General features: G+C 70.7%; 97 protein-coding genes, 3 pseudogenes and 1 riboswitch (2 of these 101 cut by a window edge). Of the genes and pseudogenes, 64 read left to right on the forward strand and 36 right to left on the reverse strand.

What is annotated here, in order from left to right; translation table 11 throughout:
* The 7 genes from ACZ7NC_RS12245 to ACZ7NC_RS12275 form a co-directional block, all read left to right on the forward strand.
* A protein-coding gene (locus ACZ7NC_RS12245; RefSeq protein WP_471487354.1) for a hypothetical protein crosses the window boundary here: on the forward strand, positions 1-969 show its 3' portion. 741 nt of this gene lie to the left of the window's left edge; 969 of the gene's 1,710 nt are visible here — the last part of the coding sequence; its start codon lies beyond the left edge, outside the window; it ends in the stop codon at positions 967-969.
* Complete coding sequence (locus ACZ7NC_RS12250) at positions 966-1,517, forward strand: Pycsar system effector family protein (protein ID WP_471487356.1); 552 nt, start codon at positions 966-968, stop codon at positions 1,515-1,517. Before ACZ7NC_RS12245 ends, ACZ7NC_RS12250 begins: the two co-directional genes overlap by 4 nt.
* Before the next feature lie 200 nt (positions 1,518-1,717).
* Entirely contained in the window at positions 1,718-4,015 is a 2,298-nt protein-coding gene (locus tag ACZ7NC_RS12255; RefSeq protein ID WP_471487358.1) for a VWA domain-containing protein, read from the forward strand.
* A gap of 139 nt (positions 4,016-4,154) precedes the next feature.
* On the forward strand, positions 4,155-7,736 hold the full coding sequence (locus tag ACZ7NC_RS12260) for a tubulin-like doman-containing protein (RefSeq protein ID WP_471487360.1): 3,582 nt from the start codon (positions 4,155-4,157) through the stop codon (positions 7,734-7,736).
* On the forward strand, positions 7,733-10,462 hold the full coding sequence (locus ACZ7NC_RS12265) for a hypothetical protein (RefSeq protein ID WP_471487362.1): 2,730 nt from the start codon (positions 7,733-7,735) through the stop codon (positions 10,460-10,462). Before ACZ7NC_RS12260 ends, ACZ7NC_RS12265 begins: the two co-directional genes overlap by 4 nt.
* 76 nt (positions 10,463-10,538) lie before the next feature.
* Positions 10,539-12,689 carry a serine/threonine-protein kinase gene (locus tag ACZ7NC_RS12270; protein WP_471487364.1) on the forward strand — a complete coding sequence of 717 codons (2,151 nt, stop codon included), beginning with the start codon at positions 10,539-10,541 and terminating at the stop codon, positions 12,687-12,689.
* The gene (locus ACZ7NC_RS12275) at positions 12,686-14,710 is read left to right on the forward strand and encodes a hypothetical protein (RefSeq protein WP_471487366.1); all 2,025 of its coding nucleotides are present in this window, start codon (positions 12,686-12,688) and stop codon (positions 14,708-14,710) included. Before ACZ7NC_RS12270 ends, ACZ7NC_RS12275 begins: the two co-directional genes overlap by 4 nt.
* 26 nt (positions 14,711-14,736) lie before the next feature.
* Here ACZ7NC_RS12275 and ACZ7NC_RS12280 read toward each other — a convergent pair whose 3' ends face one another.
* Positions 14,737-15,642, reverse strand: coding sequence for a GNAT family N-acetyltransferase (locus tag ACZ7NC_RS12280; protein WP_471487368.1), 906 nt, complete (start codon positions 15,640-15,642; stop codon positions 14,737-14,739).
* 244 nt (positions 15,643-15,886) lie between these two features.
* Here ACZ7NC_RS12280 and ACZ7NC_RS12285 point away from each other — a divergent pair, with 244 nt between their 5' ends.
* From ACZ7NC_RS12285 to ACZ7NC_RS12305, 5 genes are read left to right on the forward strand one after another with little or no spacing between them, the layout of a single operon-like run.
* Entirely contained in the window at positions 15,887-17,413 is a 1,527-nt protein-coding gene (locus tag ACZ7NC_RS12285; RefSeq protein ID WP_471487370.1) for an aldehyde dehydrogenase family protein, read from the forward strand.
* Positions 17,414-17,458: 45 nt separating this feature from the next.
* On the forward strand, positions 17,459-18,988 hold the full coding sequence (locus ACZ7NC_RS12290) for a GMC family oxidoreductase (RefSeq protein WP_471487371.1): 1,530 nt from the start codon (positions 17,459-17,461) through the stop codon (positions 18,986-18,988).
* Positions 18,988-20,124, forward strand: a complete 1,137-nt coding sequence (locus tag ACZ7NC_RS12295) for a quaternary amine ABC transporter ATP-binding protein (RefSeq protein ID WP_471487372.1) — start codon at positions 18,988-18,990, stop codon at positions 20,122-20,124. Before ACZ7NC_RS12290 ends, ACZ7NC_RS12295 begins: the two co-directional genes overlap by 1 nt.
* On the forward strand, positions 20,124-22,073 hold the full coding sequence (locus ACZ7NC_RS12300) for an ABC transporter permease (RefSeq protein ID WP_471487373.1): 1,950 nt from the start codon (positions 20,124-20,126) through the stop codon (positions 22,071-22,073). The genes ACZ7NC_RS12295 and ACZ7NC_RS12300 overlap by 1 nt, the downstream gene beginning before the upstream one ends.
* A gap of 1 nt (position 22,074) precedes the next feature.
* A complete protein-coding gene (locus ACZ7NC_RS12305) occupies positions 22,075-23,034 on the forward strand; it encodes an ABC transporter substrate-binding protein (protein ID WP_471487374.1) in 960 nt (319 codons plus the stop codon).
* 4 nt (positions 23,035-23,038) lie between these two features.
* Here ACZ7NC_RS12305 and ACZ7NC_RS12310 read toward each other — a convergent pair whose 3' ends face one another.
* The 3 genes from ACZ7NC_RS12310 to ACZ7NC_RS12320 are packed head-to-tail and all read right to left on the reverse strand — an operon-like array spanning position 23,039 to position 24,746.
* Positions 23,039-23,773: an isocitrate lyase/PEP mutase family protein gene (locus tag ACZ7NC_RS12310; RefSeq protein WP_471487375.1), complete on the reverse strand. Its 735-nt coding sequence runs from the start codon at positions 23,771-23,773 to the stop codon at positions 23,039-23,041.
* The gene (locus ACZ7NC_RS12315; RefSeq protein WP_471487376.1) at positions 23,770-24,216 is read right to left on the reverse strand and encodes a carboxymuconolactone decarboxylase family protein; all 447 of its coding nucleotides are present in this window, start codon (positions 24,214-24,216) and stop codon (positions 23,770-23,772) included. Before ACZ7NC_RS12315 ends, ACZ7NC_RS12310 begins: the two co-directional genes overlap by 4 nt.
* On the reverse strand, positions 24,213-24,746 hold the full coding sequence (locus ACZ7NC_RS12320; protein WP_471487378.1) for a carboxymuconolactone decarboxylase family protein: 534 nt from the start codon (positions 24,744-24,746) through the stop codon (positions 24,213-24,215). Before ACZ7NC_RS12320 ends, ACZ7NC_RS12315 begins: the two co-directional genes overlap by 4 nt.
* A gap of 47 nt (positions 24,747-24,793) precedes the next feature.
* On the opposite strand from ACZ7NC_RS12320, the gene pdxR reads away from it, so the two are divergent.
* Positions 24,794-26,179: a MocR-like pyridoxine biosynthesis transcription factor PdxR gene (pdxR, locus tag ACZ7NC_RS12325; RefSeq protein WP_471487379.1), complete on the forward strand. Its 1,386-nt coding sequence runs from the start codon at positions 24,794-24,796 to the stop codon at positions 26,177-26,179.
* 27 nt (positions 26,180-26,206) lie between these two features.
* Here pdxR and ACZ7NC_RS12330 read toward each other — a convergent pair.
* Positions 26,207-26,960 (reverse strand): annotated as a pseudogene (locus ACZ7NC_RS12330) (hypothetical protein).
* 29 nt (positions 26,961-26,989) lie between these two features.
* Here ACZ7NC_RS12330 and ACZ7NC_RS12335 point away from each other — a divergent pair.
* The 4 genes and pseudogenes from ACZ7NC_RS12335 (at position 26,990) to ACZ7NC_RS12350 (ending at position 29,478) form a co-directional block, all read left to right on the forward strand.
* The gene (locus tag ACZ7NC_RS12335; protein WP_471487381.1) at positions 26,990-27,340 is read left to right on the forward strand and encodes a hypothetical protein; all 351 of its coding nucleotides are present in this window, start codon (positions 26,990-26,992) and stop codon (positions 27,338-27,340) included.
* Positions 27,341-27,356: 16 nt separating this feature from the next.
* Positions 27,357-28,541: a glutathionylspermidine synthase family protein gene (locus ACZ7NC_RS12340; protein WP_471487382.1), complete on the forward strand. Its 1,185-nt coding sequence runs from the start codon at positions 27,357-27,359 to the stop codon at positions 28,539-28,541.
* Positions 28,542-28,629: 88 nt separating this feature from the next.
* A pseudogene (locus tag ACZ7NC_RS12345) lies at positions 28,630-28,740 on the forward strand (alpha/beta fold hydrolase); the annotation flags it as partial.
* Positions 28,741-28,965: 225 nt separating this feature from the next.
* A complete protein-coding gene (locus ACZ7NC_RS12350) occupies positions 28,966-29,478 on the forward strand; it encodes a hypothetical protein (protein WP_471487383.1) in 513 nt (170 codons plus the stop codon).
* 464 nt (positions 29,479-29,942) lie between these two features.
* Here ACZ7NC_RS12350 and ACZ7NC_RS12355 read toward each other — a convergent pair whose 3' ends face one another.
* On the reverse strand, positions 29,943-30,611 hold the full coding sequence (locus ACZ7NC_RS12355) for a GNAT family N-acetyltransferase (protein ID WP_471487384.1): 669 nt from the start codon (positions 30,609-30,611) through the stop codon (positions 29,943-29,945).
* Positions 30,612-31,124: 513 nt separating this feature from the next.
* On the opposite strand from ACZ7NC_RS12355, the gene ACZ7NC_RS12360 reads away from it, so the two are divergent.
* From ACZ7NC_RS12360 to ACZ7NC_RS12370, 3 genes are all read left to right on the forward strand, one after another.
* Entirely contained in the window at positions 31,125-31,931 is an 807-nt protein-coding gene (locus tag ACZ7NC_RS12360; RefSeq protein WP_471487385.1) for a Mu transposase domain-containing protein, read from the forward strand.
* 484 nt (positions 31,932-32,415) lie between these two features.
* Positions 32,416-32,886, forward strand: coding sequence for a DIP1984 family protein (locus tag ACZ7NC_RS12365; RefSeq protein WP_471487525.1), 471 nt, complete (start codon positions 32,416-32,418; stop codon positions 32,884-32,886).
* 660 nt (positions 32,887-33,546) lie between these two features.
* The gene (locus tag ACZ7NC_RS12370; protein ID WP_471487387.1) at positions 33,547-34,380 is read left to right on the forward strand and encodes a PIG-L family deacetylase; all 834 of its coding nucleotides are present in this window, start codon (positions 33,547-33,549) and stop codon (positions 34,378-34,380) included.
* Positions 34,381-34,699: 319 nt separating this feature from the next.
* Here ACZ7NC_RS12370 and ACZ7NC_RS12375 read toward each other — a convergent pair whose 3' ends face one another.
* Positions 34,700-35,170 (reverse strand): hypothetical protein, encoded by a 471-nt coding sequence (locus ACZ7NC_RS12375; RefSeq protein ID WP_471487526.1) that lies wholly within the window; start codon positions 35,168-35,170, stop codon positions 34,700-34,702.
* 422 nt (positions 35,171-35,592) lie between these two features.
* Complete coding sequence (locus ACZ7NC_RS12380) at positions 35,593-36,021, reverse strand: hypothetical protein (RefSeq protein ID WP_471487389.1); 429 nt, start codon at positions 36,019-36,021, stop codon at positions 35,593-35,595.
* A 981-nt stretch (positions 36,022-37,002) separates the two neighbouring features.
* Between ACZ7NC_RS12380 and ACZ7NC_RS12385 the strand changes: the two genes are divergently transcribed.
* Positions 37,003-39,072, forward strand: a complete 2,070-nt coding sequence (locus ACZ7NC_RS12385; protein WP_471487390.1) for a hypothetical protein — start codon at positions 37,003-37,005, stop codon at positions 39,070-39,072.
* A 118-nt stretch (positions 39,073-39,190) separates the two neighbouring features.
* A complete protein-coding gene (locus ACZ7NC_RS12390; RefSeq protein ID WP_471487391.1) occupies positions 39,191-39,631 on the forward strand; it encodes a hypothetical protein in 441 nt (146 codons plus the stop codon).
* A 251-nt stretch (positions 39,632-39,882) separates the two neighbouring features.
* Here ACZ7NC_RS12390 and rocD read toward each other — a convergent pair whose 3' ends face one another.
* The gene (rocD, locus tag ACZ7NC_RS12395; RefSeq protein ID WP_471487393.1) at positions 39,883-41,130 is read right to left on the reverse strand and encodes an ornithine--oxo-acid transaminase; all 1,248 of its coding nucleotides are present in this window, start codon (positions 41,128-41,130) and stop codon (positions 39,883-39,885) included.
* A gap of 162 nt (positions 41,131-41,292) precedes the next feature.
* Positions 41,293-41,389: riboswitch (ZMP/ZTP riboswitch) on the forward strand.
* 31 nt (positions 41,390-41,420) lie between these two features.
* On the opposite strand from rocD, the gene ACZ7NC_RS12400 reads away from it, so the two are divergent.
* Entirely contained in the window at positions 41,421-42,869 is a 1,449-nt protein-coding gene (locus ACZ7NC_RS12400; RefSeq protein WP_471487394.1) for a glycine hydroxymethyltransferase, read from the forward strand.
* A 296-nt stretch (positions 42,870-43,165) separates the two neighbouring features.
* Here the strand turns inward: ACZ7NC_RS12400 and ACZ7NC_RS12405 are convergent.
* Positions 43,166-43,321, reverse strand: a pseudogene (locus tag ACZ7NC_RS12405) (siderophore-interacting protein); the annotation flags it as partial.
* A gap of 83 nt (positions 43,322-43,404) precedes the next feature.
* On the opposite strand from ACZ7NC_RS12405, the gene trpS reads away from it, so the two are divergent.
* Positions 43,405-44,418 carry a tryptophan--tRNA ligase gene (gene trpS / locus ACZ7NC_RS12410; RefSeq protein ID WP_471487396.1) on the forward strand — a complete coding sequence of 338 codons (1,014 nt, stop codon included), beginning with the start codon at positions 43,405-43,407 and terminating at the stop codon, positions 44,416-44,418.
* Positions 44,419-44,597: 179 nt separating this feature from the next.
* Positions 44,598-45,197, forward strand: coding sequence for a 2'-5' RNA ligase family protein (locus tag ACZ7NC_RS12415; protein WP_471487397.1), 600 nt, complete (start codon positions 44,598-44,600; stop codon positions 45,195-45,197).
* On the opposite strand, the gene ACZ7NC_RS12420 is transcribed toward ACZ7NC_RS12415, so the two are convergent.
* Positions 45,153-45,908 (reverse strand): decaprenylphospho-beta-D-erythro-pentofuranosid-2-ulose 2-reductase, encoded by a 756-nt coding sequence (locus ACZ7NC_RS12420; protein WP_471487398.1) that lies wholly within the window; start codon positions 45,906-45,908, stop codon positions 45,153-45,155. The genes ACZ7NC_RS12415 and ACZ7NC_RS12420 overlap by 45 nt on opposite strands.
* Before the next feature lie 99 nt (positions 45,909-46,007).
* A complete protein-coding gene (locus ACZ7NC_RS12425; RefSeq protein ID WP_471487399.1) occupies positions 46,008-47,396 on the reverse strand; it encodes an FAD-binding oxidoreductase in 1,389 nt (462 codons plus the stop codon).
* 133 nt (positions 47,397-47,529) lie between these two features.
* Here ACZ7NC_RS12425 and ACZ7NC_RS12430 point away from each other — a divergent pair, with 133 nt between their 5' ends.
* From ACZ7NC_RS12430 to ACZ7NC_RS12445, 4 genes are read left to right on the forward strand one after another with little or no spacing between them, the layout of a single operon-like run.
* Positions 47,530-48,066, forward strand: coding sequence for a phosphatase PAP2 family protein (locus ACZ7NC_RS12430; RefSeq protein ID WP_471487401.1), 537 nt, complete (start codon positions 47,530-47,532; stop codon positions 48,064-48,066).
* Complete coding sequence (locus ACZ7NC_RS12435; RefSeq protein WP_471487402.1) at positions 48,059-49,048, forward strand: decaprenyl-phosphate phosphoribosyltransferase; 990 nt, start codon at positions 48,059-48,061, stop codon at positions 49,046-49,048. The genes ACZ7NC_RS12430 and ACZ7NC_RS12435 overlap by 8 nt, the downstream gene beginning before the upstream one ends.
* Positions 49,012-49,488, forward strand: coding sequence for a GtrA family protein (locus ACZ7NC_RS12440; protein ID WP_471487404.1), 477 nt, complete (start codon positions 49,012-49,014; stop codon positions 49,486-49,488). Before ACZ7NC_RS12435 ends, ACZ7NC_RS12440 begins: the two co-directional genes overlap by 37 nt.
* Positions 49,476-50,480, forward strand: a complete 1,005-nt coding sequence (locus tag ACZ7NC_RS12445) for a YihY/virulence factor BrkB family protein (RefSeq protein WP_471487406.1) — start codon at positions 49,476-49,478, stop codon at positions 50,478-50,480. The genes ACZ7NC_RS12440 and ACZ7NC_RS12445 overlap by 13 nt, the downstream gene beginning before the upstream one ends.
* Here ACZ7NC_RS12445 and ACZ7NC_RS12450 read toward each other — a convergent pair.
* Positions 50,428-51,714, reverse strand: coding sequence for a D-alanyl-D-alanine carboxypeptidase family protein (locus ACZ7NC_RS12450; RefSeq protein WP_471487407.1), 1,287 nt, complete (start codon positions 51,712-51,714; stop codon positions 50,428-50,430). The two genes, ACZ7NC_RS12445 and ACZ7NC_RS12450, sit on opposite strands and share 53 nt — an antisense overlap.
* Before the next feature lie 91 nt (positions 51,715-51,805).
* Here ACZ7NC_RS12450 and ACZ7NC_RS12455 point away from each other — a divergent pair, with 91 nt between their 5' ends.
* From ACZ7NC_RS12455 to ACZ7NC_RS12470, 4 genes are all read left to right on the forward strand, one after another.
* Positions 51,806-52,045 (forward strand): SCO4848 family membrane protein, encoded by a 240-nt coding sequence (locus ACZ7NC_RS12455; RefSeq protein WP_471487409.1) that lies wholly within the window; start codon positions 51,806-51,808, stop codon positions 52,043-52,045.
* Between the two features lie 56 nt (positions 52,046-52,101).
* Positions 52,102-53,511, forward strand: a complete 1,410-nt coding sequence (locus ACZ7NC_RS12460; RefSeq protein ID WP_471487410.1) for a metallophosphoesterase — start codon at positions 52,102-52,104, stop codon at positions 53,509-53,511.
* Positions 53,512-53,707: 196 nt separating this feature from the next.
* A complete protein-coding gene (locus ACZ7NC_RS12465; RefSeq protein ID WP_471487411.1) occupies positions 53,708-55,264 on the forward strand; it encodes an ABC transporter substrate-binding protein in 1,557 nt (518 codons plus the stop codon).
* A gap of 96 nt (positions 55,265-55,360) precedes the next feature.
* Positions 55,361-55,768, forward strand: a complete 408-nt coding sequence (locus tag ACZ7NC_RS12470) for an ATP-binding protein (RefSeq protein WP_471487412.1) — start codon at positions 55,361-55,363, stop codon at positions 55,766-55,768.
* 14 nt (positions 55,769-55,782) lie between these two features.
* Here ACZ7NC_RS12470 and ACZ7NC_RS12475 read toward each other — a convergent pair whose 3' ends face one another.
* Together ACZ7NC_RS12475 and ACZ7NC_RS12480 are read right to left on the reverse strand one after the other, a co-directional pair.
* Complete coding sequence (locus ACZ7NC_RS12475) at positions 55,783-57,255, reverse strand: sensor histidine kinase (RefSeq protein ID WP_471487414.1); 1,473 nt, start codon at positions 57,253-57,255, stop codon at positions 55,783-55,785.
* Entirely contained in the window at positions 57,252-57,941 is a 690-nt protein-coding gene (locus tag ACZ7NC_RS12480) for a response regulator transcription factor (RefSeq protein ID WP_471487415.1), read from the reverse strand. Before ACZ7NC_RS12480 ends, ACZ7NC_RS12475 begins: the two co-directional genes overlap by 4 nt.
* A 164-nt stretch (positions 57,942-58,105) precedes the next feature.
* Between ACZ7NC_RS12480 and ACZ7NC_RS12485 the strand changes: the two genes are divergently transcribed.
* A complete protein-coding gene (locus ACZ7NC_RS12485) occupies positions 58,106-60,517 on the forward strand; it encodes an MMPL family transporter (protein ID WP_471487528.1) in 2,412 nt (803 codons plus the stop codon).
* 18 nt (positions 60,518-60,535) lie between these two features.
* On the opposite strand, the gene ACZ7NC_RS12490 is transcribed toward ACZ7NC_RS12485, so the two are convergent.
* From ACZ7NC_RS12490 to ACZ7NC_RS12510, 5 genes are all read right to left on the reverse strand, one after another.
* Positions 60,536-61,330, reverse strand: a complete 795-nt coding sequence (locus ACZ7NC_RS12490) for a TetR family transcriptional regulator (protein WP_471487417.1) — start codon at positions 61,328-61,330, stop codon at positions 60,536-60,538.
* A 37-nt stretch (positions 61,331-61,367) separates the two neighbouring features.
* Positions 61,368-62,393 carry a trypsin-like serine peptidase gene (locus ACZ7NC_RS12495; RefSeq protein WP_471487418.1) on the reverse strand — a complete coding sequence of 342 codons (1,026 nt, stop codon included), beginning with the start codon at positions 62,391-62,393 and terminating at the stop codon, positions 61,368-61,370.
* Between the two features lie 192 nt (positions 62,394-62,585).
* On the reverse strand, positions 62,586-63,074 hold the full coding sequence (locus tag ACZ7NC_RS12500) for a thiol-disulfide oxidoreductase DCC family protein (protein WP_471487419.1): 489 nt from the start codon (positions 63,072-63,074) through the stop codon (positions 62,586-62,588).
* A 12-nt stretch (positions 63,075-63,086) separates the two neighbouring features.
* Positions 63,087-63,494 (reverse strand): hypothetical protein, encoded by a 408-nt coding sequence (locus ACZ7NC_RS12505; RefSeq protein WP_471487421.1) that lies wholly within the window; start codon positions 63,492-63,494, stop codon positions 63,087-63,089.
* Between the two features lie 121 nt (positions 63,495-63,615).
* Positions 63,616-64,026 carry a VOC family protein gene (locus tag ACZ7NC_RS12510; protein WP_471487422.1) on the reverse strand — a complete coding sequence of 137 codons (411 nt, stop codon included), beginning with the start codon at positions 64,024-64,026 and terminating at the stop codon, positions 63,616-63,618.
* Positions 64,027-64,094: 68 nt separating this feature from the next.
* Between ACZ7NC_RS12510 and ACZ7NC_RS12515 the strand changes: the two genes are divergently transcribed.
* Positions 64,095-64,487 carry a hypothetical protein gene (locus ACZ7NC_RS12515; RefSeq protein WP_471487423.1) on the forward strand — a complete coding sequence of 131 codons (393 nt, stop codon included), beginning with the start codon at positions 64,095-64,097 and terminating at the stop codon, positions 64,485-64,487.
* Positions 64,487-66,976, forward strand: coding sequence for a DUF4132 domain-containing protein (locus ACZ7NC_RS12520; protein ID WP_471487425.1), 2,490 nt, complete (start codon positions 64,487-64,489; stop codon positions 66,974-66,976). Before ACZ7NC_RS12515 ends, ACZ7NC_RS12520 begins: the two co-directional genes overlap by 1 nt.
* A gap of 76 nt (positions 66,977-67,052) precedes the next feature.
* Here ACZ7NC_RS12520 and ACZ7NC_RS12525 read toward each other — a convergent pair whose 3' ends face one another.
* The 5 genes from ACZ7NC_RS12525 to ACZ7NC_RS12545 all read right to left on the reverse strand — a co-directional run bounded on the left by ACZ7NC_RS12525 (position 67,053) and on the right by ACZ7NC_RS12545 (position 71,240).
* Entirely contained in the window at positions 67,053-67,814 is a 762-nt protein-coding gene (locus tag ACZ7NC_RS12525) for a succinate dehydrogenase iron-sulfur subunit (RefSeq protein WP_471487426.1), read from the reverse strand.
* Positions 67,814-69,568, reverse strand: coding sequence for a succinate dehydrogenase flavoprotein subunit (sdhA, locus tag ACZ7NC_RS12530; RefSeq protein WP_471487427.1), 1,755 nt, complete (start codon positions 69,566-69,568; stop codon positions 67,814-67,816). The genes ACZ7NC_RS12525 and sdhA overlap by 1 nt, the downstream gene beginning before the upstream one ends.
* Before the next feature lie 23 nt (positions 69,569-69,591).
* On the reverse strand, positions 69,592-70,086 hold the full coding sequence (locus ACZ7NC_RS12535) for a succinate dehydrogenase hydrophobic membrane anchor subunit (protein ID WP_471487429.1): 495 nt from the start codon (positions 70,084-70,086) through the stop codon (positions 69,592-69,594).
* 9 nt (positions 70,087-70,095) lie between these two features.
* The gene (gene sdhC, locus ACZ7NC_RS12540; RefSeq protein WP_435211500.1) at positions 70,096-70,476 is read right to left on the reverse strand and encodes a succinate dehydrogenase, cytochrome b556 subunit; all 381 of its coding nucleotides are present in this window, start codon (positions 70,474-70,476) and stop codon (positions 70,096-70,098) included.
* A 188-nt stretch (positions 70,477-70,664) separates the two neighbouring features.
* Complete coding sequence (locus tag ACZ7NC_RS12545) at positions 70,665-71,240, reverse strand: 2-oxo-4-hydroxy-4-carboxy-5-ureidoimidazoline decarboxylase (protein ID WP_471487430.1); 576 nt, start codon at positions 71,238-71,240, stop codon at positions 70,665-70,667.
* A gap of 155 nt (positions 71,241-71,395) precedes the next feature.
* Between ACZ7NC_RS12545 and ACZ7NC_RS12550 the strand changes: the two genes are divergently transcribed.
* The 3 genes from ACZ7NC_RS12550 to ACZ7NC_RS12560 all read left to right on the forward strand — a co-directional run bounded on the left by ACZ7NC_RS12550 (position 71,396) and on the right by ACZ7NC_RS12560 (position 74,374).
* Positions 71,396-73,066: a beta-N-acetylhexosaminidase gene (locus tag ACZ7NC_RS12550; protein WP_471487431.1), complete on the forward strand. Its 1,671-nt coding sequence runs from the start codon at positions 71,396-71,398 to the stop codon at positions 73,064-73,066.
* A 76-nt stretch (positions 73,067-73,142) separates the two neighbouring features.
* Positions 73,143-73,646, forward strand: coding sequence for a hypothetical protein (locus tag ACZ7NC_RS12555; RefSeq protein ID WP_471487432.1), 504 nt, complete (start codon positions 73,143-73,145; stop codon positions 73,644-73,646).
* A gap of 116 nt (positions 73,647-73,762) precedes the next feature.
* Entirely contained in the window at positions 73,763-74,374 is a 612-nt protein-coding gene (locus ACZ7NC_RS12560) for a hypothetical protein (RefSeq protein ID WP_471487434.1), read from the forward strand.
* Positions 74,375-74,396: 22 nt separating this feature from the next.
* On the opposite strand, the gene ACZ7NC_RS12565 is transcribed toward ACZ7NC_RS12560, so the two are convergent.
* Entirely contained in the window at positions 74,397-74,891 is a 495-nt protein-coding gene (locus tag ACZ7NC_RS12565) for a DUF1877 family protein (protein ID WP_471487435.1), read from the reverse strand.
* 167 nt (positions 74,892-75,058) lie between these two features.
* On the opposite strand from ACZ7NC_RS12565, the gene ACZ7NC_RS12570 reads away from it, so the two are divergent.
* On the forward strand, positions 75,059-75,442 hold the full coding sequence (locus tag ACZ7NC_RS12570; protein WP_471487436.1) for a hypothetical protein: 384 nt from the start codon (positions 75,059-75,061) through the stop codon (positions 75,440-75,442).
* A gap of 139 nt (positions 75,443-75,581) precedes the next feature.
* On the opposite strand, the gene ACZ7NC_RS12575 is transcribed toward ACZ7NC_RS12570, so the two are convergent.
* Positions 75,582-76,469 carry a septum formation family protein gene (locus ACZ7NC_RS12575; RefSeq protein ID WP_471487438.1) on the reverse strand — a complete coding sequence of 296 codons (888 nt, stop codon included), beginning with the start codon at positions 76,467-76,469 and terminating at the stop codon, positions 75,582-75,584.
* Between the two features lie 297 nt (positions 76,470-76,766).
* Here ACZ7NC_RS12575 and ACZ7NC_RS12580 point away from each other — a divergent pair, with 297 nt between their 5' ends.
* The 5 genes from ACZ7NC_RS12580 to ACZ7NC_RS12600 all read left to right on the forward strand — a co-directional run bounded on the left by ACZ7NC_RS12580 (position 76,767) and on the right by ACZ7NC_RS12600 (position 83,185).
* Complete coding sequence (locus ACZ7NC_RS12580) at positions 76,767-77,384, forward strand: RNA polymerase sigma factor (protein ID WP_471487440.1); 618 nt, start codon at positions 76,767-76,769, stop codon at positions 77,382-77,384.
* Between the two features lie 236 nt (positions 77,385-77,620).
* The gene (locus ACZ7NC_RS12585; RefSeq protein ID WP_471487441.1) at positions 77,621-78,472 is read left to right on the forward strand and encodes a hypothetical protein; all 852 of its coding nucleotides are present in this window, start codon (positions 77,621-77,623) and stop codon (positions 78,470-78,472) included.
* Positions 78,473-78,765: 293 nt separating this feature from the next.
* On the forward strand, positions 78,766-81,006 hold the full coding sequence (locus ACZ7NC_RS12590; RefSeq protein ID WP_471487442.1) for a peptidoglycan recognition protein family protein: 2,241 nt from the start codon (positions 78,766-78,768) through the stop codon (positions 81,004-81,006).
* 443 nt (positions 81,007-81,449) lie between these two features.
* Entirely contained in the window at positions 81,450-82,112 is a 663-nt protein-coding gene (locus ACZ7NC_RS12595; protein WP_471487443.1) for an RNA polymerase sigma factor, read from the forward strand.
* The gene (locus tag ACZ7NC_RS12600) at positions 82,112-83,185 is read left to right on the forward strand and encodes a hypothetical protein (protein WP_471487445.1); all 1,074 of its coding nucleotides are present in this window, start codon (positions 82,112-82,114) and stop codon (positions 83,183-83,185) included. Before ACZ7NC_RS12595 ends, ACZ7NC_RS12600 begins: the two co-directional genes overlap by 1 nt.
* 200 nt (positions 83,186-83,385) lie before the next feature.
* Here ACZ7NC_RS12600 and ACZ7NC_RS12605 read toward each other — a convergent pair whose 3' ends face one another.
* A complete protein-coding gene (locus ACZ7NC_RS12605) occupies positions 83,386-84,204 on the reverse strand; it encodes a L,D-transpeptidase family protein (RefSeq protein ID WP_471487447.1) in 819 nt (272 codons plus the stop codon).
* A 144-nt stretch (positions 84,205-84,348) separates the two neighbouring features.
* Here ACZ7NC_RS12605 and ACZ7NC_RS12610 point away from each other — a divergent pair, with 144 nt between their 5' ends.
* Positions 84,349-85,929, forward strand: coding sequence for an acyl-CoA mutase large subunit family protein (locus ACZ7NC_RS12610; RefSeq protein WP_471487449.1), 1,581 nt, complete (start codon positions 84,349-84,351; stop codon positions 85,927-85,929).
* A 48-nt stretch (positions 85,930-85,977) separates the two neighbouring features.
* Entirely contained in the window at positions 85,978-86,625 is a 648-nt protein-coding gene (leuE, locus tag ACZ7NC_RS12615) for a leucine efflux protein LeuE (protein WP_471487450.1), read from the forward strand.
* A gap of 2 nt (positions 86,626-86,627) precedes the next feature.
* Here the strand turns inward: leuE and ACZ7NC_RS12620 are convergent, their stop codons facing one another.
* Entirely contained in the window at positions 86,628-88,025 is a 1,398-nt protein-coding gene (locus ACZ7NC_RS12620) for an FAD-dependent oxidoreductase (RefSeq protein WP_471487529.1), read from the reverse strand.
* Between the two features lie 86 nt (positions 88,026-88,111).
* Here ACZ7NC_RS12620 and ACZ7NC_RS12625 point away from each other — a divergent pair, with 86 nt between their 5' ends.
* The 3 genes from ACZ7NC_RS12625 to ACZ7NC_RS12635 all read left to right on the forward strand — a co-directional run bounded on the left by ACZ7NC_RS12625 (position 88,112) and on the right by ACZ7NC_RS12635 (position 91,253).
* Positions 88,112-88,762, forward strand: a complete 651-nt coding sequence (locus ACZ7NC_RS12625; protein WP_471487452.1) for a TetR/AcrR family transcriptional regulator C-terminal domain-containing protein — start codon at positions 88,112-88,114, stop codon at positions 88,760-88,762.
* 164 nt (positions 88,763-88,926) lie between these two features.
* On the forward strand, positions 88,927-89,913 hold the full coding sequence (locus ACZ7NC_RS12630) for a glycosyltransferase family 2 protein (protein ID WP_471487453.1): 987 nt from the start codon (positions 88,927-88,929) through the stop codon (positions 89,911-89,913).
* Positions 89,910-91,253 (forward strand): alpha-2,8-polysialyltransferase family protein, encoded by a 1,344-nt coding sequence (locus ACZ7NC_RS12635; RefSeq protein ID WP_471487455.1) that lies wholly within the window; start codon positions 89,910-89,912, stop codon positions 91,251-91,253. The genes ACZ7NC_RS12630 and ACZ7NC_RS12635 overlap by 4 nt, the downstream gene beginning before the upstream one ends.
* 67 nt (positions 91,254-91,320) lie before the next feature.
* Here the strand turns inward: ACZ7NC_RS12635 and ACZ7NC_RS12640 are convergent, their stop codons facing one another.
* The 3 genes from ACZ7NC_RS12640 to ACZ7NC_RS12650 all read right to left on the reverse strand — a co-directional run bounded on the left by ACZ7NC_RS12640 (position 91,321) and on the right by ACZ7NC_RS12650 (position 95,012).
* The gene (locus ACZ7NC_RS12640; RefSeq protein WP_471487457.1) at positions 91,321-92,502 is read right to left on the reverse strand and encodes an acyltransferase family protein; all 1,182 of its coding nucleotides are present in this window, start codon (positions 92,500-92,502) and stop codon (positions 91,321-91,323) included.
* A 171-nt stretch (positions 92,503-92,673) separates the two neighbouring features.
* Entirely contained in the window at positions 92,674-94,032 is a 1,359-nt protein-coding gene (locus ACZ7NC_RS12645) for a polysialyltransferase family glycosyltransferase (RefSeq protein ID WP_471487459.1), read from the reverse strand.
* Positions 94,032-95,012 carry a glycosyltransferase family 2 protein gene (locus ACZ7NC_RS12650; RefSeq protein WP_471487461.1) on the reverse strand — a complete coding sequence of 327 codons (981 nt, stop codon included), beginning with the start codon at positions 95,010-95,012 and terminating at the stop codon, positions 94,032-94,034. The genes ACZ7NC_RS12645 and ACZ7NC_RS12650 overlap by 1 nt, the downstream gene beginning before the upstream one ends.
* A 198-nt stretch (positions 95,013-95,210) precedes the next feature.
* Between ACZ7NC_RS12650 and ACZ7NC_RS12655 the strand changes: the two genes are divergently transcribed.
* From ACZ7NC_RS12655 to ACZ7NC_RS12670, 4 genes are all read left to right on the forward strand, one after another.
* Entirely contained in the window at positions 95,211-96,524 is a 1,314-nt protein-coding gene (locus ACZ7NC_RS12655) for a DUF6716 putative glycosyltransferase (protein ID WP_471487463.1), read from the forward strand.
* Positions 96,525-96,604: 80 nt separating this feature from the next.
* Positions 96,605-97,858 (forward strand): cytidylyltransferase domain-containing protein, encoded by a 1,254-nt coding sequence (locus ACZ7NC_RS12660; protein ID WP_471487465.1) that lies wholly within the window; start codon positions 96,605-96,607, stop codon positions 97,856-97,858.
* 14 nt (positions 97,859-97,872) lie between these two features.
* Positions 97,873-98,811, forward strand: coding sequence for an N-acetylneuraminate synthase family protein (locus ACZ7NC_RS12665; RefSeq protein WP_471487467.1), 939 nt, complete (start codon positions 97,873-97,875; stop codon positions 98,809-98,811).
* Between the two features lie 144 nt (positions 98,812-98,955).
* A complete protein-coding gene (locus ACZ7NC_RS12670) occupies positions 98,956-100,026 on the forward strand; it encodes a hypothetical protein (RefSeq protein WP_471487530.1) in 1,071 nt (356 codons plus the stop codon).
* Between the two features lie 474 nt (positions 100,027-100,500).
* Here ACZ7NC_RS12670 and ACZ7NC_RS12675 read toward each other — a convergent pair whose 3' ends face one another.
* Positions 100,501-101,202, reverse strand: a complete 702-nt coding sequence (locus ACZ7NC_RS12675) for a class I SAM-dependent DNA methyltransferase (RefSeq protein WP_471487469.1) — start codon at positions 101,200-101,202, stop codon at positions 100,501-100,503.
* 312 nt (positions 101,203-101,514) lie between these two features.
* On the opposite strand from ACZ7NC_RS12675, the gene ACZ7NC_RS12680 reads away from it, so the two are divergent.
* The 9 genes from ACZ7NC_RS12680 to ACZ7NC_RS12720 all read left to right on the forward strand — a co-directional run bounded on the left by ACZ7NC_RS12680 (position 101,515) and on the right by ACZ7NC_RS12720 (position 112,099).
* Positions 101,515-102,735: a M20 family metallopeptidase gene (locus ACZ7NC_RS12680; RefSeq protein WP_471487471.1), complete on the forward strand. Its 1,221-nt coding sequence runs from the start codon at positions 101,515-101,517 to the stop codon at positions 102,733-102,735.
* A 335-nt stretch (positions 102,736-103,070) separates the two neighbouring features.
* On the forward strand, positions 103,071-104,123 hold the full coding sequence (locus ACZ7NC_RS12685; protein WP_471487473.1) for a BMP family lipoprotein: 1,053 nt from the start codon (positions 103,071-103,073) through the stop codon (positions 104,121-104,123).
* Positions 104,124-104,417: 294 nt separating this feature from the next.
* Complete coding sequence (locus ACZ7NC_RS12690) at positions 104,418-105,467, forward strand: BMP family lipoprotein (RefSeq protein WP_471487474.1); 1,050 nt, start codon at positions 104,418-104,420, stop codon at positions 105,465-105,467.
* A 210-nt stretch (positions 105,468-105,677) separates the two neighbouring features.
* Positions 105,678-107,255 carry an ABC transporter ATP-binding protein gene (locus tag ACZ7NC_RS12695; protein ID WP_471487475.1) on the forward strand — a complete coding sequence of 526 codons (1,578 nt, stop codon included), beginning with the start codon at positions 105,678-105,680 and terminating at the stop codon, positions 107,253-107,255.
* On the forward strand, positions 107,255-108,376 hold the full coding sequence (locus tag ACZ7NC_RS12700; protein WP_471487477.1) for an ABC transporter permease: 1,122 nt from the start codon (positions 107,255-107,257) through the stop codon (positions 108,374-108,376). The genes ACZ7NC_RS12695 and ACZ7NC_RS12700 overlap by 1 nt, the downstream gene beginning before the upstream one ends.
* Entirely contained in the window at positions 108,373-109,650 is a 1,278-nt protein-coding gene (locus ACZ7NC_RS12705; RefSeq protein ID WP_471487479.1) for an ABC transporter permease, read from the forward strand. The genes ACZ7NC_RS12700 and ACZ7NC_RS12705 overlap by 4 nt, the downstream gene beginning before the upstream one ends.
* Positions 109,650-110,054, forward strand: coding sequence for a cytidine deaminase (locus ACZ7NC_RS12710; protein WP_471487481.1), 405 nt, complete (start codon positions 109,650-109,652; stop codon positions 110,052-110,054). The genes ACZ7NC_RS12705 and ACZ7NC_RS12710 overlap by 1 nt, the downstream gene beginning before the upstream one ends.
* A gap of 87 nt (positions 110,055-110,141) precedes the next feature.
* Positions 110,142-111,419, forward strand: a complete 1,278-nt coding sequence (locus tag ACZ7NC_RS12715) for a thymidine phosphorylase (RefSeq protein ID WP_471487483.1) — start codon at positions 110,142-110,144, stop codon at positions 111,417-111,419.
* Between the two features lie 95 nt (positions 111,420-111,514).
* Positions 111,515-112,099 (forward strand): Uma2 family endonuclease, encoded by a 585-nt coding sequence (locus ACZ7NC_RS12720; protein WP_471487484.1) that lies wholly within the window; start codon positions 111,515-111,517, stop codon positions 112,097-112,099.
* Between the two features lie 3 nt (positions 112,100-112,102).
* Here ACZ7NC_RS12720 and ACZ7NC_RS12725 read toward each other — a convergent pair whose 3' ends face one another.
* On the reverse strand, positions 112,103-113,023 hold the full coding sequence (locus ACZ7NC_RS12725; RefSeq protein WP_471487486.1) for an AEC family transporter: 921 nt from the start codon (positions 113,021-113,023) through the stop codon (positions 112,103-112,105).
* A gap of 164 nt (positions 113,024-113,187) precedes the next feature.
* Between ACZ7NC_RS12725 and ACZ7NC_RS12730 the strand changes: the two genes are divergently transcribed.
* Positions 113,188-113,574 (forward strand): STAS domain-containing protein, encoded by a 387-nt coding sequence (locus tag ACZ7NC_RS12730; RefSeq protein WP_471487488.1) that lies wholly within the window; start codon positions 113,188-113,190, stop codon positions 113,572-113,574.
* On the opposite strand, the gene ACZ7NC_RS12735 is transcribed toward ACZ7NC_RS12730, so the two are convergent.
* Together ACZ7NC_RS12735 and ACZ7NC_RS12740 are read right to left on the reverse strand one after the other, a co-directional pair.
* Positions 113,458-114,477, reverse strand: a complete 1,020-nt coding sequence (locus tag ACZ7NC_RS12735; protein WP_471487489.1) for a sigma-70 family RNA polymerase sigma factor — start codon at positions 114,475-114,477, stop codon at positions 113,458-113,460. The genes ACZ7NC_RS12730 and ACZ7NC_RS12735 overlap by 117 nt on opposite strands.
* A 173-nt stretch (positions 114,478-114,650) precedes the next feature.
* Positions 114,651-115,343: the 3' portion of an MFS transporter gene (locus ACZ7NC_RS12740; RefSeq protein WP_471487490.1), read on the reverse strand. 582 nt of this gene lie beyond the right edge of the window; the window shows 693 of its 1,275 coding nt (coding positions 583-1,275); the start codon falls outside the window, past its right edge — the gene reads right to left on this strand; its stop codon occupies positions 114,651-114,653.

Below are 115,343 nucleotides of genomic sequence, written 5' to 3' on the forward strand. Positions count from 1 at the left end.
AGGCAGGACGAGAAGGAGCGGGTCGCGCGGCTCTTCGCCATGGCCACCCGAGGTGAACTCGCCACCGTCGACGTGGAGACACAGGTCCTGAACCTCCTCAACCAGGGCACCGGGCGCCCCATGGTGGGCCCCATCGGCACGGTGCCCGCCCGCAGGCCCCGGGAACTGGAGGCGTCCGCCGACCGCCCGTTCAACCCGGAGTGGGCATCGGACGAGCCTCCCAGACGCCCGTCGCACCGGACACAGCCGCCCCGGGGCGAGGGCGACGGGTACGGCGCCGACGGGCGGGTGAGCGACCGGCGGGGTTCCGCCCGGCGTACGTCCGACCGGGACCGGCCGTACCCGGGAGACGACGCCGACTACGACGAGCCGGGCACCCGCGGCCGCCGCCGGGGCCACCGTCCCGAGCCCTACCCGGCGGGCGACCCCGAGCCCGACGATCCGCGCGCACCCGCCCGGCGTCCCGCGCACCGGACGGACGCCTACGACCCGCGTGACGACGCCGAGTTCGACGAACCGCGCGGCGCCCGGCAGCGGACCTACCGCCCGGAGCCGTACTCCCCGGGACCGGCCTCGGAACCGGACTACGACCACGATCCGCGCTCCCGCGACGCCCGCCGCGCGTACCGGCCCGAGCCGTACCCCGTAGGACCGGCCTCGGAACCGGACCACGACGACGATCCGCGCTTCCGCGACCGGCGTCCGGCCTACCGGCCCGAGCCCTACCACCCGGACGACGGTGCCGACTACGACGACCGCCGCACGGGAGCGCGGCGTCGGCCGCGGCTGCCCGAGCTGGACGCCGCGGAGCCGGACCTCGACCGCGACGACGATCCGCGCTCGGCCGGCCGCCCCCGGACCTACCGGCCGGAGCCCTACTACCCGGACGGCGACCCCGGCCGGGAGCCGCCGCGCCGGCGCAGGCGGGCCGAGGACGACGGATGGTCCTGGGCGGAGGAGGACCGATGAGCGACGACGGCGGGACCCGGACCTCCCCCGACCCGGTCGTGCCGGTGCCGGACGGGGGTCGGCACTGCACTGACCGGGCGGGGGAGCGCATCGCGGAGCGGCTGCTGACCACGGTCCGGGAGGACCTGGGCCGCGCCGACTCCAAGGCGGCGGTGCTGCTCTCGGGGACGCTCGCGCTGCCCGCGTTCCTCGCCGGGTGGCGCGGCACCCCCGCCTGGGACGGGCCGGGCGACGTGATGCTGGTGCTCTCCGGGGTGCTCTGGGCCGTCGCGGTCGCCGCGCTGGTCGGGGCGCTGATGCCGCGCACCGGCACGGTCCGCGGCGGGGACGCGGTGACGTACTTCGGCGATCTGGTGGCGTCCCGCGACCTCGCGGGGCTGTCCGCCCGGGTCGGCGAGGCCGGGCGCGACCCCGCCACGTGGCTCCTCGTCCAGGCCGTGGACGTCAGCTCCATCCTGTCCGCCAAGTACCGGGCCATCCGCTGGGGGGTGGGCTCGCTCGCCCCCTCTGCGGCGCTGGCCGTCGTCTGGGGGCTGACCGCGGGCTGATCCCGGACGGCGCGCGCGACACCGGTGTACCACCGCGCGTACGCCAACGCTCCATCGCACATGACACCGGCACGCACCAGGCACGACGCCGGACGCGTCACCACATACACGTCACAAGCACCGGCAACAGCGTCGAGCGCTACCTCAGCACAAACCTCAAGCACCGACTTCACGCAGACCAGAAGACCAAGGGGACGGCCGTGGGAAGAGTCACGGGAAGACGACAGACAGGAAGGACCCGGGTCCGCCGCGGCGCCGCCTCGGTGCTGGCCGGCACCGCGCTGGTCGTGTCCCTGTTGGCACCGGCCGGTCAGGATCCGGTGCCCGCGGCGGACGCCACATCGGCGTTCCCGGCGGTCAACTACGCGGTGGCCGTGGACGAGTCGGCCAGCCTCGCGCCCGAGGACATGAAGGCCGAGACGGCCGCCGCCAAGCGGATCGCGCTGGGCGACGTGTCCTCGTCCTCGCAGGTCACGGTGTTCGGCTTCGCCGCCGCGGAGAAGCCCGGCCAGCGCGTGGTGGACCCCGTGTGCCCGCGCACCACGCTGGACGCGGCGGGCCGCGAGGACGTCGGCGGCTGCGTCGACAAGCTGCGCAAACGCAAGGAGAGCGAGGGCACCGGCACCGACCTGCCCACCGCCATCCGGCAGGGCGTGGACGACCTGACCGACGGCACCGACGCCTCGGTGCCCCGGGTGCTGTTCCTGCTGACCGACGGGAAGATGGACGTCGAGGACAGCTTCAAGTACGGCGACCCCGCGCACCGCGCGGCCGAGGGCGAACGGCAGTTGAAGGAGGCGCTGGAGGAGGCCGCCGCGCAGAACGTGCAGATCTGGCCGCTGGGCTTCGGATCCGACCCGGACAAGAAGCAGCTCGACCAGATCGCCGCCGGCGGCTACCAGAAGGGCTGTGTGGAACTGCCCTCCGCGTCGCCCAAGGCCCACAAGGTCGACGGGGCGAAGGACGTCGGCACCACGCTGGAGCGGATCTTCGCAGCCGCCCACTGCCTGCGCCACGAGGAGGGCCCCAGCAAGCGGCCGCCGGCCACCCTGGAGATCGGCATCTCGCCGCTGGCGACCGTCGGCAGCATCGTCGTCGACAAGGGCGACCCCGAGGTGAAGATCACGTACTTCGACCCGGCGGGCGACAAGGTCCCCACCACCTCCGGGACGTTCAAGAAGTCCCGCTTCGAACTCGCGGGCGGCACCGGCACGGTGGAGGCGCTGAAGATCGTCGACCCGCTGCCCGGCGTCTGGAAGGTGAAGGCCGAGGCCCCGGAGGGCCACCGCTCGCTGCCCGTCGCGGTGAGCGTGCTGTGGCAGGGCGAACTGCGCGGCGCCATCACCATGGACCCGCCCTCGCCGCAAGCCGGCGAGAAGGTCACGGTGACCATGCGCCTGCAGACGCGCGAGGGCTACGAGATCAAGGACCCGCGCGACTACGAGGGGCTGCGCGTGCGCAGCGAGCTCACCGGGGACGGGTTCTCCGCGCTGGCGCTCGACCTCGCCGACGACGGCAAGGGGGCCGACCCCGACGCGAGCGACGGCTCCTTCACCGGCACCGTGACCATCCCGCAGGACGCGGACGGGGCGCTGACGGTGAGCGCCACGCTGACCGCCTCGGGGCTGAGCGCCGACACGCGCAGCGAGACCGGTGAGGTCGCCCCCGGTGAACTGCCCGTCAAGGCGTCGCTCGAACTGCCCGACGGCGACACCAACCCCGGCGGCACGGTCACCGGCACCCTGGACGTCAGCAACACCACCGACGCCCCGCACACCCTGCGGCTGTCCGTCGCCGACGTGAAGGACGGGCCGCTGTCCGTCGAGCCGAAACAGATCACCCTCAAGCCCGGTGAGCGGGACACCCGCAAGGTCACCGTCCGGGTCTCCCCGGCGAGCGCCTTCGGCGACCGGCTCGGTGACGGCCTTGACCTCTCCGGCACCTTCACCGTCGTCGACACCACCGACGACGACCGCACACTCGAACGCGCCCCGGTCTCGGTGCACGTCACACCGAAGCCCGGGATCTGGGACCAGTACTGGTGGGCGTTCGTGGCCGGCGCCGTCGCCCTCGCGCTGGCCGCCGCGGCCGTCGTCGCCCGGCTACGGCTGCGCAGGCGCCGGCGGGACCCGTTCGGGCTGGTGCTGCAACTGGTCGCCGAGGACGGCACCGTCCTCAACGAGCACCGGGCCGGACACGGCAACAACAAGCAGTGGTACGAGTTCGCCGTCGCCGAGGCCCATCGCAGCCCGCGGATCGAGCGGCGCTCGCACGGCCCGTACGCCGTCCGGCGCAGGCGTGAGGGCGGCGCGGTGGTCCGCAAGGGCGGCAGCCGCATCACCCTGCCCGTCCACGGCCAGGTCCAGCTGACCGACACGCTGAGCCTCGCCCTCGGCGGGGGCCCGAGCCAGGGACCCCGTCCGCCGCAGGGCGCCTTCGCCGGTGGCAGCGACCCGAGGCCCCCGGGCCCGGGCAGCACCTACGACGAGTTCCTGTGACGCGCGGGGCGGGGCCGCACACGTCACCCGCGGCCCCGCCCCACCCACCGCACCGCCGCGCGGCCGTCCCGCCGCGCGGCAGCACGGACGTACCCAGCACAGACCTGCGGCCCGTCGGCCGTGAAGCGGGGAGGAAACCATGAAGATCTTCCAGCCGATGCTCTTCGTCGGCCTGGGCGGCACCGGAGGCCTGGTCGGTGCCGAGCTGGAACGCAGACTGCGCGCCGAACTGTGCGGTCCCGACGGCATGGCGCTGAGCAGGCAGAGCGGCCATGCCCCGTTCCAACTGCCCGACTGTCTGCAGTTCGTGTACGCGGACTACAGCGAGAGCGACCTCCAGCGGCTGCCGCAGTTCAACGTGGACCCGTCGCTGCGGGCCGCGTACGCCCGTACCTCCCGGGCCACCCACAACCTGCTGCCGAACTTCGACGCCTCCCCGGAAGTCACCAAGATGCTCCGGGCGGTGCTGCGCGACGAGGTCGCCGACTGGCTGCCGCCGCGCATCGACGAGCCGAAGGTCACCCCGCTGCACGCGGGCGCGGGCCAGCTGCCGACCGTGGGCCGGGCCGCCCTGTTCGCCACCCTCAGGCACGGCCTCGGCCCGGTCCTGGAACCGCTCCTCCAGGCGATCGACGCCATCGCCAAGGCGGGCGGCGAGCTGAGCGAGCTCGGCGGCGGCAAGGTCAACGGCTGTGATGTGTTCGTCGCCTTCTCGGTGGCCGGCGGCACCGGCGCCGGGATCTTCCTGGACTATCTGCACCTCATCAACTACGCCTTCCAGCTCCGCCGCTTCGACGGCGTGAAGATCTACCCGCTGGTCGTCATGCCGTCGTCGTTCTCCTCGGCGACCGGCGGCGGCCGCGAGGCCGAGCTCAACGCGGCGCGGGCGCTGGTCGACCTGTTCCGGCTGGTGGACACGCAGAACGCGCCGTCGGAGGGCCACGAGATCGGCGATCTCGACCAGGAGCTCGGCCTCGGCATCCGCTACCCGGGCATGACCCCGATCCGGCTGCGCACCGGCATCCTGCCCACCGCGTTCCTGTTCAGCCCGACCGCGGGCATCCGCGCGGACGACCTGCGCCGCTCCATCGTCTCCCTGGTGATGTCGCTGATCGGCACCGAGCTGGGCGACGGCAGCTCCCGGGGCCGCAAGCTGGCGGCGGACGACGACTTCCAGACCTTCGCCGCGAGCTTCATCAACCGGGGCGTGCAGCGCAGCGCCGTGTCCCCGACCGGGATCGGCCGGCAGGGCGTCTCCACCAGCCTGGTCGCCTCCATGACCGCGCCGATGGACCAGCTGGCCGACCTGGTGGCCGGGCGGCTGCTGCGGCTCGCGGTCACCGACCTCGTGGCGCAGCCGCGGGCCGCGCTGCGGGACGAGGCGGTGCCGATGATCAGGCAGCTCTTCGCCGACTCCAACCTCGAAGAGCTGTGGGAACGCAGGCAGTTGCCGGTACCCGAGCCCGATCCGCTGCCGCGCGGCGGCAGGAACATCGAGCAGGCGCTCGGCGAACGCATCGCGGACATGCAGCGCCTGCTGTCCGACCTGCGCGCCGAGGCGGAGCGGTCGGCCATCACCATGGCCGACCGGTTCGCCCCGCGCCCCGCCATCGACAAACTGCTGCAGACCGTCGACCCCTTCCTCGCCGAACGCACCGTCAGGGGCGTCCCGGACAGCGAGGAACCCATCGCCCGGCTCGGCTTCCTCGGCATGCTGGACCACCGTGCCCGCACCCCGCAGCGCCCGGCCGGGGTGGCCGAGCAGCCGCCCAAGATCCCCCGGATCAAGGGCCTGCTGGGCGGCATGGCGCCGGCCCGCTGGGGCGACGACGACGTGCAGGCCGCCATCCAGGAGCAGGACGCCTGGTACCAGTGGCGCTGCCGGCTGGTGTGGCACGAGGCCTGGCGCGAACAGCAGATGCACTGGCAGCCCCAGGCCGACGCGGCCGGCACCGACCTCGGACGGCTGGTGGGCGCCTTCCGCAGGCACAGCGACCAGGAGAACAAGACCGCCCAGCAGAAGGCCCACGAACTGTACGAGGACCGCACCGGCATCTCGTATCTGCTGCCGCCGCAGCGCAACCTCAACCACTTCTACGAGGACGTCGTCACCCGGCTGGTCCGCCGCGAGGGACTGCGCGAGAACGAGGACGAGGCGGCGCTGCTGCTCAAGCTGGTCGACGGCGACACCTGGCGCCAGGTCCACGCCCAGAGCCGGCGCGACCCCGAGGGCTCGGTGGCCCGGGTCAAGGGGCAGCTGGAGGCCCGGATCACCCGGCTGTTCGCGGAGAGCGGGGCGCATCTGGAGGAACGGCCGCTGCTGCCGTCCATGGGCACGCTGCTGGCCGCCGCGGCCGGTGACGCGGACGCCAAGGACCAGGTCAGCAAGGAGGCCCTCGATCTGTTCGGCCGGAAGCTGACCGGGCTGCTGCCGGTCGGGTTCACCCCGGAGGGCACCGGCCTGCTGCGGGTCCTGGTGACCCATCCGCGGGTGCAGGCCGTGGAGGAGGTGCAGGAGTTCCTCGGCAAGACGCTGCGGCTGCCCTCGGACGCCAAGAACTCCGTGGAGTACCGGGGCGTGGAGAGCGACTCGATCACCGTGGTCCTCTTCCGCAGCGAGATGAGCCTCACCCAGGTGCCCGAGGCCCGCAAGGTGCTGCGCCAGTGGGCCCGCGCGAAGGACTCCGAGCAGGCCCAGGACGTACTGCGGTGGCGGCAGCGGCTCGGCTACCGGGACAGCTGGATGGTCAGCGGCGAGGAGGACCGGCGGGTCATCCTGCACCGCCTGCTGTGCTGCATGTGGAACGGCCAGGTGGACGTCGTCGACGGCGACCCGGCCTCGCCGGACCGGATCCGGCTGCGGCTGCACCCCGAGAAGGGCACACATGTCCCCGGTGTGCGGCTGCGGCTGGGGGACTTCCCCGGCGGCGTGTCCAGCTGGGCCGAGCTGCTGCGGTCGTACGAGCGCTGGACGGTCCTGGACGACGAGCGGATCGTCGAGGACTACTGCCGTGAGCTGATGGGCGCTCAGCCGACGGGCCTCGCCCGGGCCGGCAGCGAACCGCATCCGCTCTTCGTCGACCTGGTCGAGAAGGTCGCCCCGCGCCAGCTGGAGCTGCTCACCGAGCGCCGGGAGCGGGGCGGCGAGCGGGTCGAGGGCTGGGTGCGCCCGCTGTGGGAGTTCTGGGCGGAGACCCTGCCCGCCGCCCTGGACACCGAGTTCGGCGACCAGCGCGCGGTCCAGCCGACCCTGCGCACCCTGCTGGAACACGTCCGCGGCGGCACCCCGACCGACCCACGCACCCGCGAGGGCTTCTCGACACCGCGGCGTCCGGCACCCGATGACGACGACTGGGGCACGGCACCGGTCGGACCGCGCGGCGGCTACGACGACTACGACAGGCCGTACGGCGACGAGCGCGGCGCGGCGGACCGCGAGGACCGCGAGGGCCGCGAGGGCCGCGAGAGTCGCGAGAGCTGGGGCGCGCGCCGCCAGGGCGAGCCCGGGCCCCGCTCGGGCAGCCGCCATGACGAACCCGACGACGACTACGGCGGCTTCGGCGGCGACCGTCGCCACGACGCCTACGACGACCCCGACCGGGACGACCGCCGGAACGCGGACGGCCGCGACGGTCAGGACGGTCGGCGGCGGCCGCCGTGGGACGACGACGAGCCCGGCGGCCCGGGTCGGCGCAACCCCTGGGACGGTGACGCGCAGTGAGCACGCCCGAGTCCTTCGGCACCGTCATCCACCTGGACCTGCGGGCCGGGGCGGCGGCGCTGCACAACCCGTCCGCCCTGCGGGCCCGGGTCGCCCAGGAGCTGGGCCGGGCCGGGCTGCCGGAGCCCGACGACCCGCTGTTCCTGGTGGTCGACACCCCGGCCGGGCTCAACGACCACCAGACGCAGTACGAACTGCTCACCGGCTACCGGGCGGTGGGCGAGGTCAGGCTGCTCGTGCTGCTCGTGGGCAGCGCGCCCGGCTCGTTCGCCGGTGAGGAGGGGGACTTCCAGCCCGACCGCCGGCTGCTGCGCCCCTCCGTGCTGCGGGCCACCGGCAGCGGGCTGCTGTGGGCCGGTGATCTGCGTTCCGCCCGCACCGCGCTGGAGCAGCCCGCGCCCGACGACCCGGACGCGCTGGCGGTCCTGGTCGACGTGCTGTCGGTCCCGGACGTCTACCTCAGCGTGCTGGACAGCGTCCAGGCGCTGCCCGAGGCCGTCGCCGCGCCCGGCGTACGGCTGCTGGAGCAGGACCTGCCGCCGGAGGTGCGCGACCGGGCCTGGCGTGACGCGCTCACCCGGTTCGCCGGCGCCGACGACGACCTGGCGCCGGACGTGGTGCTGACCGCCTCCTCCGGCGCCGATCTGCCGGAGCCGCTGCGCGGGTTGGTGGCCGGCCGGGGCGGACGGGACCTGGGGCACCGGGAGCCCGGCGGCATCGCGGACGACGCCCACCGCGCCTGCGCGGACGCCCTCGACTACGCCGACGACGCGCTGGCCGGGCTGCGGACCCTGCCCGGCCTGCTGCGGGCCTCCCGCCGGGAGACGTTCGAGGCGGAGGTCGAGCAGGCGCGCAAGTCGCTCGACGAGTACCGGGACCTCGTCGCCACCGCCCTGCGCGGCGGCGGCACGGCACCGTCCGCCGCCGAGTCGGCGACCCGGCTGGCGGCCCTCGGGCTGCGGGTGCCGTCGGCCGAGGGCATGGGTGAGCGGATCGGCGAGGGGCTGCGGGAGTTCGCCCTGAAGCTGCTCGGCCAGGGGCTCGCCCTGCGCTCCGTCGCCCAGCGCTTCACCGGACTCGCCGGGCGGGTGGAGCCGCTGCCGGGCTCGGCACTGCTGCCGAAACTCGGCCCCCACTCCGCCGAGGCCGTGGCGCGGCAGACGACAGGAGCGGCCGGCACCGAGGTGCCCGGGCTGCCGGTGGCCGGTCCGCTCGCGGCGTTCGGGGCGGGGGTGCTCGGCGCGCTGTGGTCGGGGCCGTTCCTCGCCCTCGCGGTGCTGGTGCCGCTGCTGTTCCTCGGCATGGCGACGCTCGGGGCGGCCCGGCTGCGGGGTGCGGGACGCCCCGGCCGCTGGGCGGTGGCCCCGAGGGTCGCGGCGCTGAGCGGTGCCGCGATCGGGGCGGGCGCGGGGTACGCGACCGAGCCGCCCGTCTGGCTGGGCACGATCGGCCTGCTGGTCGGCCTCGGCATCGCGGTGGAGACCGTACGCCGGCTCTGGCGGGCGGCGGCCGCCGCCTGGGCCCCGGCCCACACAACTGCCGTACTGCGCCAGGCCCTTGACGGTCTGGATGCCCTGCTGGCCGAGGCGGTCCGGGAGCACTGGGCCGTCGAGGAGCGGCTGTACTGCGCCGACGCCGCGCGTTCGGTCGCCGGGATGCTGCGGGCGACGGCGGCCGCCGCCGAGGCCGAGGCGGTGCCCGAGCGCGCGCGGCTCACGGCGGCCGGGGTGTCCGGCACCTTCGGCGCGTCCGGCGCCGCGACCCACGCCGAGGACGACTGGCTCTCCAGCGACCCGGACATGGACGGGGACGACGTCTACACCGGTTCCGGTTCGGAGGACGGCGAGACCGACTGGGCGAGCGTGTACGCCTGGGAGGACGAGCCCGCCGAGGAGAAGGAGGAGAGGAACGCGGAGCAGGGGCGGGAGAAGAGCTCCGACGGCCTCTGGGGGAACCGCCCCAAGGGGGTTCCGCGGTGGCTGGAGCGGGAGAGCGGGGAGGGCGGGCCGGAGCTGGTCGCCACCCTGTCCGCCGATCTGACGGACGCCGCGCTCGAAGCCATGAAGCACTACTGGGGCGCCGTCGAGCGCGGCCAGGCCGGCGCCCGCGCCGTGCGGCGCACCGAGGAACGGGTCCGCGAGCTGCTGTCCACGGCCCGTCATCACCTCCAGCACAACGGAGTTCTGGCCCCGCCCCCGTTCGCCGCCGCGCGCCGCGTCCGCGCCACCTCGGCGAACCTGCTCGGCACCGACCCCTACGGACTGGCCGAACTGGTCGGCGCGGACGCCGGCCGGCAGGCCGTGGTGCAGCTGTCCACACCCGAGCAGGGCACGCTGCTCAGCCGCGACCCGGAGGCCGCAGTGTGGCTCAGGTTCGCGCCCCGGGCGGTGCGCGACGAGGTCGAGAAGTCCTGGCGGGCGAGCGGTTCGGCACATCCGGAGGACGTCCTGTGGACGTCGTCGGGCCGCTACGCCGGCCTGGTCCGGCTCACCCCGTTGCGGATCGGCGTGGTCCACACCGTCCGCTCCCGGCACGGCTCCGGCCCCGACGGGACGAACCCGTACGACCGCACGGACGCGTACGAGAGGGCTGATCGGGACGAGGCGACGAACCCCTACGACTCGGATTCGTACTCGGATTCGTACGACCGTACGGACTCCGACGACTGGCTCGCCTCGGACGACTGGACGCGTTCCGCCGACCGGGAGGACGGCGAGCGCTGGTGATTCGCAGACCGCGTCCCGGTCCGCCGCGCACCCACCCGCACGGCCCTGTGCACATGTACGAACGAAAGGACCGCCGGTGACCAGCACCACGCATTCCCGCCCGCCGGGGCCGGGCGGGCCGCCTCCGGACAAGCTCGCGTTCACCGTGCCGTCGGGGCGGCGGCGCGTCACGCCGGTCCGGGTCGGCCGTGAGTTCCGCCGCGACCGGCTGCTGCCCCAACTGCTGCGCAGGGCCGTGCTCGACGACGAGGGACAGCAGTGCGTCCAGGTCCGGCTGAGCGCCAAGGACGCGTCGAACCCGGCCGCGCGCGCCCTGCTGGACACCGAGGCGGGCACCGCCGTGCAGCTGCGCCAGGTGCTCGGCGACACCGAGTACGAGGCCCTCTTCCCCCGGCTGATCGGCTACGAGCTGGACACGGCCGAGCCGTTCCTGCTGTACGACCCGCCGCGCGGTACGCCCGTCTCGCGGATCCATGTGATGGGCGCGGCCGACCAGGAGATCTTCACCCGCGATCTGATGCTGGCCCTGTGCCTGCTGGAGGGCCAGGGCCTGGTGCCGCGCGGCATCTCGCCCGCCACCGTGCTCTGGGACGGCGCGAAGGTGCAGCTGTGGGGACTGGAGTCGGTGACCCGGATCGGCCGCCCCAGGCGCCCGTGGGGCCGCTCGCCCTTCTGCCCGCCCGAACAGCGCGGCGGCCAGGGGCTCGCCGACCCCCGGGACGCGGTGTGGAGCGCGGCGCAGGTGCTGTACCGGCTGGCGACCGGGCGGTCCGGCCCCGTCGACCGGCCGCCCGCCGACCTCGGCGAACACCGCAAGCTCGACCAGACGTTGCGGGACGCCTTCGCCCCGGACGCGGCCGACCGGCCGACGCCCGCCCAGGTGCTCGACCTCGTCGCGCCGGGTGCCGCTCGCCGTGTCCGGGCCGCCGTGCCGCCCGATGAGACGCGTCCGCACCACGAGGCGTTCGAGGAGGCGCTGCGGCTCAAGCGGCAGGCCCCCGCCGCCCCGTCCTGCGGCGGCTCGGGGTCGGAACAGACCGGCAACGAGGTGCTCTGCCCGTACTGCCTGGAGACCATCCGGCTCGATCTCGGCAAGCTGTTCGTCACCGACAGCCGGATGCAGTACAAGCCGCTGGACCTCAAGGGCATCAACAACCCCGTGCGGCGGACGGACGTCATGCGCGGCGCCGTCCAGAAGTGCACGGCGGACCCGGAGTTCCCGGCGCACTACATCCCGGTGCCCTATCTGACGTACGGCCGTCCGCTGACCGTCGCGATGGTCGGCCAGTCCTCCACCGGCAAGAGTCATCTGCTGACCCAGATGATCGCGGCGATCACCGACGGCGGACTGGAGCCCTTCGGACTGAAGTGGCAGTCCGTCAATCCGGAGCAGCACGCCCGGTTCGTACGGGACCGTGTGCAGCCGCTGCGCAACGGTAAGGTGCTGAACCACACCCCGGCGCTCGGCATGGACGACTTCGCCCGCTTCGTGGAGTCCCTGCTGATCACCGACCCACGTGGGCAGGTCCGCCCGGTCGCCTTCTTCGACCTCGGCGGCGAGGACCTCGTCCGCACCGACGCGGCGCTGCGGTTCCTGCTCGGCGTCGACGCCCTGGTCTTCGTGGTCGACCCGGCGCTGGCCCTGCCGCTGCCACAGCTGGACCACGCCAGGGAACGCTGGGGTGTGGAGGTGAACCGGGACGGCGACCTCGCCTTCGGCACGGTCCTGGACCGGCTGCCGAAGCACGGCGGATATCTGGACGTGCCGTCCGCGATGGTGCTCGGCAAGGCCGACCTCCTCAGGTTCCAGCCGCCCGTCGACCGGTGGCTGACCCGGCCGCCGGCCACCTCGCTGGACCCGGCGCTGGTGCGCGAGGAGAGCCGGGACCTGTACGGGCTGCTGCGCCGGCACGCGGGACAGGCGTGGCTGCGCCCCTTCGACGCCGTCCGCCGCTGCACCCTGCACATCGCGTCCGCCACCGGCGGCCAGGAGGACCACGGCCGCTATCCGGCGGGGGCCGGGCCCCGGCGGGTGCTGGAGCCGCTGCTGGCGCTGTTCGCCATGCACGGGCTGATCCAACTGCCCGGCGGCGTCGAGGCGTTGGCGGTGGGGGAGACGCCCGCGCTGGAGGCGGTGCCGTGGGGCGCGGCCGGGGAGGCCGGGATGTTCGAGAGGTCGGAAGGGCCCGAGGAGCCCGAGGGATCCGAGGGAGGGGAACTCCGGTGAACGACTTCCAGGACCGGGGCTCGGTGCACCAGGTCGTCTACCGCTGGGACGGCAACCACGGCCGCCAGGGCACCGGCATGAACGCCGTCGCCCACTCCTGCGACGCCGAGCGCGCCGAGGAACTCGGGCGCGAACTGGGGCCGTTGCTGTGGGTGTCGGGCGCGGCGGCCGCCCGGCCGAGCGTCGTGCGCACCCTGTCCCGCGACGGCGACGTCCTGCTCGTGCGGCGCTGGCCCACCACCGACCGGGGCGGACGCCCCAGCACGGTCAGCCATGTGCTGGTCGGCGAACCCGGGACCCTGAAGGTGCGTCAGTGCCTCGGGCTCGCCTACGAAGGCTGGGGCAGCCGGGAGAAGGCCGAGACGGCCACCGGGAAGCAGGACATGGTCGAGTGCGCGAAACTCGACGGACTGGCGCTCAGGCGTTTGCCGGAGATGCTGGAGAAGCTGCCTTCGGTCAACCACGCGCTGACGATGACCGCGGCGGAGTGGCTGCGCGATCCGACGCAGCGGATCTCGCTGCTGATGGAGGACCGGAAGCATCCCGGCTGGCCCGATCAGAGCACGGTGCCGGTGGTCTACCTCGGGCTGTTCCTGCTCTTCGGACCCTGGCTGGGCCGGCAGTGGACCTTCGCCACGTACGACACGGCCGACAGCCATCCGCTACGGCTCACCTCCGTCCCGGGCTGGGAACCGGACAGCGGTGAGTCCGGCCCGCTGGCCCGGGTCAGGGGAGGCAGGCCGGTCAACCGCAGGTTCGAGCTCTGGGCGGCGGCCGAGCTCGTACGGCACGTCCTCGCGAACCCCGAGGCGGACGCCGGAGTACCGCAACTGGTCGACGAACTCCCCGAGGGCGCGGCACTGGACTGGGAGCGGCGCCGGGCCCGTCTGAAGGAGATCCTGGGCGCGGACCGGACACCGCCGGCCGGCACGAGGATCCCGACCCTCGCGCCCGGGTCGCGGTCGGGAGAGGCGGGGGAGGCCCCAGCGGGGGAGCGGGACCGGGACCGGGAGCGGGACCGGGATTCCGGCCGAGCCGCGGTCGCCTCGGAGCCGTATCCGGCTTCGTATCCGGACTCGTACGCGGAGCCACAACCGGACTCCTACGCGGAGCGGCACCCGGACTCGTACGCGGACCCGCACATGGAGCCCTACACCGACCGATACCCGCACCCGTACCCGCACCCACCCGCGAACCCCAACCCGACCCTCGCGCCCCCGCCTCCCCCCGCCGCCCCTCCGCACCCCTTCCACCAGCCCGCCCTCGATCCGAACGGCCCCGACACCCACGCTCTCCGCCAAGGGCTCCGCGGCTACCGGCGCGGCGACGTCATGGCGCAGAGCTCTCTGCTGGCGGAGTTGCGCAGGCACCCGGACGAACTGCTGCTGCGCGAGCTGCGGTCGGCCGAACTCCCGCCTGAGTCAGTGGAGTTGATCCTGGACGTGCTGGGCGAACCGCACCGCGTCCAGGCGCGTTCGCCGGAGCTACGGCACGAGCTCTGCTCGGAGGTGCTGCATCACGACCTGTACTTCACGCCGCACGGACCGGGCGTCGAGGGCCGATCGGGAGCCGACCGGGCCTCGCGCGCGGCGCACCTCTTCACCTGGGCCGTCGCACCGCTCGCCCGGCACGAGCGCCATCAGCGCCAACTCCAGGAACTGCTGTACCGGATGAGCCGTGATCCCCACCCCACCACGGGCAACTGGCTCCGGCAGAGCATCATCGAGCCGCCGAACGGTCAGGTCCCCGACCTGCCGCCGGTGGTGTGGAGCCGGCTTCTGGCGAACGCGCTGATCCGGGTCAACCAGCCGCCGAACTCCGCGCCCCCGGCACCCCAGGCTCCCCCGGCGCCCCGCACCACCGCCCCGGCCCCCTTGGCGCCCCCGCCGCCGGACCATCCGCCGAAGGCGCTCATGGCCAGGATCTCCGGTCGGATCGGCACCGCCGGCTGTCTGCTCGCGGGTGGCCTCGGGTTCTGCGTCGCCGGCATGGTCGTCGTGGTCGCCTGGTTCCTCAGCTGACGGGTCCGCTCGGCCGCCCGGTCCGCTCAGTGCGCCAGCCGCTTCTCGAACCAGTGGCTGGCGTAGACGTGGTCGTCGTACGCCGGGATCTCCGTGTATCCGCACGCCCGGTACATGGCCTGCGCCTCGGTGAGCGCGGCGTGCGTGTCGAGGCGTACGACGGTCAAGTGGCGGGCGGCGGCCTCCTGTTCGAGCGCGGCGAGCAGCCGGCGGGCGAGGCCGAGGCGGCGGGCGCCGCGGGCCACCCAGACGTGGCGGATCTCGCCGACGCCGGGTTCCGGGCACCGTAGGGCGCCGCAGCCCACCGGGCGGCCCTCCTCGTACGCGACGAAGAACGCGCCGGCGTCGCCGGACACCTCCTGGGGCCGTACGAGGTCGTCCTTGTCGAACCCTTCGGGGAACCGCTCGTCGATGTCGGCCGCGTAGGCGTCCAGGCAGGCGCGGGCGTCCGGTGCGGCGCCGTCGACGAGGGCGACGGTGATGCCGGCGAGGCGCAGCAGGCGCTGGGCGGTGGTCATGGCCTCGGTCAGTGCGGTGCGCTGCGGTTCGCTGAGGCCTTCGAGCAGGCCGGCCGCGGCCGCGTGCGCCCGCCGGTTCTGCTCCTTGACCTCGACCCGCCCGGCCGGGGTCAGCTCGATGACGCGCAGCCGGCTGTCCTGCGGGTGCGCGCTCAGCGTGACCATGCCCTGGGCCTGAAGCGCCTTGGCCATCCGGCTCAGATACCCGGCGTCCAGCCCCAGCCGGCTCCTGAGCTCACGCAGCGACGCCCCGTCCCCGACCTCGAACAGCAGCCGGGCCTCGCCGAGCGGACGGTCCTGGCCGAGATAGTGGTCGTCCAGCACGCCGATGCGGCGCGTGAAGTAGCGGTTGAACCGTCGGATGGCCGTGACCTGGTCCGTCGACACCGGCTCGGTGTTTCGCACTGGCTCCATGGCTCCACGCTTCTCAGTGGCTCCCCGTTTCTTTGACTTTAGTCAAAGACCTCACCGGCGTCCACGGCATCGGGCATCGGAGTGAATGGTTTTCACCCGGTTTGCCCGCATGTTCAGTGACACAGCGCACTTTCGGCCATGGATCGCGCATGCATCCGCATGCCGAGGGCAGGCGCACTCGGTCCCGTGAGTGACACACATGTGACACACGGGCTCTGAACAGGAACGGAAGGCAACACCGATCATGGCGGAAAGTACGGAACTCCAGGCACGCGGCACCATCCACGTGGGAGGGGAATGGCGGTCGGCCGTCTCCGGCGCGACACGCGAGATCCTCGACCCCGCGGACGGGGCGCCGTTCGTCGTGGTCGCGGAGGGTGACGAGAAGGACACCGACCTCGCGGTGGACGCCGCGCGCCGCGCCTTCGACGGCGGCCAGGGCGAGTGGCCCCGCACCCCCGTCGCCGAGCGCGCCGCGCTGCTGCGCCGCGTGGCCGACCTGCTCGTGCGCGACCGCGAGCAGCTCGGGCTGCTGGAGAGCCGTGACGCCGGCAAGACCGTCGAGGAGGGCCGGGTCGACATCGACTGCGTCGCCGACGCCTTCCGCTACTTCGCCGACCTGGTCGCCGCCGAGGCCCCGGGCCGGGTCGTCGACGCGGGCTCGCCCGACATCCACAGCGTCGTCGTCCATGAGCCGGTCGGCGTGTGCGCGCTGATCACGCCCTGGAACTACCCGCTCCTCCAGGCCAGCTGGAAGATCGCGCCCGCGCTCGCCGCCGGCAACACCTTCGTCGTCAAGCCCAGCGAGATCACCCCGCTGACGACGATCGCCCTGATCGAGCTGCTCGTCGAGGCCGGTCTGCCCGCCGGTGTCGCCAACATCGTCACCGGGCCCGGCCACTCCGTCGGCGCCCGCCTCTCCGAGCACCCCGACGTCGATCTCGTCTCCTTCACCGGCGGCCTGATCAGCGGCACCAAGGTGGCCCAGGCCGCGGCGCCCACCGTCAAGAAGGTCGCCCTCGAACTCGGCGGCAAGAATCCCAACGTCGTCTTCGCCGACGCCTGCGCCACCGACGAAGCCTTCGACACCGCCGTCGACCAGGCCCTCAATGCCGCCTTCATCCACAGCGGCCAGGTCTGCTCGGCCGGCGCCCGCCTGATCATCGAGGAGTCCGTCCGGGACCGTTTCGTCGCCGAGCTGGCGCGCCGGGCCGACCGTATCCGGCTCGGCCGCGGCACCGCCGACGGCGTCGAGTGCGGCCCCCTCGTCTCCGAGCAGCAGCGCGCCAAGGTCGAGGCGTACGTCGACTCCGCGCTCAAGGAGGGCGCGGTGCTGCGCTCCGGCGGCAAGCGCCCCGAGCCGTCCCCGGAGCGGCCGGAGAGCGGCTACTTCTACGAGCCCACGCTGCTGGACCACTGCCACCGCGAGATGAAGGTCGTCCGCGAGGAGGTCTTCGGCCCGGTCCTCACCGTCGAGACCTTCCGCACCGAGGACGAGGCGATCGCCCTCGCCAACGACACCGAGTACGGCCTCGCGGGCGCCGTGTGGACCACCGACGCCGGCCGCGCCCGCCGCGTCGCTGGGCGCCTTCGGCACGGCACCGTCTGGATCAACGACTTCCACCCCTACCTCCCCCAGGCGGAGTGGGGCGGCTTCGGCAAGAGCGGGGTGGGCCGCGAACTCGGCCCCGCCGGACTCGCCGAGTACCGCGAGAGCAAGCACGTCTACCAGAACCTCGCGCCGAGGCCGGTCCGCTGGTTCGCCGGCTGACCTCCGCCGATCGCAAGCTTCCGTAAGTTCCTGGAGTACCTCCACATGTCCCAGAACACCCCTGTCTACGACTACGTCGTCATCGGAGGCGGCACAGCGGGCTCCGTCATAGCCTCCCGCCTCACCGAGAACCCCGACGTCACCGTCGCCGTCATCGAGGGCGGCCCCAGCGACGTCGGCCGCGACGACGTCCTCACCCTGCGCCGCTGGATGGGTCTGCTCGGCGGCGAGCTGGACTACGACTACCCCACCACCGAGCAGCCCCGCGGCAACTCCAACATCCGGCACAGCCGCGCCCGCGTCCTGGGCGGCTGCTCCTCGCACAACACCCTCATCGCCTTCAAGCCGCTGCCCTCCGACTGGGACGAGTGGGAGGAGGCCGGCGCCAAGGGCTGGGGCGCGGTGCCGATGGAGGCGTACTACGCCCGGCTCAAGAACAACATCGTCCCGGTCGACGAGAACGACCGGAACGCCATCGCCCGTGACTTCGTCGACGCGGCTCAGGCCGCGCTCGGCGTCCCGCGCGTCGAGGGCTTCAACAAGCAGCCCTTCACCGAGGGCGCCGGCTTCTTCGACCTCGCCTACCACCCCGAGAACAACAAGCGCTCCTCGGCGTCGGTGGCGTATCTGCACCCGGTGATGGACGAGCGCGAGAACCTCACGATCCTGCTGGAGACCTGGGCGTACAAGCTGGAGCTGAACGGCACCCGCGCCGAGGGCGTGCACGTGCGCACGAAGGACGGCGAGGAGATCCTCGTCCGCGCCCGGCGCGAGGTCGTGCTGTGCGCGGGCGCCGTCGACTCGCCCCGGCTGCTGATGCACTCCGGCATCGGCCCGCGCGAGGACCTCACCAAGCTGGGCATCCCGGTCGTCCACGATCTGCCGGGCGTCGGTGAGAACCTCCTCGACCACCCCGAGTCGGTGATCGTCTGGGAGACCGACGGCCCGATCCCGGAGAACTCCGCGATGGACTCCGACGCGGGCCTGTTCGTACGCCGTGACCCCGAACACCAGGGCCCGGACCTGATGTTCCACTTCTACCAGATCCCCTTCACGGACAATCCGGAGCGTCTCGGCTACCGGCGGCCGGAGTTCGGCGTCTCGATGACCCCGAACATCCCCAAGCCCAGGAGCCGCGGCCGGCTGTACCTCACCAGCGCCGACCCGTCCGTCAAGCCCGCGCTGGACTTCCGCTACTTCACCGACGAGGACGACTACGACGGTCGCACCCTCGTCGACGGCATCCGCATCGCCCGCGAGATCGCCCGTACCGAGCCGCTGGCGACCTGGCTCAAGCGCGAGGTGTGCCCCGGCCCCGACGTCACCGGCGACGAGGAGCTGAGCGAGTACGCCCGCAAGGTCGCGCACACCGTGTACCACCCGGCCGGCACCTGCCGTATGGGCGCCGCCGACGATGAACTTGCCGTGGTCGATCCGCAGTTGAGGATCCGCGGCCTGGAAGGCATTCGAATCGCCGACGCCTCCGTCTTCCCGACGATGACCGCCGTGAACCCGATGATCGGGGTGCTCATGGTCGGGGAGAAGGCCGTCGACCTGATTGGAGGTGAGGCGTGATGACCACGACCACCCAGAGCACTACGCCCGAAACCCGTAAGCCCCCGACCGCCCCGGTCTTCTCCGTCGAGGGACTGTGGAAGGTCTTCGGACCCAAGGCGCACCGGGTACCCGCCGACCCGGAGCTGGCCGCGCTCGCGCCCGCCGAGCTGCGTACCCGCACCGGCTGCACGGCGGCCGTCCAGGACGTCTCCTTCGACGTCCGCAAGGGCGAGGTCTTCGTCGTCATGGGCCTTTCCGGCTCCGGCAAGTCCACGCTCGTACGCTGTCTGACCCGGCTCATCGAGCCGACGGCCGGCACCATCGCCATCGACGGCGAGGATGTGCGGGCCATGGACAAGGCCCGGCTGCGCGAACTGCGCCGCCACCGCGCCGCGATGGTCTTCCAGCACTTCGGCCTGCTCCCGCACCGCACGGTCCTCGACAACGTGGCGTACGGCCTGGAGATCCAGGGCGTCGGCAAGGCGGAGCGCCGTGAGCGGGCCGCCCAGGTGGTGGCCAAGGTCGGCCTGGAGGGCATGGAGCACCGCAGGCCGGGCCAGCTCTCCGGCGGTCAGCGCCAGCGCGTCGGCCTCGCGCGGGCGCTCGCGGTGGACCCCGAGGTGCTGCTCTTCGACGAGCCGTTCAGCGCGCTCGACCCGCTGATCCGGCGGGACATGCAGGAGGAGGTCGTCCGCCTGCACGGCGAGGAGGGCCGCACGATGGTCTTCATCACCCACGACCTGAGCGAGGCCCTGAAGCTCGGCGACCGCATCGCCCTGATGCGCGACGGCCGCGTGGTCCAGCTGGGCACCCCGGAGGAGATCGTGGGCTCCCCGGCCGACGACTACGTCCGCGAGTTCGTCCGGGACGTCCCGCGCGAACAGGTCCTCACCGTGCGTACGGCCATGCGCGCCGCGTCGGCCGACGAGGCCGGCAACGGCCCGGCCCTCGCGCCGGACGCGACCGTGTCCGAGGCGATCGAGGCCGTGGCGCGCAGCGGTGCCCCGGCCCGGGTCATGGACGCCGGACGCTGTCTCGGCGTGGTCGACCACGAGCGGCTGCTCGGCGTCGTGGCGGGGACGGAGCACAGCGCCCCGGCAGGGGCGGGGCACAGTGCCCCGGCGGGCGCGGGGAAGAGCAAGGAGGTGGCTTGATGGCCACCGTCACCACCACCGCCCCGGGCACCGCGCTGCCCGGCTTCCTCAAACGCCCCGGCGTCCGCAAGCTCCTGCTGCTCGCGCTCGTCGCCGCGATCCTGGTCCCGCTGGCCGACGCCCGCTGGGCGAGCGCCGCCTGGCCCGGCGCCCTGACCGTCGATGTCTCCGAACCGCTGACCAAGGTCAGCGACTGGATCATCGACAACCGCGACAGCCACCCGCTGTTCCTCTACTTCTTCGGGCACATCAGCAACGCGGTCGTGATCTCCGTACGCGCCGTGTACCTGGTGCTGCTCGCGGCCGGATGGGCCGGTGTCACCGCGGCAGCGTCCCTGATCGCCTGGCGCGTCGCCGGCCTGCGGCTGGCCGCCGGTACCGGTGCCGCGTTCCTGGCCTGCGGATTCCTCGGCATGTGGGTGCCGACCATGCAGACCCTCGCGCTGATGGTCGTGGCGGTCCTCGCCTCGGTCGTCGTGGGCATGCTGCTGGGCCTCGCCGCCGGGCTGTCGGACCGTATGGACCGGATACTGCGCCCCGTCCTGGACACCATGCAGGTGCTGCCGGCCTTCGCCTACCTCCTCCCGGTGGTCCTGGTCTTCGGCATCGGCGTGCCCGCCGCCGTCCTGGCCACCGTCGTCTACGCCGCCCCGCCGATGGCCCGCCTCACCGCCCTCGGCCTGCGCGGCGCCGACAAGGAGGTGCTGGAGGCCGTCGAGTCGCTCGGCACCACCGCGCGGCAGCGCCTGCTGACCGCCCGGATCCCGCTGGCCCGCAGGGAACTCCTGCTCGGCCTCAACCAGACGATCATGATGGCGCTGTCCATGGCGGTCATCGCGTCGGTCATCGGCGCGGGCGGCCTCGGTGACCGCGTCTACCAGGCCCTGGCCTCGGTCGACGTGGGCGCCGCGCTCGCGGCCGGCATCCCGATCGTGCTGCTCGCCGTCGTACTGGACCGTGTGACCGGCGCGGCAGGGGAGAGCCTCGGCGAGGAACCCCAGCCGAACGGCCGGGCGCGCTGGCTGTACGCCCTGATCGCCACCGTGGCCGTAGCCGTCGCCGCGCGTCTCGCGGGCCGCCTCGACTGGCCCGACACCTGGGTCCTGAACATCGCCGAGCCGGTGAACCGCGCCGTCGACTGGATGACCGACCACCTCTACTCCGGCGTCCCCGTCATCGGCGGCACCGCCGACTGGGCGGCCCACTTCACCACCTGGATCCTCGACCCCCTGCGCGACGGACTGCAGTGGCTGCCCTGGTGGTCGGTCCTGCTGATCGTCGCCGCCCTCGCCTGGCTGATCGGCACCTGGCGCACCGCGCTCACCGCCGTGCTCGCCATGGCCGCGATCGGCGTGCTCGGCGTGTGGAAGCCGTCGCTCGACACCCTCTCCCAGGTCCTGGCGGCGGTCGCCGTCACCCTGGTCCTGGGCTTCGCGATCGGTATCGCGGCGGCCCGCAGCGACCGCGTCGAGCGGATGCTGCGGCCGGTGCTGGACGTGTTCCAGACGATGCCGCAGTTCGTGTACCTGATCCCGGTGGTGGCGCTGTTCGGCGTCGGACGCGCGCCCGCGGCCGCCGCGGCCGTCGTCTACGCGCTGCCCGCGGTGGTCCGCATCACCACCCAGGGGCTGCGCCAGGTCGATCCGGCCGCCCTGGAGTCGGCACGCTCGCTCGGCGCGACCCCGGCCCAGCAGCTGCGCCAGGTCCAGCTCCCGCTCGCCCGGCCCGCGCTGCTGCTCGCCGTCAACCAGGGCGTCGTCCTGGTCCTCGCCGTCGTCATCATCGGCGGCCTGGTCGGCGGTGGCGCGCTCGGCTACGAGGTCGTCGCCGGCCTCGCGCGGGGCGACCTGGCGACCGGCCTGGTGGCCGGTGCCGCGATCGTCTGCCTGGGCCTGATGCTGGACCGGGTGACCCAGCCCACCGAACGCCGCGCGAAGAAGGGAGCCTGACATGCGACTTCGCACTACGACCGCCCTCGTGGCCGGCGTGTCCTCCCTGGCGCTGCTGACCGGCTGCGGTGCCGCCGACATGACCAAGCAGTCCTCGCCGTTCGCCAACGCGCAGGGCGCCAAGACCGTGACGCTGTCCGTGCAGTCCTGGGTCGGCGCCCAGGCCAACGTGGCCGTCGCCCAGTACCTCCTGGAGCACGAGCTCGGCTACCGCGTCGACACCGTCCAGGTCGACGAGATCCCCGCCTGGGACGCGCTCAGCCAGGGCCGGGTCGACGCGATCATGGAGGACTGGGGCCACCCGGACCAGGAGCAGCGGTACGTCAAGGACAAGAAGACGATCGTGCCCGGCGGCGACCTCGGGGTCACCGGGCACATCGGCTGGTACGTCCCGACGTACTTCGCCAAGGCCCACCCGGACGTCACCGACTGGAAGAACCTGAACAAGTACGCCGACCAGCTCCGCACCGCGGAGAGCGGCGGCAAGGGCCAGCTGATGGACGGCTCGCCGTCCTATGTCACCAACGACAAGGCGCTGGTGAAGAACCTGGACCTGAACTACCAGGTGGTGTTCGCCGGTTCGGAGGCCGCGCAGATCACGCAGCTCAAACAGTTCGCCAAGGAGAAGAAGCCCTTCCTGACGTACTGGTACGAGCCGCAGTGGCTGTTCAAGAAGGTCCCGATGACCGAGGTGAAGCTGCCGGCGTACAAGGAGGGCTGCGACGCGGACCCGGAGAAGGTCGCCTGCGCCTATCCGCACACCCCGCTGCAGAAGTACCTCAACGCGGACTTCTCGAAGAAGGGCGGCGAGGCGGCGGGCCTGCTGAAGAACTTCAAGTGGACGACCGAGGACCAGAACGAGGTCTCCCTGATGATCGCCGAGCAGCGGCTCTCGCCCGAGGAGGCGGCGAAGAAGTGGGCGGACAGCCACGAGTCCACGTGGCGGGCGTGGCTGTCCTGACCCGCTAGTCCAGGTGCGCCGCGATCTCCCGCAGCGCCTCGGTCGCCCTGCGCTGGAGTCCCGGCCCGAACGTGATGCGGGTGGCCCCGAGTTCACCGAGTCCGGTGGACGAGGGGTCCCCGCTCACCGTGCCGTGCACATTGATCGGCCCCTGGATCCCGGACCGCAGCAGCGGCAGTACGTCGACGGGGGCGCCGATCGGATACACGCAGTCGGCGCCCGCGGCGACGTACAACGCGGCCCGCTCGATGGCCTGTTCGGTGGCTTCCTTGGGGTCGGCGCCCTCGCGTGCCCGGATGAAGGTGTCGATCCGGGCGTTGACGAAGAGCCGGTCGGCGGCGGCGTGCCGCACCTCGGCGAGCCACTCGGCATGCCGGTGCGGGTCCTTGAGGGCCCCGCCCTCGGAGTCCTCCAGGTTGCACCCCACGGCCCCGGTCGCCAGCAGCCGCTCCACCAGCTCCTTCGGCGCGATCCCGTACCCGCCCTCGATGTCCGCCGACACCGGGACGTCGACGGCCCGCACGATCCGCGCGACGGCCGCGAACATCTCGTCGGCCGGGGTCTGCCCGTCCTCGTACCCGAGGGAGGCGGCGACGCCCGCACTGGGCGTGGCGAGCGCCGGGTAGCCGGCCTCGGCGAAGACACGGGCGCTGGCCGCGTCCCAGGGGCCGGGCAGGACGAGCGGGTCGCCCGGGGAGCGGCGCCGGTGGAGCGCGCGGAAGGTCTCGACCTTGGTCACGTTGTGTATCCCCCTGGTGGAATGCGGCGGCTGACCATCACCCGGTTCCAGTTGTTGATGGCCGCGATCAGCGCGATGAGATGGGCGAGTCGGACGTCGTCGAAGTGGGCGGCGGCACGGTCGTACACATCATCGGGCACGAAACCGTCCGTGAGAACGGTGACCGCCTCGGTCAGCGCGAGCGCGGCGCGTTCCCGCTCGTCGAACAGGCCCTCGGCCTCCTCCCAGGCGGCCAGCATGTCCAACTGCCCTTCACTCACCCCGTACTTGCGGGCGAGGCCGAGATGCATGTCCAGACAGAACGCGCACCGGTTGAGCTGGGAGGCCCGGAGCACGACGAGCTCGGCGAGGGCCGGATCGCCCAGCCCCTTCTTCGCGGCGGCGCTGACGGCCGACATGGCCTGTGCGACGGCGGGATCCAGGAGTCGGGTGCGTGTCGTCACGAATGCTGCCCCGGGCGGTAGTGCCCCGGCGTCATACGGCAGGTCACCCCGAACCGGTTCCACGCGTTGATCACCGCGATGGCCGAGATCAGCTGTGCCAGCTCGGCCTCCTCGAAGTGCTCGGCGGCACGGTCGTACACCTCGTCGGGCACGAACCCGTCCGTCAGGACGGTCACGGCCTCCGTCAGCTCGATCGCCGCGAGCTCCTTCCCGGTGTAGAAGTGCGCCGACTCCTCCCAGGCGTTGAGCTGGATGATCCGCTCGACGCTCTCACCGGCCGCGAGGGCGTCCTTGGTGTGCATGTCGATGCAGAAGGCGCAGTGGTTGATCTGCGAGGCGCGGATCTTCACCAGCTCGTACAGCCGGGGTTCGAGCCCCTTACGGGCGGCCGCGTCGACGCGGACCATCGCCTTGTAGACCTCGGGGGCGTGCTCGGCCCAGTTCAGGCGGGCGGGACGCTCGGCCGCGTACTCGACCGTCGTGGTGCCGGGGGTGCTGGGGATGCCGGTGCTGCTGTCGATCGTTGTCATGGTGTCGACCCTAGGAGCGAAGCAGCCCAGGAGTATGGTCCACTTCCATGCCGAAACCTTGGGCCACTCTGGGCGTCGACCTCCATCTGGAGCCGTCCGGACCGGGACTGCGCCGCAGCCTGACCGACGCCCTGCGCGAGGCGGTCCGCAGCGCGCGCCTGGCTCCCGGCACCCGGCTGCCCTCCTCCCGCTCCCTCGCCGCCGACCTCGGCATCGCCCGCAACACGGTCGCCGAGGCCTACGCCGAACTCGTCGCCGAGGGCTGGCTCACCGCCCGCCAGGGCTCCGGCACCCGGGTGGCCGACCGCACGGTGATCCTGCCGACGGGCACGGCCACCCCGCGTCCCGAGAGCCCGCGCCCCGTCCACGACCTGATCCCCGGCACCCCCGACCTCGCCGCCTTCCCCCGCACGGAGTGGCTCAGGGCGGCCCGCCGCGCCTTCCTCGCCGCCCCGAACCAGGCCCTCGGCTACGGCGACCCCCGTGGTCGCCCCGAACTGCGCACCGCCCTCGCCGGCTACCTCGCCCGTGCACGGGGCGTACGAGCCGACCCCGAGTGCGTCGTGGTGTGCGCGGGTTTCGTGCACGGCCTGCAACTGCTGGCCCGGGTGCTGCGGGCGCGCGGGCTGGAGACGATCGCGGTGGAGTCGTACGGCCTCCCCCCGCACTGGAGGCAGCTGACGCAGGCCGGCCTGGCCACGGCCCCGCTGCCGTTCGACGAACTGGGCACGAACCCCGGGAGATTGAGCGACGAGGGGGCGGTCCTCCTGACTCCCGCCCACCAGTTCCCGATGGGCGTGCCGCTGCACCGCGACCGCCGGGCGGCGGTGGTGGACTGGGCGCGCCGCACCGGCGGCCTGGTCCTGGAGGACGACTACGACGGCGAGTTCCGCTACGACCGTCAGCCGGTCGGCGCGCTGCAGGGGCTGGACCCCGACCACGTCGTCTACCTGGGCACGGCCAGCAAGTCCCTGGCCCCCGCCCTCCGCCTGGCCTGGATGGTGCTGCCGCCGGCGCTGGTGAAGGAGGTGACGGCGGCGAAGGGCGGCTCCGACACCTGCGGTGTGGTGGACCAGCTGACCCTGGCCGAGTTCCTGACCTTCGGCGCCTACGACCGCCACGTCCGCGCGGCCCGCCTGCGCTACCGCCGCCGCCGTGACGCCCTGGTCGACGCCCTGTCCACCCAGGCTCCCCACCTCCGCGTCACCGGCATCGCCGCGGGCCTGCACGCCGTTCTCCGCCTCCCGCCCGGCACCGAACGCTCCGTGACCCAGGCAGCCACCTGGCAGGGCCTCGCCCTCCACGGCCTGGCGTCCTACCGCCACGAATCCACCACGACCGAGCAGTTGGACGCCCTGGTCGTGGGATACGGGACACCGCCGGACCACGCGTGGGCGGGGGCGCTGGAGGCGTTGTGCAGGGTGCTGCCATGACGTACGGAGGGTGACCGCCCGGGTGTCCTACGGTGATCCCACCCGCGCGGGCGTCTGCGCCGGGGCCTCCCCGAACCTCGCCAACGCCAGTGCCCCCGCCACCGACACCACGAAGCCCAGCACCGCCGGCCAGGCCAGCCCCTCGCGCGTGCGGTCCCCCAGCCACACCACCCCCACCACCGCCGGCCCGATCGTCTCGCCGATCACCATCGCCGCCGTGGCCACCGTGACCGCGCCCCGCTGCAGGGCCGACGTCAGTGCCAGGAACGCGGCCCCGCCCCCGAGCAGCAGGGCGTACGTCGCCGGATCGGCCAGCAGCTCCGACGGTTCGACCGAGTCGATCAGCCGCACCGCCACCTCCACCACCCCGAACCCGGACCCGGCCGCCAGCCCGAGCACCAGCCCCCGCGCCCGCTCCGGAAGCCGCCCACCGGCCAGCCCCACGGCCGGCACGGCCAGCGCCACCCCGAGCATCGCGAACTTCAGCGCGTCGGAGCCCTCCTGGTCCCCCTCCGTCCCCGACGTGTCCCAGCATCGCGAGCCCGGCGCACACGACCCCCACCGCGCCCCACTCACCGCGGTTCAGCCGCACCCGCAGCAGCCGTGCCGCCACGACCGCCGTCACCGCGAGACTGGACGCCAACGCGGCGCTCACGGCGTAGATCGCACACACCATCCCGAACAGCACAAAGCGACTGGAGGCGAGCGAGCGAACGGCACACCCCCCGACAGCCGCACTCTCAACGATCTCTAGGCTGTCCACCTGACGAACCACGGACAATCAGACGTACATCACCGGGGGAGACACACATGGCGGAAACACGACGCCGACTGCGCTCAAGCACGGTCGTCCTCGGCGGCATGGGAGTCATCGCCGCGGCCCTGACCTCGTGCGGTTCCGACCCCGACCGCCGTTGCGTCGACCGCGACAGCTACACCTACGAGGGCTACAAGGTCGTCGCGGACAAGAACTGCAAGTCCGGCTCGGGTTCGAGCACCTCGTACGGCAAGAGCGGCAAGAAGACCGGCAGCTCCGACGCCGCCTGGTACTACGACGCCGACATCGACGACGGCCGCGCCGACTACGGCACCTTCAGCCGCAGCGAGGCCGTCGACCGAGGCGGCTTCGGCTGCTCGGGCTCGGGCAGCAGCGGCGGCTGAGCGGGACCCGTACGAGATGGAGCGCCGCACGATCGAGCCCCGCCCCGGCTGGCAACAGACCGTCGAGGAGCAGGGGCTCATCTACCCCCTCACCCGCCACCCCGACAACTCCCTGCGCCCCTACTGGGACGAGAGCGCCTACTACGTCTTCTCCCTGGAGGAGGTCGAGGCGCTGGAGGAGGTCGTCGAGGAACTGCACCGCATGTGCCTGACGGCGGCCGAGCACATCGTCGCCGAGAACCGCTTCGCCGACCTCGGCATCACCGACCCGCGCATCGCGGACGCGGTCGCCGAAGCCTGGCGCCGCCGCGCCGAACTCCCGTCCGTCTACGGCCGCTTCGACCTGCGCTACGACGGCACCGGCCCGGCCAAGCTCCTGGAGTACAACGCCGACACCCCGACCTCACTGGTGGAGGCCGCCTCGCCCCAGTGGTTCTGGATGGAGGACCGCTTCCCCGGCGCCGACCAGTGGAACTCCCTCCACGAACGCCTCGTCGCCGCCTGGAAGAAGCAGTCCGCCCTGCTCCCGCCCGGCGGGCCCCTCTACTTCGCGTACTCCTCCGCCGACGAACTCGGCGAGGACATGATGACGGTCGCCTATCTGAAGGAGACCGCGGAACAGGCGGGCCTGGACACCGGCTGGATCTCCATGGAGGAGATCGGCTGGGACGGCCTCTCGGGCCGCTTCGTGGACAACCAACTCCGCTTCATCCGCAGCTGCTTCAAGCTCTACCCCTGGGAGTGGCTCACCACCGACCGCTTCGCCGATCACGTCCTCGACACCCTCGACAACGGCGGCGGCACCGGGACCACGCTCTGGATCGAGCCCGCCTGGAAGATGCTCCTCAGCAACAAGGCCCTCCTCGCCATCCTCTGGGAGCTCTACCCCGGCCACCCGAACCTCCTCCCCGCCCATCTCGACGGCCCGAGGGAACTGGCGAGCACCACGGGCTACGTCGCCAAGCCCCTGCTCGGCCGCGAGGGCGCGGGCGTGACCGTCCACGAACCCGGAGCCGAGGCGGTCGTCCGCGAAGAGCCCTGCTGCTACCAGCAGTTGGCCCCGCTACCCGCCTTCGACGGCAACCACGTCGTCCTCGGCGCGTGGGTCGTCGAGGACGAGTCGGCGGGCCTGGGCATCCGCGAGTCGTCCGGCCTGATCACGGACGAGTACGCGCGCTTCCTGCCGCACGTGATCCTGTAACGGCCGTACGCCGAGGTTCAGCCAAAACCAGGTGACCGACCGGGACATGAGCAATACGATACGTATCGTTGGTCTTGTCCTGCGCGATGTCCTACGCGCCCACGTCGTCGGCATGTCGCTGGGCGGCATGCTCACCCAGCTCCTGATTGCCGACCACCCCGACCGCCTGCTGAGCGCGACCCTGATCGGCACGGGCGCCCCCTGACATCTGTCAGGGACGCGACGTCCCAGGCACGGTCTACTGTTCGAGGGGCTGGCTCGGGGGCCTTCCGGCCGCTACGGCAGCTTGGGCGGGTACGACATGATCGCTCCGGTCGGTGACAGTAGTGGTCATTGTGTCGACATGACGAAGGTCCCGGCAGGCCAGCATTACGGCAATGGGCCGATCTGTGGGTGCCCTCAGCCCTTCGACCAAGGAGAAGAGATGCGCAGTGTCCGCCGGATCTTCAGCGTGGGAACGGCCGCGCTCGTGCTCGGGGCAGGGCTCCTAGCCGGTTCTTCCGGTGCAGCTCAGGCGGCGCCGTCGGACTGCACGGGAGGGGCGCAGGGTTTCACCGACATCCCGGACAGTCTCAGCGGTCGGGGTGTGGCGGGGGCGGGGGCAGTGGTGGCCAACTTCGGCGGCAGGCCGTGGGCCGTCGCCTCGTACGCGATGCAGGCCGGCAACGTCGGCGGCAGAGAGATGGGGTGGGGCGTCCTGAGCACCAGCTCCAGCACTTGGGGCGCCGGTGCCATCGGATGGGTCTGGATGGATGTCACCAACGACGGCAAGAATTCGTGGATCCAGTGCGGCCCGTTCACTACGACCGCGAGCGGCGCCAGGATCACGACCCCGGCCTACCCGACCAGCAGCTCGGCGAGTCGGGCCTTCCGTGTCTGCGCGCAGGTGACCAGCGCCTCCCCCGTCAGCGGCATCACCTGCACCCCCTGGTGGTAGCCCCCGACTCTTGGGAACAGGACCTGTCCGCAAGCCTTCTCAGCCGCCGTTTCCTTTGGTGCTGATGGTGCCTGCCGGACGGCAGGGCATATAGGCCAGGCGACGGCCGCGATCATATGGGGCACAAGTAGCGGTTGAGGGCCGCACCCTGCGCGGGGGTGCGGCCCTCCGTGCGTGTGCTTACGAGGTCCAGCCGCCGTACGGCACGGTGATGAGCCGATCCACATTGGTACCGGTCAGCGCAGCCGGACCACGGTGACGACCGCGTGCCGGGTCGTGCCCGCCACGACCTCCACCACCACATCACCGGCGGCGGGCGTGTAGGAGTCGCCGGTCTTCGTGAACGCCCGGCCGGACTGGGAGACCAGGCGTGGGCGGCCGCGAGGAGGGCGAGGTGACGGTTCACTCCGAGCACGTGCGAGTTCCGAGCGGCGGACTCGCTCCTCCGCCCCTCCACTCCTGCCTCAGGGCCTCGCACACGCCGACGCGGCGCCCTCGTGCCGGTACCAGACGCTGTCCAGCTCACGGCCGTCCGGCAGGGTGTGGCGGGCCGGGCCGGGGGCCGGGACGAAGCCGGCGCGTTCCAGGGCGCGGCGGCACGCGAGGTTCGCCTTCGCCGTGCCCGCCCGTACCGTCGGCAGACCGGCGTGGCCATGGGCGAACTCCGCTCCCGCCAGGAACAGTTCAGCGCCAAGGCCCTGGCCTCGATGGTCGGGGGCGAGAACGCCGCCGATCTCACCCCGGTCGTGGTGGAGTTCGAGGTACCCGGCGTAGCGCCCGGTGTCGCGGCGTACACAGACCATGAACTCGGGCATCTCGGGGCTGGGTTCGAAGGGCTCGGCCAGCTCGGGGTTGGACCTGATGAACCAACGGGGGGTGGCGCCAGTGGGGCCCATGCGCAGCAGGGCCCGTCTGGTGTCGGCGTCCGGTACGACCTGGTCCATCTGGTTCCCCTGCCAGCGCTGGGCATCGGGGTCCGCGCCCGCGACGATGGCCGCCAAGGCGTCGAGCTTGGTCACCGGGGTGTAGAGCAGCAGGTGCGGGGTGGCCAGGGCGTGCCGGCCGGGCGTGCACGCGTCCGGGACCGGGAGGCCCGAGGCCGCCCGGCGACGTCGTAGAAGCGACCGAATCATGGAACCCCCCGTTGTATTCGTCCTGGTGTGTCCGGCCGAATGTACCGGGTGTTTCCGGCCGCACGTATCGGCAAGGGAGAGCGCCGTACTCCCGTCCTCGACCATCGCGCCCACCCGCTGCCGGGTCCGCTGAAGCCTCCGCCACTGCCGTGACCTGCACCGACTCGAGCAGAACACCGCCTCCGCCGCCATCGTCTGCGGCAGCGGATCACCACACTCCCGGCGGTACCGCCGAGCCGTCCGGCCAGCCCCCACACCTCAGATCATCCAGGCGCAATCACCTCACGGCCAGGGATCAAAACACCTACTCAGTGTCAGCCTCGGCGATGAGTAGAGCAGCGCATTCTCGCGGTACAGCTCATACCGGTACGAGGTGGCCCGTTCCAGGTCGCGCCGCTGCTGGGGGTCGGCGTCGGGCAGGGTGAGCTCAACGAACCCGCGGCCGTCACGCAGGACCCCCTGGGACGTGACTTTCCCGGAGATGAGCACAGGGGTGGTGCCGATGGTGATGAGGTGTCCTCGCTCGCCGAGCTGAACGAGATGGTCGAGCAGTGGGACCGGCAAGACGACGTCCGGCGGATCGGCTCCAGGTCCAGGACCATCCTCGAGGACTTCGCGCTCGAACAGCCGCTGCTGATGCCGCTGCCGGAGGAGCCGATCGAGACCGGGCGGCTGTTCACGCCGCGGGTCGACCGCTACGGACAGATCCCGGTCCGCACGAACCGCTACTCGGTCCTCATCCGACTGATCGGCAAACGGGTCCGCGTCATCCTGCACGCCTCTCACCTGGTTGTTTACGACCAGAACATGGAAGTGGCCCGGCACGAGCGGCTGATCGCCAAGGGCGCCGTCCGCCTGGAACTGGACCACTACCTGGAGGTCCTGGTCCGCAAGCCCGGCGCCTTCCCCGGCTCGACCGCTCTCGAACAGGCCCGCTCAGCAGGCAAGTTCACCCCAGTCCACGACGCCTGGTGGACGCAGGCCATGAAGATCCGCGGCGAGTGGGACGGCACCCGCGCGTTGATCGAGGTGGTGCTACTCGGACGCCACCTGGCGCACGAGCATGTCGTCGCCGGCCTGGCCGCGGCAGTGCGGGCCGGGGCCATGACCGCGGATGCGGTCGCGCTGGAGGCCCGTAAAGCCGCCCAGGCAGAGACCGAGCCCGCACCGGATGCCCGGGCGCTCGACAAACCGTCGGCGACGGTGACGTCCCTACACGAGTGGCGCCTGGCGCACCTTCCGCCGGCCACCGTGAGGGAGAAGCGCATGACCATGCCCCGCCAGCGAGGCTTGACCGGGCACTGGCTCGGTGGCTTCTGACCGACCAGAAGTTCCAGCGCCTGGAGCTCCGCGCCGCAACCGAGGACACCGCTTCCCAGAAGGTCGCGCTCAAGGCCGGCTTTCATCGTGAAGGCATCTTGCGCAATGCTGGCTTCGTTCACACGGGCAGGATCGACCTCATCCTGTTCTCCCTCCTGCCGGACGATCTCACGATCACAGGCGACACTGTTGCGGGCGCTCGATGACACCGACGTGACGCCAAAACTCGTGAACATTGGAGAGCGCGTTGATCGCCATGTGTTATCCGCCCCCGTGACAAAACGCTGTCCCCGGAAGGGAACGAAGTCACGGATTCCCAGTCGTTCTCGTTCGTGCTGTCGGATTCCCTTTCGTGCCGCTCTGAGTGGCTGTCCGCTCTCACTCCAGTGGCTGGTCAAGGCTGCGGCGGATCAAAATGCAGGTGCGTATGAGCCGGTTCGCACTCGTATACTCGTGCGGGCTCACGGAGGGGGAGGTGGAGACAGTGAAGCTTGCTGAGGCACTGGCAGAACGTGCGGAGGCGACGCGCCGTGTAGAACAGCTGCGAGCGCGTGTCGTCAGCAGTGCGCGGTACCAGGAAGGGGAGACGCCTGCCGAGGATGCAGCTCAACTGTTGGCTGAGGCTGGTGAGGTGCTGGACGCTCTGGAAACGTTGATCCGGCGGATCAACCGGACCAATGCCACCGTGGAGATGCGTCCGGACGGCACGCTCACCGATGCCCTCGCACGCCGGGATGTCCTGAGGTTGCGTCACTCTGTGGTCACCGCGGCGGCGGACGCGGCGGCGGGTAAGGGCGAGCGGGGATACGGCCGGCAGCTCCGGTCCGAGCTGATGATGCTTTCCGCGCTTCCGGTCGCGGAACTGCGCGGTCAGGCGGATGCCCTCGCCCGGGAGATCCGCGAGGTCGATGTGCGGATCCAGCGTACGAATTGGGAGGTCGATTTGCTGGACTGAATGGTCCAGCAAGCGGGGATGATGTGGAGCAGGTAGCAGCTTCGGAGGCGTGCACACACCGAGGGCTGGCGGTTTTCCAGCCCACTCCTGGCGCGTGAAGAGCAACGCGGGGGTTCGACTCCCCAATCAACAGTGCAGCTCAGTACCGCGTACAGGTAACGGTGCACATCGCACAGCACATCACCACGTGCAGATCTGAGGCGGCGAGGGCGGGTTCGGGGCTTTCCACATCGCAGCGCCATGGAGACGGCGATCTCCGATGGATACTGTTGGCGTTTTGACGGCGCTCCCTCCATTTATCACAAACGAGACTTCCGCGAAGTCCAGGTCGTTTGAGAGCGCTGGCCACTGGCGCTCTCAAACGACCTGGCAACCGCGCAGGTCAGCAGCCCACCACACGCCAGACGCAGTGCGACAGGACAATGCAGGTCGCGCCTGTACCTCGTTCGCCTTGAAACGCCGACGCCTGGATGGCCAAGCGGCCGCGCCGGGAACAACGGGTCCGGCCGGCACGGTTGCATCGACCGAGGGACCGGCGCGGCACGGGCGGGGAACACGGAGACCAGAGGGTCGTCCGCCCCACCAGGGTCCGGGCCCCAGGATCGCGGTACGCCTGCCGCGCAGGCGGACGAAGACGTATTTCTGCAGGAGGACTGCTTGATGACTGACCGGCCCTTGACGCTCATGGCGGTGCACGCCCATCCCGACGACGAGGCCACCGGAACCGGAGGGGTCCTCGCGCGGTACGCGGCGGAAGGCATCCGCACGGTTCTCGTGACGTGTACCGACGGCGGTTGCGGTGACGGGCCGGGGGGTGTCAAGCCGGGCGATCCCGGGCACGATCCGGCGGCAGTTGCCTTGATGCGCCGTCAAGAACTCAAGGCGAGCTGTGACGTCCTGAAGGTCAGCGATCTGGAGATGCTGGAGTATGCCGACTCCGGGATGATGGGCTGGCCGAGCAACGCCGCCCCCGGATCGTTCTGGCAGACCCCCGTGGAGGAAGGCGCGGCCCGACTCGCGGAACTCATGCGGCACTACCGACCCGATGTGGTCGTCACCTACGACGCGAACGGCTTCTACGGCCACCCCGATCACATCCAGGCCCACCGCATCACGATGGCGGCGCTGGTGATGACCGCGCTGACACCGAAGGTGTACTGGACCACGATGCCTCGCTCGGGGATGCAGCGGTTCGGGGAGATCATGCGCGAGTTTCATCCGGACATGCCGGAGCCGGATCCTGCCGAGGCCGCCGCGATGGCCGAGATCGGCCTCCCCGACGATGAGATCACCACGTGGGTGGACACCACCGCGTTCAGCGGTCAGAAGTTCGACGCGCTGGCCGCGCACGCCAGTCAGGGCGAGAACATCTTCTTCCTCAGGATGGGCAAGGAGAGGTTCGGCGAGTTGATGGGCATGGAGACCTTCGTACGTGTCCAGGACGCCACCGGCGCGGCCGTACCCGAGAACGATCTCTTCGCCGGACTGCGCTGACCCACCCATCCGGAGCGGAGCTCGGGAAAGCTCATCGGCCGCACGGCGCGAGCGCGTCACACACCCGGAGACTTATCCACGCGGGTTCCGCTCCGTCAACCCGCGACCAGGTCGGCAGGTTCTCGCCAACGGCGTCGCCGCGTGCCCTCTACCGGCGGTTCTGCCTCTATCGTGAACGAGACTTCCGCGAGGCGCCCGGCTAAGTTCGGTCGTGGACAACACTGAGATCACGATCAAGCTCACCTCCGACGAGGCGTTTCCTCCTCTCGGACTGGCTGGAGCGAGTTCAGATGACAGATCTGGTGAGCTCTGGGGGGCGTCACCAGTCGGCAGTGGCCCGTGGAATGACCTCGCAGCGAGCGATCTGGTCCACCCGCCCCGTGCCGGCACCGGCAACGGCCACGCGTTCGGTTGCGGTGTCCTTCGCGGGCACCGGCACCTGAGCGGTGTAGGTGATCATGGTGAAGCCGTGCGCGTCCTTGAATTTGATCTTCATGGTGAATACGGCGTCGCGTTCGTTCGGATTCCTGATTTCGACGGTCGCGTACGGGTCGTCCAAGCTCGCGCAGCTGATGAGTGCCGCGGTGCCGTCCTTCAAGGGCCGGGCAGCTTCACTGGAGGGGGACGCGGTCGGGGCGGGACTGTGGGTGGGCTTCGAGCGGTGGGTACGGCCGCCGCTGCCACCGGTACTCGTCCCGGAGTCCTGCGCGTCGCTCTCGGACGAACTGGCATCGCTGCGGCTTCCGTGACCACAACCCGACGAGAACCCGGTCAGGGCCAGCACGACCATCGCCGACACCGCTGTGAATCTGAGCCTGCGCCCCCGCATGTACATGCCGCCACTTTACCCGCGGGCGTCCCACCTGCCCCGACGGCGTCGAGCGGCGGCCCCTGGCGCCCTCGGACAACGAGACGACGGATGCCCGGCCGGCTTCGGGGAGACACCTGTCCGCAGCCACGTCCGGCTGTGCTGGTTCCAAAAGGCTGGCTCCAGGTGCGCGAAATCGGGTGCCCAGCAACCGGGATGAGGTCAGCCAGCGAACTGGGAGCCTCTGCCCGGGGTTTCCTAGAGGCGTGCAAGGTATTGATGGTCGAACCCAAGGTTGAAGTGAGCCCGGTGGCTGGGCATTGCCCTGATCAGGAATCCGGCGGGGCAGGCATCGAGAGCATGCGCATACATCACGGGGCGCATTGGCCGACCTGACCCCTCACTCACGCGGCGGTGGCCTCAAGGTGGTACGTCGTGTCGACCCAGAAGCCGCCCTTGGCTGTCGCCTTGATCTCCAGCACGTACTGGCCGGGCGACAGTGGTGCGACGCCAGCCCAGACTCCCCAGGTGAACCGGCGAGTCAGCCACTTGGTGCGGAACTGCGCCGAGAACTCCTGCAAGGGAAGCGGAACGCCATTGAGCGCGGCCACCGCCTTCACCACGCCCATGGTCTGCGGGGTGCTCGAGTAGAACCGGTTGTGCTGCATGTTGAGCAAGGGGAAGAAGAGGGGGCGGTCCGACGGGATCACACAGCGCCGCACGACGCGGCCACCGTATGTGCCAGCAAGGAACCAGAGGTCGTCAGGTTGGTTCCAATCGGCGTGTTCGCCGGTCTCGTCATTGACCGGGCTGCGGTCCTTTGGCGCGGACATGGCCCAAGTGGAGTGATGGGGCCGGGCACGGTCGGGACTGCTGAGCCGGTTCGCGCGCCAGAGTCATCGAGCAGCTTTCTCGATCTCAAGTTGTGCCCCCTGTTTGGTCAGAACAGGGTGGACAGACCTCCATGGCGTGTCCACGTCGGGTCGAGGTGATCAAAGCACAGGGACTTACGACAGGCTCCGGCTTCAGTGCGTGTTTCGCGCCACCTCGCGGATGAAGGTCGCGCCTTCCTCTTCGCGCTGACCCTCTCCGCGCCGACCGCCTTGTTGCCCCCGCCTGCGGAGCGTGCCGCGTGCGCCCTGCCGGATCGTACTCGTTCACGACGGAGAGCTCGGCGTCGTCGATGGCCAGGTTCCAGTGGAACTTGCTGCCCACCCATTCGGCGACGTACCGGAAGCGCACGTCGGCGGAAGGCGGCAGCCAGACGGCCGGGGCCTGGCGCGGCTTGCTGCGGTTGGAGCGCGCGGTGAGGGTAACGAAAGACCGCTCGGCGCCCTGGTCGTTGGCGCACGCCCGCGGGAGCGCGAGGTCCAGGCGGATGCGGACAGGGTCGGCAATGGGTCAGCAAAGGATCAACGGTTCAGCTCAGAAGAAGCTCAACACCTTTGCTTCACACGATGGTCACAGGATTAGCTGTCCGAACGATCTTGGGCGCAACCGGAATGGTGTGCTCGGGTTCGTTGTCCGACCAGCGTGTTAGATCCCGGCCAGGTGAGCCCGACCAGCTCGCTCGTGGCCGTCACGCACCAGTACAGGGGGGAACCTATGACACCTCATGCCATCAGAAGATCCGCGCTGCGCGCCGCCTGGGCCGTATGCGCGGGCTCTCTCATCGCATCTGCCGCGCTCGCATCGCAGGCCATCGCGCCCACCGCAGCCCACGCGGCTGACGAGTCGTGCATCTCATCGGTGGGCACTTACGTCCTGAGTCCGGCGAGCAGCAACCCCGCCAAGAAGCGCACCTGACCAAGTACATGGACTGGGGGCCGAAGGCGGGCGAGTCGAGTTTCTTCGACACGCAGCTCACCGCACAGATACCCGGCACGAGCAAGCTGTTCACCGCACCGAACGGCGTGATCTACGAGATCTCCGCCAGCGACCGCGACGCACCGTTGAAGGCGTACAAGGACAACACCGCCGCCGGCGGCGCGCTGCTGACGCCGGTGAAGACGTACAAGCCCAACTGGAGCACCGCCAAGCGGGTGTGGTCGAACGGCAAGCGGATCTTCGTCATCAACGAGGACCAGACGGTCAACGTCTTCGAGCAGACCGCCCCGGTCACTGGCGCCGGCAGCATCAACCTGATTGCCGCGCTGCCGCGGTCGAACCGGCTGACCGAGATCGTCAACGCCGAGGACGTGTGGATGGTCGGCTCGGTCATCTACACCCTGGGCACCGACGGCACGATCGCGCACCAGACCTACCTGGAGACCACGGATTCCGCGGGCGCCGTCAAGCCGACGCTGGGCGCATCGGTCACCGACACGACCGGTCTGAGCGGTGTCACGCAGGCGTGGAGCCCCGGCCCCGGCGCCATCAACACCCTGAGCGTCACCGACGACCCGGACACCACGGGCCGCATCAGCAAATACACCACCGGCCCGTTCACCGAAATCAATGACGAGGTGACCGTCGGCGTCCTGGGCGACGTCATGGCGGACACCGCTCCCTGCCTGGCCGACCCGGACCCCGACGTCGTGCCGTACTTCGGTACCCCGCCGGCCGACGACAGCGATCTCCCGACCGCGCAGGAGCCGTCCGACTCCGCGCCGCCGCAGCCCTCGAACACGGTCACGGGCAAGTTCACCCTCGGCAACGGGCAGCCCGCAGCCGGCTTGCCGGTCACCGTGACCGCCGCCGATGTCGTCGCCGGCAGCGAAAGCGCCGGCGGAGCGACCGAGCCCGTCGTGGGTACCGCGACGACGGCAGCCGACGGCACCTGGTCCCTGACGCTGCCCTCGAGCCTGCCGTCGGCCGTACAGAAGGTCATGGATGACAACTGCGGTGCGCTGAACCTCAACGCCACCACGGCCGGCACCACCTCGTCCGGTGTCCCTGTGCTGGGAGTGGACGCCCTGGTCGCCGTACCGCCGAAGTCCGCGGCACTGCGGGCCGCAGGCAGCGGGGAGACGGACTCGATCGCACAGGCGATCGACGACGGGCACAGCGTTCCCATGCTGCCGAACACCGTCGACGACGCCGCGGCGAAGGAACCGACGCCGGAGCAGGAGAAGCGGACGCTCGCCGCCCAGACGGAAGCCGATCCCAAGGCGACCGACGAGAAGACTCCGGTGTGGCAGTCCGACCGCGGCACTCTCGCGGCCGACTACAACCCCTACGCGGCGGACGGCAAGGACATCCGCGGCGAGAAGATCACGCCCCGTGCTTCGGAGACGTGCGACACGTTGCGGTTCAAGCAGACCTCCAAGATCAAGTACACGGTGGTCGGTGAAGCGCACGCGAACTGGGACGCGAAGGCGACGTTCGAGTACGACGCCACGATGAACAGCACCATCGACATCGCCGTCAACAGCAACGGGGACTGGAAGGTCGGCGGCAGCAAGCAGGTGTCGCACGAGACGGGCGTGTCGACGGGTTACGTCAACAAGGGCTCCTACTACGCCCGTCAATACCAGGTGCCGATCGAATACATCAAGTACAAGCACCAGCGGATCTGCTTCGGCACGGTTCGCGCCACTTGGTACACGATCGAAGCCGGCCGCTACAAGGTTCCCTCCGGCGGATCGGTCGGCAAGATCGGCAAGAACGTCGCCTCCAAGGACGGCTCCCGCAACTACAACAACTCGCCCAGAAGCCACCGGGCCAAGGTGGAGCGTGGGACGTTCTTCCAGCTCTCCAGAAAGAAGTCGAGCAAGTTCGGCAATGCCGTCAACTTCATGGGAGTCGCACTCGGCGTCACCACCGGATACGACAACAATCACAAGCAGAAGATCTCCGCTGGGACCCGCACAAACGCAAGTCACATGATCTGGGGGAAGAATGGGCCGGTTTCCGACAAGCCTGGCGTCTTCTACTCCAACTAGACGCCGCATCACCCTTGCTGCCGGACTCTGCGCCGCGGCTCTGACGGCCGCGATTGCCTGGGTGCTCACCGGCTGGCCGACAGGCGGGGTCCGGGAGGGCTCAGCACTCGACGGAGGCATGCAGTCAGCCGGAGATGTGGGTTACGAACACGCTCAGATCGGTGAGGAGTACTGGGCCGGCCTTCCTCTCACCTGGAACACATCCGGCCAGGACCTGGAGATCACCAAAGCGGAGTTCTCCCAGGTCCCCAAGGGCCTGAAAGTCATCGAGTACCGGGCCGTCAACGGCAACGAGACCGACGGGAACATCCTGTTCTCCCGCAACGACGGCAAGAGCGGCCTGCCCGATCTGATCAAGGCCAGGGACTATGCAGGCCACCCGGTCAAGGTGAAGGCGAAGTCCGGCAGCGACATCTACTACATCGCGCGGGTCAAGGTCACGGGCCCCATCCACGGTGCGCTGACGGGCTGCCGTTTCTGGTACCAGCAGGACAACAAGGAGTACCAGCAGCAGCTGGACTGCTCGACCATCGTCCGCCTCGGACCGCCGATCAAGTAGGGGCTGGGCACGTACGTCCCCGAGCTCAGCGAGACGCTCGGCTGGAACCGCCCAGCCGAGCGTCTCGTCTGTCGCCATGATTCGAGCCAGAGCTGGTGAGCAGCTGCGCCTGCTCACGCTCCTGCTGCGATGTGCGGTTCTCCAGGACCCGGTACGAGTCCCACGCCGCGCGGACAGTTGCGTCCACGGCCACCCCATCGCTGCTCATGCGCATGCCCTGGTGAAGCCGACAGCACCCGCGCCCGCCCGGCTCACATCCCGAGCACGCCCCGCAACTGCGCGAGCCCCCAGTCCAGATCCTCCTTCCCGATCACCAGGGGCGGCGCGATGCGGATCGTCGCCATGGGGGAACCGCCCGCGCCCTTGAGGCTGTGCCGGAGGGTGTCCTTCACCAGCACACCCCGGTCCATCAGCTTCTCGGACACCTCCCGGCCCGTGCCGTACGCCCGGGCGATGTCGATGCCCGCCCACAGACCGCGCCCCCGCACCTCCGTCACCCGCCCCGTCCCGGCCAACAGCCCCAGCTCCCGGTGCAGATGTGCGCCGAGTTCGGCCGCCCGCGCCTGGAACTCACCCGTCCGCAGCATCGCGATCACCTCCAGCGCCACCGCACAGGCCAGCGGATTGCCGCCGAACGTCGACCCGTGCTCCCCGGGCCGGAACACCCCGAGCACATCCGCCGACGACACCACCGCCGACACCGGCACCACCCCGCCCCCGAGCGCCTTGCCCAGCACATACACATCCGGCACCACCCCCTCGTGCTCGCACGCGAAGGTGCGTCCCGTGCGCCCCAGCCCCGACTGGATCTCGTCCGCCACGAACAGCACGTTCCGCTCCCGCGTCAGCTCCCGCACCGCCGGCAGATAACCGGCCGGCGGAACGACCACCCCCGCCTCGCCCTGGATCGGCTCCAGCAGCACGGCCACCGTGTTCTCCGTCAACGCCTCCCGCATCGCCGTCAGATCCCCGTACGGCACGATCTGGAAGCCCGGCGTGTACGGCCCGAAGTCCGCCCGCGCCTCCGGGTCGGTGGAGAAGCTGATGATCGTCGTCGTACGGCCGTGGAAGTTGTCGGACGCCACCACGATCTTCGCCATCTCCGCCGGGACGCCCTTGACCCGGTAGCCCCATTTCCGGGCCGTCTTCACGGCCGTCTCCACCGCCTCCGCCCCGGTGTTCATCGGCAGCACCGTCTCCATCCCGCACAGCTCGGCCAGCTGCGCGCAGAACGCCCCGAAGCGGTCGTGATGAAACGTCCGCGACGTCAGCGTCACCCGCTCCAGCTGCGCCTTCGCCGCCGCCACGATCCGCCGGTTGCCGTGCCCGAAATTGAGCGCCGAATACCCGGCCAGCAGATCCAGATACCGCCGCCCCTCCACATCCGTCATCCAGGCCCCGTCGGCCGTCGCCACCACGAGCGGCAACGGGTGGTAGTTGTGCGCACTGTGCTCGTCGATCGCGGCGATCAGGGATTCGGTGGTGCTGGACGTACTCACGGGGCTCTCCGTTTCCGCCACCGCGAGGGCTCGTGTCCCGGCAGTCACGAGGCTCGCGGCCACTGTCCAATTCCTGCCTTACGCGTGCCGTGCGTCCCCTTCCTATCGTGGCTCGCATGGTGGACGCGCGCCCATGGCTCGGCGACGCGCCCGGTAGGCTGATCGACGGGCCGTGACTGGCGCGCTGGGATGGACCAACCATCGGGGAGCGGCCCCTGGACCGAGTCCAGACCGAGTGCCGTGCGCCTGGGCCGTACCGTGATCGCTGCACACGACGTCCGGAGGTCCCCATGCCAGCCGAGCCCCTCTCCAACGAGTCCACCGCCTTCCGTTCCGCCCTCGACGTGATCCGCGCCGTCGAGCCGCGCGTGGCCGACGCCATCGGCCAGGAGGTCGCCGACCAGCGCGAGATGCTCAAACTGATCGCCTCCGAGAACTACGCCTCCCCGGCCACCCTCCTGGCGATGGGCAACTGGTTCAGCGACAAGTACGCCGAGGGCACCGTCGGCCGCCGCTTCTACGCCGGCTGCCGCAATGTCGACACCGTCGAGGCCCTCGCCGCCGAGCACGCCCGTGAGCTCTTCGGCGCCCGCCACGCCTACGTCCAGCCGCACTCCGGCATCGACGCCAACCTCGTCGCCTTCTGGGCCGTCCTCGCGGCCCGCGTCGAGGCCCCCGCCCTGGAGAAGGCCGGCGTCCGCCAGGTCAACGACCTCTCCGAGGCCGACTGGGCCGAGCTGCGTCGCGCCTTCGGCAACCAGCGCATGCTCGGCATGTCCCTGGACGCCGGCGGCCACCTCACCCACGGCTTCCGCCCGAACATCTCCGGCAAGATGTTCGACCAGCGTTCCTACGGCACCGACCCCGCCACGGGCCTGATCGACTACGAGGCGCTGCGTGCCTCCGCCCGCGAGTTCAAGCCGCTGATCATCGTCGCTGGCTACTCCGCCTACCCCCGTCGCGTGAACTTCCGGATCATGCGCGAGATCGCCGACGAGGTCGGTGCCACGCTCATGGTCGACATGGCCCACTTCGCGGGTCTCGTCGCCGGCAAGGTCCTCACCGGCGACTTCGACCCGGTCCCGCACGCGCAGATCGTCACCACGACCACCCACAAGTCGCTGCGCGGCCCGCGCGGCGGCATGGTCCTGTGCGACGACTCCCTCAAGGACCAGGTCGACCGCGGCTGCCCCATGGTCCTCGGCGGCCCGCTCCCGCACGTCATGGCCGCCAAGGCCGTCGCCCTGGCCGAGGCCCGTCAGCCCTCCTTCCAGGACTACGCCCAGCGCATCGTCGACAATTCCCGCGCGCTGGCGGAAGGCCTGATGCGCCGGGGTGCCACCCTCGTCACCGGCGGCACCGACAACCACCTCAACCTGATCGACGTCGCCTCCTCCTACGGCCTCACCGGCCGCCAGGCCGAGGCCGCGCTCCTCGACTCCGGCATCGTCACCAACCGCAACTCCATCCCGGCCGACCCCAACGGCGCCTGGTACACCTCCGGCATCCGCATCGGCACGCCCGCGCTGACCACCCGCGGCCTGGGCACCGCCGAGATGGACGAGGTCGCCGCCCTCATCGACCGCGTCCTCACCACCACCGAGGCCGGCACCACCAGCAAGGGCGCCCCGTCCAAGGCCCAGCACGTCCTGGACCCGAAGATCGCCGACGAGATCTCCCGCCGCGCGACCGACCTGGTCACCGGCTTCCCGCTGTACCCGGAGATCGACCTGGGCTGACGCCCACCACCGGCAACTCCTGACGCGGCGGTCCGGCCCCCGGCCGGGCCGCCGCGCGGCATACCAGCAGCGCGCCGCCGACACCCGGCCCCGCCACCGGGCCGGGCCGGCCCTCGACCGCAGTGCCCTCGGCGAACTCGCCCTCCGACTCGCCGAGCACCCCTGCCAGATCCAGCCGCTGCACGCCCACATCCCCTCCCGGCACCCGATCCGCCTGCGACCGGCCACCCACCCCCCGGTCCCCACACCACCCGCCCGCGCATGACCCGTGCAGCCCGCGACGACCATCGCCACGTCGGGGACGTCCCGCGCAGCGCCGCCTCACGCCCGGCGAGGGTGCGCCGGCGCGCCGCCGTGCGCGCTGTGTTCCTCGTCTCATCGGCCACGATCGCCGGCAGCCATGGCTTGAACGCCGAGCCGGCCTTGAAGCGGCCCTGAGCGCGATGCCCTTTGTTACATCGCCGGGGACGGATCGGTTCTCATCTGTTTCCGACCAGTTCCAGTCCGCCCCCCGAGACCTGAGAGAATGGTGAGCATGGCCTCTGATCGACCGCGCGTGCTCTCCGGAATCCAGCCCACCGCAGGCTCGTTCCACCTCGGCAACTACCTCGGCGCCGTCCGCCAGTGGGTGGCTCTGCAGGAGACCCACGACGCGTTCTACATGGTCGTCGACCTGCACGCGATCACGCTCCCGCAGGACCCCGCCGACCTGCGCGCCAATACGCGCCTGGCCGCCGCCCAGCTGCTGGCCGCCGGGCTCGACCCCGAGCGCTGCACGCTCTTCGTCCAGAGCCACGTCCCCGAGCACGCCCAGCTCGCCTGGGTCATGAACTGCCTCACCGGCTTCGGCGAGGCGTCCCGCATGACCCAGTTCAAGGACAAGTCCGCCAAGCAGGGCGCGGACCGGGCGTCGGTCGGCCTGTTCACGTACCCGATCCTCCAGGTCGCGGACATCCTGCTGTACCAGGCCAACGAGGTACCGGTCGGCGAGGACCAGCGCCAGCACATCGAGCTCACCCGCGACCTCGCCGAGCGCTTCAACGGCCGCTTCGGCCAGACCTTCACCGTCCCGAAGCCGTACATCCTCAAGGAGACGGCGAAGATCTACGACCTTCAGGACCCGTCGATCAAGATGAGCAAGTCGGCGTCCACCCCGAAGGGCCTGATCAACCTCCTCGACGAGCCCAAGGCCACCGCCAAGAAGGTCAAGAGCGCGGTCACCGACACCGACACCGTCATCCGCTACGACGCCCTGAACAAGCCGGGCGTCAGCAACCTGCTCACCATCTACTCGACCCTCACGGGCACGGGAATCGCGGAACTGGAGCAGAAGTACGACGGCAAGGGCTACGGTGCGCTCAAGACGGACCTCGCCGAGGTCATGGTCGAGTTCGTGACGCCCTTCCGGGAGCGCACCCAGCAGTATCTGGACGACCCGGAGACGCTGGACTCGATCCTGGCCAAGGGTGCGGAGAAGGCGCGCGCCGTCGCCGCGGAGACGCTCTCCCAGGCGTACGACAAGGTGGGCTTCCTGCCCGCCAAGCACTGACCCGTACCACGGCACACGGCCGAAATACGGCCGTACCACCGCACAGCGCTGCACATCACTACGGTTGCGCCTGCCCGCATCACAGTCGTGGCCGTACAGTCGATAGCCGAGTGGCCGCATCAGCGGCCCCTCACGCTCACCAATAGGGCACGAGCTCAGGACAGACGACAGGAGACGACGTGGGGACCGTAACGATCGGTGTGTCGATCGCGGTCCCGGAGCCTCACGGCAGCCTGCTCCAGGAGCGGCGCGCGGGCTTCGGCGACGCCGCGGCTCACGGCATCCCCACGCATGTCACGCTGCTGCCGCCGACAGAGGTCGACTCCTCGCTGCTGCCCGCGATCGAGGCGCACCTCGTCGAGGTCGCGGCCGCCGGGCGCCCCTTCCCGATGCGGCTGTCCGGCACCGGCACCTTCCGGCCCCTGTCGCCGGTCGTCTTCGTCCAGGTCGTCGACGGCGCGGAGGCCTGCACCTGGCTGCAGAAGCAGGTCCGCGACGCCTCCGGGCCGGTCGCACGCGAACTGCAGTTCCCGTACCACCCGCATGTCACGGTCGCCCACGGCATCGACGACGAGTCGATGGACCGCGCCTTCGAGGAACTCGCCGATTACGAGGCCGGCTGGTCCTGCACCGGTTTCGCCCTCTACGAACAGGGTGCCGACGGTGTGTGGCGCAGGCTGCGGGACTTCGCGTTCGGGGGGCCGGTGGTGCCGCCGCAGGCGGGGCATGTGGCCCTACACCGGCAAGCGACGGAACAGCCCTCGCGGCGCGTGCCGTAGCGCCGACATCACCAGCCTGAGCGCGCCCGGTACCCACACCGTCTCCGAGCGGCGGCGCAGGCCGACCTCGATCGCCGTGGCGACCGCCTCCGGGGTGGTCGCGAGGGGCGTCTCCGCCAGGTCCGCGGTCATCTTCGAGCGGACGAATCCGGGGCGTACGACCATGACGTGGACGCCCGTGCCGTGCAGGGCGTCGCCCAGGCCCTGGGTGAAGGTGTCGAGGCCGGCCTTGCTGGAGCCGTAGATGAAGTTGGCCCGGCGGGCCCGCTCCCCGGCGACGGAGGACAGGACGACCAGCGAGCCGTGGCCCTGGGACTGCAGGGCGCCGGCGCTGACCAGGGCGGCCGACACCGCGCCCGTGTAGTTGGTCTGCGCGACCCGCACCGCCTTCAGCGGCTCGCGCTCGTCGCGTGCCTGGTCGCCGAGGATCCCGAAGGCGAGCAGCACCATGTCGACATCGCCCTCGGCGAAGACCTTGCCGAGCACCGTCTCGTGGGACTCGGGGTCGAGGGCGTCGAACGCCACCGTGCGCACGTCGGCCCCCAGGGCGCGCAGATCGGCCGCGGACTGCTCCAGGGCGGGTGACGGGCGGCCCGCCAGCCAGACCGTGCGGGTGCGGCGCGCGATCAGGCGGCGCGCGGTGGCCAGCGCGATCTCGGACGTACCGCCGAGGACGAGCAGGGACTGGGGGATGCCGAAGGCGTCCTTCACGACAGCTCCTAGAGGTCTGAGGGGCCAGGGGGACAAGGGGCCAAGGGGCTCGGGGGGAGTACCGGGAGTCCGAGGGATGAGGGATCCGAATGGGGGGTGCTACAGGCCCAGGCGGCGGGCCAGGTCCGACACGAACACCCCGCGCGGGTCGGCCTCCGCGCGCAGCGCGCGGAACTCGTCCAGACGCGGGTACATCGTGGCGAGCAGTTCCGGCCGCAGCCGGGAGTCCTTGGCGAGGTAGACGCGCCCGCCCGCCGTGGCCACGTCCTCGTCCAGCGCGTCGAGGAAGGCGCCCAGACCGGGCAGACAGGCCGGGATGTCCAGGGCCAGCGTCCAGCCGCGCAGGGGGAAGGAGAGCCAGCCGGGGTCGGCGTCCCCGAAGCGCTTGAGGACGGCCAGGAAGGACGGGCAGCGGTGCTCGGACAGGCGCCGCACGATCCGGCGCAGGGTCTCCTCCTGGCCGTGCCCGACGACGAACTGGTACTGCACGAGGCCGCCCCGGCCGTAGATCCGGTTCCAGTGGGGCACGCCGTCCAGGGGGTGGAAGAAGGTCGACAGCTGCTGGAGTTCGCCGGTACGCGCGCGTGGAGCTCGGCGGTACCAGAGCTCGTTGAACCAGCCGACCGTACGGCGGCTGAGCAGCCCTTCCGGGAGGACGGCGGGCGGGGCGGGCAGGCGGGTGGGGCGGCGGAAGGCCAGCGGGTTCCTACGCGCGCGCGTGCCCTCGCGCAGCGCCTCCAGGGGCGCGTGGTCGCCGCGGGTGAGGACCGCGCGTCCCGTCGCCGCGCCGCGTGCCAGCAGGTCGATCCACGCGACCGAGTAGCGGTAGTGGCCGTCGGTGGCGACCAGACGGGCCATCAGGTCGTCGAGGTCCCGCGCGCGCTCGGTGTCGACCGTCATCAGTGAGGTCTCCACCGGCTGGAGCTGGATCGTCGCGGTGAGGATCACGCCGGTCAGGCCCATACCGCCGGTGGTCGCGTCGAACAGGGGCGTGCCGCGGCCGACCGTGTGGATCTCGCCGTCGGCGGTGAGCAGCTCCAGCGACAGGACATGGCGGGAGAAGGAGCCCGAGACGTGGTGGTTCTTGCCGTGGATGTCGGCGCCGATCGCACCGCCGACCGTGACATAGCGGGTGCCGGGCGTCACCGGTACGAACCAGCCGAGCGGGAGCAGCACCTCGATCAGCCGGTGCAGGGAGATGCCCGCGTCGCACAGCACGATGCCGCTGTCGGCGTCGATCGCGTGGACCCGGTCCAGGCCCGTCATGTCCAGCACCGTGCCCCCGGCGTTCTGCGCCGCGTCCCCGTACGCCCGTCCCAGGCCCCTGGGGATGCCGCCGCGGGTCCCGCAGTCCCGGACGGCCTTCGCGGCCTCCTCGTAGGTCCGGGGGCGGATCAGACGGGCGGTGGTGGGGGCGGTGCGGCCCCAGCCGGAGACAGAGGCCGAGACAGAGGCCGAGACAGAGGCGGAGACGGTTTCGGCAGACATGTCGGCGACCGTAGCGTCCATCTATGAGCGATCAGTTCTGAAACATTCCTGCTCTCCCCGAAATGGGTGATTAGTGGGATGTCGCCCAATATTGTCGTAGTTCCGGTGATGTGGACGTGAACAGTGAGTCCACATGGATCACCTCGACGACATGGACCATCGAAGCCTCAGGGGCGTGGACCGCCGCATCCTTTCGGCGGTCCACGCCCGTGGTCGTGACCCACGCGTCGCCACCGTCGCGCGCGCCCTTTCCCGGGCCGGCGAGCACGGAGCGCTGTGGCTGGCGGCGGGCCTCGCCGGGGCCGCCCTGGACGGGGGGCGACGGGGCGCATGGTTGCGAGGCACGGCGCTCACGGCGGGGGCGCACCTCGTCAGCATGGGGGTGAAAAGGGTGGTGCGCCGCCCGCGCCCGGCGCATGTCGAACCCCGGGTGCGCACGCTCGGCCGGCACTCCTTCCCCAGCTCCCACGCGGCCTCCGCCATGGCAGCAGCCGTCGCCTACGGAGCGCTCGGCGCGTACACGATCCCGCCGCTCGCCACCGCGATGTGCCTCTCCCGCCTCGTCGTCGGCGTGCACTACCCCTCGGACGTGGCAGTCGGCGCGGCACTCGGGGCCGTGACCGCCTGCGTCGGGGCGGACTGGATGCGGCGAGGCGGCGCCCATGTCTGAGACCGCGCCCCTGACGAGTGCCGCGCAACTCAGGGAAGCGGCGCTCCATGAGCAGCGCACGCCCCCACGGCCCCCCGCGCCACCGCCCCGCAAAAGTGGCCCGCGCGCGCTGGTGAACGGCCTCGTCAGGACCGCGCGCCCCAAGCAGTGGGTCAAGAACATCCTGGTCATCGCGGCCCCGGCCGCCGCGGGCCGGCTCTTCTCGGCCCATGCCCTGAGCCAACTCGCGCTCGTTTTCGTACTCTTCACCGCCTGCGCCGCCGCCGTCTATCTGATCAACGACGCCCGCGACGCCGACGCGGACCGCGCGCACCCGACCAAGCGACATCGCCCGGTCGCCGCCGGACAGGTCCCCGTGCCGGTCGCGTACGCCGTCGGAGGCGTCCTCGCCGTGCTCGCGCCCGCCGCCGCGGGCTGGTTGACCTCGCCCGGCGTCGTGGCCCTGCTCACGTCGTACGTCGGCATGCAACTGGCGTACTGCGTCAGCCTCAAGCACGTCCTGGTCGTGGACCTCGCCGTCGTCACCACGGGGTTTCTGATGCGGGCGATGGCCGGCGGGCTCGCGCTCGGCATTCCGCTGTCGCGGTGGTTCCTGATCACCACCGGGTTCGGGGCGCTGTTCATGGTGTCGGCCAAGCGCTACTCCGAGGCCGTGCAGATGGCGGGGCAAGAGGGCGCCACGCGCGCGTTGCTCACCGAGTACACGACCGGCTATCTGCGCTTCGTCTGGCAGTTGGCGGCCGGGGTCGCCGTCCTCGGCTACTGCCTGTGGGCCCTGGAGGAGGGCGGCGTCCCGCACACCGGCCTGCTGCCCTGGCGCCAGCTGTCCATGATCGCCTTCATCCTCGCGATCCTGCGCTACGCCGTCTTCGCCGACCGCGGCACTGCCGGAGAGCCCGAGGACGTCGTCCTGCGCGACCGAGCGCTCGCCTTCATCGGGGTGGTGTGGCTTGCGATGTACGGGTTGGCGGTGGCCAATTAGTAGACACGCGCGCCCCGAAACCCGCCCGCCACGAACTCCTCGCCTTCGCCGCCGTCGGTCTCCTCGCCTACGCCGTCGACCTCGCCCTCTTCACCGGCCTCCGCGGCCCCGCCGCCCTCGGCCCCCTCACCGCCAAGGCCCTGTCCTTCCTGGCCGGCTGCGCGGTCGCCTACGCCGGGAACGCGCTCGGGACCTACCGCCACGCCCGCCCGAGAGGCCTGCGCCCGTACGCCGTCTTCTTCGCGGTGAACGTCGCCGGGGCGGCCGTACAGCTGCTGTGTCTCCTCGTGAGCCACTACGGCCTCGGGCTCACCTCCCAGCGCGCGGACACCGTGTCGGGAGCCGGAATCGGCATGGCGCTGGCTACCGTCCTGCGGTTTTGGGGCACACGGACATTGGTCTTCCCCGCGGAGGGCAGAGACGCATCATGGACTGGCTGAAGAGACTTCCCGTCGTCGGGTCCACGGTGACCCGGCTGATGACCACGCACGCGTGGCACTCGTACGAGCGCATGGACCGGGTGAAGTGGACACGGCTGGCCGCCGCGATGACGTTCACCAGCTTCGTCGCGCTGTTCCCGCTGCTCACCCTGGCCGCGGCGATCGCCGCCGCGACGCTCAGCACCGAGCAGCAGGACAAACTCGAGGACAAGCTCGCCGACCAGGTGCCCGGCATCGCCGACCAGCTGAACATCAGCGCCCTGGTCGAGAACGCCGGCACCGTCGGTCTCATCGCCGGCGCCGTCCTGCTGTTCACCGGCATCGGCTGGGTCGGCTCCATGCGCGAGTGTCTGCGCGCGGTGTGGGAGCTGCCCGACGTCGAGGAGAACCCCGTCCTGCGCAAGGCCAAGGACGCAGGCGTCCTGGTCGGGTTCGGCGGCGCCGTACTCGTGACGATCGCGGCCTCCACGGTCGCCTCCGCCCTGGTCGGCTGGACCACCCGGGAGATGGGTCTCGACGAGGGCGGCTGGGGCGGGATCCTGCTGCAGATCGCCGCGTTCCTGGTGGCCGTACTCACCAACTTCCTGCTGCTGCTCTACGTCCTCACCCTGCTGCCCGGCGTCGAACCGCCCCGCCGCCGGCTGATGGTGGCCGCGTTGATCGGCGCGATCGGGTTCGAAGTGCTGAAGCTGCTGCTCAGCAGCTATATGCAGGGCGTGGCCACGAAGAGCATGTACGGCGCGTTCGGGGTGCCGGTCGCCCTGCTGCTGTGGATCAACTTCACCTCGAAGCTGGTCGTGTTCTGCTCCGCCTGGACGGCGACGCGCAGCAAGGACGAGATCGAAGCCGCGGACGAAGACAAAGGCGAAGGCGAGGCCGAAGCCGGGGCCCCGGCCGATGAAGCCGAGGGCCCGGTCGCCGAGCCCCGAGGACCCGGCGTCAGGAGCGGCCCCGGCGGCGTACCAGGTCGGGCAGCGGCCAGCGGCGGTTGATCAGGAACGCGCCCGCCGCGAGCAGCACCAGCGCCCCGCCCGTGATCCCGAGCGCGATCCCGATACCGCTCGACCCGTGCGCGGCCGAGGCGCCCACCGCCGCCTTCGAGGACTTCTCGGCGTCCCCGCTGCCACCGGCCTCCCCGGAGTCGTTCGCACCCGACTGGGCGCTGGCCTGCGCGGCGCTCCTCGGCGGCACCAGCTCACCGACCGGCTGTACCTTGCCGACCGCCTGGAAGCCCCAGTCGAAGAGCCGCGCAGTCTCCTTGTAGACCTGGTTGTGCTCGCCCTTCTCCGGGTTCATGACCGTCACTAGCAGCACCTTGCCGCCCCGCTCGGCCACACCCGTGAAGGTGGCGCCCGCGTTGGTGGTGTTGCCGTTCTTGACGCCCGCGATGCCCTGGTAGACGGGGACGTCACTGTCGCCGGACAGCAGCCGGTTGGTGTTCTGGATCTCGAAGGACTGGCGGACCGACCTGCCCTTCCTGTTCTTCGACGTCGCCCCCGGGAACTTGGCGCTGACCGTCGAGCAGTACTCGCGGAAGTCCTTCTTCTGGAGCCCGGAGCGGGCGATCAGGGTCAGGTCGTACGCGGACGAGACCTGCTCAGGAGCGTCGTAGCCGTCGGGCGACACCGCGTGGGTGTCCAGGGCCTGGAGCTCCTCGGCGTGCTCGTTCATCTCCTTGACGGTCTTGCCGATCCCGCCGTTCATCTTCGACAGCACATGCACGGCGTCGTTGCCGGAGCGCAGGAAGACCCCGAGCCACAGGTCGTGCACGGAGTACGTCTCGCCCTCCTTTATCCCGACCAGGCTGGAGCCGGACCCGATGTCCGCCAGATCGGACGGGTCGACCTTGTGCTTGGTCGTCTTCGGGAACTTCGGCAGCACTGTGTCGGCGAACAGCATCTTCATGGTGCTCGCGGGCGCCAGCCGCCAGTGCGCGTTGTGCGCGGCGAGCACATCGCCCGACTCGGCGTCGGCGACGACCCAGGAGCGGGCGGTCAGGTCCTTGGGCAGCACGGGGACGCCACTCGCGAGGTTCGCCTGGGTGCCGGGCTGTCCCAGCCGCTCGCCGCCCACGGTCGACATGTTCGCCGGAGGTGTGGCCGACGGGCTCGTGCTCGGTGACGGCTTGGGGGCCGCGTGGGAGACGGGCGCGGTCAGCGCGAGGGACGACAGGACGGCGGAAGTGACCAGCAGGGCGCGCCTGGTGGCCTTCTTGGGTGCGGGCACGAGCGAGAAGGTACATGCCGTACCCATGGAAGTCCCGTTTCTGCCCCTACCCCGCTCGAAGGACCGGGCACCCGGCGGCGATACTGAACTCATGAAGCTCAGCCGCCCCGTCTCCTGGTTCCTGCTCGCTTTCGGGGTGTGGAGCTGGGTCATCTGGGTCACTTTCGTCAAAAACCTGATCAAGGACAGCAGCGGGCTCGCGTTCGACGACGGTCACCCGACGGCGTACTTCTGGGTGCACCTGGTGCTCGCCGTCGTCTCCTTCGTATTGGGGACGGTCGTCGGCGTGATCGGGTTGCGCGGAGTGCGCGCACTGCGCCGCATGTCATAGGAACTCGGCCAACGCCCCCGGCGTTCACTCAGCACACAAGGGAAAGGGACGTCCGAGTGGTCATCGTCTTCGCGCTCGTCGCACTGCTCGTGCTGTCCGTCCTGGTGGCGGGCAACTGGTGGGTGTGGCGCCGCCTGTTCCGCGACACCACCCGGGCCCCCGGGTTCGTGCGCCGCGCGGGCGCCGTGGTGATCGCGGGCGGATGGGCGCTGACGATCGGCGCCCTGGTCGCCGAGCGCTCGGGCGCGCCCTTCTGGCTCCAGCAGGTCCTGGCCTGGCCGGGCTTCCTGTGGCTGGCCCTGGCGCTGTATCTGCTGCTCGGTGTGCTGGCGGGTGAGGTCGTACGGCCCCTGCTGCGCCGATGGCTCGAACGGCGGGGACACGCCGAGGAGGCCGTACGGGAGCCGGAGTTGACGCCGGCCGGAGTGACGGCGGCCACAGCACCGGCCGCCGAGCCGGCCGACGGCGGCGCGCACCGGCCCGCGTCCGACCCCGCTCCTGGACGTACGGCCGTCGCGGCCCCGGCGACCCAGACCCCGGTCGCGGCCCTCACGGCCGACCCGCCCCCGCCCCCGCCGACCGACCCGGCCCCGGACACCACGCCCCCCGACCCGGACTCCCCCTCCCGCCCCCTCGCCACCCCCACCCGCCGCCTCTTCGTCTCCCGAGTACTCGCCGGTGCCGCCGCAGCGGCCGCCGTCGGGACCGTCGGCTACGGCACCTATGGCGTGCTGAACGGCCCGAAGGTGAAGCGGGTCACCGTCCCGCTCGCCAAGCTCCCGCGCGCGGCGCACGGTTACCGGATCGCGGTCGTCAGCGACATCCATCTGGGCCCGGTGCTCGGCCGGGGCTTCGCGCAGAAGGTCGTCGACACGATCAACGGCACCCAGCCCGACCTCATCGCGGTGGTCGGCGACCTGGTGGACGGCAGCGTGAAGGACCTCGGCCCGGCCGCCGCCCCGCTCGCCGGGCTCAAGGCACGGCACGGCGCGTACTTCGTCACCGGCAACCACGAGTACTTCTCGGGCGCCGAGCAGTGGGTCGAGGAGGTGCGCCGCCTGGGCCTGCGCCCCCTGGAGAACGCCCGCAGCGAGCTGCCCCACTTCGACCTGGCCGGTGTCAACGACATCGCGGGCGAGAGCGAGGGCCAGGGCCCCGACTTCGCCAAGGCCCTCGGCGACCGGGACAGAGCACGCGCGTGTGTGCTCCTCGCCCACCAGCCGGTCCAGATCCACGACGCCGTCGACCACGGCGTCGACCTCCAGCTCTCCGGCCACACCCACGGCGGCCAGCTCTGGCCCGGCAACCTCGTCGCGGAGCTGGCGAACCCCACCCTGGCCGGCCTGGAGCGGTACGGCGACACCCAGTTGTACGTCAGCCGGGGCGCGGGCGCCTGGGGCCCGCCCACGCGGGTGGGCGCCGAATCGGACATCACGGTGATCGAGCTGGCGTCCCTTCAGGCCTGACCGGACACCGCCCCCAATTCTGTGAACTGCCTGTGAAACGTGGCGGAAACACCCGTAGGTAAGTTCTTTCTCATGTCGCCAGAATCCACTTCCGCCTGACGAAATCCGTGTGATTAGGTGTGCGCGCCACTTAGGGGAGTGGTGCATTTCCATTGCTCATGCGGGGCCCGTCGAGGGCCGGGGAGAGGGCACACCCATGCGTTCAGTTCGCATGCGGATTCTCGCGACGCTGCTCGTGCTGGCGGCCGTGGGAGTGGGCGGCTGGCAGCTGTTGCCGTCGCAGCGGAACGAGGACAGGACCATCACGGTCGGGACGACGGACGCCGTCACCTCGCTCGATCCGGCCGGCGCCTATGACGCCGGTTCCTGGGCGCTGTTCAACAATGTCTTCCAGTCACTGCTCACCTTCGAGCCGGGCGGCGTGACACCCGTCCCCGACGCCGCCAAGAGCTGCGGCTTCGCCGGCTCCGACCTCAGCACCTACCGGTGCGAGCTGCGCGAGGGACTCACCTTCCCGAGCGGGCGCGCGATGACCGCCCAGGACGTGAAGTACTCCTTCGACCGGGTCAAGCGGATCAAGTCGGACGTCGGTCCGTCCTCCCTGCTGGACACCCTGGCCTCGGTGAGCACGAGCGGCCGTACGGTCACCTTCCATCTGTCGTCGCCCGACGCCACGTTCCCGCTCAAGGTGGCGACCGGCGCGGGCGCCATCGTCGACCGAGAGAAGTATCCGCCCAACGCCCTGCGCGGCGACAACGCTGTCGACGGCACCGGCCCCTACACCCTGACCGCGTATACGAAGGGCAAGAACGCCGTCCTCGCCCCCAACACCGACTACAAGGGTGCGATCGACGCCACCGGCCGTCCCGTCGAACTGCGCTACTACGCCGACGGGGACGCCCTCGACAAGGCATGGAAGGCGAAGAAGGTCGACGTCGCCACGCGCACGCTGCCGCCCGCCGTCCTCGCCGGACTGAACGCCGCCGACCCGGACCAGCGCGTCTCCGAGGCCGACAGCTCCGAGATCCGCAACCTGTACTTCAACACCCGCAAGGGCTCGCCCCTGCACGACGTCCGGGTCCGGCAGGCGATGGCCTGGCTGATCGACCGCGAGCGGCTGGCCGCGACCGTGTACAAGGGCACCGTCGACCCGCTGTACTCGCTGATCCCGACGGGCATCACCGGCCACACCACGTCGTTCTTCGACACCTACCCCGAGCTGAACAAGTCCAAGGCCCGCGCCCTGCTCACCGAGGCCGGCGTGAGTCTGCCCGTCCGCTTCACCTACGGCTATGGCACCGGCCGCGGTTCCGGAGCCGAGGAGGCCGCGGAGATCAAACGGCAGCTGGAGTCGACCGGCCTGTTCAAGGTGACCGTCAAGGGCTATGAGTGGACCGACTTCCAGAAGCGCTGGGCGAGCGGCAAGATCGACGCGTACGCCGTCGGCTGGGTCGCCGACTTCCCCGACCCGGACACCTACGGCGGTCCGCTGGTCGGCACCGGCGCCACCATGAACACCGGTTACAGCGACAAGACCGTGGACCGGCTGATCACGGCCAGCCAGCAGTACGCCGACCGCAGCGAGGCCGCGAAGGACTTCGGCTCCCTCCAGGAGGCCGTCGCCCGCGACGTCCCGGTGATCCCGCTGTGGCAGGCCAAGGAGTACGTCGTCTCCAGCGAGGAGATCGGCGGAGGCCAGTACCTGTCGGACGGCACGGGTGTCTTCCGTCTCTGGAGCCTCACCTGGATCTGACGCGATCCCGCGGTCTTGACGGTCTCCCCGGTGATGCCGTGGGACCACTCGGCGCTGCACCATGTGAGGGGGGTGTGCGTGGGGTGAGGAGCAGACGTGTTGAGACGCAACGCCTTCCGGCTGCCCCGGCACCCGGCGTCCGTCGGACTCGCCCGGCGCCGGGTCCGTGACCACCTGGCCGACTGGGGGCACGGGCCACGCGATCCGGCGCTGGAGGACACGGTGCTGCTCGTCTCCGAGCTGGCCACCAACGTGGTGCGCCACGGCTCCTTGCTGGAGCGCGAGTTCGAGGTCGCCGTGACCGCGCTCGCCGACGGCTCCTGTCTGATCGAGGTGTCGGACGAGGGCCAACTGGAGCCACGGCCAAGGGCGGTGGGGGAGTGGGAGGAGACCGGCCGGGGCCTGCACCTGGTGGAGCACCTGGCCGCCGCGTGGGGAGTGTGGAGCCGGGGACGCCATGGCAAGACGGTCTGGGCACTGGTCCTCGCCCACGCGAACCCCTGACCGGGACGGGTCCGCTACGACCGTGGAGCCGCCCCCGTCGGCAGGATCACCGTGACGGTCAGCCCCTCGCCCGGCGCCGTCCGCACCGCCACCTCCCCGCCATGAGCCTCGACCACGCCCTGCACGATCGCCATCCCCAGCCCGCTGCCCGCACCCCCGCCGGCCCGGAAGAACCGGTCGAAGATCCGTGCCGCGTCCTCCTCGCACAGCCCCGGCCCCTTGTCCTGCACACACAGCCGTACGACCCCGTCGGCCCGCTCCACCCCCAGCCGCACCGGCACATCGGCGGGCGTGTGGGTGCGGACGTTGCTCAGCAGGTTGCCCAGCACCTGGCGCAGCCCCGACTCGTCGGCGCGCACGAGCAGGGCTCCGTCGGCGCCGACCGTGAGGGGCCGCTCGGGCTGCTGCACCCGCAGATCGTCGGCGGCGTCGCGCACCAGACGGCTCACGTCGACGTTACGGAACCGCAGTTCGGGCCGCTGATCGAGCCGGGCCAGCGTGAGCAGCTCGTCGACGAGCCGCCCCATGCGGTCGACCTCGCCGTTCATCCGCTCCCAGACCCGCTTGCGCTCGGCCGGTTCCGGCAGCATCCCCTTGTCGTACAGCTGGAGGTAGCCGCGTATCGCGGACAGCGGGGTGCGCAGCTCGTGCGAGGCGTCGCCGACGAAGCGGCGCAGCTGGGAGGCGCTCCGCTCGCGTGTGCGGTACGCCGACTCCACCTGGTGCAGCATGGAGTTGAGCGCGACCCGCAGCTGCTCGACCTCCAGGGTCGGGTCGCGGCTGGAGGGGACGCGCCGGGTCAGATCGCCCTCGGCTATCGCCGACGAGGTCTCCACCATGTCCTCCAGCGGCCGCATCCGGCGGCGCACGCTGAGCATGGTCAGACAGCCGAGCAGAGCGAGGAGCAGGGTGCCGACGGCGAGGTCCATCCGCAGCGCCTTGCCCATGCCCTCGTGCAGCCCCTCGGTCGGCATGGCGATCAGCACGACGGTGCCGTCCGCCAGCCGCGCGCCGGCCATCCGGTAGCGGTCACCCTCGACCCGTACGTCTCTCGGCTCCTCGTCGCCGGCCAGCTCGGCCGGGTCGTTCGCGGCGGCGGCGAGGGCGTGCTGGCGCGGCGTCGGCTCCAGCGGGCCCAGGGCCACCGGCTTTCCGGTGGGGTCGACCGCGACGTACACCATGCTCGGGCTCGGCAGCGGATCGGTGTCCGTGGTGCCGCCGTCGCTGAACTTGTCCAGCGCGACGCCCAGTTCGCTGAGCGACTCGATCTGCCGCAGGGTGAACCCGGCGTTCCCCAGCGTGGTGCGCGCGTTCTTCAGTTCGGTGTCGACCTTGTCGAGCAGGTAGAACCGCGCGGTCATCAGGCTGATCGCGGTCGCGACGACGATGCCGACGGCCAGCAGGGCCACATTGGCCAGCGTCAGCTTGCCGCGCAGCGAGTGGATGCCGCGCCGGCGGCCGACACGGGAGATCCAGGGGAGACTCATGCCAGCCCGTATCCGACGCCCCGCCGCGTGGTGATCACCGGCGGTCCCAGGGCGTCCAGCTTGCGCCGCAGATAGCTGATGTAGGTCTCCACGACGGTCGACTCGGGCGGGGTGTGCTCGTACTGCCAGACATGGCGCAAGAGTTGGTCCTTGGGCACGATCCGGCCGCCGTTGCGCACCAGGAAGCGCAGCAGGGCGTACTCGGTGGGGGTGAGCTCGACGGTGCGGCCCGCGCGGCTCACCGAGTACGTCGTCTCGTCCAGCTCCAGATCGCCGTATCTGAGCGGTGGTCGCCGCGACAGCACGTCCGCCGGGCGTGTCCGGCGCAGCACGGCCGTGATCCGGGCGACGACCACGTCGATGTCGAACGGCTTGGTGATGTAGTCGTCGCCGAAGCCGAGGGCGCCGACGATCTCGGCCGGCGCGTCCCGGGCGGTGAGGAACACCAGCGCCAGATCCGGCTGCCGGGCGCGCAGTTGGCGCCCCAGGGCCCGTCCGTCGCCGTCCGGCAGCATGACGTCGAGCAGCGCCACCTCGGGGCGGGTGCGCTCGGCGAGGGAGAGCGCCTCGCGGACCGTGCCCGCCGTCATGACCTCGAACCGGTGGTAGCGCAGGGCGATGGCGAGGACGTCCGCGATGGACTCCTCGTCCTCCACCACCAGCACGGTGCCAGAACCCGTCGTCATGCCCCCAGTATCGGCGCGGCCACTGACAACCGGGCGGGTTCCCCGCTTTGGAGTTCCTTGAGAGTCATGGCCGACGCATGCCACGCGCGCGTGCCGGGGCCAATCCTGTTGCCCAGGACCTGGGGGACCAACCGACCGGATAAGGAGCGTTGAACGTGGCGGCATTGGCACGGTGGTGCTATCGGCACCGGCTGGTGGTCCTGTTGCTGTGGTTGGGGGCACTGTTCGGCCTGGGCGCGGCGAGTTCGGCGGCGGGCACGAACTACGCGAACGTCTTCTCCCTCCCGAACACGGACTCCACGACCGCGTACGACCTGATGGAGAAGGCCTTCCCGGAGCGCGCGGGCGACACCGACACGGTGGTGTGGAAGGTGGACGGGGGCTCCGTGCGGGACGATTCCGTACGGTCCCGGATCGAGCCCGCGCTCGACGAGATCGGGCGGATGAAGGGGGTCGGCGAGGTCACCGACCCGTACGCGGCCCGGTCGGCCGGGCAGATCAGCCGGGACGGGCGGATCGCGTACGCGCAGATCACGTTCACCGAGCAGGCGAACGGCATTCCGAAGGAGCTGATCGAGGACGTCGTCGACCGGGCGCAGGCCGCCGAACGCGACGGACTCCAGGTCGAGCTGGGCGGCCAGGCCATCGCCCGCAGCCAGGAGCCGCCGCAGGGCACGGCGGAGGCGGTCGGCATCCTGGCGGCGGCGATCGTGCTGTTCCTCGCCTTCGGTTCGCTCTTCGCGATGCTGCTGCCGATCGTCGTGGCGATCGCGGGTGTCGGCACCGGCCTGACCGGGACGATGCTGCTCAGCCATGTCACGGACGTGCCCGAGGTCGCGCCGCTGCTCGGCTCGCTGATCGGCCTCGGCGTCGGTATCGACTACGCCCTGTTCATCGTCACCCGGCACCGGCGCGGCATCCTGCGCGGGATGAAGCCCGAGGAGGCGGCCGTGACCGCTCTCAACACCTCGGGGCGCGCGGTGCTGTTCGCGGGCGGCACGGTGTGCATCGCGCTCGCCGGGATGCTCGTGATGAACATGCGGTTCCTGGACGGCGTGGTCGTGGCGACCTCGCTCACTGTCGTGCTGAGCGTGCTGGCCGCGACCACCCTGCTGCCGGCCCTGCTGGGACTGCTCGGCACGCGGGTGCTCAGCCGCAGGCAGCGGCGCCGGCTCGCCGCGACGGGACCGGAGCCGGCCGAGGCGAGCGGGCTCGCGGCGCGCTGGTCGTCGTACGTCCAAAGGCGCCCGCGGCCGGTCGCGGCGATGGCCGTCGTCGTCATGGCGGTCCTCGCGATCCCCGTGCTGTCGCTGCGCCTCGGCGCCACCGACCAGGGCAACCACCAGGAGTCGACCACCACCCGGCAGGCCTACGACCTGCTCGCCGAGGGCTTCGGCCCCGGCGTCAACGGCCCGCTCCAGGTGGTCGTCGAGGGCGACGCCCCCAGCGGCCTGGTGAACGGCATCCGGTCGACCGAGGGCGTCGCCCAGGTGGCCGCCGTACCGCCCGCGAACGGCGTCACCGTGATCCAGGTCGTACCGACCACCTCGCCCCAGTCCGAGCAGACGGACCGGCTCATCGACCGCCTGCGCGACGACGTGATCCCGAAGGCGGGCGTCGAGGCCCATGTCGGCGGGGTGACGGCGGTATTCAAGGACTTCGCCTCGGTGACCGGCGAGCGGCTGCCGTACTTCGTCGCGACGATCATCGCGCTCGGCTTCCTGCTTCTGCTGGTGGCCTTCCGCTCGCTGGTGGTGCCGCTGACGGCCGCGCTGATGAACCTCATCGCGGCGGCCGCGTCCTTCGGTGTCCTGGTGGCGATCTTCCAGTGGGGCTGGGGCACCGAACTGATCGGCGTCGGCAAGGAGGGCCCGATCACCTCCTTCCTGCCGGTCATCATGCTGTCCCTGCTGTTCGGCCTCTCCATGGACTACCAGGTGTTCCTGGTGAGCCGGATGCACGAGGAGTGGGTGCACACGAAGGACAACGCGCGCGCGGTGCGCGTCGGCCTGGCGGAGACCAGCCGGGTCATCAACTCGGCCGCCCTGATCATGATCTGTGTGTTCAGCGCGTTCGTGCTGAGCGGCGACATGGAGGGCGCGATGGCGGGCATCGGCCTCGCGGCCGCCGTCGCCCTGGACGCCTTCATCCTGCGTACGGCCCTGGTGCCGGCCGCGATGCACATGCTCGGGAACGCCAACTGGTGGCTGCCGGACTGGCTGGAGAAGCGGCTGCCGCATCTGGCGGTCGAGCCGAAGGAGGAGACGCCGGGGGCCGATCAGGAGCCGGTCGCGGCGGGCCGGTCCTCGGTCGTCCACGGCTTCATCCGCAGCGCCGACGGTGGGCCCGTCGAGGGGGCAGCGGTGACGCTGCTGACGCCGGGCGGGCGCCGGCTGGACGGGGTGACGTCCCTGGCCGACGGCTCGTACATCGTCTCGGTGCCTGCGCCGGGGACGTATCTGCTGGCGACGACCGCCGAGTCGTACGGCTCCCGGGCGGGGCAGGTGGTCGTGGCGGACGGGCCGCTGGTGTACGACGTGGAGCTGGCCGAGGGTGAGGTGGACGCCGTCAACTGACGTCGGCCGCCAGCGGTTTCAGGGGCGCTCGTCCTCGGCGGGCGCCCCCTTGCCGGTGGCGTTCCCCTCCGCCTTGTCCGCCTTCCTCCTGGCCGGATCCGGAATGGCGTTGGTCATCCCCGGCAGGAAGTCCGTGAACAGGTCGTGCACCTCGCGCACCAGCGGCCGCAGCACCCGGAACCGCGCCAGTGTCACACCACGCGCGGTCAGCCGGGCGCCCCGCTCGGCGAGCCGGTAGCTGCGTTCGCGGCCCTCGGTGCGGTCGAAGATCCAGTACAGGACGAGCCCCATCTGGGCGAGCCACATCAACTCCGGCAGGACGTCCCGGAGCTCCTCGGGCACCTTGGTCTTCGTCGCGCCCGCCAGCACCTGCCGATGGATGCTGATGGCCTCCACGCGCGCGTGCTCCGACTCCGCGGAGAAGGGACTGAGCGGACTGTCGGGATCGGCGGCGTTCTTGAAGAACTGCACCGCGAACTCGTGGTAGGGCGTGGCGATGTCCAGCCACACCTTCAGCACACCCGCGAGCCGCGCCTCCAGGTCGGTCTCGCGCGCCAGGACGCCCCGGATCGCCGCCTGGTGCTCGGCGGCGATCCGGTCGTAGAAGCCCTGGATCAGGTGTTCCTTGCCCTCGAAGTAGTAGTACGCGTTGCCGACGGAGACCCCGGCCTCCTGGGCGATGGCCCGCATCGTCGTCTTGTCGTAGCCGCGCTCCTGGAACAGCCGCATGGCGGTCTCCAGGATCAGGGCACGGGTCTGCTCGGACTTGCTGGGTGCGTCGCCCTGTTCAGGGCTGTCGTTCTTCGAGGACACGGAACGAGAGCCTAACGAGTGCCGCTGCGGCCGACCGTCAGGAGGCCTGTGCCGTCTGGTACAGGTTCTGGGCGTCGGCGCCGAAGTACGGGCCGTACATCCGGTTCGGCAGGAAGTTGTACTTGAAGCTGTTCACCGAGGACAGCAGGCCGGTGCCCGTGGACTCGTTGAACTGCGTGAACCAGGGGCCGCCGCTGGCGCCGCCGGTCATGTTGCAGTTCATGCCGTGGTCGTTGGACAGCAGGAAGTCCCGGCTGGTGCTGCCGCTGCAGTAGATGAACTTCTCGCCGTCGTACGGGGCGGCGGCCGGGAAGCCGAACGAGTACATGCGCAGGTTGTAGCCGGTGTTGAAAGCCAGCCCCTGCCCGCCGACGACGTCCGTGAGGAGCTTTCCGTCCAGCGGGGCGACGACAGCCGCGCCGACGTCGTAGTTGATGTCCTCGCTCGCCGTCCACTGCGGGGTGGACAGGGTCTTCGACGCGGTCCAACGTCCGTGGGGGGCCTGTCCGTCGTGGTAGCCGGGTACGAAGACCCAGTTGGTGTGCCAGGCTCCCTCCAGCTTCACGCAGTGGCCCGCCGTGATCACGGTGCTCTTGTTGGCGCTGGTGACGGCGTTGCCGGAACAGGACGCCGTACGGCCCTGGTAGGTGAAGAACACGCGGCCCGCCGTGGAGACGACCGCGCCGCCGCCGGTCCACTGACCGCCGCCGTTGGGGAAGGCCATCAGGCCGATGCCGGACGCGGCCTTGCCGACGGCCGCTGCCGGGGCGCTGGGCGCGATGGTGGTCGCCGCGCCCTTGAGAGGCGCCGAGCCGCCGTCGAAGTGGCCGTTGACGGTCACCAGGTCGAGCGGGGTCGCCTCGCGCATCCGCTCCGAGGTCCAGAAGTCACGGGCCTGCTGCTGTGCGCCGGCCGGGACCGAGCTGACGCCGGTGGTGGTGTCGGGCCTCGGCGCGGCGCCCGCGGGAGTGGCGAGGGTGCCCGCGGTGAGCAGCGCGGTGACGCCGACCAGGGCGCCGAGGACGGGACGGGGCAGGCGGGATATGCCGGGTATGCCTCTCACGCGTACTCCTTCTGCGATGGGGGACCGGGCGACCGGATGGCCGCCCGGCAACCGACAGTCGGTGCGAGTGCGGAGTGGAGAACCTGAGGCAGAGTGCCAACCCGAGCGCGGTTTTGGAAGGGTGCATGCCAGAATCCGAGTCCGGAAGAGCGCCATTCGGGGTCGAGTTGGTCTCTTTCGCCGCCGACCTCGCTACCCGGTGGCGCAGGTGCCGTCCTCACATCCCGGCGCGTTGTACCTCCAGCCCCGACCCGGGTCGTACGACCACCCGTCCCCGCGCCGGTAGGCCCGCCCGCCCCACTGTCCGCCGCGCCACTTCGCGGCGGCGAGCACGGCCCCCTTGGCGAGCCGCGCCCCGGACGGAGTGCTCAGGCGATGCGCGAGTCCCCTGTGCTCGCGCAGCGCCCACAGCGTGACGATCCAGGCGGCGCCGCCCCGGTAGACCTGCCCGGCGTCGCCGACGACGGTGATCTCGTCGAGGGTGGCGCCGTGATCGAGGCCGGGGAAGCGCCGCCGGGCCTCCTCGGACCCGGCCGGCACCATCTCCAGCGGCACCAACTGCGGCTGCTTCACGAGCCAGTCGCGCAGGAAGGTGCACAGCGAGCACTGGGCGTCGTACAGGACGGTGAGTCCGCGGACCGCGGCACCGGCCGCCCCGTGTGCTGTCGTGTCGACTGCCATGTCGGCGCCCGCTCAGGCCCCGGCCGACGGGGTGACCCAGCCCTGCGGCGGGACCGGAGGCACCTGCTCGCGCTCCATCACCCCGCGCCGCCGGATCTTGTTGAGCACGTAGACGTTGCCCAGGTGCATCACGCCGAGCACCAGCAGCACCACGCCGAGCTTGGTCGACAGGGCCTCGAAGATGCCCCGGGTGTCGAGGACGGTGTCGTCGTCGCTCAGATACAGCGCGACGAATCCGAGGTTGACGAGGTAGAAGCCGACCACGAGCAGGTGGTTCACGGCGTCGGCGAGCTTCTCGTTCCCGCGCAGTACGTCGGCGAGGAAGATCCGCCCGTTGCGGCTGAGTGTGCGGGCCACCCAGACGGTGAGCGCGATGCTGACGGCCAGGTAGATGACATAGGCGATGACCGTGCGGTCCATGGCCTCCCCCTTCTTGAACGCGTTCAAAACTCTGACGGGAGAGACTCTAGACCCCGGCTTTGAACATGTTCAACTCGCTTGCGGCGAGGTCTGCGTCACGCCGCCCCCGCCGGGACCCTCGTCAGGTTCTGCGTGCGAGCTCCGGCCGTTTGGAGTAGTCCGTGAACCCGATGACGTTCCCCCAGGGGTCGGCGATCTCGACGGTCCAGCCGGTCGCCACGGAGAAGGGCGCGTCGAGCGGCTCGACGCCCGCGTCGCCCAACGCCCGCGCCGCCGCCCGTGCGTCCGGCACCTCCAGCCATACGCGGGGGGAGGGCCACGGCGGCGGCCGGTGCCCCACCGCCTCCTCCTGGCGCAGCAGCAGGCCCGGCGTCTCGCCCCCGACCTTCAGCACCGCGATCCCGGCCTCGTCGAGCCGGAACCCGACCGCGAACCCGGCCCGCTCGTAGAACCCGACGGCCTCCGCGAGGTCGCCGACCGGCAGCAGCACATTGTCGAACCCGAGCAGTTCGTACGACTCGTCATCTGACATACCGTCAGGGTAAGGCGATGATCGGCCGGATCCGGTGATTGTCAGTGCCGCCTCGTACTGTCGTCGGCATGGGAATCGTGATGTTCGTCGACGAGACGACGAGCGGGAGCCGTAGCGACGGCTGGGGGCTGGAGATCGCCGAGGAGCGGCTCACCGTGCGTGAGCTGGTCCGGCGCCGGGTGTTCCAGGAGGTCGCCGAGTACAACGCGCGTATGCCGGAGGTCTTCCAGGGGCTGGTGCAGCCGCAGGACGCGGAGCGCGTGCTGAACGGGTACGCGATGCGCACGGCCCGCCGGATAGACCCCGACACGCAGACCGAGCTGGCGCTCAGGGCTTTCGAGGGCAACGGCTTCCTCGTGCTCGTGGGGGACCGTCAGATCACCGGCCTCGACGAGGAGATCGAGCTCGGGCTCGGCACCGAGATCACGTTCCTCAAGCTCGTGGCGCTGGTGGGTGGCTGATGGCCGCCTCGACGCCGGAATACGCCCAGCTGGTCGGCGAGGCCCTCGACCTGGTCGAGGCCCGGGACGCCGAGCGGCTCGTCCCCGAACTGCTCGGGCTCTTCGAGATGACCGATGGCAAGTGGCGCCGGGACGGCCACAAGGTCGCCGAAGCGGTCTATGCCGCGGACACCGCCTTCCAGGCGCGGCTCCTGCACGGGCTGACCTTCCGGTACCACGAGCTGGAGCCAGGCACGGCCGGACGCCGCCACATCGTGGACCTGCTCAACAGCTTCCGGATGATGCGGGCCGCCGCCGAGGGGCAGCCGCCCGCCACCCGCGCCGCGCTGATCGGCCTGATCGCCGACCAGGACGTGCATCACGACCCGAGCGGGCTGGTCCGGCTCGCCGACCAGGAACTCGCGGACGGACGGGAGCTGTCCGGCGAGTTCGTCGCCGTGATCCGCCGCTCGTGTCTGACGGTGTGGAACGGCAAGAAGCGCCTGGGGGACCTGGTCGCGCGGCTCGACGGCCCCCCGGTGAATCCGGGCGAGGCCTGGTCCGACCGGGCCCTCGCCGAGGTGGCCGAGCTCGGCGGCGACTGGCGGCGACTGCTCGCCCACGCGGCCACGGCGACCAGCACCCGTCCGTCCGCGAAGTGGGACAGGACCGGCCGCGCTCTGATCGCGCCGCTCGATGCCGACGAGGTGCGGGAGCGGCTGCTGTCCTGGCTTCGGCTGGCGGGCAGGCCGCGCACCCGCCTCCTGCTCGAACCGCGCTACGGCCCGAATCCCAACGCCACCTTCGACCCGTACAACGCCGACGCCCTGCGCGGCCTGGCCTGGCTGCTCTCCCTCCTGCCCGCGCACCCCGAGACCGCCCGCACCCTGGGCGCCCTGGCCGAGACCACCCTGCGCAAGGTCGCGGGCCTCGGCCCGGTGAACCCCAAGGTCGCCAACGCCGCGGTCAACGCCCTGGCCCGCATCGACGGCGAGCCGGCCCTCGCCGAACTGGCCCGTCTGACCACCCGCGTCACCTTCAAGGGCACGCTCAAGGTCCTGAACACCGCGCTGGACGCCCGCGCGCAGGCGCTGGGCCTGGCCCGCGAGGAGGTCGAGGAGCTGGCCGTACCGGCGTACGGCCTGACGGAGGTGGGCCGCGCGGAGCACCGGCTCGGCGAGGTCACCGCACTGCTCGAAGTCCGCGGCCCCAAGGCGGTGTTGAGCTGGCGCAACGCGAGCGGCAAGGCGGTCAAGAGCGTGCCCGCCGCCGTACGACGCGACCACGCCGACGAGCTCAAGGAGCTCAAGAGCGCGGTCAAGGACATCGACAAGATGCTCTCGGCGCAGAGCGAGCGCCTGGACCGCCAGTTCCTGGCCCGCCGCACCTGGCCGTACGCCGCCTGGCGTGAGCGCTACCTCGACCACCCGCTGGTCGGCACCCTCGCCCGCCGCCTGCTCTGGAGGGTCGACGGTAGGACCGTCGGGTACGCGCGCGGCGAGCTGCGCACCCTCGCCGACGCACCGGTGACCGAGGGCACGCAGGTCGAACTCTGGCATCCGGCCGGCCACGAGCCCGCCGAGGTCGTCGCCTGGCGGGACTGGCTGGAGCGGCACGGCATCACCCAGCCCTTCAAGCAGGCCCACCGCGAGGTGTACCTGCTCACGGACGCCGAGCGCGCCACGCGGACGTACTCCAACCGCTTCGCGGCGCACTTCCTGCGCCAGCACCAGTTCCACTCCCTGGCGGCGATCCGGGGCTGGCACAACAAGCTGCGCCTGGCCGTCGACGACGAGGCGCCGCCCGCCGTGCGGGAGCTGCCCCAGTGGGGCCTGCGTGCCGAGTACTGGATCGCGGGCGACACCGGCGAAAGCTACGAGGACATCACCGACTCCGGCAGCTTCCTGCGTCTGCGCACCGACCAGGTCCGCTTCTACCCGATCGACGCCCCGCAGAACTCGGCGCACTGCTGCGGCGGCGAGTACCGCATGTGGCTGCGCGACGGCACGGACCCGGTCGAGGCGCTGCCGCTGACCGACATCCCGCCCCTGGTCCTCTCCGAAGTCCTGCGCGACATCGACCTGTTCGTCGGTGTGGCGAGCGTCGGCAACGACCCGACCTGGCAGGACGGCGGCCCCGACGGCCGCTTCCGGGAGTACTGGACGTCGTACGGCTTCGGTGAACTGGCCGCGAGCGCGCAGACCCGCCGAGCCCTCCTGGAACGCCTGATACCGAGGCTGGCCATCGCCGACCGCTGCACGATCGAGGGCCGCTTCCTGCAAGTGAAGGGCGACCGCCACACGTACAAGATCCACCTCGGCTCGGGCAACATCCTCAGGACCCCGAACGACCAGTACCTCTGCATCGTCCCCAAGTCCAACCCGTCCGCCCCGCAGGCCGGTTACCTGCCGTACGAGGGGGACCGGATGCTGGCGGTGATCCTGAGCAAGGCCATGATGCTGGCCGACGACACGAGGATCACGGATCCGACGATCCTGAGCCAGTTGTAGGCGAACCGGCCACGAACGCCGCAGGGCCCTGCTCCCGAAGTGACGGAAACAGGGCCCTGAGGCGGGTGCCGGAAGGTCAGAACCGGCGCGTGATCAGCGCCTTCTTCACCTCGGCGATCGCCTTGGTGACCTCGATGCCACGCGGGCAGGCGTCCGTGCAGTTGAAGGTCGTGCGGCAGCGCCACACGCCGTCCTTGTCGTTGAGGATCTCCAGGCGCTGCTCGCCGGCCTCGTCACGCGAGTCGAAGATGAAGCGGTGCGCGTTGACGATGGCCGCCGGGCCGAAGTACTGGCCGTCGTTCCAGAAGACCGGGCACGAGGAGGTGCAGGCGGCGCAGAGGATGCACTTCGTCGTGTCGTCGAAACGCTCACGGTCCTCGGCGGTCTGCAGACGCTCGCGCGTGGGCTCGTTCGTGTCCTTCGTGATGAGGAAGGGCATGACGTCCCGGTACGCCTGGAAGAACGGCTCCATGTCGACCACGAGGTCCTTCAGGACCGTCAGGCCCTTGATGGGCTCGACCGTGATCGGCTTCTCAGGGTTGATGTCCTTGATCAGCGTCTTGCACGCGAGGCGGTTCTTGCCGTTGATCCGCATCGCGTCGGAGCCGCAGATGCCGTGGGCGCACGAGCGACGGAAGGTCAGCGTGCCGTCGACATCCCACTTGATCTTGTGGAGGCCGTCGAGGACGCGCTCCTTGGGGTCGATCTCCAGCTGGAAGTCTTCCCACACAGCCTCAGCGGAGACTTCCGGGTTGAAGCGGCGGACCCGGAACGTGACCGTGATGTACGGGGAGGCCGCGGACTCCGCCTCGACCTTGTCCATAACGGGGGTTGCCATCAGTACTTACGCTCCATCGGCTGGTAGCGGGTCTGGACGACCGGCTTGTAGTCGAGACGAATGGACTCCGTGCCGTCGTCACCCACCTCGCGGTACGCCATGGTGTGGCGCATGAAGTTGACGTCGTCGCGGTTCGGGTAGTCCTCGCGGTAGTGACCGCCGCGGGACTCCTTGCGGGCCAGCGCCGAAACCGCCATGACCTCGGCGAGGTCCAGGAGGTTGCCGAGCTCGATGGCCTCCAGCAGGTCCGTGTTGAACCGCTTGCCCTTGTCCTGGATCGAGACGTTCCGGTAGCGCTCGCGCAGCTCCGCGATCTTCTCGACCGCCGTCTTGATCGTCTGCTCCGTGCGGAACACCATGACGTTGGCGTCCATGGTCTCCTGGAGCTCCTTGCGGAGGGTCGCCACCCGCTCGGTGCCGGTGGACGAGCGCAGCTGCTCCACCTGCTCGATCACCAGCTCCGCCGGGTTCTCCGGCAGCTCGACGAAGTCCGCCTTCTGGCTGTACTCGGCGGCGGCGATACCCGCACGGCGGCCGAACACGTTGATGTCCAGGAGCGAGTTCGTGCCGAGGCGGTTCGCGCCGTGCACCGACACACAGGCGACCTCACCGGCCGCGTACAGACCCGGGACCACCGTGGTGTTGTCGCTCAGGACCTCACCCTCGACGTTCGTCGGGATGCCGCCCATCGCGTAGTGCGCGGTGGGCTGGATCGGGATCGGGTCCGTGTACGGCTCGATACCGAGGTAGGTGCGCGCGAACTCCGTGATGTCGGGCAGCTTGGCGTCCAGCTGCTCCGGCGGGAGGTGCGTGAGGTCCAGGTAGACGTGGTCGCCCTCGGGACCGCAGCCGCGGCCCTCGCGGATCTCCGTGTAGATGGAGCGGGAGACGACGTCACGGGACGCGAGGTCCTTCATGACCGGCGCGTACTTCTCCATGAAGCGCTCGCCGTCCTTGTTGCGGAGAATGCCGCCCTCACCGCGGGCGCCCTCCGTCAGCAGGATGCCCATGCGCCAGATGCCGGTCGGGTGGAACTGGAAGAACTCCATGTCCTCCAGCGGCAGACCCCGGCGGTACACGGCCGCCTGGCCGTCACCGGTCAGCGTGTGCGCGTTCGACGTCACCTTGAAGAACTTGCCGCAGCCGCCGGACGCGTAGATCACGGCCTTCGCCTGGAAGACGTGGATCTCGCCGGTGGCGAGCTCGTACGCCACGACACCGGCCGACTTCTTGACGCCGTCGACCTCGGTGATCAGCTGGTCGAGGACGTAGAACTCGTTGTAGAACTCCACGCCCTCCTTGACGCAGTTCTGGTACAGCGTCTGGAGGATCATGTGGCCCGTGCGGTCCGCGGCGTAGCAGGACCGGCGGACCGGGGCCTCGCCGTGGTTGCGGCTGTGACCGCCGAAGCGGCGCTGGTCGATGGTGCCGTTCGGGGTGCGGTTGAACGGCAGGCCCATCTTCTCCAGGTCGAGGACCGAGTCGATGGCCTCCTTCGCCAGGATCTCGGCGGCGTCCTGGTCGACCAGGTAGTCACCGCCCTTGACCGTGTCGAAGGTGTGCCACTCCCAGTTGTCCTCCTCCACGTTGGCCAGCGCGGCGGCCATGCCGCCCTGCGCGGCGCCCGTGTGGGAGCGGGTGGGGTAGAGCTTGGTCAGCACGGCGGTGCGGCTGCGCTTCGTCGACTCGATGGCCGCGCGCATGCCCGCGCCACCGGCGCCGACGATGACGGTGTCGTACTTGTGGATCTTCATGAGTGGTTGCCTCAGCCCCGTGCCTAGCGGATGTTCGGGTCGAAGGTGAAGATCACCAGCGTGCCCAGCAGGATGGTGAACACCGTGGCGGTGTAGAGCAGGCCCTTCAGCCACAGCCGGGTGTTCGCGCGCTCCGCGTAGTCGTTGATGACCGTGCGCAGGCCGTTGGCGCCGTGCAGCATGGCGAGCCACAGCATCAGCAGGTCCCAGACCTGCCAGAACGGGGACGCCCAGCGGCCGGCCACGAAGGCGAAGCCGATCTTGGAGACGCCGCCGTCCAGCACGAGCTGGATCAGCAGGTGGCCGATGACCAGGACGACCAGCACGACGCCGGACAGGCGCATGAACAGCCAGGCGGCCATCTCGAAGTTGCCCCGGGTGGACTTGGGGGTCTTCTTGGTGCGCCGGCGCGGTGCCTCGATGTACGGGGCCGGGTTGTCGACGTTGTAGAGGGACTCGCCCTCGACCGGGCCGATACCGGCGGTGGTCTTCTCAGTCGTGACTGTGTTGTTTGACATGAGTACGCGTCAGCTCCCGAACAGTTCACGAGCGGCGTGGCCGAGGACGGGGTAGATCGCCCCGAGCATCAGCACCAGCCAGAGGCCGACGACGGACCAGAGCATCTGCTTCTGGTAGCGCGCGCCCTTCGACCAGAAGTCGACGGCGATGACACGCAGGCCGTTGAGCGCGTGGAAGAGGATGGCGGCGACGAGGCCGTACTCCAGCAGCGCGACGATCGGCGTCTTGTACGTGGCTACGACCTTGTCGTAGTCCTCGGGGGAGACACGCACGAGAGCGGTGTCCAGCACGTGAACGAACAGGAAGAAGAAAATGAGGACGCCGGTGACTCGATGAGCCACCCAGGACCACATTCCTTCCCGGCCGCGGTACAGCGTTCCAGCCGGCACGGAAGTTCCTCCGGGAGCGGGGATTGGGGCCGCGCCGGCTTTGCCTGTCGGTCGGGCCCGGCCGGGTACGGTCCTCCGGCCCCCAGCATCGTATCCACGTGGCGCCGCGCGGCTGAGCGGGGGTCAAGGTATGTGATCAAAGTGGCACGCGGATGGGGTATTGGCGGCTAATGGGACGGGTTGTCCCGCTAATGGCCGAGTACGGCGCCGTGCGGGCTGGTCGCGCCGTTCTCCGCGCCCCTGAGGGCGTGCAGCAATCGTCCCTTCGCCAGGCGGCGGAGTTCCTCTGCCGCCACGACCCGTTCCTCCTCCGGATCGTTTGCCAATCGTGACCGGATGCCTGCCAGTGCGTGGTCCAGGGCCTCGTTCGGTGCCAGGTTGTCCAGGCAGATGACGAACACGTGTCCGAACCTTGCCTCGTATGCGGCATTCGCCGCATTGAGTGCCGTATGGGCCGCTCCGTACGCCCCCTCCGGCAGCACCGGCAACGTTTCTCCTGCCAGCGCCTCCGCCAGATCGCCCGGCGCCAGGTCGTACGCCGCCTCGTCGGACGCGGCCAGCAGGGACTCGACGTCGGGATAGGGGCGGTGGGCCGCGATGCGGTCGGCCCAGCGAGGGCTGTTCAGACAGGCCAGCAGGGTGCGTCGGAGCTCGTCGGCGGGGGCGGTGTTGAAGGGCTCCAGCGCGTCCGGGGACGGTGGAGTGCGGGTCTGCTCGGGCAGCGACGGTATGGCGACTCGGCCGGGAAGGTGTGTGGGCGTCACGTGGGTTTCGGCAGGGGAATTTGGGGGAGAAGTGGCGCCACGTTACCGAGTGTGGGCATGAGGTGTCCGACGGATGCCCGAATTTCAGCCGAACGGGAGAGTTTCGGAGCGTGTGGTGGACGGCCCAGGGCGCGCACAGGGCCTAGGTTGGCGCCGTGAGTCAGCACAAGCACAGGCGCGGGGCACCGGCGAAGAGCGTCCTGAAGCAGACGTGGGTGCTGATCGTCGCGGTGCTCGTCGTGACGGTCGGGGCCGGAGTGAGCATCGGGCTCCTGGTCGGCGGTGACGACGGAGAGTCGTCGGCCGGTTCCGAGCAGCGGCGGTCCGCGCCGGGCACCTCGCCCTCCGCGGGCGCGGCCAGCCCCGCCCCCTCACCCACCCGCTCGTACCCGCTCTCGCAGGCCCCCAAGACCATCCCGGCCGTGCGCTCCCACACCGCGGCCCGTGGCCCCGGCTGGCGTCCCGCCGCCGGGGAGCGGGTCGTCGTGAGCGACTCGGGGCTCGCCGACGAGGGGCAGCTGATCGCCGGTGAGCTGGGGCTGACGTACGCCGGGCAGAAGGACGACGTGCGCGCCGGGGACGTACGGCTGGCGCTGAACGACGACGAGGGCGCGGACCCCGAGTCGTACACCATGACGGTGCGCGGTGGGCAGGTGGCCATCAGCGCGCCGGGCGAGGCGGGGGTCTTCTACGGGACCCGGACGCTCAAGCAGGAGGTGCACGACGGCGGTACGGCTCCGGAGGGCGTCGTGCGTGACGAGCCCGCCAAGCCGGTCCGCGGGTTCATGCTCGACATCGCCCGCAAGCACTTCACCGCGGACTGGATCGAGGACCGGGTGCGGGAGCTGGGCGATCTGAAGTTCAACCAGCTGGGGCTTCACTTCTCCGACGACCAGGGCTTTCGTATCGAGTCCGACTCGCATCCCGAGATCGTGTCCCAGCAGCATCTGACCAAGGCGCAGGTCAGAAAGATCATCCAGCTGGCCGAAAGTCGGCACATCACGATCGTGCCCGAGATCGACTCGCCCGGGCATCTCGGTGCCGTCATCGCCGCGCACCCGGATCTGCAGCTGCGCAATGTGAACGGTGTGGCGACCCGGGGTGCCGTCGACATCTCCAAGCCCGAGTCCGCCGAGATCGTCGACGACCTGCTGAAGGAGTACGCCGGCCTCTTCCCCGGCAGCCAGTGGCACCTCGGCGGCGACGAGTACCAGGCGCTGGTCGTCTCCGATCCCGAGGCGTCCTACCCGCAGCTCGCCACCGCCGCCCGGAAGACCTACGGCTCCGGCGCCGGCGTCGCCGACCTCGCGACCGGATGGCTCAACGACCGCGCCGACACCGTCCGCCCCCGCGACCGCACGCCGCGGGCGTGGAACGACGGGTTCTTCCAGGACACCTCCGTCCAGCCGGACAAGGACATCCAGGTGGCCTACTGGACGGGCAAGGAGATCGGGGCCCGGCTGCCGGTGGCGTATCTGAGCACGGGGCGGAAGGTCATCAACTACAACGACGAGTTCCTCTACTACGTGCTCGGGCAGCCGCAGACCTTCGTCTACCCGACCGGCGAGCGGATCTACGAGCAGTGGACGCCGCGGGTCCTGCGGGGGACGACGGCCGTGGCGGCCCGGTACGACGCCCAGATCCTCGGCGGGTCCTTCGCCGTGTGGTGCGATCTCGCGAACTCCCAGACACAGGCGCAGGTCGCGGCGGGGATCCGGATGCCGCTGCGGGCGACCGTGCAGAAGCTGTGGGACGCGGGTGAGCCGCAGTTGACCTGGGCCGAGTTCAGGGCGCTCGCGGACCGGCTGGACCGAGCCGCGGATTGACCCGTACGGCTGCGAATCCCTGTGCGATTGTGGTGTATTCGGCCCGAGCCGAACCAAGCAGCCAGGGGGGACCGGGATGGGCTACTGGGGGTACTTCGTCGTGGGCCGCAGTGAGCGGCCGCTGGCGGAGCTGGACGCGCTGGCGGGCGCCGAGGGGCTGACCCTGCGCGAGGAGGCGCCGGACGGCTGGCAGGTGTGGGAGTACCCGAGCGGGGACGGCGAGCTCGGCAACATGAACGACCTGGCCCGCGAGACCGGCGCGCCCGCGCTCTTCGGATACGTCATGGACAGCGCGTCGGTGGTGGTGGAGGCGGCGGCTCCGGAGAGCGGGGCGTGGACGACCTGTCTCGCGCGGGCCGCGATGGCCGACCGGCTCGGCATCTCGGACGAGGGCCTCACGCTGGAGGACTACTTCCTCGAACCCCCCGACGCCGCCGCGCGGGCCGTCGCCTGGGCCGCCGAGGCCGGGCACGAGGTGAACGCCGGGTCGGTGGTCGACGTACTCGGCGCTGAAGCGGACCCTTTGGCCGAAAACCTCTTCTTCCGTCTGCTCGACCGGCTCGGCGTCGTGCCCCTGTGACACTCCGGGGTCGTCGCACGCAGTAAGGGGAGGTGCGGGCTCCGTTAAGGACGGGCCTGCCAGGGGCCTGTGCGGGGGCCCCGACCCTCACAACTCACCCGCTTAGGGAGGCGTGGATGAGCCTGGTGGAACTGATCGCTCAGGCCGACGAGCGCGGGCTGGCCGCCAGCGGGTTGGCTTGTTTGGATCGCTGCGTACCGCTGCTCGGCGGTGACGACGAGGCGCTGCGGCCGCTGTGGGCGAACCTCGCGGCCGGCGGGGACCCCGCCGCCTGGGGTGAGTTGCTGGATCAGGTGCGCGGCAAGCTGGGCGTCGCGGAGATCGTGGACGACGAGGTGGTGGAGGACGAGGCCGCGCTGCTCGCACGCCGGATGCTGGCCGCCGCCCCCGCCGTACGGTCCGCCGCCGAGGCGCGGATCTGGGCCGACGCCTGCTCCCTCGCCGCGCTGCAGATCCACCGGCTGCTCGACCCCGCGCAGGACGACATCTCCTCGGACGGCGCCCCGCCCGAGGCCCTCGACTCCGTTCGGACGGGTGGGTCGCCTGCCGTGGGCCGTGCGGAGGGCATGTCGCCGCTCGTCGCCGCCGAACTGCGCCGCCAGATCAGCGTCCTGGAGCTGCTCGCCGGGCATGGCGCGGGCGGGCTGCGCCGGGCGCTGGAGGTGTCGACGGAGGGGCGGCGGGTGCTGCGGGCGGTGGTGTCGCGACGGGCCCGGGGCCGCAGCTGACGCCCGGGCCGCGCCGTCACGGTCAGTCCAGCAGCCACTTCACCACCGCGTCGCCGTACTCGGCCGTCTGTGAGTAGAAGGCGGTCAGATCGCGGTGGGTCGCCGCGAACAGGCCGCGCAACTCGGGCTCGGCGTCGGGTGCGTCGTACGGCCGCAGCAGCCGCATGCGCGCGCGCCGCCACAGGTCGTCGAAGTCGGCTCCCTTGAGGAACTCGGCGACCCCGCCCACCTGGGAAGCGGTGAGCAGCAGGAACGGCGGCAGGGCCGGGTCGGTGTGGAAGACCGGGCCGCCGCCGAGCACCACTTGGGTGCGGGGGCCTTCCGGGGCGTGGTTCGGGGGGATGCCGCAGTAGAGCTGCTCGACGTCGCCGTACAGCTTGTCGAGCACCTCCTCGCGATGCCGGCCGATCCGCTCCCGCACGGTGTTCCAGTCGTCCTCGAACAGACGTTGGAACCAGGTCGCGCTGTTGCGCAGGGCCGAGGGCGGCACCGCGCGCAGATGGAAGTACATGCTCATCAGTGAGTGGAGCGCACGGGAGCGGCGAAGCGTCACTCCGCCGTAAACCCGCATCCTGCGGGAGTCCTGTGACTGTCGTGGGGGCGAGGTGGGGCGGTCCTGCACCGGTCCCGGGAAGCCCCCGGATCCGGGTGACGAATCGCTGGTCGGACACGCTCTTCAAGGATGTGACGACTCAAGCTGAGACCAGGCCCGCAGCCGCGACCAAGCCGGTGCGGTGGGCGGCGGACGCGGTGGCGACGATGCGCGAGGGAGCCCGGCTGCGGCTCGACTACTCGGAGCAGAGCCTGTGGCGGGTCGACCGGATGATCGAGAGCCTGCGCCGCGAGCGGACTCCGTACGACGCGGTGGAGAACACGTTGCGCGGTTTCGGCGCGTACGCCGGTGAGGTGATCGCCCGTCAGAACGGCGCCGAGTGGTGGGCGACGGGCGGCGACCACTGGATCCGTACGCCCGACGGGCGGCTGTGGGATCCGATCGACGAGGCGCGGCGGTGTTTCGCGGGCGAGGGTTCGCTGCGGTTGCTGTGCCGGGACGCGACGCGGTCGTAGGGCGTCGGTGTGGACATGACCCGGGCCGGGACCCCGTGAATGGGCGGGGTCCCGGCCGGGTCAGGTGACGTCGGCGGTTACGGCGTCAGCGTCTGCCGGTGATCCGGCCGCCGGCCGATGACGCTGTTCCGAAGGGGCGTCAGCCCGCCCAGACCTCGGCGTCGTCGGCCGGGACGGTGGTGGCCAGGCCCAGTTCCTTGCGGGCGGCGACCGTCTTGTTCGGGTCGATGCCGCTGAAGGCGGAGTCGTAGGCGATGTAGAACGCGTCGGCGTCGGCGGCGTTCGCGGCCTTCCTCCAGTGCTCGGCGGTCTTCGTCAACTGCTCGCGGAGCTTGCCGACCTCCGTGCCCTCGATGCCCTTCAGACCCTTGAGGTGTGTGTCGAGGGCGGCGGCGACGGCCTTGGCCTGCGCCTTGTAACCCTTCAGGTCCTCCTCGACGTTGTCCTTCTCGGACTGGTTCGCCCACAGCGCGTCGTAGACCCCGTTGGAACCCGTCAGGAACGTGCTCTGCTCGGGCTTCAGGGACTTGGCGGTGTCCAACGAGCCGGTGAACGTGCCCGATTCATGGGTGTAGGTGCAGCTCACGGCGCGGTCACCCGTCGTCCAGCTCTCCTTGGTCGGGGTGTAGTAGAAGATCGCGACCCCCTTGGGAAGCGCCCAGGTGTCCGGGGCGAACTTCCCCGCCTCGACGGGGCAACGCTCGTCGGCGATGGCCGAGATCGCGTCGTCGCCGGGGTACGCCGAGCCCTGGTCGATCTTGAAATCGCCGACGACCTGGGCCGTGTGCGCCTCGGCGCAGGGCACGATCTCGACGAGCACCTCGGTGCCTTCGCCCTTGCTGTTCGGGTTGTAGCAGTCCCCGGTGGCCAGCGAGAACACCGAACGCTGGCGGGCCACCTTCTTCGCGCCGTCCTTGGCGCTGTCGACGGCGTCCGAGACATCCGAGCATCCCACCGCACCGATCGCGAGCAGGGCGACGACGGCGGATATGCCGCGAAGGGAGCGATACGGGCTGCGGATTGACATGGCGTTATATCCCTTTATCTAAGCTCTATATGGGCGGCGCGCCTCGTATGCCCTCGCTGTGACGGGGCTGTGCGAAGGTCGCGGCGTCTGTGACTGCCGGTGGCGCGCAATGGTTGTAGGCGACCGGTCGTGAGTTCCGGTTGCCGCCGCGTGGGACGGGCCGGGTGAGGGTGTCGTGCGGGCCTCCTGTGACACTTCTGTGCGCTCGGGCGCTGTTGAGCGTGGAGGGACGTGGGAAAGGGTGGCCGCATCGAAAGGTGCGGATTCGCCACGAACCGGTACGGATGAGGACAGTTCTTGGGCCAGCGAGGCGAACCCCGCCGCGTGCGTGCGCACGACGGGGAGTTGGGCGCGGCCGTCGCGCGGGCCCAGGAAGGCGACGAGGCCGCGTTCGCCGTGGCTTATCGGCTCGTGCAGCCGGCATTGCTGGGGTTTCTGCGCGGGCTGGTCGGGGACGACGCGGAGGACGTGGCGTCCGACGCCTGGCTGGAGATCGCCCGGGACCTCGGCCGGTTCAAGGGCGACGGTGCCGGGTTCCGGGGCTGGACCGCGACCATCGCCCGCCACCGGGCGCTGGACCATCTGCGCAGGCAGAAGGTGCGGCCCCGGTCGTCGGTGCTGGAGCAGGACGTACTGGAACTGCCCGGCCCGCACAGCACGCACGACCAGGCGCTGGAGTCGATCTCCACGGAGGCCGCCCTGGAGCTGGTCCGCGCGCTGCCGCGGGACCAGGCCGAGGCCGTGCTGCTGCGGGTGGTGGTCGGCCTCGACGCCCCCTCCGCCGCCCGTGTCCTCGGCAAGCGCCCGGGCGCGGTGCGGACGGCCGCGTACCGGGGGCTGAAGCGCCTGGCCCAGCAGCTGGGCGTCGCAAGTGTGACGGATGACGGCCCCCGGACGCTGGGGGAATCGAAATGAACAGTGAGGGCGACGGCGGCGGCCAGGGCGGTACACCGGCGCTTCGTTGAGACGAAGCCGGGTGTGCGGTGAGTCGTACGGGGCGTGAGAGACGTACAGGCTCTATGAGCTCGTGAGTCACAGCTGTCACACAAGTCACGCAGGTTGCGCGGATTGCGCAGTCGCAGAAGCAACACGCGCAGTCACAAGAGCAACAAAGGCCTACCAAGCAGGTCGGACAGGAACGGGAAACGGACATGGGTGAGCAGCAGAGCGGCGGTGGGTCCCCCGGCCGTCGGCGTGTGCACCCTGACGGCACGGTTTCCGGCCCCGCCTCCGGTCATGTCGTGGCGCTCGACGACGCCGAGCTGGAGGCGCTGCTCTCCGCCGCCGTACTGCGCGGGCTCCGACCGGACCTGGAGGGCGAGCAGCGGGCCGTCGCCGCGTTCCGTGCCGCCCGGGAAGCGGGGGCACTGCGGGCGCGCACCCGGCGCCGGGACGACTGGCGGCCCCGCGAGCAGCGACGCCTCGCGCTGTCGGTGAGGACCACGCTGTCCCTGTTCCTCGCGAGCCTCACGCTGGGCGGCGTGGCGGTCGCCGCGATCGGCTCGTCCGGCTCCTCGGACGCGCCCGCAGACGACAAGGCCAGGCCCACTCCGTCCGCCGGCGCCCCCGACCGTCCGGCGACCGCGCAGTCGACGCCGGGCGCCGGCTCCGCGAAGCCCGGCCATCCGGCCACCGCGGAGGACACCGAGGCCAAGTGCCGCGCCTACGACCAGGTCAAGGACGGCGGCCAGGCCCTGGACTCCACGGCCTGGCAGCGGCTGGTCACCGCGGCGGGCGGCGAGGAAAAGGTGGCGGCGTACTGCGCCGAGCAGCTGGCGCGGGCGGCGAGGAACAAGCCGAGCTCGGCCGCCACACCGGGCGGCGGCGCCGCGGGTGCGACGAACGGCGCCGACAATGCGGAGAACGGTGCGGGCAGCGCGGAGGGCGGCTCGGGCAGCGGGGAGAGCGGCGCGGACAGCGGGGGCGGCGGCGCGGGCAACGCGGACAGTGGTGTGCGCGGCGACCAGGCCGACAAAGCCCCCGAAAACGGCCAGAAGAGCTGAGCCCCGGGAAGAACCCCGACCTCGCGCGCCCCGGTGTATCCGTCAGGCCCGCGCGGCGCGGCGGTCGCGCCGGCCGATTCCGACGCCGGGTGACAAGTGATCTGCGTCACCAAGATCACGAACCGAGTGATGTTTCCCCGCCACGGCCCGCTGTTAGGGACGGCCACCTGTGAGTCGGGTGTGCCTCAGGTGACTTTCTTCGTGGCCTTGCGCCTTCTAGCGGCTTTGGGCCTTTTACTGGGGTGGGATTCGTCGTGAGTCGTCGTACGACGCGTGCGTACAGACCGTTGAGCTTGAAGCGCCGGGCATGGTTGACGCTCGGCGCCGTGGTCCTGGGGGGCGGGGGTGTGGTGACCTACGCGGTTGCCAGCCCGTCCGCCGATCCGGGCGCGGGTGGCAGGGCCAAACGACCGGTGAAGGTCTACGACCTCGCGCTGAAGGGGACCGCGGGCGGCAAGCGGGAACTCCCGCGCACGGACACCGAGCAGTTCTCACTGGTCGGCGTCTCCTGGACAGGTGCCGTCAAGCGGCTCGACGGCACGGCGCAGGTGCGCACCCGCGACCTGGAGAGCGGCGAGTGGAGTGCCTGGCAGGGCCTCGAGGTGAACATCGATCCGCCGGAGGACCCGGAGGCCGGGATGCGCGGCGCGTCCGAGCCGCTGTGGGTCGGTGCCTCCGACGGCGTCCAGGTCCAGGTCGTCCACGAGGACGGCACCACGGGCGCGCTGCCCAAGGGGCTTCAGGTCAACCTGGTCGATCCGGGCGTGGTGACCGACGCCGAGACCAAGGCCACCGAGCCGGCGGCGTTCGTCGCCGAGGAGAGCAGCCCGGCGGCTACGCCCACCGATTCCACGACACCCACCGACGGTACGACCGTCACGCCGACGGACAGCCAGACCACCACGTCGCCGGTGCCGACCGAGACCACGGCCACGGCGACGCCCACCGACTCGGCATCCGCGTCCCCCTCGACCTCGCCGAGCCCGTCGGCCACCACACCGACCGCGCCGCCGTCCACCGTGCCCAAGCCGCCGATGACCTCGCGCGCCGGCTGGGGCGCCGACGAGTCGCTCAGCCCCGACCCGTCGGAGTACAACGCCGATGTGAAGGCCGTCTTCGTCCACCACACCGACGGGGCCAACGACTACTCCTGCGCCGACTCGGCGTCGATCGTGCGCGGCATCTACGCGTACCACACGCAGGTCAACGGCTGGAACGACGTCGGCTACAACTTCCTCGTCGACAAGTGCGGCACCGTCTTCGAGGGCCGCAAGGGCGGTGTCGACCTGCCGGTGCTCGGCGCTCACACCTACGGCTGGAACCGTGAATCCGCGGGCATCGCGGTGCTCGGCGAATACACCTCCACCAGCGCCTCCAACACCGCGCTGACCTCCGTCGCCCGCGTGGCCGCCTGGAAGCTCGGCCAGTACGGCGCCGACCCGGCCGGCACGGTGCAGCTCACCGCCGGGGCGAGCCAGAAGAACTACTTCGGCACCAGCTTCACCGCGGGCACCCAGTACACCTTCAACCGGATCTCCGCCCACCGCGACGGCTACAACACCCAGTGCCCCGGCAACTCCCTCTACGCCCAACTGCCGACCATCCGCACCTGGGCGGCCGGCCCGGTGCAGGGGCTGAAGGTGACCTCGCTCGCCGGCGCGGGCCTTTCGAACGCCACGTACTACACCAAGGGCGCCCTCAGCGTGAAGTGGGCGGCCACCACCCCGTCCTCGCTCATCAAGAGCTTCCAGCTGCTGGTCGACGGCAACACCGTCGCCACCACCGCCGGCACGGCCACCTCCGTCAACACCACACTGGCCCTGGGCAGCCACACCGTCGCGGTGCGGGCGGTGCACCAGTCCGGCAAGACCGTGACCACGGCCGCCCTGAACGTCGTCGCGGAGACGACCGCACCGACCTTCACCACCACGCCGAAGCTCTCCCTGCGCACCGGCACCGTCAACACCACCGCGGTCCCGGTCACCCTCGGCTGGAAGGCCATCGACGACAAGGCGCTGCGCGAGGTGAAGCTGGTGTCCCCGACGGCCGCCACCTACGGCCCGACCATCACCACCGCCAACCGCACCGCCAACTCCGGTACGGCCGCCACCTGGTCGATGCAGGCGTTCGACTACGCCGGCAACTCCCGCACCGCCTCCGCCTCCTACACACCGGTGATCCTGCAGGAGACCTCGGCGGTGAAGTCCGGCAGCTGGACGAGCCGCTCCTCCACCAGCTACCTCGGCGGCAAGTCGTACTCCAGCGGCTCCAAGGGTGCCAGCCTCGCCTGGACTTTCACCGGCCGCTCCGCCTCCTGGGTGGTCTCCCGGGCCTCCACCTCGGGTCAGGCATACGTCTACGTCGACGGCGTCAAGGTCAGCACGGTCGACCTGAAGTCCGCCACCACCCTCTACCGGCAGGCGATCTGGACGAAGACCTGGTCCAGCAGCGCCCAGCACACCGTCAAGATCGTCGTGGTCGGCACCAGCGGCCGTCCCACCATCACCACCGACGGCCTCGTCTACATCAAGTAGCCCCAACCCCAAGTTGGACGAGGGACGCACGAAGCAGGGACCCTGGTCCCGCCTGGTCAGCCAGGCGGGACCAGGGCCTTGATGTTGATGGGAAGGTGGGAATCGCGCGCCTCGCAGGGCTGCCGGGTGGTCAAGATCTCGATGCCGACCGGGCAGAGCGGGTCATGCGCGAGACGGCCGGGGCCGCCACCCCCCACAGGAGAGGCCCCGGCCGTCGCACGGCACGGGCCGCGCGGCGGCCCGTACTTTCTACAGCGTCATGACTGCGTTTTCTGTCACACCTGGGCGGACACATCGCGGATTCCGGGGTAGTTGCATGTTGTACGGACATGGACGAGCAGTGGTTTCAGGCCGTAACGTGCCTTTCGCGCCGGACGCGGAGGGTGTATGACCACCGCAACGACCTGCGGTCTTGGCACCGCAACCACCAATTGAGGTATCCAGTGCTGGGGGACGACGCGGAGTTGACCGCCGCGGTGCTTGCGGCACAGGACGGGGACGAGACCGCGTTCCGGACTGTGTACCGCTCCGTGCACCCGCGGTTGCTCGGGTACGTGCGAACGCTGGTCGGCGACCCGGACGCCGAGGACGTCGCGTCGGAGGCATGGCTGCAGATAGCGCGTGACCTGGAGCGTTTCAGCGGGGACGCGGACCGCTTCCGCGGCTGGGCGGCCCGGATAGCGCGTAACCGCGCGCTGGACCACATACGCATGCGGGGCCGTCGGCCCGCGATCGGCGGCGACGAGACCGAGCTGACCGGGAAGGCCGCCGAGTCCGACACCGCGGGCGAGGCCATCGAGGCGCTGGCCACCGACGGCACCCTCTCCCTGATCTCCCGGCTCCCGCAGGACCAGGCCGAGGCGGTCGTCCTGCGTGTGGTGGTGGGGCTCGACGCCAAGACGGCCGCGGAGACCCTGGGCAAGCGTCCGGGTGCCGTACGGACCGCCGCGCACCGAGGACTGAAGCGGCTCGCGGAGCTGCTCGGCGACGATCCGGAATCGGCCGGGGTGCTCGATGCCCTGCCTCCCCAGCGAGAACCGCGCGGCCGTGCGGTGACGTCCGCGAGTGTGACGCATACGCGTTCGCGGACGCAGAAGGATGTGTGATGGCCGACGAGCTGTACAGATGGCTGGACCGCGAAACGGCGGAGCGTTTGCTGAGCGGAGAGCCACTAGAGGCTGTCGATGCCGTCGACCGCGACCAGGCCGAACGGCTCGCCAAGACGCTTGAGTCGCTGACCGTCGAACCCCCGCTGACCAGCGAGGAACTCCCCGGAGAGGCCGCCGCGCTGGCCGCTTTCCGGGCGGCCCGCGCACAGCGGGAGGACGCGTCCGCCGCCGTCGGCGACCGTCCCGGCCCGCACGCCTCCGATGTCTCCGACGTCGGGCTCGTCCGGATCGGCACCCCCGGGCGCACCGTCCGTCGCCCCCGCTGGACCCGTCCCGTACGGCTCGGCCTCGCCGCCGCGCTGGCCGTCGGCATGGTCGGCGGGGTGGCGGTCGCGGCCGGAACCGGAGTCCTGCCGACGCCGTTCGACTCGGACGAACCGGCCCGCCCGGCCGCCACCGTCCCGGCGCAGGTACCCACCGAGCGGCCGCTCATCTCACCCTCCCCGCGGACCGGTGCGCAGGACGAGCCCACCCCCGACGACGGCTCGAAGGGCTCCACCGACACCGGCGCCCCCGAGAACGTGACGCCCGGCGGCCCGGCCGCGGGCCACGAGTCCGCCTCCGGGGACCGGGACCGGTCCGGCGGCCGGTGGAAGGCCGTCACCTCCTACTGCCGCGACCTGCGCGACGGCAAGCCGCTGCCCCTGGACCGCCGGCGCACCCTGGAGGGCGCGGCGGGCAGTCCCGCACGTGTGCCGAAGTACTGCAAGAACGTCCTGTCCGCCGCAGGCGAGAGCACCCGGTCCCAGCAGGGCGACGAGGGCGGCGGCGAGGGCAAGGGCAAGGACAAGGGCGACGACGGCCGGGACGAGGAGAAGGACAGAGACAGGGACCAGGGCAAGGGACACGGGAACGGCCACGGCAAGGGCCGCGGCCATGACGAGGACGAGGACCACTCCCGTGCTCGCGACGGCCACCGCACCAACGGCGCCGCGCAGCTCCCGTCGACCGTGGCCGGTTTCCTGTCGGACCGGACCCCGCTGACCCCCTCCTCCGTCGCACGTCGCTGACCTGCGATTTCGTGGTTCGTGGAAATTTCTTCGGCCACAGAGTGACGTTTTCGGCCGCGGCGGCGCTGATGAGAGTGAGCCGACTGGTCATCGGCCGTCGCACAGAGCCGGGGTTCCCCCCGTACCTGCGGCTCGTGCATCGGCGCGGGCGGGACACGTTCCCCCGGTCCCGCCCGCGCCCCATATCCACCGTCCGCGCCTCACCAGTGGACGACGACCTTGTCGCCGGTCCGCACCTGCGCGAACATCTCCTTGATCGCCGGCTCGTCCGCCACATTGACGCAACCGTGCGAGGCGCCCCCATAGCCCCTGGCGGCGAAGTCGGACGAGTAGTGCACCGCCTGGCCGCCGCTGAAGAACATCGCGTACGGCATGGGGGAGTCATAGAGCGTCGACACATGGTGCCGTGACTTCCAGTAGACGGTGAACACACCTTCCCGGGTCGGTGTGTACTGCGACCCGAACCGCACCGGAACCGTCGCGACAGTCCGCCCGTCGACCATCCAGCGCAGGGTCCGGCTCGACTTGCTGATGCACAGCGCCCGGCCCGTCAGGCAGCGGGCGTCCGGCGCGTCGGCGGGCTGCCCGCCCATCAGATACAGGTCCCACTTGCCGGGTTCGCGGGTCATCCGCAGCAGCCGCTCCCAGGTGACCTCGTCGGTCTTCCCGGTCTGCGGAAGGCCGCGCTTGCCCTGGAAGCCCTCGACCGCCCGCTCGGTGAGATCGTCGTAGGTCCCGGTCGGCCCGTCGAAGAGCCAGGCGAGCTGCCGGAGCCGGGCCTGGAGCTCGCGTATGTCCCGGCCCGTGTCGCCCCGCTGCCACAGCACGGCGGGCGCGGCGGGCTCGGGCGTCCGGCCCGGCTTGTCGTCGGCCGGGGCCGACTTCGGGGACGGCGTGCCGTCCGGGAGCTCTATGCGTATCGGTGAGCGCCGCTCCCCGCCGGAGGACTGCACCGTGCAACCGCACAGCAGCACGGCGAACGCGGCTCCCGCGGCGAGTACGGCATTCGTTCTCCCCATCCCCATGCCTCTGGTACGCATCCCGACCCCCGGCGTCTCACACCGGCCACCCCGATGTCACCTGAGATGTTCCCCGCACGTGACCGGTCGCGAACTACGCGGCATGGTTGGACACAGAAGGCAACGGTCCACGGGAGGCACACCATGGCGCGTGAGTCGGAGTCCGGACTGCCGATCGAGCCGGTCTACGGGCCGGACGCGCTGTCCGGCTGGGATCCGGCCGAGAAACTGGGCGAGCCGGGCTCGTACCCCTTCACCCGCGGCGTGTACCCCTCCATGTACACCGGCCGTCCCTGGACGATGCGCCAGTACGCCGGCTTCGGCACGGCCACGGAGTCCAACGCCCGCTACCGGCAGCTGATCGCCCACGGCACCACGGGCCTGTCGGTCGCCTTCGACCTGCCCACGCAGATGGGTCACGACTCCGACGCCCCGATCGCGCACGGCGAGGTCGGCAAGGTGGGCGTGGCCGTCGACTCGATCGACGACATGCGGGTGCTGTTCGGCGGGATCCCGCTGGACAAGGTGTCGACGTCGATGACGATCAACGCGCCTGCGGCCCTGCTGCTGCTCCTCTACCAGCTGGTGGCGGAGGAACAGGGGATCCCGGCGGACCGGCTCACCGGCACGATCCAGAACGACGTGCTGAAGGAGTACATCGCGCGCGGGACGTACATCTTCCCGCCTAAGCCGTCCCTGCGGCTGATCGCCGACATCTTCAAGTACTGCCGGGCCGAGATCCCGAAGTGGAACACGATCTCGATCTCCGGCTACCACATGGCCGAGGCCGGGGCGAGCCCGGCACAGGAGATCGCCTTCACCCTCGCGGACGGCATCGAGTACGTGCGCACGGCGGTCGCGGCCGGCATGGACGTCGACGACTTCGCCCCGCGTCTGTCCTTCTTCTTCGTGGCCCGTACGACGATGCTGGAGGAGGTCGCCAAGTTCCGCGCCGCCCGCCGTATCTGGGCGCGGGTGATGCGGGACGAGTTCGGCGCCCGGAACCCCAAGTCACTGATGCTGCGCTTCCACACCCAGACGGCCGGTGTGCAGCTGACGGCCCAGCAGCCGGAGGTGAACCTGGTCCGGGTCGCGGTCCAGGGTCTCGCGGCGGTCCTCGGCGGCACCCAGTCCCTGCACACCAACTCCTTCGACGAGGCCATCGCGCTGCCCACCGACAAGTCGGCCCGCCTGGCCCTGCGCACCCAGCAGGTGCTGGCCTACGAGACGGACGTGACGGCGACGGTCGACCCCTTCGCCGGCTCCTACGTCATCGAGCGGATGACGGACGACGTGGAGGCGGCGGCCGTCGATCTGATGCGGCGGGTCGAGGACCTGGGCGGCGCGGTGTCCGCCATCGAGCAGGGTTTCCAGAAGAACGAGATCGAGCGCAGCGCGTACCGCATCGCCCAGGAGACCGACTCCGGCGAGCGGGTGGTCGTGGGCGTCAACCGCTTCCAGCTCGACGAGGAGGAGCCCTACGAGCCCCTTCGTGTCGACCCCGCCATCGAGGCCCAGCAGTGGGAACGCCTCGCGAGGCTCCGCGCGGAACGCGACCAGCAGGCGGTCGACGCCGCCCTGGCCGCCCTGAAGAAGGCGGCCGAGGGCGAGGACAACGTCCTGTACCCGATGAAGGAGGCGCTACGGGCCAGGGCGACCGTGGGCGAGGTGTGCAACGCGTTGCGGGAGGTCTGGGGGACCTACGTCCCGTCGGACGTCTTCTGATCCCGGACGCCGGGCCGATTGTCAGAGCCGCGTGCCACACTCCTTCTCATGTTCGGTGTCATCGATCTCCCCACCTATCTGGCCGGTCTCGTCCTGATCGTCCTGCTGCCCGGCCCCAACTCGCTGTACGTGCTGTCCGTGGCCGCCCGACGAGGGATCCGGGCCGGTTACACCGCCGCGGCCGGGGTGTGGTGCGGTGACACCGTTCTGATGACCCTGTCCGCCGCCGGCGTCGCCTCGCTGCTGCAGGCGAACGCCGTGCTGTTCGGGATCGTGAAGTACGCGGGCGCCGGTTATCTGAGCTGGCTGGCGATCGGGATGCTGCGGGCCGCCCGGGCGATGTGGCGGACCCGGCGGGAGAAGACCGCCGTCGCGGCGCCCGAAGCCGTCGCCGACGAGCGGCCCTTGCGCCGCGCCTTCGTCATCAGTCTGCTCAACCCCAAGGCGATCCTGTTCTTCGTCGCCTTCTTCGTGCAGTTCGTCGACCCCGGATACGCCCACCCCGCGCTGTCGTTCGTGGTCCTCGGGGCGTTCGCGCAGCTCGCGAGCTTCCTCTACCTCAGTGCCCTGATATTCAGCGGTACGAGGCTGGCGAGCGCCTTCCGGCGGCGCAAGCGGCTGTCGGCCGGCGCGACTTCGGCGGCGGGCGCGCTGTTCCTCGGGTTCGCCGTGAAGCTGTCCCTCGCCAGTACGTGACGCTACCGAGCGGCTCGCTCGGCGTACTCCCGCAGTCCGTCGCCCGTTTCACCCGCCCAGCCCACATAGCCGTCCGGCCGCACCAGGAACAGGCCGGTGCCGTACGGCTCCTGCGCCGCTCCCCGGACCACGCTGATCGACTCGGGCAGCTCGGGCGCCTCGGCCCCCAGCGCAAGCAGCGTCCAGTGCGGTCCACGGAAGGCGTCGAAGAGGCGTACGCCGTCGACCGTCCCGTCCGGCGCGCGGTCGCCGGCGTGCAGCGCGCCCGGTGCCTCGCGCGCCTCCGTCGTCAGGCTCGACTCCCGGTACCCGAGCCCCAGTTGCCGAGTCGCCTCACCGCGCCGCACCTCCCCGCGGTGCACGCTCGTCGACAGGCCGAGCATCCCGGCGGCGATGGGGCGCCGCTCCTCCTCGTACGTCTCCAGCAGAGCCTCGTCGACCCCGTCCCGGAGCACCGCGCCCAGCTTCCAGCCGAGGTTGTAGGCGTCCTGCACGCTTGTGTTGAGCCCCTGACCGCCGGCCGGTGAGTGGACGTGCGCGGCGTCCCCCGCGAGGAAGACCCGCCCGTCCCGGAACCGGTCCGCGAGCGCCGCGCGCGGCCGGAAGTTCGAGGCCCACCGCACCTCGGTCACGTCCTCGGGCGCCAGATGCGAGCGCGCGGCGACGACCTTGCGCACCCCCTCCAGGGAGACGTCCACCGACGAGCCGTCCGTGAACTGGGCCGCGACCTGGAAGTCCTCCGTGCCCGCGAGGGGGCAGATCGCGAGGAAGCCGTCGCCCTCGCCGCGGGGCGGGAAGAGATGCCAGTTGTCCCGGTCAAGGCCGGTGATCCTGACGTCCGCCACCAGCGTCGGGTTCGGGTCGACCGTCTCGCCGGTCATCCCGATGCCGAGGGTCCGCCGTACCACCGAGCGACCCCCGTCAGCGGCGACGACGTAGCGCGCCCGGACGCTCTCGCCGGCCGCGAAGCCGACGGTCACGCCGTCCGTGTCCTGCGTCAGACCCACGACCTCCCGGCCGAACGCGACCTTCCCGCCCAGCTCCGCCAGCCGCGCGAAGAGGATCTCCTGCGTCCGCCACTGCGGGACCATCCAGGGCTCGCTGTACGGGGAGTCCTCCGTCGCCTCGGCCGGGTCGAACATCTGGTGCTCGCCCATCCGCTTCCCGTCCTGCCAGATCATCCCGACCGGGTAGCTGCCGCCGGCCGCGCGGATCGCGTCGAGCACGCCCAGGTCGTCGAAGACCTCCATGGTGCGCGGCTGGATCCCCTTGCCCCGCGAGCCGGGAAACAGCCTCCCGTCCCGCTCCACGACCAGCGCGTCCACCCCACGCCGGGCGAGGTCGATGCCGAGCGCGAGGCCGGTCGGACCGGCACCGACGATCAGTACGTCCGTGTGCACAACATTCGCGTTCATGCCATTCCCCCTTAACGTTGTTAAGTGCTGTCGACCACGAGAGTGCCCTTAACGCCGTTAAGCTGTCAAGCGTGACTACGGAACGACGAGCGCCCCTCGACCGCGAACGCGTCGCGGAAACCGCCCTGAGGCTCCTGAACGAGGTCGGCCTCGACGGGCTGACCCTGCGCGCCATCGCCAAGGAGCTGGACGTCAAGGCGCCGGCCCTGTACTGGCACTTCAAGGACAAGCAGGCGCTGCTCGACGAGATGGCGACCGAGATGTACCGCCGGATGGTCGCCGGGACGCCTCTCGACGCGCACGACACTTGGCAGGAGCGGCTGCTGAAGGCCAACCGCGGACTGCGCGCGGCGCTGCTCGGCTACCGCGACGGGGCCAAGGTGTTCAGCGGTTCACGCTTCACGGGCCTCGTGCACGCCGAGCAGATGGAGGAGACCCTGCGGGTCTTCACGGCCGCGGGGTTCTCCCTCGCCCAGGCGGTCCGCGCGACCTCGACGACGTATCTCTACACCCTCGGCTTCGTTATCGAGGAACAGGGTGTCGAGCCGCTGCCGGGCGAGCGCCGCGAGGGCTACGACCTGAGCGAACGGGCCCGCCTGATGGCCGACTTTCCCTTGTCGGCCCAGGCGGGCGCGGAGATCTTCGCCGACTACGAACAGCACTTCGAGGAGGGACTCGCCCTCGTGATCGCCGGGATCGAGGCGCGGTACGGCATCCGGTGAGGCTCGTGTGAGGGCATGAACGCGGTGCCGGGTGGTTGATTCTCGAAAAAGGAGGGCGGCCCGTTACTTTTCGTTCACCTGTTGGCCGCCGAGGGGACAATGTCCGGCGTCGAACGTCTCCTACGGTCGCAGGGATCCGCCCCGGAGAGAGCCCAGGTGTACGCGTGACCAACCGCCCCCCGACACTGTCCGTGATCGTCCCCTGCTACAACATCGAGTCATATGTCCCCGAGACGGTGACCAGCCTGGTCAACAACGAACGGGACGACTTCGAGTTCATCTTCGTCGAGGACCGGTCCACCAAGGACAAGACGTATGAAGCGCTGCTGACGCTGACGAAGAGACTCAAGAACAGCCGGGTGATACGGCACGAGCAGAACGGCGGACTCGCCACCGCCCGCAACACCGGAATCGACGCCTCGGAAGGCCGCTACATCACCTTCCTCGACGGCGACGACTGGCTCGCCGCGGGCTATCTCGCGGACCTCGTGGACGCCATCGAGCGGTTCGACGTCGACTTCGTGCGCACCGACCACGTCCAGGTCACCGGCATCGAACGGACCGTGCACCGGGCCCCCGAGGGCCGCCGCCACACCGCCCTCGACCCGCGCACCTCGATCCTCCCGGTCGACGACACCACCATGGTCGACTACCCCTACGCCTGGGCCGGCATCTACCACCGCCGCCTCCTCGACAAGGGCATGCTGCGCTTCCACGACGGACTGAAGACCGCCGAGGACCGCCCCTGGATCTGGGACCTGCACCGCAGGGCCGACTCCTACGCCGTCGCCAGTCTGCGTGGGGTCTTCTACCGCCGGGGCGTGGCCAGTTCGCTCACCCAGATCGGCGACGTACGCCAGCTGGACTTCTTCCGCTCCTTCGACCTCGTCCTCGCCGAGCTCGCCCAGGACCCCGAGGTGGGCAGGCTGCGCAAGAAGGCGCTGCGCAACTACTGCGTGGTCATCGCCCACCAGCTGCTCAGCCGCGGCCGGTTCGAACGCAGCATCGCCGCGAAGCTGAAGCAGATGGCCGCCGAGGCGCTGGGCAGGATGTCGGAGGACGAACTGGAAGAGGCCCTCGTCGGGATGGGCGAGGAGCGCGTGTACATGCTGCGCCGGATACGGGGTGGCATGAAGGGAGTGGCGGCATGATCCAGATCTTCTTCTCGGCCACGCAGTACGCGGCCGCGACGGTCACCGCCGCCATACGGGCCGGCCAGTTCGGCCCGCGTGAGGGCGTTCGCCGTATCCTCGTCGTCAGCAACACCGCCGCCATCCCCGAGGTCGGCACCCCGCTGGACCGGATGGCCGGCTTCGAGAAGCTGCGCCCGGAGTTCGACGAGGTGCGCTCCTGGAACGAGTTCATCTCCCCCCACCACCCGGCCGGCTGGTCGCCCCGGGGGCAGGACACCCTGCTGTGGGAGAAGGCCGTACGCCTCGCCTGGAACCTGGGCGACGAGCCCGTCGAGATCGCTTGCGAGTCCATCCAGGCCAACCCCTCCCGCGCGGTCGCGGACATCTTCGCGGACAGCCCGATCCATGTGTACGCGGACGGCCTGATGAGCTACGGCCCCACCCGCAACCGCATCCCGCACGGCATGAGCAGCCGCATCAAGCGCGTCCTGCACCTCGACCTGGTGCCGGGCCTGAGGCCCATGCTGCTGTCCGAGTACGGCGTCGAGCCCGAGGCCGTGCCGAACGAGGCGATCGTCGACGTCCTCGCGCAGATCGGCGAGTCCGGCGCCGGCATCCTCGCCGAGCGCCTCCCGGCCGACAACCCGCCCACCGCCGTCCTCCTCGGCCAGTACCTCTCGGCCATCGACCTGATCACCCAGGACGAGGAGGAGCAGCTGCACATCCGCATGCTGCGCGCCGCCGCCCGGTCCGGTCACCAGGACGTGCTGTTCAAGCCGCACCCGAGCGCGCCGGCCGTCTTCAACGAGTCCCTGGAAGCGGTCGCGGCGGAACTCGGCGTCAACCTCACGGTGCTCAACGAGCCCGTCCTCGCCGAGACCGTCTTCGCGTTCCTCAAGCCGAAGCTCGTCATCGGCTGCTTCTCGACGGCACTGATGACCGCCGCCGCCTTCTACGGCATCCCGGTCGCCCGCGTCGGCACCGATGTGCTCCTCGAACGCATCACGCCGTACGAGAACAGCAACCGGATCCCGCTGACCATCATCCACGCGGCCCTGCCCGACGCGGAGATCGCCGAGCTCGGCTCGCCGCTCGAACTCGTCGGCATGGCCGAGGACCTGGCCCCGCTGGTGCGCAGCGTCGGCTACTGCATGCAGTCCCGCAAGCACCACGGTATGCGCGACGAGGTGGCCGCCTGGCTCACCGCCAACCTGGCCCAGTACCAGGGCTACTTCAAGCGCCGCCGCCTCACCAGCCTGCGCCTCCCCGGCGGCAGCCCGGTCCGCGCGGAGGCCCTGCGCAGGCACCCGGCGGTCCGCAGGGCCGTACGGCAGCTGCGGCAGACGACGCGCAAGTAACCCACGTGGAAAGCAAGTCGGGGCGCTCCCACGGGGGCGCCCCGACTGCTGTGCCGCTCGACCGGCGTCACCGCGTCGGCAGGACCAGCTTCCGCTTCAGCTTCGGCCCGAACGGCTTCTCCACGAACCGGTGCATCAGATAGGCCAGCACCAGCAGACTCAGCACGGACAGGGCCAGCGTCTCGTAGGAGCCGAGCCCCAGGCCCCGGTGCAGCACCCGGATGAAGAACCAGCCCAGGTGCTCATGGATCAGATAGAAGGGGTACGTCAGCGCCCCGGCTACCGTCAGCCAGCGCCAGTTGGCCCAGCTCGTCCAGCCCAGCGCTACCACCGCGACGGCGGCGAAGGCGCAGAAGACGATCGCCTGGATGACATACGGGTTGCGGTGGAATTCGCCCTGGGCGCCCGGGTGCCACAGCGCCGTCACGGAGTAGCGCTGGCCCAGCAGGAAGGACATGCCGACGATTCCCCACAGCAGCAGGTCGCTGCCGAAGCGGTGGATCAGGTACAGCGCGAGGCCGCCGATGAAGAACGGGGCGTGGTCGCGCATGACCAGCTCGTCGGTGAGCGGGTTGTCGGCGACCCGGGCGAAGGCACCGGCCAGCGTCCACAGGATGCAGAAGGTGACCACCCGCCGGTAGGTGACGCCCTTCCATATCACGAACAGCGCGAACAGCACGTAGAACTTCAGCTCCACCCACAGCGTCCAGCACACGCCCAGGACCCGCGGCACGCCCAGCGGCTGCTGCATCATCGTGAGGTTGACCAGCAGCTCGTCCGGCCGGACCGGGTGGACGACGACCGGCAGGAGCACCGCGGCGCCGGTGACCATCACGATGGCCACCCAGTACGCCGGGTAGAGGCGGGAGATCCGGGAGCGGAAGAAGTCGCCGAGGCTGCGGCCCCAGCTGCTCATGCAGATCACGAACCCGCTGATGACGAAGAAGAACTGCACACCCAGGCTGCCGTAGGTGGACAGCTGCGACAGCGTCGGGAACATCTGGCCGGGGGACTGGTGCCAGGAGTTGGCCACCTCGCCGTTCTTGCCGGTGAAGTGGTACATGCACACCATCAGCGCGGCCATCAGCCGCAACCCGTCCAGGGCGCGCAGCCGGCTCTCCCTGCGGGGCTGCCGTATAGGGGGCCGCGCGGCAATGACCTGGTTCAGCCGGGATTTCGCCGGTCCCGGCGGTGCCGTGGCCTGGTCGGCCGTGACGTGTCCGGCCGTGGCCTGGTCAGCCGCGCTCATCCTGGGGCCTTTCTCCTGGGAGCCTCGAGGTGCGTTCGGTCGTACGTGATGGACAGTGCCATTTCATACGACGACCGAACGCTATGTCCCTCGGACGGGTGAAAGGTGAGTGACGGCTGACGCTCAGGGAGCGCAAAGATGTCACACGGATGAACGACCACCCCTTCTTGGTTACTTTCGGCCGGCCACCTGCTTCAGCGCGCGCGCCCGCCGTGCCAGGCGGCGCACGGTCGCGTTGCGCGGGATGAAGGAGAGCTGGGCCGGCACGGCCCCGGGCAGGGCCAGCGAGGTCAGGCGCTTGCGCTTGAAGTAGCGCCAGGTGTGCGGGTTGAGGTGCTTGGAGAGGTAGAACTCGGCAGCGCCGCGCAGCCCCGGGTAGATCTTCGGCTGCATCGCGAAGCCGACCGCCTTGAGCAGCGCGGTCAGTTCGTCGACCCGCTCGCGCCCGGGCATCGTCCAGCCGCGCACCGCGGCGGCGTCCGCGATGTCCGGCAGCAGCGCGTCGACGATGGTCAGCGGCACGCGGTTGCTGTTCTGGTACGGCGTGAGCCGGGCCAGCACGGCGTCGGTGCCGACCCGTGTGACCGGGAGGCCGTACAGACCGGCGGCGGTGAACAGCCCGGTCGAGAAGCAGCCGACGACCAGCGCGGGACGCAGCCGCTGGAAGGCGACCTCGGCGAGCATGGGCCGGTCCAGCAGGGTGAGTGCGGCGCCCAGCCGGGTCGCCTCGTCCTCCAGGAGCTTCGACCAGCGGGCCGGCGCGACCGGGTGCGGCTTGAACACCAGCTTGCGGTGGCCCAGCGCGACGGCGCCGCGCACCATCTGCAGATGCAGGTCCTCCTCCTCGGCGTCGCTGAGGATGCCGAGCGCGGAGAGGTACTGGCCGAGCAGCAGCGCCGGCTGGGCGCCGCCGGACGGGGCGGGCAGCCCGGTCTCGGCCTCGGTGAGTTCACCGAGCACCTTCAGGAACACCTCGGACGGCACCAGTTCGGACGGGACGCCGAACTCGGTGAGCAGCAGCGGAGTGAGGCCCGGGACGAGATCGAGGTGCAGCAGCCGGCCGACCCGGGTGCCGACCAGCGGGTCGATCTTGTCGCGCGTGGGGCCATAGCTTATGAGGCCGTCCGCGTAGACATCGACGGGAGCGCCGGTGAACAACTGGCACAGCGCGAGTGCCGGATTGACCTGGACGGACTCGACGGCCAGCTGGATCTCGTCGTCGCCGAGGTTCCACAGCAGCCGTACGTACCGCTCCCACATGGGAATGTCGTCCGCGCGGGGCGACCAGCCGCTGGGGTGGAACGGGGAGATGGTCTCGTTCCAGGAGAGCACCTCGTCGAAGCGACCGCGCAGTTGGGCGAAGCCCGGCATCGCGTCGACGGACGGGGTGATCTCGGGGTTGACCGCGTTGTTGGTGACCAGCAGCAGCCGGCGGTCGGCGGGTTCGAACAGTCCGGCGTCCAGGGCGGCGGCCAGGGTCGCGGCGCCGTACAGCGTCGAGGCGCAGAAGATCTGGGTGGTGCGAGGCATCAGGCGGCCACCGTCCGGGCCCCGACCGCCCTGCGGCGCACCCGCCGCAGGCGACCCGCGCGCTGGGCGTCCATCGAGTCCATTACTTCCGCCAGCACGTCCTGCGGCATTCTCTTCAGGGCGGCGGCGCTCATCGAGCGCAGTTTTCGAGCCACGGCGGGTTCGAACCTCTCGATTTGTCCGAGATGATGAGCCATGATCGCACAATAGGTGCGGACGGCTTTCGGAAGCAGCTTATCGGCCTCGGGGTCACGCGCCGTTTCGTCGATTACCTGGTCGAACGCGCGAATGAAATCGAGTTGGCGAACATCACCGATCTGGGTGAGTGAGGACGCCACACCGCGCCGGTAGTAGACACCGAGCAGTCCCACCGCGGCGAAGGACTCCGCCTCCCGGTGCAACTTCCAGATCCACGGCCGGTCCTCGGCGGTGCGCAGACCGTGGGTGAACTGCAGGACTCCGCGGTCGACCAGGCGGCGGTGGTAGATGCCCGCCCAGGCGTACGCGTAGTCCACCGACGTGGACCGGTCGGCGGGCAGGATCGCCTCCCGCGGGTTCATCACCGTCCAGCGCCGGCCGTGCGGCACCCGGTGGATGCTGCGCGCCCGCCCGGTGGACTGCACATGGTCGGTGCGTACGAAGTCGCAGCCCAACTCCTCGATGGCGGACAGGAGCTGCGGGAGATAGCCGGGAGCGAGCCAGTCGTCGCCGTCCAGGAACGTCAGGTACTCGCCGCGCGCCCTGTCGATTCCGGTGTTCCGCGCGGTGGCCAGCCCTCCGTTCTGTTCGTGTCTGACGACCACCGAGCCCGGCAGCTCGCGCTCCGCGCGCGCGAGGATGTCCGGTGTCCCATCCGTCGAACAGTCGTCGACGAGGATGAACTCGAAGTCCTCACGTGTGTTCGCACGCAGGCTCTTCAGGGTGTCTGGCGCGTATTGCTGCACGTTGTAGAACGGCACGATGACGGAGAGCTTGACCACCTGAGGGACGTTAGGGGTCGGTCCGACATCCGTCTTTACTCGTAGCTTGATGTCAGGTGAACTACACGTGGCGATGCAGTGAACCAGGCTTCTTTTCAACGACCTCAGGCCTCGATTCGTCGTTAGTCGATGTGCTGTTAACCGTTTGTTGCATTCTGGTTGGGCGGAACCTTGAAATCGCTTCCTAGCGTCATCGATGTGCCAGCAAGTGCGACGAAGACCCGGCGAGTGGCCGTACTCGCGGACTCCGACACCCGGTGGAAATGGGGCGCGCTCACCGCGAACCGTATCGCTCCGGAGAATTCGGACATCCGTCTGGACGGATACCTCCTGCGTGGCCGGGCCACCCCCACAGCCCGTCAACTCCAGGAAGTCGGCGTCCATGCCGACTCCCTCCGTGAGGTGTCCGCCGTCGAGTTCCTGCGCAGCATGGCGCAGGAGTCGTACGACGTCCTGGTCCTCGCGCTCGTCGGCGGCGGGGTGCAGGCCATCCTGCACGGCCTGAACCGGGTATGGGAGGGGAAGACCGAGCGGCCCGTCGTCGTCACCGGCTATGTCGGCGTCGTCTACGAGAAGCTCGCCGACGGCCTGCTGCTGCGGCACGGCGCGGACCTCGTCCTCGCCAACTCCCGCCAGGACGCCGAGCGCTTCCGCGCGGTGTACGAGGGAGTCGGCGCCGACTCCTCCGCGGTGACCGAGGTGGCGCTGCCGTTCCTCGGTGGCGAGCCCTACACCGGCGAGCACGACCCGTACACGGTCGTCTTCGCCGCCCAGCCCTCCGTGCCGGACAACCGCAGGGACCGTACGTACCTGCTGGACCGTCTGATCCAGCACGCCCGCAAGCACCCCGAGCGCGAGGTGCTGCTCAAGCTGCGCTCCAAGCCGGGCGAGCACACCACGCACATCGAGGAGCTGCCGTACCAGAAGCTGGTGCAGCGGCTCGACCCGCCGGCCAACTTCCGGCTGGTCTACGGGAACATGGGCGAGGTCCTCGACCGCACCGACCTGATGGTCACCATCAGCTCCACGGCGGCACTGGAGTCCCTGCACCGCCGTATCCCCACCGTCGTCCTCTCCGACCTCGGTGTGCGCGAAGTGCTCGGCAACCACCACTTCGTGGGCTCCGGCTGCCTCGCCTCCTGGGACCAGCTCGACGAGGGACACCGGCCGGTGCCCGACGAGGAGTGGGTGTCCCGGCAGGGCGTCTGCGCCGACGGCTCGTACGCCACCGCCTTCGACACGGCCCGCGAGCGCATCGCCAAGCTGCTGGAGCGGCCCGGCGGGATGCCCGCCCTCACGCCGTACTACACACCGGCCACCGCGCCGGGCTATCTGCCCGGCATCCTCGCCCGTCACCACCTCGGCCCGGACGGCAGCCCGCTGCCCGGCGCCCCCGCCCACGACAAGGAGCCCGGCCCGGTCCGCCAGATAGTGCGCCGGGCGGCACGCGGCGCCTACCGCCACGGCGTGCAGCGCGTGGCTCCCGTCATCCGACGGATGGGGGAGCTGTGAGCGATCCGACGACCGATCCGCGGACCGGGGCGCCGGGACGCGCCCCGAAGCCTCTGCAAAGAGCCCAAGGAGTAATGCCCATGTCCAACCCGGAAGCAGGCCAAGGCACCTCGGCGCACCGCGTGCTCGCCGTGATCCCCGCGCGCGGTGGCTCCAAGGGCGTCCCCGCGAAGAACCTGATGCCCGTCGGCGGCGTACCGCTCGTGGCCCGCGCGGTGCGTGAGTGCCGGGCCAGCCGGCTGGTGACGGACGTCATCGTCTCCACCGACGACCAGGGCATCGCGGCCGCCGCCCGGCAGGCCGGCGCCGAGGTCGTGCTGCGCCCCGCCGCCATCGCCGGTGACACCGCCACCTCCGAGGCGGCCGTGCTGCACGCCATGGACGCCCACGAGGCGGAGCACGGCGCGCCGGTGGACGTGGTCCTGCTCGTGCAGTGCACCAGCCCCTTCATCGTCCGCGAGGACCTCGACGGCGTCGTCAAGGCGATCGTCGCGAACGGCGCCGACACGGCCCTGACCGTCGCGCCCTTCCACGGCTTCGTATGGCGGCACGGCGACGACGAGCCCGCCGAGACCGAGCGCGCTGCCGCCGGCGGCGGCTACGGCGTCAACCACGACAAGTCCTTCCGCCCGCGCCGCCAGGACCGCCCCCAGGACTTCCTGGAGACCGGCGCCGCCTACGCGATGGACGCCAGAGGCTTCCGCGAGCACAAGCACCGCTTCTTCGGCCGCACCGAGCTCGTGCGCACCGACCCCGCCCGGGTGCTGGAGATCGACGATCCGCACGACCTGGCCCGCGCCCGCGCGCTGGCGCCGCTGTTCGACGCGGACCGTCCCGGCGCCCTCCCGACCACGGACGACATCGACGCGGTCGTACTGGACTTCGACGGCACCCAGACAGACGACCGGGTGCTGATCGATGCCGATGGAAAGGAGTTCGTCTCCGTGCACCGCGGAGACGGCCTCGGTATCGCGGCCCTGCGCAAGTCGGGCCTGAAGATGCTGATCCTGTCCACGGAGCAGAACCCGGTCGTCGCCGCCCGCGCGCGGAAGCTGCAGATTCCCGTGCTGCACGGCATCGACCGGAAGGACCTCGCGCTGAAGCAGTGGTGCGAGGAGCAGGGCATCGCGCCTGAGCGCGTGCTCTACGTCGGCAACGACGTCAACGACCTCCCGTGCTTCGCCCTCGTCGGCTGGCCGGTGGCGGTCGCGAGCGCCCACGACGTCGTGCGCGGCGCCGCACGCGCGGTCACCTCCGTACCCGGCGGTGACGGCGCGATCCGAGAGATCGCCAGCTGGATCCTCGGCCCCTCTCTCGATTCCCTCACCAAGTAAGGACATCTTCTGCCATGAGCACCTACTCCCGTCTGCGCAACTTCGGTTCGCGTGAGGTCGGCCCCGGCAAGCCCGTCTACATCTGCGGCGAGATCGGCATCAACCACAACGGTGAGCTCGAGAACGCGTTCAAGCTCATCGACGTGGCCGCCGAGGCCGGCTGTGACGCCGTGAAGTTCCAGAAGCGCACGCCGGAGATCTGCACCCCGCGCGACCAGTGGGACATCGAGCGCGACACCCCCTGGGGCCGGATGACCTACATCGACTACCGCCACCGCGTGGAGTTCGGTGAGGACGAGTACCGCCAGATCGACGAGTACTGCAAGAGCAAGAACATCGACTGGTTCGCCTCCCCGTGGGACACCGAGGCCGTCGCCTTCCTGGAGAAGTTCGACGTCCCCGCCCACAAGGTCGCGTCCGCGTCCCTCACGGACGACGAGCTGCTGAAGGCGCTGCGCGCCACCGGCCGCGCGATCATCCTCTCCACCGGCATGTCGTCGCCGAAGCAGATCCGCCACGCGGTCGAGGTCCTCGGCTCGGACAACATCCTCATGTGCCACGCCACCTCCACCTACCCGGCGAAGGCCGAGGAGCTGAACCTCCGTGTGATCAACACGCTGGAGAAGGAGTTCCCGAACGTCCCGATCGGCTACTCCGGCCACGAGACGGGCCTGCAGACCACCCTCGCCGCGGTCGCGCTCGGGGCGACCTTCGTCGAGCGTCACATCACCCTGGACCGCGCCATGTGGGGTTCGGACCAGGCCGCGTCGGTCGAGCCGCAGGGCCTCGTCCGCCTCGTCCGCGACATCCGCACCATCGAGGCGTCCCTCGGTGACGGCGTCAAGAAGGTCTACGACTCCGAGCTGGGCCCGATGAAGAAGCTGCGCCGGGTCGCCGGTGTGGTCGCCGAGGCGGAGATCGCCGCGGCGGCGGGCGAGCCGGTTCAGGTCTGACCCGAACGCACCGAGTTCCAGTAGTGCACCGAGTCCGAGTGCCCCGTTCGCGGGGCGCTCGGACTCGGCGCCCCTCCGCTCCTTTTCCAACGAGCTGAATACGAGCGCCGCATGAGCGCCTTACGACGGGTAGGTCGTACGTCGATGAGCCCCCGCGCCGGCAACACCGGCCCTCACACTCTCGCCTTCGTCGAGAGCCCGGTACAGCTCCTGAACGTGCTGGAGTGGGCGCACGCCCGCGAGCACGCCATCGGCGCGGGACTCACCCTCGTCGTGCTGTCGCCGATCGACCCGATGACCCGGGGCCAGCTGCGCCGGATGGCCGAACTGGCGCGCGAGGACGGGCACGAGATCCGCTGGGAGGAGGCGCGGGGCGGCGCGGCCGCGCCCTTCCAGACCATCGGGGGCCTCGCGGGCCTGCTCCGCCGAGCGGACCGTGTGGTCCTCGGCGACCCCTTCTCCCGCTACGTCCAGCTGCTCCTGACCATCACCAAGGCCCGCCACCTCGTCGTCGTCGACGACGGCACGGCGACCATGGAGTTCGTCGCCCAGCTCGCCCGGGGCGAGCGCCTGGTCCGCTGGCACCGCAAGGGCGGCCGCCCCGGACCCCGTGACCTGGTCTTCGCCCCGGTGTCCTCCGCCGCCCGCAAGCGGCTCACGCCGAGCGAGCACCGCACGGTCGAGATCTTCTCTTCCATGCCGATGGAGGAGACCTTGGCGGGCGTGACGGTCACCGCCAACACCTTCGCCTGGACCCGCGACCGCTTCGGCCCGCCGCGCATCACCAAGGGCGCGGACATGGTCGGCACGTCGTTGGTCGAGACCGGCGTGGTGGACGGCGACCGCTACCTGGAGGCGGTCCGCTCCCTGGCCAAGGCGCACGGCGCCACCCGCTACTTCGCCCACCGCCGCGAGAGCGCGGAGAAGCTGCACCGGCTGGCGGTGGAGACGGGCCTGGAGATCGTACGTCCCGACCTCCCCCTGGAGCTGATCGCCCGCCGCGGCCCCATCGGCCGTACGATCCTGAGCTTCCCGTCCACCGTCGTCCACACCCTGCCGCTGGCCCTGTCCGGCACGGAGGTCCGCGTCGCGGTCTGCGACATCGACCCCGCCTGGCTGACGGAGAGCGCCTCACCACGAGCACAGGGCTTCCTGTCGGGGGTCACGGGCACCGCCCGGGACGTACACCGGCTGTCGGCGGTCAGCGCGGTCTGAGGGTGCCGTGGGGGTGTGGGGGCTGCTGCTTGCGGGTTTTCGGGAGGCCGGAGGTGCGGCAGCGGCGGGGGTGCGGCTCGCGGCGCCGGGGCGTCCTGTGACGTGCGTCGGTTGTCGGTGGTGGGTGCGGTTTGACGGTGCGGCGCGGGTGTCGGCGCCGCTTGCGGGTGGTTTTTCGGTGAGGCCGGAGGCGTGGCCGCGGCGGGGTGCGGTTCGCGGCCCCTGCGTGTCCTGTGACGTGCATCGGTTGGCGGGGTGAGCGCGGTCTGGCGGTGGCGCGGGGGTGTCGGGACTGCTTGCGGGTGGCTTTCGGCGAGGCGGAAGCGCGCAGCGGCGGGTTGCCGTTCTCGGTCCCGGGGGCCTGTGACGTGTGCCGGGTGGCGGCGGTCCGTGTGGTCTGTCGGGCGGGATTCGCGTCGGGCGGCGTGGGGTGGTGTGGATCGATGACGGGGCCGTGGCGGTCCGGCGGGGGCTTCAGTGCCGTCCGGTGTGCGGCTTCTCTGCGAGGAGGAAAGCGCGTGGGCGCTTCTCCTCGCCGTCGGGTTCCCGCATGATGCGCGCGGACAGCCGCAGGCCCGCCTCGGTCAGGTGTTCGGTGACCGTGTCCGGTGTCCGCCAGTAGTAGTCGAGCGCGATCTCCTGGCCGAAGCGCTCCGACAGGTGCAGGTGGTCCTCGGTGTCGCCGGACTGGAACGCCAGCAGGACCGGGGCGCCGGGCCGCAGGACGCGGTGGAATTCGGCGAAGGTCGCGGGCAGGTGGTCGTCCGGCACATGGATGAGCGAGTACAGCGCGAGGATTCCGCCCAGCGTCTCGTCCGGCAGGTCCAGTGAGGTCATCGAGCCCACGTGGAACCGGAGTCCGGGGTGGGCGCGGCGGGCCAGGCTCACCATGCGCGGCGAGAGATCGACACCGAAGACCGGGGTGCCGAGGGCGTCGAGGTGGGCGGTGACGGAGCCGGGGCCGCTGCCGAGGTCGGCGACGGGGGCCGGGGCGTGCTCGCGGGCCAGCTCGGCGAAGGCGGTGACCAGGGAGCGGTCCAGGGGAGCGCTGTCGGCCCGCCAGTCGGGGAAGCGGTCGGTGTAGGCGGGGGCGATGGCGTCGTACGAGACCCGGGTGGCCTCCAGGAAGTCGGCGTACTCGGCGATCGAAGGGCGCTGGGGGTTCTCGGCGGTCACGGGGCGCACCCTAGTGCGGCCGGCGGACGGGCGTCCGGGAGTTCACCGGGGGTGTGCGGTCCCGAAAGGTGAACACAACCGACGGTTCTGTTCCAGGCGTGGTATCCGTGGAGTATGGATGGTCGGCATCGTCACTCTCCGTCTCCGTCGATTCCATGATCGACTCGATGGAAAACCGGCCGAGTTTACCCACCCAAACCGATACCTACGCGTCGGGCGGCCAGATTTTCTTCCCCAAACGGGTTGAACTTTTGTTGATCGAGGGTCAGTTGGCCACCTCGGCGTCCTACCCTTCAGAGGGTGAACCAACTGATGTCCCCAGAGTCCGAAGCCGATCATCACGGGGAAGCCGTCCTTCCCGGCACCCTGCCGGAGGCACTGCGTGCCGAACTCATCGAGTTCCGGCGCGACTTGCACATGCACCCCGAGCTCGGCAACCAGGAGTTCCGCACCACCGCCGCGATCAAGGCCCGCCTGGAGAAGGCCGGCCTGAAGCCCCGCGTGCTCGCGATCGGAACCGGGCTCGTCTGTGACATCGGGGAGCCGGACGACGGGCGGCCCATGCTCGCCCTGCGCGCCGACATCGACGCCCTGCCCATCCCGGACACGAAGAGTGAGTGCCCGTATCGCTCGACGGTGCCCGACCGCGCCCACGCCTGCGGCCACGACGTCCATACGGCCGTGGTGCTCGGCGCCGGCCTCGTGCTGGCCGAGCTCCACAAGCGCGGGCAGCTGCCCAGGCCCGTGCGCCTGGTCTTCCAGCCCGCCGAGGAGGTGCTTCCCGGCGGCGGCGCCGACGTCGTCGCGTGCGGGGTGCTCGACGGGGTGGGCCGGATCCTCGCCGTGCACTGCGATCCCAAGGTGGACGCCGGGCGGATCGGCCTGCGGCAGGGCCCCATCACCTCCGCCTGCGACCGGCTGGAAATCGCCCTGGACGGACCCGGCGGCCACACCGCCCGCCCCCATCTGACGACCGACCTCGTCACCGCCGCCGCCCGGGTCGTCACCGACGTGCCCGCGCTGGTCGCCCGGCGCACCGACGCCCGCAGCGGCCTCGCCGTGACCTGGGGCCGTATCGACTCCGGCCACGCGCCCAACGTCATCCCGCAGCACGCCGAGCTCTCCGGGACCGTGCGCTGCCTGGACCTCGACACCTGGCGGCAGGCGCCCGACGTCGTCGTCGCCGCGATCGACGAGGTCGCCAACCTCCATCGCGCCAAGTCGGAGATCAACTACATCCGCGGTGTCCCGCCCGTGGTCAACGACCCGGCCTCGACCGAGCTGCTGCGCGAGGCCATGACCGCCCGCCGCGGCGCCGACTCCGTCGAGGGCACCGAGCAGAGCCTGGGCGGGGAGGACTTCTCCTGGTACCTGGAGCACGTGCCGGGCGCCATGGCCCGCCTCGGCGTGCGGGTGCCGGGGGACCGGGTCGGACGTGACCTGCATCAGGGTGACTTCGATGTGGATGAATCGGCCATCACGGTAGGGGTGGAGATGTTCACGGCGGCGGCGCTGATCGACCCCGTGGGCTAGGCGGATCGCCGTAGAGGCGCCCTTGTGGGGCGGCCGCGGGTTGGTCGTGGCTGGTCGCGCAGACCCGTGCGCCCCGGGTGTTCCGGTTGCGGTCGGCACAGGGCGGGGAGAGTCTGGCCCCATGGGCGGCGGTCCTGTGCGCCACCGCGGGGAAGGCACCTCTGGTGCGGATGCCCCATGTGCGCCTTTCGATCCGGTGGTTCACAAGGGCGTAACCGGCCATCGGCACGAATGGATAACGGCCGGGCGAAACCCCGTTCCCAGGAGTGTCTACGCGCGTTAATCTGCGCCGAACTCAGCACCCACTGCGGGGCTTGGAGAATGGGGACTTCACGATGCGTCGGACATCCAAACTGACCCGTGTCGCGGTGGGGGTCGCGTCGATCGCGCTCGCCGCCACGGCGTGCGGTGGTACCAGCAGCGACAGCGGCGGCGACAGCGACGGCAGCGGCGACACCAAGGGCCTCGCCATCGCCTATGACATCGGCGGCAAGGGCGACCAGTCCTTCAACGACGCCGCGTACGCGGGCCTGCAGAAGGCCGCGAAGGAGTTCAACTACAAGACCGCCGACATCGAGCCCACCGAGGGCGAGACGGACGCCGACAAGGAGCAGCGTCTGTCCTCCCTCGCCAAGCAGGGCTACAACCCGGTGATCGGCGTCGGCTTCGCCTACGGCCCCGCGATGGAGGCCGTGGCCAAGAAGTACCCGAAGACCACCTTCGGCATCGTCGACTCCGTCGTCGAGGGCGAGAACGTCGCCTCCCTCGTCTTCGCCGAGCAGGAGGCCTCCTACCTCGCCGGCGTCGCCGCGGCCAAGGCCACCAAGACCAACACCGTCGGCTTCGTCGGTGGCGTGGACGTTCCGCTCATCCACAAGTTCGAGGCCGGCTACAAGCAGGGCGTCCAGGACACCAACCCCAAGGTCAAGGTGCTGTCGCAGTACCTGACGCAGACCGCGGAGGAGGGCGGCTTCTCCAGCCCGGACAAGGGCAAGGCCGCCGCCGAGGGCCAGATCGAGAAGGGCTCCGACGTCGAGTACGCGGCCGCTGGCCTGTCCGGCCAGGGCGTGATCGAGGCCGCCGCCAAGGCCAAGATCTGGGCGATCGGTGTCGACTCCGACCAGTACAAGCAGGCGGCGCTCGCCAACTACAAGAGCTCCATCCTGACCTCCGCCCTCAAGGACGTCGGCGGTGCGGTCTACACGCTGGCCAAGTCCGTCGAGGACGGCAAGCCGCTGACCGGCACCCAGACGTTCGACCTGAAGGTCAACGGCGTGGGCCTGTCCGAGTCGAACCCTGAGTTCGCGAAGATCGCGGGTCTCAGCGACGCCGTGGCGAAGGCCAAGGCGGGCATCACCGACGGCTCCATCAAGGTCAAGACCGAGTAGTCGCGGTCGTAGCGACGCCGTCGCGCGACACGGAGCGGGCGGGCACCCTCGGGTGCCCGCCCGCTCGGCTTTTCCCAGGTCGGCGTGGATCACCCGCCGCCTTCACTCCTTTGCTGTCGGCAAGCCTTTGGTCAAGGCCGTGAGTGGAGTTGGCCACGGGGGGATAACAAGGTGTACAGAAGGGGTTTCCTGGGAGGTCTACGCGCGTTACTCTGCGGCGAAAGCCAGCGCCGAAGCTGTGAAGCTGTCCCGAGCTGTACCGTCCGGCGCTTGTACCGACAGGAGTCACCACACATGCGCCGGATTTCCCGGATCACGGTCGCAGGCGCAGCGACCGCCTCTCTGGCCCTCGCGCTCTCCGCCTGCGGCGGCACCTCGACCTCGGCCTCGTCGGAGTCGAAGGGCGGCGACAAGGGTCTCGCCATCGCGTACGACGTCGGCGGCAAGGGGGACCAGTCCTTCAACGACGCCGCGTTCGCGGGTCTGGAGCAGGCGAAGAAGGAGTTCGGGTACGACACGCAGGACGTCGAACCCACCGAGGGCGAGACGGACGCCGACAAGGAGCAGCGACTGGTGTCGCTGGCCAAGCAGGGCTACAACCCGGTCATCGGTGTCGGCTACGCGTACGCCGCCGCCGTGAAGGGTGCCGCGGAGAAGTTCCCGGACACCACCTTCGGCATCGTGGACGACTCCACCGTCGAGTCGAAGAACGTGGCCGACCTCGTCTTCTCCGAGGAGCAGGCCTCCTACCTGGCCGGTGTCGCCGCCGCCAAGAGCACCAAGACGAACACGGTCGGCTTCGTGGGCGGTGTGGACATCCCGCTGATCCACAAGTTCCAGGCCGGCTTCGAGCAGGGCGTCAAGGACACCAACCCGCAGGCCAAGGTCCTCACGCAGTACCTCACGCAGACAGCGGAGGAGGGCGGCTTCTCCAGCCCCGACAAGGGCAAGTCGGCCGCCGAGGGCCAGATCGAGAAGAAGGCCGACGTCGTCTACGCCGCGGCCGGTCTGTCCGGTCAGGGCGTCATCGAGGCCGCCGCCGCCAACAAGGTGTGGGCGATCGGTGTCGACTCCGACCAGTACAACCAGGAAGCCCTCGCCAAGTACAAGGACTTCATCCTGACCTCGGCGATGAAGGACGTCGCCAAGGCGGTCTACAACCTGGCGCAGTCGGTCGAGGACGGCAAGCCCGAGACCGGTATCGTTCGTGGCGATCTGAAGTCGGGTGAGGTGAGCCTGTCGAACTCCAACCCGAAGTTCGCCGACAATGCCGAGCTTCAGGAAGCCATCAAGACGGCCAAGGAGAAGATTGTCAGCGGCGAGATCAAGGTCGCGACCAGCTGACTTGAAGCAAAACCCTGAGCAGCGGTAACCGAGGGGTTACGTCCGCTCAACGGGGTACGGGGAGGCTTCTCCTCGTACCCCGTTGTCGCGGTGCGTCGGCCCCTTATCAGGCCATCGGGGCGCTACGCGCGTAGACGACCCCCGTCCCCAGGAGAGTGCGCCATCAACGCGTCCAGCAGCCCTCCGGCCGACGCGGCGGTCAACGGTCAGGTGACCGCCGTCGAGCTCGCCGGGATCACCAAGCGTTTCCCGGGCGTCGTGGCCAACCACGACATCCACCTCACCGTCCGCAAGGGCACCGTCCACGCCCTCGTCGGCGAGAACGGCGCCGGCAAGTCGACGCTGATGAAGATCCTCTACGGCATGCAGAAGCCGGACGAGGGCACCATCGCGGTCGACGGAGAGAAGGTCACCTTCTCGTCGCCGGCCGACGCCATCGTGCGCGGCATCGGCATGGTGCACCAGCACTTCATGCTCGCGGACAACCTCACCGTCCTCGAGAACGTCGTGCTCGGCAGCGAGAAGCTCTACGGCATCGGCGCCAAGGCCCGCCGCAAGATCAAGGAGCTCTCCGAGCGCTACGGCCTCGGCGTGGAGCCCGACCGCCTCGTCGAGGAGCTCGGTGTCGCCGCCCGCCAGCGCGTGGAGATCCTCAAGGTCCTCTACCGCGGCGCCACCACGCTGATCCTCGACGAGCCGACGGCCGTCCTGGTACCGCAGGAGGTGGACGCGCTCTTCGAGAACCTCCGCGAGCTCAAGTCCGAGGGCCTGTCGGTCATCTTCATCTCCCACAAGCTGGGCGAGGTGCTCTCCGTCGCCGACGAGATCACCGTCATCCGCCGCGGTACGACCGTCGGCACGGCCGTCCCCGCCGAGACGACCTCGCGCCAGCTCGCCGAGATGATGGTCGGCAGCGAGCTGCCGACGCCGGAGACCGCCGAGTCCACGGTCACCGACCGGCCGGTCATCACCGTCGACAAGCTGCGCCTGGAGGCGTTCGGCGGCAAGGCCCTGCTGGACGACATCTCCTTCACCATCCACGCGGGCGAGGTCCTGGGCATCGCCGGCGTCGAGGGCAACGGCCAGACCGAACTGGTCGACGCGCTCATCGGCCTCAAGGGCGCCGACTCCGGCACGATCACCCTCATCGACGAGGAGATCACCGCCTGGTCCACCCGCAAGCGCCGCGAGCAGGGCTTCGGCTACATCCCCGAGGACCGCCACCGCCACGGCCTGCTCCTGGAGGCACCCCTCTGGGAGAACCGCATCCTCGGCCACGTCACCGAAAAGCCCCTCGCCAAGGGCGTCTGGCTGGACCCGAAGGCGGCCCAGGAGGACACCCGGCGGATCGTGACGGAGTACGACGTCCGCACCCCCGGCATCGACGTCACCGCCGCCTCCCTCTCCGGCGGCAACCAGCAGAAGCTGATCGTCGGGCGCGAGATGAGCCACAAGCCGCGCTTCCTGATCGCCGCACACCCCACCCGTGGTGTGGACGTCGGCGCGCAGGCCGCGATCTGGGACCACATCCGCGAGGCCCGCCGTGAGGGCCTGGCCGTGCTGCTGATCTCCGCCGACCTGGACGAGCTGATCGGCCTGTCCGACACCCTCCGCGTGATCTACAACGGCAAGCTGGTCGCGGACGCCGACCCGGCCACCGTCACCCCGGAGGAACTGGGTTCGGCGATGACGGGTGCCGTGACCGGGCACCTGGAGCACGACGACACGACCCCCGAGACTCCCGACCTGAGCAAGTCCCCCGAGTCCGGCGAAGACGAGGCCCGCTGATGAAGAAGTTCGACAAGGAGCGCGTGCTCCTCGCGGTGGCCGGCCCGGTCATCGCGCTCGCCGTGGCCTTCGTGCTCAGCGCGATCGTGCTGGTCGCCTCGGGCAAGAGCCCGGTGGAGCCGTACACCCTGATGTTCGAGCAGCTCGGCTACTCCGACATCCAGGTGCTGATCATCAACCAGGCCTCGCTGTACTACGTCGCGGCCCTGGCGGTGGCCATCGGCTTCCGGATGAACCTGTTCAACATCGGCGTCGACGGCCAGTACCAGCTCGCCGCCATGATGGCCGCCGTCGTCGGCGCCCACGCGAACCTGCCGGCCGCCCTCCAGGTCCCGCTGCTGATCCTCACCGCGGTCTGCACCGGCGCCTTCTGGTCCGGCATCGCCGGTGTCCTCAAGGTCACCCGCGGCGTCAGCGAGGTCGTCGCGACGATCATGCTGAACGCCATCGCGACCTCCGTCATCGCCTACCTGTGGCTGCCGGACGTCTTCGGCGTCAAGGTCGGCAACAACAACACCACCGGCGAGATGCACGAGTCCGGCTGGGTCCCCGGCATCGACATGGGTGACGCCGGCGAGATCTACGGCCTGGTCTTCCTCGCCGTACTGCTCGGCATCGCCTACTGGGTCGTCCTCAACCGCACCCGCTTCGGCTTCGACCTGCGCGCCTCCGGTGCCTCGGAGACCGCCGCCGCGGCCAGCGGTGTCGACCCCAAGCGGATGGTGCTCACCGCCATGCTGCTCTCCGGCGGTATCGCGGGCATGGCCGGTCTGCCGATCCTGCTCGGCGACACCCACACCTACAGCCTGAACTTCCCCACCGGCATCGGCTTCCTCGGCATCGGCATCGCCCTGCTCGGCCGCAACAGCCCGGTCGGCATCGCGTTCGCCGCACTGCTGTGGGCCTGGCTCGACAAGGCCTCGCCCGAGCTGGACTTCCACGGCTACGACAAGGAGATCGCGGTCATCATGCAGGGCCTGATCGTGCTCTCGGTCGTCGTCTCCTACGAGGCCGTACGCGAGTGGGGCCTGCGCCGTCAGCAGCGCCGGGTCGGCGCCGAACTGGCCGCCGGTCACGTCCTCGGCGCCGACAACAACACGAAGGAGGTGGCCGGCCGATGACCACCCCGCAGACCTCAGCGGTCGACGTCAACCAGCCCACGCTGCAGCCCGCGGCGCCGACCGGCCGCCGCCTGTCGTGGCCCGTCCTGCTGCTGGTCATCGCCGGAGCCCTGGCGCTGACCTCGATCGTCCGCATCATCACCGGCGCCGACGGCATCACCAACGTCAGCCAGATGTCCACCGCGCTCCAGCTCGCCGTGCCGATCGGCCTCGCCGGTCTCGGCGGTCTGTGGGCCGAGCGGGCGGGCGTCGTCAACATCGGCCTCGAGGGCATGATGATCCTCGGCACCTGGTTCGGTGCCTGGGCCGGCTTCCAGTGGGGCCCGTGGACCGGTGTCGTCGTCGGCATCATCGGCGGCTGCATCGGCGGCATCCTGCACGCCATCGCCACCATCACCTTCCGGGTCAACCACATCGTCTCCGGTGTGGCGATCAACATCCTCGCCCTCGGCATCACCCGCTATCTCGCGCCCCTCGCCTTCGTGGGCCACGCGGGCGGCTCCGCCAAGCAGTCCCCGGCGGTCGACACCCTCGGCCACTTCACCGTGCCGGGCCTGTCCGACGGGCTGCGGGACCTGAACAACCAGGGCTGGTTCTTCATCTCGGACATCGCCGGTCTGCTCGGCGGACTGGTCACCAACGTCTCCTGGCTGACCCTGATCGCCGTGGCGCTGATCCCCGCCACCTGGTACATCCTGTGGCGCACCGCCTTCGGTCTGCGGCTGCGCTCCTGCGGCGAGAACCCGGTCGCGGCCGAGTCCCTCGGTGTGAACGTCTACAAGTACAAGTACATCGCCGTGATCATCTCCGGCGGCCTGGCCGGTCTCGGTGGCGCCTTCCTCTCCATCGTGGCCAACCCCTTCTATCTGGAGGGCCAGGTCAGCGGCCGCGGCTACATCGGTCTCGCCGCGATGATCTTCGGCAACTGGATGCCGGGCGGCCTCGCCCTCGGCGCCGGCCTGTTCGGCTACACCGACAGCCTCAACCTGCGCGGCGGCTCCACCAACGTCCACGCCCTGCTGCTGCTCGGCGCGCTCCTGCTGATCATCGGCGCCATCTGGCTCGTGATCCGCAAGAAGTACGCCCCCTCGATGATCACCGCGGTGGTCGGCGCCCTGGTGTACACCTGGTACGCCACCACCAACGAGGTGCCCAACCAGGTCGTCTCCGCCACGCCGTACGTCGTCACGCTGGTCGTCCTCACCCTGTCCGCGCAACGCCTGCGGATGCCGAAGGCGGACGGCCTGCCGTACCGGAAGGGCCAGGGCAAGTGATGTCGCCCGCCGCCCACGACGTCGACTGGGGCAAGCTCCGCGCCGCGGCCCGGGACGCCATGTCCCGTGCCTACGCTCCGTACTCCGGCTACCCGGTCGGCGTCGCGGCCCTCGTCGACGACGGCCGTACGGTCACCGGGTGCAACGTCGAGAACGCGTCCTACGGCCTCGCCCTGTGCGCCGAGTGCGGGCTGGTCTCGGAGCTGCACAACACCGGGGGCGGCCGGCTGACCCACTTCACGTGCGTGGACGGCAAGGGCGATGTGCTCGTCCCGTGCGGCCGCTGCCGGCAGCTGCTCTTCGAGTTCGGCGGCCCGGAACTCCTGCTGGAGACCCCGGCGGGCATCCTGCCGCTGTCGGAGATGCTGCCCCAGGCCTTCGGGCCGGGCCACCTCCGCAAGTAACTCCCTTGTGGCCCCTCTGAGTTGATCCTGCGATCGGCTCGGAGGGGCCGTACCACTTCTGGAACCCTCGGAAGGAAAGCCATGGCCATGGACGCCATCTCCGTCATCCGCACCAAGCGGGACCGCGGTGAACTCAGCGACGAGCAGATCGACTGGGTCATCGACGCGTACACCCGCGGGGAGGTCGCCGACGAGCAGATGTCCGCGCTCGCCATGGCGATCCTGCTCAACGGCATGAACCGCAGCGAGATCGCCCGCTGGACGGCCGCGATGATCGCCTCCGGCGAGCGGATGGACTTCTCGTCCCTGTCCCGCCCGACGGCCGACAAGCACTCGACGGGTGGCGTGGGCGACAAGATCACGCTCCCGCTGGCTCCTCTGGTTGCGGCCTGCGGCGCGGCGGTCCCTCAGCTCTCGGGCCGGGGCCTCGGCCACACCGGCGGCACCCTGGACAAGCTGGAGTCGATCCCGGGCTGGCGGGCCCTCCTGTCGAACGAGGAGATGCTGTCGGTACTGGACGGCACGGGCGCGGTGATCTGCGCGGCGGGCGACGGCCTGGCCCCGGCGGACAAGAAGCTGTACGCCCTGAGGGACGTCACGGGCACGGTCGAGGCGATCCCGCTCATCGCGTCCTCGATCATGTCGAAGAAGATCGCGGAGGGCACGGGCTCGCTGGTTCTGGATGTGAAGGTCGGCACGGGCGCCTTCATGAAGACGATCGAGGACGCGCGCGAGCTGGCGTCCACGATGGTGGGCCTGGGTACGGACCACGGCGTCAAGACGGTCGCGCTCCTCACGGACATGTCCACGCCTCTCGGCCTCACGGCGGGCAACGCCCTGGAGGTCCGCGAGTCGGTCGAGGTCCTGGCGGGCGGCGGACCGGCGGACGTGGTGGAACTGACGATCGCCCTGGCCAGGGAAATGCTGGAAGCGGCAGGTGTGCGTGACACCGACCCGGCGAAGGCCCTGGCCGACGGCTCGGCGATGGACGTCTGGCGGCGCATGATCGCGGCCCAGGGCGGCGACCCGGACGCGGAACTGCCGGTGGCGCGCGAGCAGCACGTCATCAAGGCCCCCTCCTCCGGCGTCCTGACCCGCCTCGACGCCTACGACATCGGCGTCGCCGCCTGGCGCCTGGGCGCCGGACGCGCCCGCAAGGAGGACCCGGTGCAGGCGGGCGCGGGCGTCGAGCTCCACGCCAAGCCCGGTGACACGGTCACCGAGGGCCAGCCCCTGCTGACCCTGCACACGGACACGCCGGAGCGCTTCGAGTACGCGCTCCAGGCGGTGGAGGGCTCGTACGACATCGCCGCGGCGGGGACGGACTTCACGGCTTCGCCGGTGGTGCTGGAACGTATCGCCTGACCAGGCGATCTCCCTTTCGGGTGAACGGGATCGGTGGACCCCCACCGGTCCCGTTCGGCATGCTGGGATCGGTGACGCCCCGATAGGAGACCGCCATGAGCGCACTCACCGTGAGCCAGGACCCCGACCAGAACTGGGACGACCTCGTCCGGTTCTGGGAGGAGATGGAATGGCCCGAGGGCAGCAAGGTGGAGATCATCGAGGGGATCATCACCGTGTCACCTGCTCCCGCATCCCGCCACAACGTGATCGCGGAACGAATTCAGCGTCGCCTCTACTCCGCGATCCCCGAGGACTGGGGGATCTTCCAGACACTGGCGATCGCCGTGCCGTCACGTCTGGGCATGCTCATCCCTGACCTGCTCGTGGCGCCCGTGCAGGAATGCGCGGAGGCGGAATCCCACATCCCGGCAGCCCTGGCCGAACTCGTCGTCGAGGTGACCTCCAAGTCCAACGCCCAGCACGACCGCGTCAGCAAGCCCGCCGCCTACGCCACCGCCGGGATTCCGCTCTGTCTGCTGATCGACCGCTGGGCCCCCGGAGGGCCCACGGCTACGCTCTTCGGAGAGCCGAAGGGCGATGTCTACCGTGTGCTGAGAGCAGTCAAATTCGGTGACCCCATCGAGCTCCCGGACCCGTTCAACGTGACGATCGACACCGGCGAGTTCCCCGTCGACTGACCGTCAGCCCAGCGAGGCAGCCACCACCACCAGCACCGGCACCGAGATCACCGTCGACAGCAGGATCGAGTCCCGTGCCAACCGCTCACCCACCCCGTAACTCGACGCATACGTGAACAGGTTCTGCGCGGCCGGCAGTGCCGAGGTCACCACCACGTCCAGCAGCGGAGCGCCCCGCAGGCCGAAGACGCCCGCCGCCAGTGCCCAGGCCGCCGCGGGCTGGCCGACCGACTTCAGGGCGACCGAGAGGAACACCGGGTGACGGTCGGGACCCCGGCCGGGCATCGTGCTGCCGCACAGGGAGATGCCGAAGGCCAGCAGGACCGCCGGGACCGACATGCCGCCGATCAGGGTCAGCGGGTCCAGGACGGGGGCCGGGATCCGCAGTCCCGTCGCCGACACCGCCACGCCCGCCAGTGAGCCGAGCGCGATCGGGTTGCGCAGCGGCGTCAGGAGGCGGCGCCACAAGGGGCCCTGCTCGCCGCCGCCGGACAGGTCGAGGATCGTCAGGGCGATGGGTGTGACGCCGACCAGCTGGAAGAGCAGGACCGGCGCGACCAGTGACGCGTCACCCAGGACGTACACCGCGATCGGGATGCCGAGGTTGCCGGAGTTGACGTAGCTGGAGCACAGGGCGCCGATCGTCGTACGGCCCACGCCCCAGTGCCGTACGGCACCCACCGCGACGAAGACCCCGGCCGCCGCGGCCGTGCTGAGCGCCGTCACCAGGAGACGGCTGGAGAAGATCACCGAGAGGTCGGTCTGCGCGAGTGTGGTGAACAGCAGGGCCGGGGACGCCACATGGAAGGCCAGCTTGGTGAGGACCTCGCGACCGTGGACGCCGAGGTAGCCGCGTCGGCCGATCGCGTAACCCACCCCGATGACGACCGCGATCACCGCGAATCCCGTCAACACCCCTTGCACGGGGCCTCCATGGCGGGGAGGGGAGCGCAGGGTATTCGGGGGCCTGCTGATACATGGGGCATACAGCAAACCCTCCGGGGAAGGAGGGCACCGGGTCAATGTGATCCCGGTCGGCGGACACCCCGGCGAGGCACGCAGCGGGGAGCGGGGGAACTTCGGCCGCGATGAGTTATCGGTTTCCGCCCGGTCTACCGATCGTGGACGCCATGACACCCGCTGTACTCGTGCTGGCCGGCCCCGTCACCCGGGATGAGGTGGCGGGGCTGTGCGACGACGTACGGGACCGGCTTCAGGCCGGTGGGGCGAGTGTCGTGGTGTGTGATGTGGGCGGGCTCGGACCGCCGGGACTGGGCGTCGTGGATCTGCTGGCACGGCTCCAGCTGGCCGCACGGCGGGCCGGGGGCCGGATCCGGCTGCGCGACCCCGACCCCGCGCTACACGCCCTCCTCGACCTGGTCGGTCTGCGCTTCGAGGTGGAGGGGGAGGTCGAACAGCGGGAACCAGCGCTTGGTGTCGAGGAAGCAGTGGAACCCGGTGATCCGGCCGTCTGAGATCTCCAGCACCTGCACGGCCCACGGGGTGAAACCGCCCGCCTCCGGGTCCGGCTTGTACTGGGCGAAGCCCGGCAGCCCGTTGACCTGGACCGGCACCAGACGCGAGCCCGCGCAGGGGGCGCCGAGCGTGGTCATGAAACCGGTGATGTCCTGGACCCCGGTCAGCCACAGGTCGAACGGCGGCATCGTCATGATGGCGTCCTCGTGCAGCAGCGCCGTCAGCGCCGTCATGTCGTAGCCCTCGAAGGCCGCGACATAGCGGTCCAGGAGCTTTTGCTGCTCCTCGTCCAGCGGGTCGGAGACGGTGGCCCCGGCGCCCGGCTGCTCCCGCTCGGCGAGCGTCGCGCGCGCCCGCTGCAGGGCGCTGTTGACCGACGCGACGGTGGTGCCGAGCAGCTCGGCGACCTCGCTCGCCTTCCAGGCCAGCACCTCGCGCAGGATCAGCACCGCCCGCTGCTTGGGCGGCAGCTGCTGGAGGGCGGCCATGAACGCGAGCCGCACCGACTCCTTGGCGACCGCCGCCTCCGCCGGGTCCTCGGTCGTGGGCAGCACCCGGCTGTCCGGCATCGGCTCCAGCCAGGTGTTGTCCGGGCGGGGCGAGAGCGCGGCCCGGGCCAGCGGCGTCGACTCCGTCAGGTCCATGGGCCTCGCCCGCTTGTTGCCCGCCGTCAGCATGTCCAGGCACACGTTCGTCGCGATGCGGTACAGCCACGACCGGAGACTGGAACGCCCCTCGAACTTGTCGTAACTCCGCCAGGCCCGCACCATCGTGTCCTGCACCGCGTCCTCGGCCTCGAAGGACGAGCCGAGCATGCGGTAGCAGTACCCGGTCAGTTCGACTCGGTGTTTCTCCAGCCTGATGTCGAGGTCCGTTGTCGTAGTCGCCGTGCCGTCGCTCATCGTCCACCCACCCCTGTGGCCGTGCTGTGTCGCGCCATCGCGCCCAGTACTTGGAAGCTACCGCAGCCCACTGACAACGGCCCCCGGAGCGGACGAACACCCAGGTGAGAGGCGTACAAAAGCCGATCCCCCCGACCGGCCGACCCCGGTCGGGGGGAAGCGGGACATGCGACTCAGGCCATCGCCTGCTGGGCCCTCCGGCCGGCCCTGGCCGCACGTGTTCCGAGGACGGTGATCGTCACGACGCCGAGCACCGCCAGCAGGCCGACGCCGACCGTGCCGGTCCAGCCGCCCGTGTGGAAGGCGAGGGCGCCCACCGTGCTGCCCGCGCTGGAGCCGACGTAGTAGGCGGACTGGTAGAGGGCGGCGGCTTGGGCGCGGCCGCGGGTGGCCGTCTTGCTGACGGCCGAGGACGCCACCGCGTGGCCCGCGAAGAAGCCGCCGGTGATCAGGACCAGGCCGAGCAGGACCATGGGGAGCGAGTCCGCCAGGGACAGCAGCAGGCCGGTCGCCGTGGTCGCGCCCGCCGCGTACAGGGCGCCCCGGCGGCCCAGACGGCCCACCAGGCGGCCCGCCGTGGACGCCGAGACCGTACCGACCAGGTAGACCAGGAAGATCGAGCCGATGATGCCCTGCGGGAGCGAGAACGGGGCTTCCGTCAGGCGGTAGCCGATCACCGTGTACACGCCGCCGAAGACCGTCATGAACAGCGCGCCGATCGCGTACAGACGGCACAGCAGCGGGTCGGAGAGGTGTTCGCGGACCGTGCGGGCCAGGACGCGCGGGCGCAGGGAGCCCGGCTTGAAGTGGCGCGGTGCCGGGAGCAGGAGGCGGAACGCCACCGCGCAGGCCACCGCGATCGCGCC

The sequence above is a fragment of the Streptomyces sp. NPDC111802 genome, from assembly GCF_055634335.1.

Coding starts and splice junctions, on each gene's coding strand:
- ACZ7NC_RS12250 (WP_471487356.1), top strand. CDS start 966: ATGAGCGACGACGGCGGGACCCGGACCTCCCCCGACCCGGTCGTGCCG.
- ACZ7NC_RS12260 (WP_471487360.1), top strand. CDS start 4,155: ATGAAGATCTTCCAGCCGATGCTCTTCGTCGGCCTGGGCGGCACCGGA.
- ACZ7NC_RS12280 (WP_471487368.1), bottom strand. CDS start 15,642: ATGGAGCCAGTGCGAAACACCGAGCCGGTGTCGACGGACCAGGTCACG.
- ACZ7NC_RS12285 (WP_471487370.1), top strand. CDS start 15,887: ATGGCGGAAAGTACGGAACTCCAGGCACGCGGCACCATCCACGTGGGA.
- ACZ7NC_RS12290 (WP_471487371.1), top strand. CDS start 17,459: ATGTCCCAGAACACCCCTGTCTACGACTACGTCGTCATCGGAGGCGGC.
- ACZ7NC_RS12295 (WP_471487372.1), top strand. CDS start 18,988: ATGACCACGACCACCCAGAGCACTACGCCCGAAACCCGTAAGCCCCCG.
- ACZ7NC_RS12300 (WP_471487373.1), top strand. CDS start 20,124: ATGGCCACCGTCACCACCACCGCCCCGGGCACCGCGCTGCCCGGCTTC.
- ACZ7NC_RS12305 (WP_471487374.1), top strand. CDS start 22,075: ATGCGACTTCGCACTACGACCGCCCTCGTGGCCGGCGTGTCCTCCCTG.
- ACZ7NC_RS12320 (WP_471487378.1), bottom strand. CDS start 24,746: ATGACAACGATCGACAGCAGCACCGGCATCCCCAGCACCCCCGGCACC.
- pdxR (WP_471487379.1), top strand. CDS start 24,794: ATGCCGAAACCTTGGGCCACTCTGGGCGTCGACCTCCATCTGGAGCCG.
- ACZ7NC_RS12335 (WP_471487381.1), top strand. CDS start 26,990: ATGGCGGAAACACGACGCCGACTGCGCTCAAGCACGGTCGTCCTCGGC.
- ACZ7NC_RS12340 (WP_471487382.1), top strand. CDS start 27,357: ATGGAGCGCCGCACGATCGAGCCCCGCCCCGGCTGGCAACAGACCGTC.
- ACZ7NC_RS12350 (WP_471487383.1), top strand. CDS start 28,966: ATGCGCAGTGTCCGCCGGATCTTCAGCGTGGGAACGGCCGCGCTCGTG.
- ACZ7NC_RS12355 (WP_471487384.1), bottom strand. CDS start 30,611: ATGATTCGGTCGCTTCTACGACGTCGCCGGGCGGCCTCGGGCCTCCCG.
- ACZ7NC_RS12370 (WP_471487387.1), top strand. CDS start 33,547: ATGACTGACCGGCCCTTGACGCTCATGGCGGTGCACGCCCATCCCGAC.
- ACZ7NC_RS12375 (WP_471487526.1), bottom strand. CDS start 35,170: ATGGTCGTGCTGGCCCTGACCGGGTTCTCGTCGGGTTGTGGTCACGGA.
- ACZ7NC_RS12380 (WP_471487389.1), bottom strand. CDS start 36,021: ATGTCCGCGCCAAAGGACCGCAGCCCGGTCAATGACGAGACCGGCGAA.
- ACZ7NC_RS12385 (WP_471487390.1), top strand. CDS start 37,003: ATGGACTGGGGGCCGAAGGCGGGCGAGTCGAGTTTCTTCGACACGCAG.
- ACZ7NC_RS12390 (WP_471487391.1), top strand. CDS start 39,191: ATGCAGTCAGCCGGAGATGTGGGTTACGAACACGCTCAGATCGGTGAG.
- ACZ7NC_RS12400 (WP_471487394.1), top strand. CDS start 41,421: ATGCCAGCCGAGCCCCTCTCCAACGAGTCCACCGCCTTCCGTTCCGCC.
- trpS (WP_471487396.1), top strand. CDS start 43,405: ATGGCCTCTGATCGACCGCGCGTGCTCTCCGGAATCCAGCCCACCGCA.
- ACZ7NC_RS12425 (WP_471487399.1), bottom strand. CDS start 47,396: ATGTCTGCCGAAACCGTCTCCGCCTCTGTCTCGGCCTCTGTCTCGGCC.
- ACZ7NC_RS12430 (WP_471487401.1), top strand. CDS start 47,530: ATGGATCACCTCGACGACATGGACCATCGAAGCCTCAGGGGCGTGGAC.
- ACZ7NC_RS12435 (WP_471487402.1), top strand. CDS start 48,059: ATGTCTGAGACCGCGCCCCTGACGAGTGCCGCGCAACTCAGGGAAGCG.
- ACZ7NC_RS12445 (WP_471487406.1), top strand. CDS start 49,476: ATGGACTGGCTGAAGAGACTTCCCGTCGTCGGGTCCACGGTGACCCGG.
- ACZ7NC_RS12455 (WP_471487409.1), top strand. CDS start 51,806: ATGAAGCTCAGCCGCCCCGTCTCCTGGTTCCTGCTCGCTTTCGGGGTG.
- ACZ7NC_RS12465 (WP_471487411.1), top strand. CDS start 53,708: ATGCGTTCAGTTCGCATGCGGATTCTCGCGACGCTGCTCGTGCTGGCG.
- ACZ7NC_RS12475 (WP_471487414.1), bottom strand. CDS start 57,255: ATGAGTCTCCCCTGGATCTCCCGTGTCGGCCGCCGGCGCGGCATCCAC.
- ACZ7NC_RS12480 (WP_471487415.1), bottom strand. CDS start 57,941: ATGACGACGGGTTCTGGCACCGTGCTGGTGGTGGAGGACGAGGAGTCC.
- ACZ7NC_RS12500 (WP_471487419.1), bottom strand. CDS start 63,074: ATGGCAGTCGACACGACAGCACACGGGGCGGCCGGTGCCGCGGTCCGC.
- ACZ7NC_RS12505 (WP_471487421.1), bottom strand. CDS start 63,494: ATGGACCGCACGGTCATCGCCTATGTCATCTACCTGGCCGTCAGCATC.
- ACZ7NC_RS12510 (WP_471487422.1), bottom strand. CDS start 64,026: ATGTCAGATGACGAGTCGTACGAACTGCTCGGGTTCGACAATGTGCTG.
- ACZ7NC_RS12515 (WP_471487423.1), top strand. CDS start 64,095: ATGGGAATCGTGATGTTCGTCGACGAGACGACGAGCGGGAGCCGTAGC.
- ACZ7NC_RS12520 (WP_471487425.1), top strand. CDS start 64,487: ATGGCCGCCTCGACGCCGGAATACGCCCAGCTGGTCGGCGAGGCCCTC.
- ACZ7NC_RS12525 (WP_471487426.1), bottom strand. CDS start 67,814: ATGGCAACCCCCGTTATGGACAAGGTCGAGGCGGAGTCCGCGGCCTCC.
- sdhA (WP_471487427.1), bottom strand. CDS start 69,568: ATGAAGATCCACAAGTACGACACCGTCATCGTCGGCGCCGGTGGCGCG.
- ACZ7NC_RS12535 (WP_471487429.1), bottom strand. CDS start 70,086: ATGTCAAACAACACAGTCACGACTGAGAAGACCACCGCCGGTATCGGC.
- ACZ7NC_RS12555 (WP_471487432.1), top strand. CDS start 73,143: ATGGGCTACTGGGGGTACTTCGTCGTGGGCCGCAGTGAGCGGCCGCTG.
- ACZ7NC_RS12560 (WP_471487434.1), top strand. CDS start 73,763: ATGAGCCTGGTGGAACTGATCGCTCAGGCCGACGAGCGCGGGCTGGCC.
- ACZ7NC_RS12565 (WP_471487435.1), bottom strand. CDS start 74,891: ATGAGCATGTACTTCCATCTGCGCGCGGTGCCGCCCTCGGCCCTGCGC.
- ACZ7NC_RS12575 (WP_471487438.1), bottom strand. CDS start 76,469: ATGTCAATCCGCAGCCCGTATCGCTCCCTTCGCGGCATATCCGCCGTC.
- ACZ7NC_RS12585 (WP_471487441.1), top strand. CDS start 77,621: ATGGGTGAGCAGCAGAGCGGCGGTGGGTCCCCCGGCCGTCGGCGTGTG.
- ACZ7NC_RS12600 (WP_471487445.1), top strand. CDS start 82,112: ATGGCCGACGAGCTGTACAGATGGCTGGACCGCGAAACGGCGGAGCGT.
- ACZ7NC_RS12605 (WP_471487447.1), bottom strand. CDS start 84,204: ATGGGGAGAACGAATGCCGTACTCGCCGCGGGAGCCGCGTTCGCCGTG.
- ACZ7NC_RS12610 (WP_471487449.1), top strand. CDS start 84,349: ATGGCGCGTGAGTCGGAGTCCGGACTGCCGATCGAGCCGGTCTACGGG.
- leuE (WP_471487450.1), top strand. CDS start 85,978: ATGTTCGGTGTCATCGATCTCCCCACCTATCTGGCCGGTCTCGTCCTG.
- ACZ7NC_RS12635 (WP_471487455.1), top strand. CDS start 89,910: ATGATCCAGATCTTCTTCTCGGCCACGCAGTACGCGGCCGCGACGGTC.
- ACZ7NC_RS12640 (WP_471487457.1), bottom strand. CDS start 92,502: ATGAGCGCGGCTGACCAGGCCACGGCCGGACACGTCACGGCCGACCAG.
- ACZ7NC_RS12645 (WP_471487459.1), bottom strand. CDS start 94,032: ATGCCTCGCACCACCCAGATCTTCTGCGCCTCGACGCTGTACGGCGCC.
- ACZ7NC_RS12660 (WP_471487465.1), top strand. CDS start 96,605: ATGTCCAACCCGGAAGCAGGCCAAGGCACCTCGGCGCACCGCGTGCTC.
- ACZ7NC_RS12665 (WP_471487467.1), top strand. CDS start 97,873: ATGAGCACCTACTCCCGTCTGCGCAACTTCGGTTCGCGTGAGGTCGGC.
- ACZ7NC_RS12670 (WP_471487530.1), top strand. CDS start 98,956: ATGAGCCCCCGCGCCGGCAACACCGGCCCTCACACTCTCGCCTTCGTC.
- ACZ7NC_RS12680 (WP_471487471.1), top strand. CDS start 101,515: ATGTCCCCAGAGTCCGAAGCCGATCATCACGGGGAAGCCGTCCTTCCC.
- ACZ7NC_RS12685 (WP_471487473.1), top strand. CDS start 103,071: ATGCGTCGGACATCCAAACTGACCCGTGTCGCGGTGGGGGTCGCGTCG.
- ACZ7NC_RS12690 (WP_471487474.1), top strand. CDS start 104,418: ATGCGCCGGATTTCCCGGATCACGGTCGCAGGCGCAGCGACCGCCTCT.
- ACZ7NC_RS12700 (WP_471487477.1), top strand. CDS start 107,255: ATGAAGAAGTTCGACAAGGAGCGCGTGCTCCTCGCGGTGGCCGGCCCG.
- ACZ7NC_RS12705 (WP_471487479.1), top strand. CDS start 108,373: ATGACCACCCCGCAGACCTCAGCGGTCGACGTCAACCAGCCCACGCTG.
- ACZ7NC_RS12710 (WP_471487481.1), top strand. CDS start 109,650: ATGTCGCCCGCCGCCCACGACGTCGACTGGGGCAAGCTCCGCGCCGCG.
- ACZ7NC_RS12715 (WP_471487483.1), top strand. CDS start 110,142: ATGGACGCCATCTCCGTCATCCGCACCAAGCGGGACCGCGGTGAACTC.
- ACZ7NC_RS12720 (WP_471487484.1), top strand. CDS start 111,515: ATGAGCGCACTCACCGTGAGCCAGGACCCCGACCAGAACTGGGACGAC.
- ACZ7NC_RS12730 (WP_471487488.1), top strand. CDS start 113,188: ATGAGTTATCGGTTTCCGCCCGGTCTACCGATCGTGGACGCCATGACA.
- ACZ7NC_RS12735 (WP_471487489.1), bottom strand. CDS start 114,477: ATGAGCGACGGCACGGCGACTACGACAACGGACCTCGACATCAGGCTG.